Below are 115,343 nucleotides of genomic sequence, written 5' to 3' on the forward strand. Positions count from 1 at the left end.
ACTGCCCCGCAGCCTGATCCCCCTTAATAGCCATCTGAGGTCCTGCCGGACCTCTGCTTTGCTATACCTTTTTCGAGCCATCTGACTTTTTACCACCATCCTTCATTTTTGGGGTTGACTTCTAATAGTTAATCTTTCTTAAGGATAGTGTGCCGCCCCGCCGGGTATTTTAATCTTACATCGCCACGTGCTTGGCTAAAAACTGCGCCGCGGTCTGGCTCAGCTTGGAATCGACCTCGCTGGCCGCCGCCGAATCGTCCTCGCTGAGGAAAGCGACGCAGCCGGTCACATCGCCGTCGGTGATGATCGGCGCGGCGACGACCACGTGGTAGTCGTCATGCTCGGAAATGCTGATATCGCTGGGGTCGCCCAGCTTGTGCTCGTAGACCGTGCGCTGCTCCATAAGCGTTTCAAAATCGCTCGAAAGCGTTTTTTCAAAAATATCCTTTTTCGCGCCGCCCGCGACTGCGATGACCGCGTCGCGGTCACAGATCGCGCAGCTCAGGCCCGCCGTGCGCGAAAGCGCCTCGGCCAGCTCGTTTGCAACGGTGCCCATTTCGCCCATGGGCGAATATTTCTTGAAGATCACCTCTCCGTCGCGGTCGGTGAAGATCTCAAGCGGGTCTCCCTCCCGGATGCGCAGAGTGCGGCGGATCTCTTTTGGAATGACGACACGCCCCAGGTCGTCGATGCGGCGTACAATGCCGGTTGCCTTCATTGTTGCGTTCCCTCCCAATACGGAATTTTTGGCTGTAGTGGTAGTATCCCTGCCCGCGCTGTAAATATGTAGGCATTGGTTTGGGAATTTTTTCTCAACCGCCCAAAAAGCGCAAAAACGCCCGGACAGAAAAGCGTCCGGGCGTTTTTCATTTTTTATAACGTCACCGGGTGACACGGCATCCGGTCACGATGCCTGCCGGCGTGCCATACAGTTTCAAGCCGGTATACGGTGTGTTGGACGCCTTGGAACGGTAAGACGTGTACGTCTTTTCGCAGTCCCAATCGAGCAGCACGAGCCTTGCAAAGCACCCCGCCTCGACCGCGTGGCGCGGCAGCCGGTACAATTCGGCGGGCGCGCGGCTCATTTTGTCCAAAAGCTGCATTCTGGTCAGATGCCCTGCCCGCGTAAGGGAGGTGTTGCAAACGGAAAACGCGGTCTCCAGCCCGGTGATGCCCGAGGGCGCCCGCGCAAACTCGCGCGCCTTTTCCGCCGCGGTATGCGGCGCATGGTCGGTCGCAATCATGTCGATCGTGCCGTCCCGCAGGCCCTCGATGAGTGCGAGACGGTCCTTTTCGCTCCTGAGCGGCGGGTTCATGCGCGCGAGCGTGCCATAGGTGAGCACGTCCGCCTCGGTCAGCGAGATATGGTGGGGCGTCGCCTCGGCGTGGATGTCCGCGCCGAGCGCCTTGCCCGCGCGGATGAGCGCGACCGACTGCGCGCTCGACACATGCTGGAACAGTACGCGCGCACCGGTATCGAGCGCGAGCGCGATGTCGCGCGCGATCATCGCACTTTCCGCGCTTGCCATCGCGCCGGGCACGCCGAATTTTTTCGCGGCCGCCGATCCAAAGTTGACCCCGGGCGACGGCACGAGCGACGGTTCCTCTTCATGAAAAGAAAGCAGCATGTCCAGCCGTTTGGCCTCGCACATGGCAGCGCGGCACAGCGCGGCCGAGGTGAGGTTTATCCCGTCGTCGGTCAGGCAGGGCGCGCCCGCCGATTGCAAGGCGGCGAAATCGGTCAGCTCCTGTCCCTTAAGGCCTTTGGTGACTGCGCCCGCCTGCAGCACTTGTACCGGTTCGTTTTCCGCTTTTTTCGTCACATATTGGATGATTTCGGGCGTATCGCAGGTCGGCAGCGTGTTGGCCATGCAGATGACCGCCGCGTAGCCGCCCGCCGTGGCCGCCGCCGCGCCGGTATGCACATCTTCCTTTTCGGTCTGGCCGGGGTCGCGGAAGTGCACGTGGCCGTCCACAAAACCGGGCGAGACGGTCAGCCCCGCAGCGTCGAGCGTTTCGCAGCCCGCAGGCGCGTCGATGCGCGCGTCCACGCGCGAAATCACCCCGTCGTCCCCGACGAGCACGTCGCGCTTTTCGTCGAGGCCGGTGTAAGGGTCCATGATATGGCCATTTTGAATCAGCAGCATGTGTTTTCCCTTTCCTTATATCACATCAGGTGGTCGAACGTGACGACCGGGTTATACCGCTTATCGATCTCTTTGAGGCGGTCGCGCAGCGTCATCATCAGCGTGCGGCGGTCGTCGTCGTCATAGCTGAACGGCACGACCACGTCGAAAATCAGGTTGATCTGCCGCTCGCCGTCCACCACGCGGAAATCATGCATGGTGAGCGTTTCGTCGATTTCGCGCAGCGTCGCGTCCACCTGCTCACGCAGCGCGGCGACGTGCGCGTTGTCCACGTCGATCGGATCCATGTGGATGACAAGATACACGCCGGTGCGCTGCCAGACGTGCTTTTCCGCCTCGTCGATGATCTCGTGCACGGCGACGAAGTCCGCGTTGCACGGCACCTCGGCGTGAAGCGAGGCCAGCGAACGGCCAGCGCCGTAGTTGTGCACGATCAAGTCGTGCACGCCGACGATGTAATCGGCTTCGAGCACAATCTTTTCAATGGCCTGCGCGACCTCAGGATCAGCCGCCTGCCCGAGCAGCGGATCGAGCGTATCCTTGGCGATGCCGAAGCCCGCCCACAGGATGAACAGCGCGACCAGCACGCCCACATAGCCGTCCACCGGGAGCGTGGTGAACCGGCCCGCGACCATGCCCAGAATGACCACGCCGGTCGTGACCACGTCATTGATGCTGTCCTGCATGGCGGCCATCAGCACGGGCGAGTCGATGCGTGTGCCGATCTTGCGGTTAAACGCGCCCATCCAGAGTTTGACCAGCATGGAAACCGCCAGAATGGCGACCAGCACGCCCGAAAATACAATTTCCTCCGGGTGTAGGATGCGGTCAAACGAGGTTTTGAGAAATTCCACGCCGACCAGCAGAATAATCATCGACACCGCGAGCCCCGCGATATATTCGGTACGGCCATAGCCGAACGGGTGCTTGGCGTCCGGCGCCTTGCCTGAAACCTTGAAGCCGACGATGGAAATCAAGCACGAAAGCCCATCGGACAGGTTGTTGAACGCGTCGGCCGCGATCGAGATCGACCGCGTGACAAGGCCGATCGCGAGCTTCAAGGCGAATAAAAACACGTTGCACGCGATGCCGACCGCGCCCGAGAGCACGCCGTAGCGTTCGCGCACCGCCGCGTCGCGCGCGTTGTCCGCGCCGGGCACGAATAGGCGGATGAGGATGTCTGTCATAATACCCCTCTTACTTTTAAAAGATGATAAAGTCCCGCAAAAATCGCCGCTTGCAGCAGCATAAGCGCGGGGATGCCCAGCATGAACCGCTTATGCAGCGTCTTGTGCCGGATGAGCAGCATGGTCAGGTACACGCCCGGCCCGCCGCCCACGAGCGCCCAGAAAAAGAGCGTGCGCTCGGGTACGCGCGTCCACGAACGCGGCGCCGCCAGCTTGTCATAAACGCATACGGCCATGCCAATCAGGTTGACCGCAAGCAGATAATAGATCATATGCCGCAGCATGTGCGCCGCCTCCCCTCCCAATGCAAACTATTTGTTTATTCTACCATAGCATGCCGCGGTAAGCCAAGGGTAAACCGTCAAAACGCGCCGCAAAAGCGGCGCGTTTTTCTTTAGCCTTCTGGCTTCACAAGGCGTTTGGGGTTGCCGTTGTCAAACGGCACGTCAAACGGCTGCTGCAAAAACCAGCCCGCGTCGAACTGCGCGGCATACTGCCCGGCGAGCGCGGCGGCGCGGATGCGCGCGAGGCCGAGCAGCTCGGGCACCGAATCGGTGCGCGTTTCGCCCGGCGTCCACAGATTGTTCCACGGGCCGTGCTCCTCATTGAGGCAGTCCCACTCTGGACGCTCGAGCTTCATGTGCCCGGTGAGCAGCGCGCCGCGCCCGAGCGCGCGCTCGATTTTCTGCATGCCGCGGTAGACCAGCCGGCTTTCCGAATAGAGGAAATTCTCCCACGCGAGCATTTCCTGGAATGCGCGGCGCAGCTCGCGTGTCGGCACGTCTTCACCGTATACCATGCGCAGCGCAGCGTGCAGTACGCAGGCGATCACGGCGAGCTCGTCCGTTTCGAGCGCATAAAACGCATCCGGGTCAAACTTTGTGACCGGCTCGTTTTCGCGTACGAGATAGAGCGCATAATCGATATCGCTCTCAATCTGGCAGTGCACCGCCGATGCCGACAGCTTCGGGTCGGCCGAGCGGATCTGCTCCTGCCGGCAGTAAACGTAGGGGTGGATCTCGCTGTCGAGCGCATAGTGGCAAAGGAAGCCGTAAAAATACGCCTGCGCGATCTCGTGCGCGTCGCCTGTCAGGCAATGCACCGCGCGCGACAGCGCGGAAAACAGTTCGCCGGCCTTTTCAGAGTGCATACGGTTGCCCGCCCGGTGCAGCGGGCTGCCGACCGCAATTTTGCGGTAAAACAGCGGGTCGGGGCCCTGGCAGCCCCACCGAAAGCATGCCGGGCGGCGTCTCGCGGCCATTTGCGCGGGCGCGGGCATCACGGGCAGCACGTCCTCGCCAAACAGATGATGGGATACAAAGTCAGCCATATTTTCTCCATCCTTTCCGCGTGTGGTGCTCTCATTATACATGCTTTTCCGCCAAACCGAAACCCGGCGGGACAAAAGTTTTCAGAATTTTTTCGCTTGCGCGCCGCGCTCCCAAAGCTTATACTGGAAAACAAGAGCATCGCGAAAGGAACATCAAAGCCATGAACATCACAAAACGGGATATTTTGGAACTCCGCCGCCGGATGAAGAAGACCGAATGCTCGGTCACGCGGGTGTGCGGCTGCTATGTCAATTCGGGCAAGCAGGTCGTGCTGAAATTCAGCGAGCCTTTCCTTGATCTGGAGGAGGACGAGTTCTTTAAATATCTGGAGATCGCCAAAAAAACGCTTTCGGGCACGCTGGGCAACAACCTGCTGGAGCTGGAATTTGACCGCACAGAGGACGCCGCCGCCCGCCAGCAATACCTGCTCGCGCTCAAGGGCAGCAAGCTGAAAAACGACGAACTGCTCGACCGCCTATACGAGCAGATCATCGAGCACTACCGCTATCCGGGCAACTACTTAATCCTCGTCTATCACGACGTTTACGACGTGATGACCCGCACGAGCGACCGCCAGAAGCTTGATGAATCCGAGGAAATCTATGAATACCTGCTGTGCGCGGTCTGCCCGGTCGAGCTTTCCAAGCCCGGGCTGGGTTACCGCGAGGAGGAAAACCGTATCGGCGCGCGCGCACGCGACTGGGTGGTCGGCCTGCCCGATCTCGGCTTCGTCTATCCCGCGTTTGCCGAGCGCGGGAGCGACGTTTCCGCCGCGCTGTATTACCTGAAAAACGCCAAGGAATCCCATCCGGAGTTTGTGGAGAACGTGCTGGGCTGTGTGTCCCAGCGCACCGCCGCCGAAGAGCGCGAAACGTTCGAGACCATCGTGAAAAGCGCGTTCGGCGAAGAGGAAGAGCAGGCGGAGACCGCTTTTTTAAAGATCCAGAAGAATTTAAACGGTCTGGTCGTCGAGCAAGAGGAGGACGAAACGCTTCCTCCGGTCACGCTGACGCGCGAGGCCGTCGCCGGGGTTTTGGAGGACGCGGGCGTGGCGGACAGCGCGAGAGCGCACATCGAGCGGGCGTACGCTGAGGAGTTCGGCCAGATGCCGCCTGCCGCGCAAAACCTGCTGGATACCAAACTCGTCGCGCAGAGCGCGCAGCGCGAACGCACGCTCGCACTGGAAGAGCAGGTTTCGGCGCTTAAGGAACAGCTCGCGCAGCAGGCAGAAGCCGGGGACGACGCGCCGCCGTGGGCGGAAACCGGCGCAGGCATCGTGCTGCAAGTGCCCGAGGAAAAGGCCGAAAAGATCAAGACCGAGGTCATCGGCGGGCAGAAATGCCTGGTCATTCCGCTCGAAAACGGCGAATCCGCGTGCATTAACGGCGTGAGCGCGGCGCTGTAAAAATATTTTTAATGAAAGACCCAAAAAAGAGTTACCCATTTATCGGGTAACTCTTTTTTAATTCATCGTAGACTATCTTTTAATTGAATGATTTTTTTGTGAATGCAGGCAATAATTTGTCTGAACTCGTTGTCCCCTTTATCTGTTGGATCATCCAACCCCCAATCTTCGCGCCTCCTGCAGGGAATTGCCGGGCACTGAACATTACATCCCATAGTAACCACTATATCGACAGGGGGAATGTCACATAGCAATTTGCTCCGTTGCGTCTGTTCCATGTCAATGTTATAAATCTGTTTTATCAACCGCACAGCGTCAGGGTTTATGCGAGGCTTCAATTCCGTTCCTGCAGAATAGCTTTCAAACACATCGGCTGCCAAAGCCTTTCCCAAAGCTTCGGCAATCTGACTGCGGCAAGAGTTGTGAACGCATATAAATGCCACTTTCGGCCGTTGCCTCATACTTATGCTCTCTCTTTCTGTATTAATGCGATTGCCTCATCTTTTTTCAGCACTTTGCCATACGAAACCACTTTCCCATTCACGACAAGCGCCGGGGTTGTCATTACCCCATAAGACGCGATTTGAGTAAAATTAGTAACATGCTCAATCGCCGTATCCATACCAAGCTCAGTAAGCGCTTCTTTTACCGCGACTTCCAGCGCATTGCATTTAGCGCACCCTGTGCCCAATACTTTTACATCCGCGCTCGCTTTGTTTGCTTTCACAGGCTCCATCATATCAGCATTATTCGTTGCACTGTGGTTAACGCTTTTATCCTTTTTCAATCCAAACAGTGTCATTATAGTGTCTCCTATTCGTTTGTTATTGTGGTGATTGTCACGATTTATGCCTAAACCAGAAAGGGCTGAAAGGCATTGAATAGGTAGCCTACTATTACAATGCCAATCATACAAACAGCAACGAACAAAGCAAGCAGCTTTGGTTTTACCGCTTTGCGCAGCATAATCAAAGAGGGAAGACTTAACGTTGTTACCGCCATCATAAACGCGAGAATCGTGCCCAATTGCGCGCCCTTGAACAGCAGCGCTTCGGCAATTGGTATGGTACCAAAAATATCAGCGTACATCGGAATACCCACTAGAGTTGCCACCAATACCCCGAATGGACTATTACCGCCAAGCACAGCCTTTATCCAATGTTCGGGTATCCAGTTATGAATGACTGCGCCAATGCCTACGCCAACCAAGATATAAGGGAACACCTTTCTAAACGTAGAACCAACCTGCTCTTTTGCATATTGCACCCGATCGCGTTTGGTGAGTGTGGGTAATTCGATATCTACACTGCCCGTGCTGTGAATAAAATCTTCCACGTATGGTTCCATATGCAGTTTTTCAATAATTGTGCCTCCAATTACGGCAATAAGCAGACCGACGATTACATAAATTACCGCTATTTTTGCACCAAAAATGCTTATCAGCAGGACTAGGCTCCCTAAATCAACCATAGGGGACGAAATTAGAAAGGAAAAGGTCACGCCTAGAGGCAACCCCGCACTGGTAAACCCAATAAAAAGCGGGATGGAAGAACAAGAGCAAAAGGGAGTGACTGTTCCCAATAGTGCGGAAACAATATTTGCCCAGATCCCGTGAAAACGCCCCAATATACGCTTGCTTCTTTCCGGTGGGAAATAGCTTTGAATATATGAAATAAGGAAAATCAGTAGGCAAAGCAATACCGTGATTTTTATTGTGTCATAAAAGAAAAACTGAATACTGCCTCCTAAGCGAGTTGTGATATCTAGTCCAAGAGCAGAAATCCCTTTTCCAATTATTGAGTTTAACCACTGCATACCGAGAACTTGATTTTGTATGAACAGCCAGAAAGTTTTTAAGATTTCCAAAATCTAACCTCCATTTGAGTTTTAAATCAAATTATTTTGATGTGTGGTGCTAAAAAAAGGCCATCCCTGAAAGATGGCTTTCTCAATCGCTTTTGCCAAGCTGTTCCGCGTCTGGTGTCGTAAGCTGCAACAGTAGGGCAGCGGCAGCTTTGCTTCCCGCCGTGTTTAAGCTGTAATGCGTCCATTTTCCGTCTTGACGGCTTGATACTATACCAGATTCACATAAAATTTTCATATGATAGGACACAGCAGACTGTCCCATATGCAACTCGTCTATTAATACACAAGCGCACTTTTCACCGCTGCGCAGCAATTCCAGTATTGCTAAGCGCTTAGGGTCGCATAGTGCCTTGAATATTTTTGCCTGAGCATAAAAACTGTTTGCCACAACGCACCTCACATCAAAATAATTTGATATGAATAGTATATGCATCTATAATTGCTTTGTCAATACCTGTTTTACCCCCTCATACGCGCGAGCGGGTTTCCCTTGTCCAGCACCCCGCCGAGTAGACGCACCGCGCCTAAAACCCGGTTTTTCCTCATTCGGGGAACACCTCCTGATTCCGCCATCTAAGCACCCATAGGGCACGGCGCATTATGATATACGCCTAAATACCAAGGCAATGTGTCGTGTTTTGTATACTTCTATGAAACACCCACCTCGCAGGTTCAATAGGTTCAGAATGATTTTCCCGTCGGCCTGCCTCCTGTGCCGTGTTTTTTCAGGCACAGATAGCCGCGCCGGAGCAGCACGTTTAATCTGGGCTGCATCCGTTCCATATTGCCCATCCTGCCGTTGACAAGCTGGAACAGGCCGCGCTTGCTGATTTCTGTCTGCCCTGCGTCGAGCAGTCGGCGCAATTATTGGATGCCCTGCAAGATGCCCCTGAGCAGTATCGCGTTATGGTGTCGATTCTACTATATACGGGTTTGCGGCGCGGCGAACTTTGTGGTCTGGAATGGAAAGATATTGACTGGAAAAAAGGGCTTCCCGCCGCGTTATTAAATTGACTGCGGATGCCTTGTATAGGCTCAAACAGCACCGCCTTAGCCAATCTAAGCAGCGGTTGCAGGTAGGCGACCACTGGAAAGAGGCAGACCGTTTATTTACATGCTGGGGCGGCGGCAGCGAAAGCGCTGGAAACTGTCCTTTCGGGTGCTATCCAGCGCAGGGCAGAAAACGGTGCGATAAACACCAAACAAACACCAAAACGCAATTGGGATGAAAAGTAAAATCATAAAAAATTAAAAAAATACCCCGTATTCTGATGAATACGGGGTTTCTATTGGTGCCGCCAGCCGGAATCGAACCGGCACAGTATCGCTACCGGGGGATTTTAAGTCCCCTGCGTCTACCAGTTCCGCCATGGCGGCACGCTCATTTATTATAGCAGACCGGACGGGGGCTGTCAATCTGTGCAAAAAGCGTTTCGACCGCATCGCGTTCGGGCAGCCAGTCGCAAAAAGCGGCGGCTGAGCCTGCGGCGACCGCGTAGCGCAGTGTATCGGCGGTGGAAAGCCCGTGCGCGGCGGCAGTCAAATATGCGGCCACCATCGCGTCCCCCGCGCCGACGGTATTCCGCGCCTGCCCGGCAGGCGCGGCGGCGAGCAGCGCGCCGCCGTCTTCCGGCAGCAGCAATGCGCCCGCGCCGCCCATCGAGACGAGCACAGCTTTCGCCCCCGCCCGCTGCAAAGCCGCGGAGGCGGTGGCCGCCTCTTCAGGCGTGCGCAGCGGCCGCCCCACAGCGGCGCCCAATTCATCCAGATTGGGTTTCACGAGGGCGGGAGAACCGGAAAGCGCGTGCGTCAGTGCGTCGCCCGATGTGTCGACCACCGTTTTCGCGCCTTTTTTTGCCGCGCGGGCGATTAGCCGCGCATAAATATTGACAGGCAGGCCGGGCGGCACCGAGCCGGACAGCACGAGCCAGTCGCCCGGCTGCAAAGCGTCCAGACGTTCGCCAAGCGACCCGAGCGCGGCCTCGCCGACCGCCGGTCCCGCGCCGTTGAGTTCAGTCTCGCCGTCCGCGCGCACCTTGACGTTGATGCGCGTGCGCCCGGCGGGTAGCTGCACAAAATCCTGCTCGATCATGGAGGAATGCAGCAGCTTTTCAAACAGCGCGCCGGTGTCTCCCGCGAGAAAGCCGGTCGCGCGGGAGGGGAGCCCGAGCCGCGCGAGCATGAGCGACACATTAACGCCCTTGCCGCCCGGATAAAGCGCTTCGTTCTGCGTGCGGCAAAGCGCGCCGGGAGTCAGCCGGTGCGTGCGCACGATATAATCCAGCGAGGGATTCAGCGTTACGGTAAAAATCATAGACCCGCCTCCTACTCTGCTTTTATGATACGGTCATTGCGGGCAAAATACAATAAATTTTTGAAAACAGGCGTCAGTGCCGGGCTTTTCGCGCGTTGTCCTGCAGGCAAAAGCGAGCCGTAAGCCTTGCGGAAACTGGTTGATTGCTACGATCCTTCTGCCGATTATCTGCTCGGGCGCACCGATAAACCTGCGCTCCCGTCAAAATAAAGAAAGGCGGCTTTTGCCGCCTTTTTCATGCCTGCTCCCGCAGAAACGCTTTGATCTCTTCCAAAAATGCCTCGCCGTATTTCGCGGCCTTGGCCTCGCCCACGCCGCGGCACGCGAGGAACTCAAACTCGGTGATCGGCTGGCGCGCCGCCATGTCGGAAAGCGTCGCGTTGGAAAAGATGACATAAGGCGGCACATGCGCCTTTGCGGCAATTTTGCCGCGCAGCCTGCGCAGACGCTCGAACAACGCGCCGCCGCTGCCAGCGGCATCCGTTTCGGGCTGGGCGCGTTTTTTCTCGCGCGGCAGCGAAAGGACAAACGAGCCGCGGCCCCGCATGAGCGCGTTGCCCTCGCCGGTCAGAAAAAGCGCGTTATACCGCTCAGGGTCGGCGGCAAGAAAGCCGCGCTCAATGAGCACATCGATCAGCTGGCGCACACGCACCGCGGTCTGTTCAGACATAATGCCATAGGTGGATAGGGTTTCCAGTCCAAATGACTCGATTTTCTCATTTTTGTTTGCACACAAAACGGCCGTGACCACGCCCTTGCCGAAATGCAGCCGGCGTTCGGCCAGGCGATAGACACAGGACAAAATCTTCTGCGCGTCCACGGTCGCGTCGATCTGCTCAAAGGTGGTGTCGCAGTTGCCGCAATGCCCGCAGGATACGGGCGCGTCCTCGCCAAAATAGCGCAAAATGCTTCGCCGCAGGCATTCGGTGGTCGTTGCATAAAAGGTCATCTGGCGCAGGCGTTCCATATCGCGCGCAATCAGTTCCGCACGTGTTTCCGGGTCTATGGAATCTTCCTCTACCTCATGGCTGCGCTCAATCAAAAACTGGGCGGTATGGACATCCTTTCCGCTGTACAGCAGAATACAGTCGGCGGGTTCGCCGTCCCGCCCGGCGCGGCCGGCCTCCTGATAATAGCTCTCCATGTTTTTGGGCATGTTATAATGGATGACAAACGATACGTTTGATTTATCGATACCCATGCCGAATGCGTTTGTGGCGACCATGATGGAAACGCGGTCGTATAGGAAGTCGTTCTGGTTTCGCTCACGCTCCTCGGGCGGCAGCCCCGCGTGGTAGCGCGCGGCCGAAAGGCCCTTTGCGCACAGCATTTCGCACACGTCCTCGACCGTTTTGCGCGTCGCACAGTAGACGATACCGCTCTTGCCCGCCCGCGCGGCAATCAGCCGCAGCAGCGCCTGCGGCTTGCTGGGCGGGCGCTCAACCGCAAAATATAGGTTCGGACGGTCGAACCCGGTCGTTTTGACGAACGGATCGATCAGCCCGAGGGCGCGTACGATATCGTCGCGCACGGTCTGCGTCGCGGTCGCCGTGAACGCCGAGACGAGCGGGCGCTGCGGCAGCGTTTGGAGAAAATCCAGGATTTGCAGATAGCTCGGCCGGAAATCCTGTCCCCACTGGGAAATACAATGCGCCTCGTCCACTGTGAGCATGGAAACGGGCATCTCGCGCGAAAGCGACAGAAATTCCGGTGTCATCAGCCGTTCGGGCGCGACATACAGCAGCTTATACCGTCCCTGCCGCGCTTCATAAAGCGTATCGCCCAGCTCGGCGGGCGAAAGCGCGCTGTTCAGGCACGCCGCGGGCACGCCTGCCTCGCGCAGCGCCTGCACCTGGTCCTGCATCAGCGAAATGAGCGGCGAAACGACGATGGTCAGCCCGCTGAAAAGCAGCGCGGGCACCTGATAGCACAGCGATTTGCCCGCGCCGGTCGGCATAACGCCGAGCGTATCGCGGGCTGAGAGGATGGCCTCCACCAGCTCGCCCTGCCCGGGACGAAAGCTTTCGAAGCCGAAATATTGCTTTAGGATGTTCTGTGCCGATTGCATGCGCTGTGCTCCTTTGCGGTGTTTCTGGTAGTTATCATACCATTTCCCCGCACGCCGCGCAATGCGTATGTACCCCCTGACGGGGGCAAAATCAGAACTGGGAGTCGTTCTTCTTGTTCTGCTGGCTCTGGTTGTTCTTGTTCTGGCTGTTGTTCTGATTCTGGTTGTTGCTCTGGTTCTGGTTGTTGTTCTGCTGGTTATTGCTCTGGTTCTGGCTGTTGTTCTGCTGGTTGTTATTCTGCTTGTTCATAATAAAGCACCTCTTTTAATGGATTTTTCAATGCTAGTATGGCGTCCGCGCGTACAAAATATACGTACAGACCCTTGCGCAACAGAAAATTTTTTGATAAACTTATTATGCCTTATTAGGGCGTTTTACGATGTTTATTTTATAAAAATTGTGATAGAAAGAGGGACATGCAGCATGTCGGGACATTCCAAGTGGCATAATATTGCCAAGCGCAAGGGCGCGAACGATGCGAAAAAAGCCAAAATTTTTACTAAAATCGGCCGTGAAATGGCGATCGCGATCAAGGAAGGCGGCTCAGCCAACCCGGACTTCAACGCCCGCCTGCGCGACTGCATCGCCAAGGCCAAGGCCAACAACATGCCGAACGACAATATCAAGCGCACGCTCGATAAATATTCGGGCGCGAACGGACAGGTCACCTACGAAGCCAACGATTACGAGGGCTATGGCGTGGGCGGTGTGGCGGTCGTCGTCGAGACGCTGACCGACAACAAAAACCGCACGGTGGCCGATGTGCGCCACCTGTTCGATAAATACGGCGCGGGACTGGGCGCTACCGGGTGCGTATCCTGGCAGTTTGACAAGAAGGGCGTTATCATCATCGAGCGCGGCGACCACGAAGAGGACACCGTCATGATGCAGGCGCTCGAGGCCGGCGCGGAGGATTTTCAGGCCGACGAGCAAACCTTTGAGATTTACACCGCGCCTGAGGATTTTTCCGCCGTGCGCGAGGCGTTGGAAACGCTGGGCTATTCGTTTGTTGAGGCCGAGGTGGAGCGTGTGCCGCAGAACTATATCTCCCTCGAGAAGGAAGAGGACATGGCCCAGATGCGAAAGCTGCTCGACAACCTCGAGGACAACGACGATGTGCAGAACGTCTGGCACAATTGGGAGAATGAGGACGATTACGAAGGGTAACGATATACCAGCCGCATTGCCCAAAACACATAAACTTTTCTGTCGATCCAAAATATCACCGTCCCCCGCAGCGGCGACATCGCGCGAGCGCCTCCGCCTGTCAGAAAAAGCGCCCCATTTGCATTCCAAATGGGGCGCTTTTCTATTGCTTTGCTTAAAACAGGCTGATTTGCTCCATGGGCTTTTCGCGCCGCCTGCCCGCGGTTTCCCGCCGCACGCTGTCCGGCAGGTCGTCCAAAAAGACGGAGGGCTCGCCGCTCGTGGTGAGAATCAGCTCGTCCCGCGCGCGGGTCATGCCGACGTAAAACAGCCGCCGTTCCTCCTCGATGTCGGCAGGCCGCGCCGCAGATTCCAGCGGCAGGCCGCCCTTGCCAACCCCCGTCACGAACACTGCCGGAAATTCCAGCCCTTTCGCGCCGTGCAGCGTCATCAGGCGCACAGCGCCCGATTCCCAGCCCTTGCCCGCCGCGCGGCGCAGGTCTGCCTCCTGCCCCAAGGAGAGCGCGTTCCACAGGCCGGCAAAATCCGCGTGAAACACCGCCGAGCTGCGCAGGCGTTCGAGCGCGGGCGTAGCGCCGAATTGCTCCTCCCAGCGTTCGACCAGCGCACGCGGCTTGTCTTTCATATGCGGCAGCCACTCGGCCGCGCGGGCAAGCCACGCTTCCAAATGGCCATAACCGCGAGCGGCTTCGCGCAAAGGATCCAAATCGAAGCGCATTTGCGCGGCGCAGGCTTTTTGTGCTTTTTCAATCAGATCAGCCGGGCAGTCCCATAACAAACGCAGCGCGGTCTCGAGCGCCGCGCCGTCCCCCGGCGTTTCCAGCGACCGCCAGAACGCCAGCGCGCCGCGCACACTATCGTCATCCAGAAAATCCTCCCGGCCGCTGATAATGCAGGGGATATCATCGTGCCGCAGGCATTTTTCGATCAGCTCCAGTTGGCGGTGGGTACGGCACAGCACCGCGATATCAGCAAACGCGCGCGTTTGCCGCTCGTGCCCCAGCTTCTGCGCCTCCAGCATGTCCACACCGCCCACCATGCGGCCGATTTCCTTGGCAACGAACACAGCCTCGGTAAAGCCGTCCGCCGCGCGGATAAGCCGCACCGCCGCGCCCGACGGACGGTCAGCGTGCAGCTCCCGCCCCCCGCCCGGGTTCTTCTCAATGACCTTGCCCGCTGCCTCGACGATCTCGGGCGTGGAACGGTAGTTTTCCGTCAGGCGGATCACGCGCGTGTCCGGCTTGTCCTCTGAAAGCCGCGCAAAGCAGCGCGCGCTCGCGCCGCGAAAGCCATAAATGGACTGATCCGGGTCTCCAATGGCGAACAGGCTTTTGCCGCCCCGGCTCCATGCGCGCACCAGCTCATACTGCGTGTTGTTAATATCCTGAAATTCATCCACCAGCAAATGCGTGAACTGTTTCCGTCCCGTGGGATCGAGCTTCAGCGCTTCGGAAAGCAGATCGTCAAAATCAAGCATACCCAGCGCGCGCAGGCGGGCGCAATACGCTTCGTATCGTGCGTTGTCCAGTCCCGCCGCTTCCAGCGACGCGCCGTTTTTCACGCGGGACACCGCCTGCAGCAGACCTTTGGCGCTCCCTTTGCCGCCGGTTTCGCGCAGCGTTTCGGCCGCGACCGTCAGCGCTTCGCCCGGCCCAATCAGGCGCGCGCCTTTCAGCAGGTCGAGACAAATGGCGTGGAACGTGCCGATCGTCATGCGCGAAACGGCGCGCTTACCGCCCAGACGCTTTTCCAGCCGCTGGCGCATTTCCGCGGCGGCCTGGTTGGTGAACGTCACGGCGGTGATTTCACTGGGCTTCACGCCCCGCGTTTCGACCAGATAGGCGATGCGGGCGACCAACGTCTTTGTCTTTCCCGTGCCCGGACCCGCCACGACCGCGACTGTCCGCTCCTCCGCCGTCACCGCCGCCTGCTGCGCCGGGTTAAGTGCTTCGGCAAGCGGTTTTTCCTGCTGCTTTTCAGGGTCGGACGCCGCTTTTCCCCGTTCTTTTCCCGGTTTTTGTGGCTTTTTCGTGGTTTCCACGCCGAACAGTGAGATCTGTCCGCTCATCTGCTCGATCTCTGCGGGCATCAGCAGTGAGATCGTGCCGTATTCCCCGTCGAACCCGGCGCGCCGCTCGACCTGTCCCAGCCGCAGCCGGCGGATGCCCTCGGCCACGCACGGCCCCGCTACCCGCTCGATGTCCGAAATCGGCGCCTGCCGCAAAATATAAAATTCCGGCCCCAACTCGCGCAGCAGCCGCTCGACCTGTTCGGCGGTCTTTTTGCCCGCTGCCGCGCCGCCCGTCGACGCGGCGACCGCCTCGGGCAGCGGCGCGAGGCTCTCAAAGGGCTTTGCCCCGGCGGGGCGGTAATCCTCCGGACGGTCGGCCAGCTCCTCAACCCGGTGCTCGACCCCGATGGTCAGCTTTTTGCCGCACACCGGGCACAGGCCGCCCCGCGCGAGGGTCTCGGCGGGCGTCAGGCATACGCCGCAGTTCCGGTGGCCGTCCAGATGGTACTTGCCCTCCTCCGGGAAAAACTCGACCGTGCCCAAAAAGCCCTCGCCCGTGCGGATGGCGCGCATCAGCTCGGGATAGGTGCGCGCATGTTCCAGCAGGTTGGCCTCGCGCCCCAGCTTGGACGGCGAATGCGCGTCCGAATTGGACACCAGCGTCAGTCCGTCCAGCGCGGACACGCGCCAATTCATCGGCGGGTCGGACGAAAGCCCGGTCTCTACCGCGTGGATGTGCGGCGCAAGATCGTCAAAGCACGCCTCAACCGTTTCAAACCCGGAAAACGCGCCGAACATTGAGAAATGCGGCGTCCAGATATGCGCGGGGATAAATTCCGCGTCCGGGCAGGTCTCGAGCGTCAGCTCGAGCAGGTCGCGGCTGTCCAGACCCAGAATGGGCCGCCCGTCCGAACGGATGTTTCCGATGGCCTCGAGCCGCGCGGAAAGCTCGTCCGCCGCCTCGAGGCTGGGCAGCAGAATGAGATTGTGCACCTTGCGGGTCTTGCCGTCCCGCTTGTAGATCGAGCTGATCTCGCCCGTCACCACAAAGCGCGGCGCATCCCCCGGCATGGCGCCCGGCAGGCGAAGATCCTCCCGCAGCGTGTACACGCCCTCTCCGGCGGGCACGAGCTGCTCTTTGAGCTCGGCGCGCCACGCGGGATGCGTGAAATCCCCGGTGCCAAGAAGACCGATGCCCTTGCGGCGTGCCCATAGGTCCAGGTGCGGCGCATCGCCCTCCCGGCTGGTGGCGCGGGAATAGCGGGAATGTATATGAAGATCGGCGATCACCATAGCAATTTCCTCCATTTTAAACCATGCTGTCTTTAGTATAACGCCTTTCTGTGCAGGGCGCAAATACCCGTTTCCGCACAAGGTTATCACAATGATACACATTCTCTGTATATTTTTTGTGAAATTTTGTTCTTGTATCATCAAACTGTAATATATATAATTACAGATAAAGGGGCATACTATAACAAAAAGGAGGCCGCCATGGCAAAGCTGACCGGATATCTGGGCACATACCTGTCGCCAGAGAGCGACGGCGTGTACCGCTTTTTTCTCGATACGGAAACCGGCGCGCTGACCGCGCCCGAACGCTTTTTAGACGTGCCCGACTCGAAATACCTCGCGCTGCGGGGGGACGGCCTGCTGGCCTCGATCGTCCGGCGGGAAAACGGCGCGGGGCTGTCGCTCACCGGCCTGCGCGGCGGAAACCGTGCGCAGGAAACGCTGTTTGAGAAAATTTCGGGCTGTCACGTGGCGTTTGACGGCGACCGTGTTTATACCGCCAACTTCCACGATGGCACGGTGACCGTCTGCCGTGTGGAAAACGGCGCGCCCACAGTCGAGCATGTCATCCGCATCGGTTCCGGCGCGGGCTGCCATCAGGCTGTGCCGCACGGACGGTTTTTGCTTGTTCCTTGTATGAATCTGGATGAAATCCGCATATTTGATTTGGAAAACCAATTCGCACTGCACGATGTGCTCGCGTTCCCACAGGGCAGCGGCCCGCGCCACGCGGTGTTCGACCGGGCGCACGGGCGGCTTTTCACCGCCGCGCAGACGGAAAACGCGGTTTACACGTTCCGCGCAGGCGAGGACGGCGCGTTCACGCGCGCGAAGCGCACGCCGCTTCTGCCGGAAGCCCTGCTTCCGGGCAGCGAAACGGCGGCCATCCGCCTGTCGGAGGATGAACGGTTTTTGTATGTTTCCATCCGCGGCGCAAACCGCATCGCCGTTCTTTCGGCCGAGGGCGGGCAGACGCGCACGATCCAGCTTGTCTCCTGCGGCGGCGACCATCCGCGCGATATCGCGCTTGCGCCCGGCGGACGGTTTTTGCTCGCCGCCAACCGCTATTCGGGCAATCTGGTATGCTTCCCGGTCGACCCTAAAAGCGGCCTTCTCGGAGCCGCGCTTTCAGACGTACCCGCACACCAAGGCGTCAGCATCGTGTTTGACGCGCCGGAGAAAGGATGATCCCCTATGTTTGATATTGGAATGGTCGGCCTGTCCGTCATGGGCCGCAGCCTCGCGCTCAACATGGCCGACCACGGCTTCCGCGTGGCGGGCTATAACCGCAGCCGCGCCGTGACCGAGCAGGTCGCGCGCGAGCACCCGCACGAGAATTTCGCGCCGTTTTATTCGCTCGAGGAGTTGGCCGCGTCGCTTTCCCGCCCGCGCCGTGTCATGCTGATGATCCAGGCGGGCGCCGCGGTCGACGCGGTGCTCGAACAGCTCATCCCGCTTTTAGACGAGGGCGATATCGTGCTGGACGGCGGCAATTCCTTTTTTGAAGACACCCGCCGCCGACATGATCTGCTCGCCGAACACGATCTTCTGTATTTCGGCGTGGGCATTTCGGGCGGCGAGGAGGGCGCGCGCCGCGGCCCGTCCATCATGCCGGGCGGCGACCCGGACGCTTATGAATCCATCCGCCCGATCCTCGAGGCGGTCGCGGCCAAGGCCGGGGGCGAGCCGTGCTGCACCTATATCGGCCCGGACGGCGCGGGGCATTATGTTAAAATGGTGCACAACGGCATCGAATACGCCGATATGCAGCTCATTGCAGAGAGCTATCTTTTGCTGAAATATATCGGAGGATACTCAAACGAGGAGTTGTCCGCCCTGTTTGCGGAATGGAACGAGGGGGAACTGCAAAGCTACCTCATCGGAATCACGGCGGACATTTTCCGCGAGCCGGACGATCTCGCGCCCGGCTCGCTCCTCGACCGCATCGTGGACAGCGCCGCGCAGAAGGGCACGGGGCGCTGGACGAGCATCGAATCGCTCCGGCAGGGCGTGGACGTGTCGATGATCACGGCGGCGGCGGGCGCGCGCGTGCTGTCCAATCAGCTGGAACGCCGCGAAAAAGCGGGCAAGGCCATCCCCGGTCCGGCCCCTGTTCCCGCTTCCGACCGCAAGGCGTTTGCCGAGCAGGTGCGCGAGGGGCTTTACACGGCAAAGATCGTCGCCTATGCGCAGGGCTTTTCGCTGCTGCGCGACGCGTCCTCGCGCTACGGCTGGGCGCTCGATCTGGGCGCGATCGCCTCCATTTTCCGCGCGGGCTGCATCATCCAGGCAGCATTTTTAAACGACATCACGGCGGCGTTCACGCGCGACCCTGCGCTTGAGAGCCTGCTGTTCGACGGCTTCTTCCGCGACCGGATCGTGCGCGGGCAGGACAGCCTGCGCCGGATCGCCGCGGCGGGCATTGCAGGCGGCCTGCCGCTGCCCGCGATGACAAACGCGCTTTCCTATCTGGACGCGTTCCGCTCCCCGCACGTCGGCGCGAACCTGATTCAGGCGCAGCGCGACTGCTTTGGCGCGCACACCTATCTCCGCACCGACCGCAAAGGCATATTCCACCATGAATGGGGGCAGAAATCATGGTAAAGGCGCTGACCATCTTCGGCGGCACGGGCGACCTGACCTTCCGCAAGCTGCTGCCCGCGCTGTATAACGGCAGCGTATCGGGCGCGGAATCGGCCGACTATCAAATTTTGATCATCGGCCGCCGCGATTATTCGACCGAGCAGTACCGCGAGCTGGCGCGGGGCTGGGTGCAGAAATTCTCGCGCCTGCCCTATCAGGACGCGGCGTTTTCCCGCTTTGCCGCCCGCATTGAATACTACCGCATGGACTTCTCCGAGGCTTCCGCCTATGCCGCGCTCGATGCGTTCTACGCCGCGCGCGGCATCGGCGAGCACATTTTCTATCTCGCCGTCGCACCGCGCTTTTTCGGCATCATCGCGGAGGGTCTCGCCTCGGTAAACGGCGCGCCGCAGGGCAAGGTCATTCTGGAAAAGCCGTTCGGCGAGAACCTCGCCGCGGCAAAAGCGCTGAACGCCCGGCTGGAAGCGATCTTCACGCCCGGCCGCATCTACCGCATCGACCATTATCTCGGCAAGGAAATGGTGCGCAATATCGAGACTATCCGCTTCTCCAACCCGCTGTTCACCAACCTGTGGGACGCGCGCTTCATCGAGTGTGTGCAGATCACCGCGAGCGAGGACGTGGGCGTCGAATCGCGCGGCGGCTACTATGAGGAAGCCGGCGCGTTAAAGGACATGGTGCAAAACCACCTGTTCCAAATTCTATCCATCGTGGCGATGGAGCGCCCCTATGAGTTTAACGGCGCGGATATGCACGCCGAACAGCTCCGCGTGCTGCGCGCGCTGCGCCCGGTCGGACAGGAGCCCATCCGCGACACGCTGCTGCTCGGCCAATATGAGGGCTACCAGCAGGAAAACCTGGTCGACCCCCACTCGCGGACAGAGACCTACGCCGCCCTGCGCCTTTTTATCGACAATGACCGCTGGCGCGGCGCACCGTTCTACATCCGCACGGGCAAAAAGCTGCAAAAGCGGGAAATGGAGGTCGCGGTCATTTTCCGCAGGCCGCGCCCCGATGTGGCGCGCAACGTCCTCATTATCAAAATCCAGCCGACCGAGGGCGTTTATCTCCAATTCAATATCCAGAAGCCGGGCGACACCGAGGAGATCACGCAGGCAAAAATGGATTTCTGCCAAAGCTGCCTGCTGGAAAACCGCATCAACACCCCCGAGGCGTATGAACGCCTGCTCGGCGCGTGCATCCGCGGCGAGCGGTTCTGGTTTTCGCAATGGGACCAGATCGAGACCGGCTGGCAGTATATCGAGCAGCTTCGCGAGGCGTACCGCGCCGAGCGCCTGCCGCTCGTAAACTACGCCCCGGGCGTTTCCGGCCCCAAGGAGGCCGATTTCCTGCTTGCGCGGTTCGGCCACGCCTGGTTCGACGACGATTGACGCAAAAGAGCCGTGAGAAAAACATTTCTCACGGCTCTTTTTTTGCGTGTTCCAGCCGGTAATCCCGCACACGGCAGCCGGTCAGCTTTTTAAACAGCTTGGAAAAATACACCGGATCTGAAATGCCGACCGCCTCGGCGATCTCGTAGGTGTGCAGGCCGGTATTCACGATCAGTTCTTTGGCCTTTTCAATGCGCACCTGCTGGATATAGTTCGACAGGTTGACGCTCATCCGGCTTTTGAACAGCCTGCCCAAATACCCCGCGCTGATGGAAAACACACCCGCGATCGACTCGAGCGAGAGCACCGAAGCATAGTTCGCATGGATATAGCTGACCACGCGGCCGATCAGATCGGACGGCTTCGGCTTGATCTCGACCGTGCTGTTAACCAGGTGGATCGTGCTTTCCAGCAGCAGGTACATACTGTCGATCGTTTTGCATCCGCTGAGCTTTTTGCTGAAGGAATACTGCTCATTGAGCGAAAAGCCCGGAATATCATAGCTCAAAAACTGCTGAAAGCATACGTTCAGCAGATACAGGCAGATATTGTAGTTTTCCAGAAACGGCACCTGATGGGAAATGCAATAGGCTTTCAGCTCCTGCAGCAGCATGGACCGCTTCAGCGCCAAATTTTCGATCGCCTGGTGCTGAATCTCCGAGCACAGGATATCCGTTAAGCTGTTTTCCTTGATCTTGCCGATCGCGCGGTTGACCGCTGCGCTGATCTTGGCGGGCGAGGTCGGCTTGAGCAGCAGCTCGACCACGCCGTATTTAATGGCCTGGCAGGCGTTGTCAAAATCGTAGAACCCGGTCAGCAGGATGCATTTGATCTGCGGATACTGCTCGTTGATCGCCGCGCACAGGTCGAGCCCGTTCATCGGCTCCATGCTGATGTCGCTCAGCACGATATCGGGCACATCCTGCCGGATGCACGCAAGCGCCTGGCTGCCATCCGGCACGCTGCCGGCCACCTCGCAGCCGAGCAGTTCCCAGTCCACACCCACGGTCAGGCCGGTGCGGATGGACTCCCCGTCGTCTACGATCAGAATTTTATACAACGTCGGAACCTCCTTTGGGGGGAATCGGATCGAACGGGATATAAATGGTGGCGACCGTGCCCGCGCCCGGCGTCGAGCAGATGGTCAGCCCGTAAGGCTCGCCGTACAGCATGCGCAGGCGCTTGCGGATGTTGGCGAGCGCCCGGAGATCACCCACCGCCTGCCGCTCTCCGCGTTTGACGATGGTTTGGCGGCCATGCGGTGGGCAGGCGCTCGAGGTCGTTTTATACCCAAACAGCGGGCCATGATCCTTTTCCCTCTCTCTTTTCTCAAAAGGCGTTCCTTTACGGAACGCCTTTGCTTTTCGCAGGGAAAGTGGTAAAATAAAGGAAATGCCGGCGGGGCGGCGCCCTGCTGAAAATATGGGTGGAGGGGATCTCATGAAGAAAACACAAATGGTTCGCCGATTCGGCGCGCTGCTGCTCGGTCTGTGCATGGCCGCGCCGCTGCTGCCTGCGGCGCATGCCGCCGGGCTTACGTCCGACACGGCGGGCATCGGCGGCGGCAGCGCAAAGCTTCTCTATTTTGAAATGGGCGGCGGCGTAACAGGCGAGGTCACGCTGCCGGGCGGCAAACTGGGCCGCGTCCAGTCTGCGGCACAGCACGTCAGCCAGAAAGGCGCTGAGGGCGGCAAAACCGTCGTCGCCTCTATCAACGGCGGCTATTTCGATTCTTACAGCGGCTCAAACCGCGTATACGCCAATGTCATCCAGAACGGCGCGGTCGTCAACGGCGGCGGCGAAACGCCCATGCTGGGCTTTACGGACGAGGGCAAGCCGCTGATTGCCCGGGTTAAGATCGAGAGCAAAATCGTCTTTCGCGGCGACGCAAACGCCGCGCCCACCGCATGGAGCGTCAACAACTATTTCACCGATCCGAACGCGGTCACGCTGTTCACGCCCGAGCAGGCGCAGGCAGTGGCCGTGCAGCCGGACGCGCGCGTCGTCACCATCCGGAACGGCGCGGTCGAATCCATTTCCGTGGGCGGCACGGTGCTGGCCGGCGCGGGCACACGCGTACTCGTGCTGAATGCATCCTATTGGCAGGGCATGTGCCAATATTACCTTGAGCCCCATGTAGGCAACCCGGCACAGCTCCAAACGGTCTATACGCCGAAGACGGGCAGCGCGGACGAATGGAACCGCGTGGTAAACGGTGTGGGCGCGGGTCCGCTGCTGCTGGCGGGCGGCCAGAACGTCGTAGACCAGAACGCGGATTTCACCGACCCCAAGCAGCAGCCCGACTATGTGTCGTCCCGCTCATTCGCGGCGGTGATGGGCGACGGCAGGCTGCTGCTCGGCAGCGCGTCGAGCGCGTCCATGCGGCAGATCGCACAGTCGCTGCTCGAGCGCGGCGCGGTCGACGCCATGGCGCTCGACGGCGGCGCCTCCACCTATCTGTCCGCCCCGGCGCTAGGCACGCTTTATCCCGCCGGACGCGAGCTGGCGAACGTGCTTCACATCGTCGACTATACTGCAGGCACGCTGCCGCAGGCCGCCGCGGGGCCGGATCTGGAAACGCCCTCCGGCTGGGCAAAAGCTACGATTTCCGATGCGGTCTCCGCCGGGCTCGTGCCGGCAGCGCTGCAAAACGGCTATCAGAAAAACATCACCCGACAGGAGTTCTGCCAGCTCATCGGCGCGCTGGGCAAGCAGCGCCCCGCGTGGGACAAAGCGCTGTCCGCCGCTGAAATGACCTATGAGCAGGCAAACGCCGCATTGACCGACTGCTGGGACCTCGACGTCATCAACTGTTATCGGCTGGGATTGGTGAGCGGTGTCGGCGGGAACCGGTTCGACCCGAACGCCAGCCTGACGCGCGAACAGGCCGCCAAGATCCTGATGAACGCCGGGCTGCTGCTCTCGCCCTCGCTGGAGGCGGGCGCGCCGCAGGCGTTTTCGGATGAGGCGCAGATCTCGTCTTGGGCAAAAGAGGGCGTGCAATATGTCGTGGCGCGCGGCATCATGAACGGTACGGGAAAGAACTTTGAGCCGCAGGGGCTGTTCACCCGCGAGCAGGCAATCGCAACCGTCTGCCGCATGTGACCGCTGAAAAAGGCCGCCCCAAAAGGGGCGGCTTTTTATACCCGCGCCGGATGCAGCTTGCCGATCACTGCGCCCAGGCTTACAAACTCGTCCTCCGGCAGCACTGGAATATTGGGTACCGCCCGGTTGATCGTGTCCAGCCTTGTCCGTCCGCGCTGAATATAAAGCTGGCGGATATACGCCTGTCCATTTAAAAGAAACGCGCCGATCTCCCCGTGCTTGACTTTCCGGTGCGATACGCCCAGAATATCGCCCCGGGCATAGGCAGGGTTCAGCGCGTTCCCCGTCATCACAACCGCGAAATCAGCCTGTGCGGCAAGCTCGTCCGCCCGCACTGCGATGCGGCGTGTCACAAATGAATCAAACGTCTGCCGGGTGGTCTCGCGCGGCACCAGATAATGGCAAGGCAGAGCGACCACTTTCCCACTGTAAGGCTCGGATTTATCAATCGTTTCACATACAGCAACCAGCCGCTCGGTCACTTCCTTGTCCCGCTCGTTCAACCGCCGAAACCCCTCCACCAGCGCAGTCTCCCGCTCACTGAGCGTGATAAAACGGCAGTGGGCATCGAACGCGCCGATCTCATGCTCAGGTTCGGGAAGCATATGATCGTCCAGCAGATAGCGGACGGGCACGTTGAAAAAACGCGCCAGCTTTTCCATAGTCTGCAATGCGGGCCGGTGCGTCGCGCCGCACAGCAGTTTATTCAGCGTAGAGCGGGGAACACCTGTCTGACCGGATACCTGCGCTGTGGTCAGCCCGGCCTGCGCTTTCAACTCATGAAGCTTTTCGGATATTGTCTTCCTTCTATTATTATCCATACTCGGCAAATTTTTACACTCATGCTGCATATATGCCTCCACAGAATTGACAGTACACCACAAAATACGGTATGGTAACGTTAGGTTCACAAGCAAGATAAAGGAGGAGATAGATTTATGTGTCTACAAGCGTTCCCTGTTCCCAGCGATTCTGATGCTGCCATTTTAAGCGAAATCGAAGAGCTGCTCCGTTACGCACAGCAGAATGATGTTTCCCCGGTGCATCTGCCTGATATTGTAAGGGACTTTTTGTATGAAAAATACACGCTCTCTATTCAATAAAAGAAACTATTTACCAGTTTATTCTGTTTGAAAGCAAAATGCAACGCTATTTTTGTCGAAATAAAGCGCCGGGAGCAATTTCCCGGCGCTTTTTATCGTTTTTAGTCTCCCATGGAAAGACCGAGCGAACGCGCAGCCTTGACAATATCGGAATCGGGCGGCACGGTCTTAAGCTTGCCCGCTACCTTGGAGAGCGGCACGGGTACGATCACGCCGTTTTGCAGCGCGACCATGTTGCCGAACTTGCCGTCCCGGATAAGCTCGGCCGCGGCCACGCCGAAGCGGGAGGTCAGCAGGCGGTCGGCCGGGCAGGGCGCGCCGCCGCGCTGATAGTGCCCCGGGATGGTGACGCGGATCTCGTGCCCGGTAAGGGCCTGCAGCTCGTCCGCCATTCGGTAGGAGATGGAGGGGTACGGCATGTTCTCTCTCGCCGCTTTAAATTCCTTTTTGCTCATTTTGGCCTCTGCCTGGCTGATCGCGCCTTCGGCGACCGCAAGGATCGAGAACCGTTTGCCGCTCTTTTCGCGGCGGTTGATCGCCTCGGCGATCTTTTCGGGCGAATAAGGGATCTCAGGAATGACGATCACGTCCGCGCCCGACGAGATACCGGCGTAAAGCGTCAGCCATCCCGCCTTATGCCCCATTACCTCGACAATGAACACGCGCGAATGGGAAAACGCGGTCGAGTGGATGGCGTCGATAACGGTCGTCGCGATATCGACCGCCGACTGGAAGCCGAACGTCAGCTCGGTGCCCCACAGGTCGTTATCGATCGTCTTGGGCAGCGTGACCACGTTCACCCCGTTTTCCGACAGGAGGTTTGCCGTTTTATGGGTGCCGTTGCCGCCGAGGATGACCAGGCAGTCGAATTCTTCCTTTTTAATAGTGGCGAGCATTTTATCGAGCTTGGTCTGCTCGCTGTCCTCATCGGCCTTGAGCATCATTTTAAACGGCTGCCGCGACGTACCCAGAATGGTGCCGCCGACCGTCAGGATATCGGAAAACTCCGAGGGCTTCATCTGGTGGCAATCGTCTTCGATTAGGCCGCGGTAACCGTCCCGGATACCCCATAACTCGGCCTTGTCGCCCAGCTCGTTCATCAGCGTTTTGGCCACGCCGCGTAGCGCCGCGTTTAGGCCCTGGCAGTCGCCTCCGCTTGTCAGCATGCCGATTTTCATTATTGCTCCCTCCTCGTTGGCTAATCTTACCTTAACTATACGCTATTTTAGCCCGCTTGCCAAGAAGCAAACCAGTATTTTGTAAAAAGTACCCCTTTCTGCCGTCCGGTATGAGAATTGTCGGTTTTAGGGCTTTATTTTTGTGCGCTTCGGCAATTGCGCGCCGCGCCCTTTCTGTGTTATTCTGAGTACAGACAAGCCCCCTGCGACTGACGGACAAAGGTGGAGCATAAACCACCGTGAAACAGGGGCGCTCCATATGCCGACCGTCTGGGCAGTGTCGCGAATACGCGATGCTGCCCTTTTTTCATCCGGCGGCAGCGCGGGCGACACACGATTCATGAGGAAAAGGAGTTTCCATACAATGAATGCTTGGAACAATTTTGCACCCGGCGCCTGGCAGGACGAGATCAACGTCCGCGATTTTATTCAGAAAAATTACGTGCCTTACGACGGCGACGGCGCGTTCCTCTCCGGCCCGACGGACCGGACGGTCCGCGTGCGCGACCAGTTTGAGGCGCTGCTGCGCGAGGAAGCCGAGAGAAACGGCGTGCGCAACGTCGACACCGACACGGTCATCACCATCACCGCGTTCGGCCCCGGGTATCTCGATCAGGAAAACGAGGTCATCGTCGGTTTGCAGACGGACGAGCCGCTAAAACGCGCCTGCAACCCCTTTGGCGGCATGCGCATGGTGCGCGATGCCTGCAAGGCCTACGGCTACGAGGTCTCCCCGGAAATTGAGGAAAATTTCAAATACCACAAAACGCATAATGACGGCGTGTTCTCGGCCTACACGCCCGATGTGCGCGAGGCGCGCCACGTCGGCCTGCTGACCGGCCTGCCCGACGCCTACGGCCGCGGCCGCATCATCGGCGACTACCGCCGCGTGGCGCTCTACGGCGTCGACCGCCTGATCGCGGAAAAACAGGCGGACAAAAACCATCTGGGCGACGTGCCGACCACGGCGGAAGAAATTCGCTGCGCCGAAGAGCTGTCCGACCAGATCAAAGCTCTGAAAGACATGGTCAAAATGGCCGCGTCCTACGGGTTCGACATCTCCCGCCCGGCGGAAACCGCCAAGGAGGCCGTCCAGTGGACGTATTTCGCCTATCTCGCGGGCATCAAGGAGCAGAACGGCGCGGCGATGAGCCTGGGCCGCGTGTCCACTTTCCTCGATATCTATTTTGAGCGTGACCTCGCTTCCGGCGCGCTGACCGAGAGCGAAGCGCAGGAGATCATGGACGATTTCGTGCTGCACCTGCGCATGGCGCGCCACCTGCGCACGCCCGAATATAACGAGCTGTTCGGCGGCGACCCGATGTGGATTACCGAGGCCGTCGGCGGCGTGGGCGAGGACGGCCGCCACATGGTCACCAAAAACTGCTACCGCATGCTGCACACGCTGTACAACTTAAACCCCGCCGCCGAGCCCAACCTGACCGTCCTGTGGAGCGAGCGGCTTCCCGAAAACTGGAAGAAATTCGTCGCGCAGGTGTCCATCGACACCGACGCGCTGCAATACGAGAACGACGACGTGATGCGCCCCTACTACGGCGACGATTACGCCATCGCCTGCTGTGTTTCGGCCATGCGCGTGGGCAAGGACATGCAGTTCTTCGGCGCGCGCACCAACCTCGCAAAGCTCGTTATGATGGCGATCAACGGCGGGCGGGACGGCATCAAGTTCGATCAGGTCGGCCCGGAAATGCCCGTTTATGAGGGCGAGTATCTTGATTACGACGAGGTCTGCCGCCGCATCGATTTTTACCGTCCGTGGCTGGCCAAGACCTATGTGTCCGCCATGAACACCATCCACTACATGCACGACAAGTACGCCTACGAAAAGAGCCAGATGGCGCTGCACGATACCGAGGTGCGCCGCCTGATGGCGTTCGGCATCGCGGGCATGAGCTGCATGGCCGATTCGCTATCGGCCATCAAATACGCAAAGGTGCGCCCCATCCGCCACCCGGAAAACGGCATCATTGTCGATTTTGAGATTGAGGGCGACTTCCCCAAGTTCGGCAACGACGACGACCGCGTAGACTCGATCGCCTGCGAGCAGGTCGAGGCGTTCTACCACGCGCTGTGCCAATATCCGCTGTACCGCGGCGCGGTACACACGCTGTCCATCCTGACGATCACCTCGAATGTCATGTACGGCAAAAAGACCGGCAACACGCCGGACGGCCGCCGAAAGGGCGAGCCGCTCGCCCCGGGCGCGAACCCGATGTCGGGGCGCGACACGTCGGGCGCGCTGGCGAGCCTCAACTCGGTCGCAAAGCTCTCTTATGAATACTGCCGCGACGGCATCTCGAACACGTTTTCCATCACGCCGGGCGCGCTCGGCAAGACGGCGGACGAGCGCGTTTCCAATCTGGTGAGCATATTGGGCGGCTATTTTGGCCAGAACGCGCACCACCTGAACGTCAACGTCTTAAACCGCGAGACGCTTATGGCGGCCTACGAACACCCGGAGCAGTACCCCAACCTGACCATCCGCGTGTCAGGCTATGCGGTCAACTTCTACAAGCTCAGCCGCGAGCAGCAGCGCGAGGTCATCTCGCGCACATTCCACGAAGCCATTTAACCCATATGTTCGGAAAGGTCGTGACGCAATGCTTGGCCGCATCAATTCGATCCAGTCGCTCGGTGCGGTGGACGGACCGGGCGTGCGCTATGTCGTTTTCCTGCAGGGCTGCCCGCTGCGCTGCGTCTACTGCCACAACCCGGACACGTGGCTGCCGGACGGCGGCGAGCAGCTCGACGCGGACGCGCTTGTCCAAAAGGCGCTGCGGTGCCGCCCGTATTGGGGCGATACCGGCGGCGTGACCGTGACGGGCGGCGAGCCGCTCATGCAGGCTGCGTTTGTCGAAGAGCTGTTTTGCAAGCTGCATGAAAACGGCGTGCACACCGCGCTCGACACCTCGGGCGTGGGCAATCTCGCCGCCGCCGAGCGCGTGCTCCAACACACCGACCTTGTGCTGTGCGACCTGAAATTTCTCTCCAAAGCCGACTACCACCGGTACTGCGCGGGCGATTTCGGACAGGTGGAGAAGTTTCTCCAACTCACCGCGCTCAAGGGCGTGCCGCTTTGGATCCGCCATGTGGTCGTCCCCGGGCTGACCGACGGGCTAGATAGCCTTCGCAGCGTGCGCGACAAGGCGCACAGCTATCCCAACCTCGAAAAGCTGGAATTTCTGCCGTTCCACAAGCTGTGCCTGGAAAAATACGACCGGCTCGGGCTGGACTTCCCCCTGCGCGACACCCCCGAAATGAACGACGCATGGCTCAAGGAACTGCTTGAAAAGCTATAAAAAGAGGAAGCTCATAGAGCTTCCTCTTTTTTTATTCCTCGATCTTGCCCAGCAGCTTATCAAGAAACCGCCGCCAGCCGGGCTTTTCGGGCGCGGGCGCCAGCGCGTGTGCAGCCGCCTGCTCCATGGCCTGCCGCATGAGCAGCGTCTGCGCGGGCACGGAATCCGGCATGGACGGTTTTTTGACGTATGTCCCGTCCGGCTGCAAAATGCGCGCCTTGACCGTGTCGTGCTGCATGGCGTACAGGATATCGTGCAGCCGCGCGCGCACCTCGGCGCTGCCGATCGGGCACGCGATCTCAACGCGCCGCTCGGTGTTGCGCGTCATCAGGTCGGCGGATGAAATATACATCTTCTCATCCGGCCCCTTGCCGAAGCAGAAAATGCGCGAATGCTCCAGATACCGCCCGACGACGCTCGTCACGGATACCTTGTCGGTCTTGCCCCGGACGCCGGGCAGCAGGCAGCAGATGCCGCGCACGATCATCTCGACCGTCACCCCTGCGCACGAGGCGCGGCTCAGGCGCTCGATGATATCAATATCGGTGAGCGAATTGAACTTCAGCAGGATATATCCCTCCTGCCTCTTGGCGATTTCGCCGTCGATCAGCGCAAGGATCTGGTTTTTAAACGCCGCCGGGGCGACCAGCAGGCGTTCGTAGCTGCCCTCCAGGTTGCCGAGCGCCATATTGTTGAAAAACGCGACCGCGTCCGCGCCGATCGCCTCGTCCGCCGTGATAAGCGACACGTCGGTATATAAAGCGGCGGTCTTTTCGTTGTAGTTGCCTGTGCCGACCTGCGTGATATGCCGCACCGCGCCCTTGTCGCGCCGCGTGATCAGGCAGATCTTCGAGTGCACCTTGTAGTCCTCAAAGCCGTAGATGATCTTGCAGCCGGCCTCCTCAAGGCGCTCGGACCAGTCGATATTGTTCTGCTCGTCAAACCGCGCGCGAAGCTCGATGAGCACGGTCACGTCCTTGCCGTTTTCGGCGGCGGCGCACAGATATTCCACCAGCTTGGCCTTGCGCGCGAGCCGGTAGATCGTGATGCGGATGGACACGACCGCCGGATCGTTCGCGGCCTCGCGCACCATCTGCAAAAACGGCTCCATCGATTCGTAAGGGTAAGAAAGCAGCACGTCGTGCCGCAGCGCGGCGCGCAGCAGGCTCTGCCCGGCGGGCAGCATGGCGGGCTGCTGCGGCTTGAACGGCGGGTCGGACAGCGCTTCGCGCCGGCCGGCGGGCAGGTTGTCGCCCAGCCCGTAGGCGTATTCCATCTTGAGAGGCGCTTTGCGTGAAACGAAGATCTGCGGGTCGGACACGTCGAAGCGGCTGCGGAAATATTCCGCAAAATGGTTGCTGATCGGCCGCGACAGTTCGACCCGCACCACCGCCAGCCGCCGCCGCGTGCGCAGCAGCTTTTCCATCTTGGCGCGGAAATCGGTCTCAAACTCGTAGGCCTCGTCGTCCGGGTTGATATCGGCGTTTCGCGTGACGCAGAACACGACCTTTTCGAGCACGTCATACATCTCGAACACCTGGCCGGCATATTCCAGCAGCACGGCCTCGATGGGCACGTACCGCACCGTTTCGCCCGGCAGCATGACGAGCGCGGGCAGCGACGCGGGCACGGGCAGCAGCCCAAGCACCTCGTTTTTCTTGTGTGCGAGCAGCGCGCCGATGTGCAGCACCTTGCCCTCCAGATGTGGGAACGGGTGGTGCGAATCGACGATCTGCGGCGACAGCACGGGCGCGATGACCGTTTTGAAATACTGCTTGATAAATTTCTGCTCCTCGGGCGCGAGGTCGGCGATCGCCATGCGCTGCAAGCCCTCGCCCCGCAGCTTCTTTTCCACATCGGAAAACGCCTTGTCCCGCCGCTCGTAAAGCGGCGCGACAGCGGCATAGATATGGCGGAGCTGCTCCTTGGCCGTCATGCCCGATTTATTGTCCACACCCGTTTTGTCAACCGCTGCGAGATCGGTCAGGCTGCCGACGCGGATCATGAAAAACTCATCCAGGTTGCTGGTGAAGATCGCGAGGAATTTGAGCCGCTCCAAAAGCGGCACGCTGTCGTCCTCGGCCTCGGCCAGCACACGCGCGTTGAACTGCAGCCAGGACAGCTCGCGGTTCTGCGTATATCCCTGTTCCCAAATCGCCTGCGCCATCCCCATAGCCCCCTTTGCCGTGGGCGTATACCGCCCATATTTTATTTCATTATACCGCAATTTCCGGGACGAACCAATGCGTTTTTTGTAAAATCCGCGTAAAATTGCCGGAGTTTTGCACCGGTGCAAAAAAAACGGACGCGTTTGCGTCCGTTTTTCTTTTATGCACGTGTCCACTGCACGCCCTGCCGCGTGTCCTTGATCGTCACGCCCATATCGGCAAGCTCGCCGCGGATGCGGTCTGCCTCGGCAAAGTCCTTGTTTTTCTTGGCCTCAGTGCGCTTTGCTATCAGCGCTTCGATCTGCGCGGCGTCCGGGTCGGCCGCCTTGTCCTCGCGCTTCTGCACAATATTCAGCACGCCTGTCAGCTCCATGAAGAGCGCGTGCGCGGCGGCGAGGAACGCTTTTGTCGCGTCATCGTGCGCGCCCATATAGGCGTTTAGCTCGCGCGTCAGCTCAAAAATGGCCGAAAGCGCGTCCGCCGTGTTGAGGTCGTCGTCCATCGCGTCGATAAATTTCTGCTTGTAAGCCGAAAGCGAGGTGAGCTTTGCTGTTTCCTCGTCCGTCATCACGCCGTCCGGCGCTTTTTCCATGCGGAACTCCATGTTATTCCGCGCCTCATATAGGCGGGCGAGGCTCGCCTTGTTCATCTCAAGCGACTCAGCCGAATAGTTGAGCGGCGTGCGGTAGTGCGCGGACAGCATGAACATGCGGATGGTCTCATAGCCGAACTCCTTGGCCGCATCACGAACCATAAAGAAATTGCCTTTGGATTTCGACATCTTCTCGTTGTCGATGGTCAAAAAGCCGTTATGCAGCCAGTAGTTGGCGAATGTGCAGCCGTTTGCGCACTCGGACTGCGCGATCTCGTTTTCATGGTGCGGGAAGGTCAGGTCGAGGCCGCCCGAATGGATGTCGATGGTCGGGCCGAGGTACTTGGTCGCCATAGCCGAGCACTCGATGTGCCAGCCCGGACGACCCTTTGAGCCCCACGGCGTATCCCATGCGGGCTCGCCCGGCTTTGCGGCCTTCCAAACCGCGAAGTCCATCGGATCCTCTTTCATTTCGCCGACCGAGATGCGCGCGCCCGCCTGCAAATCCTCCATCGGCTGGTGGGAGAGCTTGCCATACTCCGGGAACGACTTGGTGCGGAAGTACACGTCGCCGTTTTCGGCGACATAGGCGTGGCCGTTATCGAGCAGCTTCTGCACGATGCCGATGATCGCGTCCATGGTCTCGGTCGCGCGGGGATGGTACGTCGCGCGGCCGACGCCCAGCCCCTCTGCGTCCACATAGTATTCCTTGATATAGCGGTCGGCGATGGCGTTGAAATCCACACCCTCTTCGTTGGCCTTGCCTATCACCTTATCGTCGATATCAGTAAAATTTTGGACAAAATTGACCTGATAGCCGCGGTACTCAAAATAACGGCGCAGCACGTCAAACACGATGAACGGGCGCGCGTTGCCCACATGGAAATAGTTATACACGGTCGGCCCGCACGAATACATTTTGACCTCGCCCGGTGTGATCGGCACGAACTCCTCTTTTTGGCGGGTCAGGGTGTTGAATAGTTTCATCCTATCGTCTCCTTTTCGGCAGGATTTGCGAAAAAGAATCGCCTCCTGAGGCATAGCATGCCCCAAGAGGCGATTTTACTCGCGGTCCCACTCTTGTTTTTTGTCTCATTTTCCGCTGTAACGGGCAGATATCCCGCGGGGTGCTGCCCCGATGCTCCCGGGCGCACTTCGCCGGCTTCCCCGCAAGGCCTTTGCAGCTCCCGGCCCCTCTCTTGGCGGTTTCACACGGATACTCTTCCCGTTCCTCGCACATATTCTCATTTTATGCTGTCAGTATAGCAGGCGGCGGGCGCAAAGTCAAGTATCTCGGTAATCTGAACGCGGGCAGACCATCCTACGCCCGCAGGTCTCGCACACGCCTTCGTTCGCGCAGCCTGTGCCGTGGCTGTTGATTTCGCGCATGAGCTGCGCGATCTCATCCGGCACCGGCGGCGGAATCTGCCCGGGCCGCGCAATCAGGTAGCCCTGCACGTAGCACACGCCCATACGCACAATCGTTTCGAGTTCGGCGCGCGTTTCAATACCCTCGGCCACCAGCTCGATCCTGCGTTCGTTTGCATAGGAGATCAGGTTTTGCACGAGCTTCTGCTTATCGCGGTCGGTATCAATATCGCGCACGATGGACATATCGATCTTCACATAATGCGGGCTGAGCGCCAGCAGCACGATCTCGCTGTTGTAGCCCGAGCCGTAATCGTCGAGTGCGACTTTAGCGCCCCAGCCGTCGATCCGCTCTCGTTTGCGCTCGATGGTCGCCGCGCGCACGCGCTCGCCCTCGGTGATCTCAATGACCACCTGATCGAGATATTTTCCGTACAGCGCTTCAAACCGCTTGGTCTCCTCGGCAGTCATCATCTGGTTGGGGATCGAGTTGAGGAAAATGCGGCAGTCCCCTGGCATCAGTCCGCGCTCCCGGTTGTCCACATAGCTCTCCATGGCCTTGAACAGCGTCATGCGTTCAATCCAGTTGAGCTGCGATTCGCTTTCCGCGACCTCCAGAATATCCTTGGGCGACTGGAGCGTCTCCAGATCCGAACGCATCAGCCCCTCATAGGCGAAAACCTTGCCGGTCTTGGTGTCTACAATGGGCTGCCACTTGTAGAAAATCCGCTCCTGGCTGATCAGCAGCGCAAATTCCTCGCGGCAGCGCTGCAGCCGGGTTGCACTGCGGTAGGAATCCATATCAAAGTCGCCCAAATCGCCCTTGCCGTTGCGCTTGACCTCGTACATCGCAAAATCAGCATACCGGAACAGGCGCTCAAGCTGCGTGCTGTCCTTGGGATACCATGCGATGCCGCCCGACGCGCTGACCGGGAACAAACTGCCGTCCGGCAGGCGGATGCGCTGCTTATCGAGCTCGCGCTTGAGGTCACGGATAAGGTTGCGCACCTTTTGTTCGGAGTCATAGCCATAGAAGAAGACAAACATCTCATCGCCCGACTGGCGCGAAAGAAGCGTGCCCGCCGGCGTGCCCTTGGAAAGCGCCGCGGCGAGCGAGCAGATATAGCGGTCGCCGCTGTCGTGGCCATAGGTGTCGTTGACATATTTGAGGTTGTCAAGGTCGAGCATCAGCAGCGCCGCCACGCGAAGCTCCTTGGAACGGCCGTTAAACAGCTCGTGCATACGCCGCTCGAACGCACGGCGGCCGAGCAGGCCGGTGAGCGCGTCGTGGTCGCGTTCATGCTCGATCTTCTGGCGTTCGAGCGTCTGCGCGGTCACATCCTCCGCCAAGCCGATCACACGGTCGTCCGATTCCACGCAACGCAGCCGCACATAGGCCTTGTGCCCATCCAGCACGACGCGGTACGTGCATTCCTCAGTGCTTGGCGGGATGCTTTCATGACTGATCATACAGTCCTGCCGCGTTTCGAGCAGCCGGCGGAACACCGGCGAGGTCAGGCTTACCATCATGGGCGGCAGATTGAACAGTTCAAAAAAGCCGTCTGTCACAAACACGGAGCCGGTTTTTTTATTGATCTCAAAGCCCGCCATCCGCACGCTCGCCATGCGCAGGATGCCCGCGAATTTTTGTGAGGCGCTGAACACGTCCTGGCTGAGCGATTCCAGCTCGCCGGTCAGCCGGTCTATCTCCTCAATGCCTGTGCGGCGGAACTCAAGCGGCTTGTCGCGGTCGGCCTGCTCCAGATCGGCTGAAAGCGCCGCGATCGGCTTTGCCAGCTTAAAGCTGACGCCGCACACCACGGTCAGCCCAAACAGCAGAAGCACACCCGAAAGCAGGACAAACGTCCAGCGCAGGCTGCGCGAGAAGGAAAACACGTCCTTTTCGTCCGCAATGCCGATCAGCGCCCAGTGCTGCCCGGAAAACGGGGTATTGGAATTATAAAGCGATAAGTATTCCACGCAGCCGTAGGTATCGGTATCCACCTGAAAGACATTGTCTGCTCCATCCGGCACGCGCGTAAGCTCGATCTCATCCTTATTCCCGGCTTGCTGCGCCTGAAACGTTCCGCTGACCAGCACGCGCTTAAAATGCGTGCCGTCCTCGGTGACGCCCAGCACATAGGAGCCGTTCGCGCCGTCAATCAGTTCGCCGCTCGGCAGCTGCTTTACCAGATGCTCGATCGTCTGCTCGATGCCGAGCACACCGTATAGCGTGCCGTCGCCCAGCCGGAGAGGCACGGTATAGGAGATCGCCTCGCGGCTGTCGCCCGGCATTTGATAGGGTTCGCTCCAATAGCCCAGATCGGACCAGCCGATCTCGGGATGCACCCAAGCGGCATGATATGTCTTATAAAACGATAGCCCGTACCCGTTGTTTGCAAACGGATACTGCGGCTGCCAGTCGCTGTCGGTCGTAATGCCCAGCTCACTGACCAGCTCCACCGGCCCGCGCTTTAGCAGCAGGTCGCTGTTCGTGACCGAGGCGTTGCTCGCCGGGTCAAGGTCGCGCAGGTATAGGCCCTTTTTATCCTCCGGGGCGTCGAGGTCGATCTCCCCGACGCTCAGCACGATGTACGCGCCGGTGACCGAATTGCGCCGCATCAGCGAAACGAGGTCGTCCGCCGTTTCGCGCAGCACGGCTTGATAGGACTGCTTATCGCTCTCTAAACGGCTCAGGTCGATCTGGTTGGTTTTGCGCAGTGCTTCCACCGTCCGGTTAATCTCGTCTACCGTGATGCTCACGTTGGACCAGGTGCTGACCATGCTGTTTTCCAAATAGCTCTTGCGGTTTTTGACCTGCTCGGACAGCAGGTCGAGCGCGTTTTCGTCAATTTGGCGCATGATACCGCCATAGTAGATCGCGCCTACCATGACGACCAGCAGCGCGACGATCATCAGGCTGAGCGGACGAAGCAGCCGCTGCATGATCGTGCCCCGCCGGACGGTTTCACCGCTGTTGCTCCGCACACGCTCACCTGCCTTTCTGTTGTCCGTTATCCTCAGGCGGCCAGCAGCTCAAGCTTAGCTTTTGTCGCCTGATACCATGCGTCAAAATACTCGTCCGTCAGATACGGCGCCGCCGCCTCTTCGGGCGATACGCCCTTCGCAATTTCGGCCAAAACCTGCGCCCGGTCGGCCTTTGCAAGGTCAAACATTGCATATTCCAGCACATTGCGGGCTTCGGTGCCGTTTGCAAACGCCTTGGTCGTATAGAGCTGGTTATTGTTCACTGTGTCGATAGCGACCGATACGATCTGCTCGATCTCCTCTTTGTCCGCCTGCGTATTTTCGCGGATGAAATCGATATCGTTCGCGGCTTTCTGCACGGGCATATAGCCCGATTCAATCGAAAACGCGCTGTTTCGGGACGCGTCGGTGAACCATTTCAGGAAGAGCACCGAGGCGTACACCTCTTTTTCATCGCCCTCGGTGACCACCATGCCCGCGCCCTGCTGCACGGCCACGTCCTCGCCGCCCTCAAACTTGGGGGCGGGCAGCACCTGCATTTCAATGGGATAGGAGTGCTCGTCGTCCACGATGACCGCATCTGGGAAGAACGTCGCGCCAGAGGACGAGCCGACGAACGAGATCACCCCGCCCATCTTGACGTCGTCCGAGCGGAAGCGCCCGCTCGCCTCAAACCAGCCGTTGACATAGGGCACATAGTAGTTATCCCAGATCTTTTTCATGATCTCGCGGTCAAAATTCAGCACCGTCTTGCCGTCTTTCTGCGAGAAGATCTCCACACCAAACTGCTTTGCGCCGATCAGGAAGTAGTTCGCCATCGCGTCACGGCCAAAAAGGCCTTGCCGTCGCCCGGTACGTCCGGGGTCTGGCTGTCGGTCCAATCGTAATACTGCTTGGCGAGTTTTGTCACGCCCTCGATGGTCGCGCAGTCGGCAATATCCGCGCCGGTCGCCGCGGCAAATTTATCCCAGTCGGTCTTATTGAGCATGAATATCTCGGTTGATTTGGCGATCGGGAAGATCTTCAGGCTGCTGTCATCCGAAAAACGGCCCTCTTCGATATAGCCGTCCACGTAAGCGTCCAGCTCTTGCTGCGAGAAATACGGCGCAATATCGGCGACCAGCCCGAGCTGGTCGACCGCATAGGCCGTATCAGCGTAAGCCGCGAAAATGTTGGGCATTTCAGCCGCGCCGACCTTTTTGTTCGCCGCGTCCATCACGCTCGTTTGCAGATCGTTTACCGAGCCCATGCTCGATGCGGTCACGATCACGCCTTGGTCAAGCCCCTCGCTCTGGTTGAACTCATCAACCATTTTGTTGAACGCATCCTGCTGCGCGCCATTATAATAATGCCATACCGTCACGGTCACGGGGTTCTTTTTATCGAGTTTGACCGTCTTCGCGCCCGTGCCGCCGCAGCCGGCGGCGAGCAGCAGGCAGCCGGCCAGAGCCGCGGCCGCGCATCGTTTGACCAGAGCTTTCATAGTGGTACCTCCAAAAATATGCCTATTGATTAATTATACACCCCCCTCCCCCAACTTGCAATCGGTGCGGAAAGTTTTGGCAAATTAGCCGGGGGGAAAACAGGCCTTTTGTGCGATTTAAACGGTCGCGGCATACCGGCCGACCAATTCGCCCGCCATCTCAAGCGGCGCTTCGCCCTTGTTAAGCCGGAGCGACACATAGGGCGCCGAGCCTGCATTCAGCAGCAGGCGCCCCTTGTAGGCGGGGTCGCTGCACAGCGCGGACAGGCGTTTGAAATCGGTTTCCGCGAAAGTGATGAGCAGCCGCCCGTCCGCCTGCTTGATCTCGGAAATGCCCTGGTCGGACGCGCGCGCGCGAAGAAGCGCGATATCCAGCAGCGCGACCGCCTCCGCGGGCGGCTCTCCGAAACGGTCGATCAGCTCGTCAAGCATATCGCTCTTCTGCTCCTCGGAGCGGATGAGCGCGATGCGGCGGTAGAGGTCGACGCGCTGCCCCGCATCCGGCACATAAGGCTCGGGCAGGTTGGCGGAGAGCAGCAGCTCGGCCGCACAGTCGACCCGCGGCTTGGGGCTGCCGCCCTTTTCCTCTAAAACCGCCTCTTCGAGCAGCTTTAAATAGAGGTCGTAGCCCACGCTCATCATATGGCCCGACTGCTCGGGACCCAGCACATTGCCCGCGCCGCGTATCTCCAGATCGCGCATGGCGATCTTGAAGCCCGAGCCGAACGCCGCGTATTCCCGGATGGCCGACAGCCGCTTTTGTGCGATTTCAGAAAGCGCCTTTCCGCGCCGGTAGGTCAGGTAGGCGTAGGCGTGCCGCGCCGAGCGGCCGACGCGCCCGCGGATCTGATGGAGCTGGGCGAGCCCCATATTATCCGCGTTTTCGATGATGAGCGTGTTGGCGTTCGGGATATCGATGCCGGTCTCGATGATGGTGGTACACACGAGGATATCGGTCTCACCGTCGGCCATGGCGTTCATCGCCGCAGTGACCTCTTTCTGCGTCATCTTGCCGTGCACGATGCCCACCTGCGCGTCCGGCAGCTGCTGCTGCAGGCGCGCCGCGCACCGCGCGATGGATTCCACATGGTTGTGCAGATAGTACACCTGCCCGCCGCGCGCAAGCTCGCGGCGCATCGCGTCCAGCAGCACGCCGTCGTTGTGCTCCAGAACGAACGTCTGCACCGGATGGCGGTTTAAAGGCGGCTCCTCGATGGTCGACATATCGCGGATGTTGGACAGCGCCATGCCGAGCGTGCGCGGGATGGGCGTGGCCGACAGGGTCAGCACGTCCACCTGCTTAGAAAGCTCCTTGAGCGTTTCCTTGTGGGAAACGCCGAAACGCTGCTCCTCGTCGATGACGAGCAGCCCCAGATCCTTAAATTTGAGATCCTTGCGGAACAGCTTGTGCGTGCCGATGACCAGGTCGACCGACCCGGCCGCGAGCTTTTGCAAAATCACCTTCTGTTCGGACGCGGTCTTATAGCGCGACAGCAGCTCGATCGTCACCGGATGCCCCTGAAACCGCTGCATCGCGGTCAGGTAGTGCTGGCGGGCGAGCACGGTGGTCGGCACCAGGATGGCGGCCTGTTTGCCCGCGAGGATGCACTTCATCACCGCACGGAGTGCCACCTCGGTCTTGCCGAAGCCTACGTCGCCGCATAAAAGCCGGTCCATCGGCCGGTCGGACTGCATATCGTCCTTGATCTCCTGCACGCAGCGGAGCTGGTCGTCGGTCTCCTCATAGGGGAACGCCTCTTCAAACTCGCGCTGCCAATCGTCGTCCGCCGGGAAAGCAAAGCCTTTCAGCTTGGCACGCTCGGCGTAGAGCTGGATGAGCCCCTCGGCCAGTTCCTTGGCCGCCGCCTTGGCGCGTGTTTTCGCGCGCGACCAATCCGCGCCGCCTAAGCGATTGAGCCGGGTGCGCTCGGTATCGCCGCCGCCGATGTATTTCGAGATGAGGTCGAGGCTGGTCGCCGGGACATAGAGGAAATCCGTGCCCGCAAACGCGATCTTGACAAAATCGCGCTCGCCGCCGTCGACCGTCATACGCTCGATGCCGACAAACCGGCCGATGCCGTGGTGCTCGTGCACGACCAGGTCGCCCGGCGTCAGGTCGGCGTAGGATTTGACGCGGTCGCGGTTCGATTTTTTGGGCGCGGCCTTTTTGCGCCGCGCGAGCACCTGGCCCTCGGTGAGCACGATCAGGCCGAGGTCGGGGTATTCAAAGCCCGCCGACAGCACGCCCTCGATGATATGCACCTGCCCCGGGGCGGGCAGGCGGTCGTCCAGCGCGGCGGAAACGCCCATGCCGGACAGCGCGTCGAGCATGTTGCGGCAGCGCAGGCCGCTCGCGCACACCACCGCGACCGCCTTGTTTTCCCGCTGGAAGCCCGCGATATCGGCGGCCGCCATGTCGAGGTTGCCGCCGTAGGCGTTCATCTGGTTGGCGGAAAAGTTTTCGAGCGCGGCCGGGGCCAGCTCGGGGATATTATTGAGAAAGCTGTCCAGCCGCAGAAGCGGCCGGCGCTCCATGCAGAAGCCGGCGAAATCCAGCGTATAGTTTGCAAGGTCGGGCGGCATTTCGCCGCGCTCCAAAAGCGCGGTCACATCGTCGCCCACGCGGTTTGCAAAATCGCGGCAAGCGTCCCGAAAGCGCGGCGTATCCTCGATGAGCAGCAGCGCGTTTTCGGGCAGATAATCGAGCGCGGTCGCAAATTTTTCGTAGATCAGCGGCAGGTATTTGTCCGCCGCGGGCAGGCTCCCGGTCTCGCGCAGGCGTTCGATATCGCTTTCGATGTGAAGCGTCAGATCGGGGTGCTTTTTCCGGCGCGTTTTGAGCGTGTCCGCGATGCGGCCGCATAACCCGGCGATCCCCCCTTCCGCCAGATGCGGCAGCGCCTCCATGCAGGGCAGGCAGAAAAGCGTCTCGGCGGTTTCCAGCCGCCGCTGGCTTCCCACGTCGAACGTGGCGATCGAATCGATCTCGTCGTCCCAGAACTCGATGCGGTACGGGTGCTCGGCGTTCGGCGGGAACACGTCCAAAATGCCGCCGCGCAGCGAAAACTGCCCCGCGCCCTCGACCTGCGCCGCGCGCGCGTAGCCCGCGCGCGTCAAGCGCTGGAGAAGCGGCTCGAGCGGCTCGCTTTCACCGGTTTTAAGCGTCACGACCGACTGCGCGAGCGCGTCCGGCGGCAGCGTGCGCTGCAGCGCGGCGGGCGCGCTCATCGCGACGAGCTTCGCCCCCGCGATCTGCGCCAGCGCGGCCACGCGCTTCTGCTCGTACCCGCGCGACACGCCCGCGACGTTTACCATCACCAAATCGCGGTGCGGCACCTGCAAAACCGGCTTTTCGGCAAAGCCCGCCATGTCGGCGGCCAGGCGCGCGGCCGCGGCCTCGTCGTCCGTCAGCATGCACACCGGGCGCTTGAGGTCGGCCTGCAGCGCGGCCGCGAGGTGCGCCTTATGGATGGCCGACAGGCCGACCGCGTACAGCCGCGTTTCTCCCGCTTCGACCGCTTTTTTCAGCTTTTGGTATTCCTCCAGCCGCCCGATGCTTTTTGTTATTTCAATCATTTCGCTTTACCTACCGTTTTTCACAGGGTTTTGGAACACGCCAAAAGGGCAGATTTTGCAATCTGCCCTAATTGTATGTGGTAAATTTGTGCTTAATGCTCGTGGTGATCGTGTGCATGGCACGCGGCACAGTCCATATCGCAGCCGAGGATCGCGGTCGGATCCTTGCCCATGCGCTTATAGTAGTCCGCGATCGCGCTGCGAAGCGCCTCCTCGGCCAGCACCGAGCAGTGCATTTTGACCGGCGGCAGGCCGTCCAGCGCCTCGGCGACCGCCTTGTTTGTCAGCTTGAGCGCCTCCTCGAGCGTCTTGCCCTTGACCATCTCGGTCGCCATGGACGAGGTGGCAATGGCCGCGCCGCAGCCGAAAGTCTTGAACTTCACGTCCTCGATCACGCCGTCGTCCGATACTTTGAGATAGATTTTCATAATGTCGCCGCATTTGGCGTTGCCGACCTCGCCGACGCCGTTCGCGTCCTCGATCTCGCCGACATTGCGCGGGTTCGTGAAATGGTCGAGCACTTTTTCGCTGTATTGCATCGTTAATTCTCCTTATCTCAATGGCTATGCAGCTCGCTCGCCGCCGCCAGATTGGGTTTGCCGTTTTCCCACACCGGGCTCATCGAGCGCAGCGTCGAAACCACGTTCGTGACCGCTTCGATGAGGTAATCCACGTCCTCCTCGGTGTTCTGCTCACCGAGCGTCAAGCGCAGCGAGCCGTGCGCGATCTCGTGCGGCAGGCCAATGGCCATGAGCACATGGCTGGGATCGAGCGACCCGGTCGAGCAAGCCGACCCGGTCGAGCCGCACACGCCCGCAAGGTCGAGCCGCAGGATGAGCCCCTCGCCCTCGATCGCCTCAAACACGAACGACGCCGTGCCCGGCAGGCGGTTTTCGGGGTCGCCGGTGTAGTGCGTGTACGGAATTTTCATCACGCCCTCGACCAGCCGGTCGGTCAGACGTCCCACATAGGCCATTTTTTCTTCCATGCCCTCAACGGCCTCTTGCATCGCCGCCGCGAGGCCGATGCACCCGGCGGTGTTCTCGGTGCCGGAAACCAGGCCGCGCTCCTGTCCGCCACCATAGACGAGCGGCTCGAGCGCCACGCCCTTTTTGACATATAAAACGCCCACGCCGCGCGGCCCGCGGAACTTATGCGCCGAGAGCGACAGCAGATCAATGCCCATTTTCTGCACGTCGATCGGCATGTGGCCGACCGCCTGCACCGCGTCGGTATGGAACACCGCTCCCGCCGCATGGGCGAGACGCGCGATCTCCTCAATGGGCTGGATGGTGCCGATCTCGTTGTTCGCCGCCATGATGGAAACGAGCGCGGTGTCCGCGCAGAGCTCGCGCGCGAGCTGCTCGAGATCGACGCGACCCTGCTTGTCCACATCGAGGTAGGTGACGCGGAAGCCTTCCTTCTCGAGCGCTTCGCACGTGTACAGCACGGCGTGGTGCTCGATCTTGGACGTGATGATGTGCTTTCTTCCCTTCGCCCCCGGCCCGCGCATAAAGCCGCGGATGGCGAGGTTGTCAGCCTGCGAGCCGCCGCCCGTAAACACGATTTCGCCCGGTGCGTAGTCGTTTTTTTCATTGACCGGCTCGGCGGCGTTTAAGCACTTGCCGACGACCGTTCGCGCCTCATTGAGCGCTTCCTTGGCCGCGCGACCGATGCGGTACAGCGAGGAGGGGTTTCCGTAGTATTCGGTCAGCCACGGCTTCATGGCCGCGAATGCCGTTTCGGACAGCGGCGTGGTCGCCGCGTTATCCGCGTAAACAAAGCGTTTTTCCATTCTATCAGTCATCCTTTCCCTATCAAAGGAATTGGTTTTATGGGGTACTTTAAATATACACCGCGCGCGCGTATTTTAGCAAGCGAAAAACTGAACAAACGCGCGGCCTGCAATGCGGGCTTTTCTATCATATTGTGCATTTTATGTCTATTTAACCGTGTTTTTTCGGGCCGACATGCTTTTTCAGCTTTTGCAGCGTCGCATCGTAGCGCACCGAGCGCGCAGTCGGGTTTCCGCGCAGCAGGCTCTTGCGCGTGCGCTTCAGGCCGCCGGCCCGCTCGTCGAAGCTGCGCTGAAGCTGCTCCAGCTTTTGCAGGATCTGCTCCTTGGCGTCGCCCACCGCATCGGTGATCTGCTCTTTGGCGTCATCCATTTTTTCCGACCATTCGCCGCGCGCCTCATCCACCCGATAGGACAGGTTTGTCAGCCCGACCATCGCGGTCTCGGAGAGCTGCGCGCGCAATTCGTCCGCCTGTTCGCGAAGCTTATCCAGCTCCTCGAGCACCTTGGCCAGATCGAGCGCGGTGCGCACGGATACGGCCACGTCGGAGGCGAACAGCGCGGTCAGCCCCACAGCCGCGACCACCAACAGCACAAACGGCAGATGGATGACCAGACTTTCCACCGGCGGGTGGATGAACCGCGCAAGGATAAGGCCCATCAACCCCCAGCACAGCGACGACTGCAAACAGATGCGCCCTTGAAACTGGAATTTATGCTCGGAATAGTCCCAGTATTTCACCTTGAACAGCGTCTCCATAATGAGGCCGACCAAGTATTCAAACACGGTCGCGGCAACCATGCTCCAGAAAAACAGCTGAACCGGATGCGCGTAAAGCGGCAGCGAAATATGCAGCAGCATGGTCGCGCCGAAGCCATAGATCGGCAGCATCGGCCCGCGCAGAAAGCCGCGGTTGACAAACCGCCGCTGCTGCACCGATACCACGGTCGATTCAAAGCACCAGCCCAGAAAACAGTAGATATAAAAAATCAGCAGCCATTGCAGCCAGGAATACTCATACATGCACCGGCGCCCTCCAACCTTTTGCAAAAAACTTAACAATTTATTCTATCTGATTTTTTGACTTTTGACAAGGCCGCATATATAATAAACGTATCAAACGGACTCACAAACCGAGGGCGGGAGGAACAAAAATGAAAAACTTTACGCTGCGCACACCGACTGAGATCGTATTCGGCCGCGATATCGAAAGCCAGATCGGCCCCAAACTGAAAGCGCTGGGCGCGAAACGGGTGCTCGTGCACTTCGGCGGCTCTAGCGCGCGGTCGAGCGGTCTGCTTGGAAAGGTCGAGGAAAGCCTTGGGAACGCGGGGCTGGGCTTTGTCGAGCTGGGCGGCGTTTCGCCCAACCCCAAGGTCGCGCTCGCGCGAAAGGGCATGGAGCTTGCTAAGCGCGAGGGAATCGATTTTGTCCTTGCGGTCGGCGGCGGCTCGGTCATCGATTCCGCCAAAGCCATCGCCATGGGCGCGGCGACCGGGCGCGACCCATGGGAGTTTGCCTCGACCGGCACCGCGCCCGACCGGACGCTGCCCGTCGGCACGGTGCTGACGCTTGCGGCGGCGGGCAGCGAAATGAGCAATTCCTGCGTGCTTACCAATGAGGAAACCAAAGAAAAGCGCGGCATTACGAGCGAGACCAACCGCCCTGTGATCTCGTTCCTCAACCCGGAAAACACGTTCAGCGTGTCCAAATTCCAGACCGGCTGCGGCGTGGTCGACATTATGATGCACACGCTCGAACGCTATCTGACGCCGAACGACGGCGAGACCGACCTGACCGACCGGCTGGCCGAGGGCCTGCTCATTGCGGTGCGCGACGCGGGCCGCCGCGCCATTTTAGACCCGCGCGACTATGAGGCGCGCGCGACGCTCATGTGGGCGGGCAGCGTGTCGCATAACAACCTGACCGAGTGCGGCCGCTCGCGGCTCTTCCCGGTGCATAAGATCGAGCACGAGTTTTCCGCCCTGCACGATGAGATCGCGCACGGCGCGGGGCTTTCGGTTCTGTTCCCGGCATGGGCGGCGTTTATCCTGCCGCACGACGTGATGCGTTTTGCGCAGCTTGCAAACCGCGTGCTGGGCGTGGAAATGGATTTTTCGTGCCCCGAACGCACGGCAAGAGAGGGTGTGCAAACACTGAAGCGCTTTTTTGAAGAAATCGAAATGCCCACCCACATCGCGCAGCTTGGTGTAAAGCCCTCTGAATACGAGCTGCTCGCGGAAAACGCCATGAAAACAGCGGGCGGCCCGGTCAAAAGCCATATGCCGCTCGGCAAAGAGGAGCTTTTGGAGATTTTCCGTCTGGCGGAGTGACTGGATTTGTCGAAACCGCGGGGATAAAACCCGCGGTTTCTTTGCATTTCCCTCTTGACAAATGCAAATCGTCCACGCTATAATAGTTAGGCTATCACAGCACCGATATTCCTCAATAGCTCAGTTGGTAGAGCATGCGGCTGTTAACCGCAGGGTCGTTGGTTCGAGTCCAACTTGAGGAGCCAACGCGGCTTTCCGAAATCCCCGGAAAGCCGCCTACATACAGGGGTATAGCTCAGCTGGTAGAGCAGCGGTCTCCAAAACCGCGTGCCGTGGGTTCGATCCCTACTGCCCCTGCCAATGCTGTTGTAGCTCAGTCGGTAGAGTACATCCTTGGTAAGGATGAGGTCGTCGGTTCAATCCCGATCAACAGCTCCAACGGAAAAGCCACGATATACGGTTCAAACGACCGTATATCGTGGCTTTTTTGTGGTTTAAGGGTGATGCCGCGACGCTGTATAAAGGTATTAAGCAAATGATAGATAATAACAACAAATCACAGAAAACATATTTAAAATCGTGCGCGGATGCGCTATAATTAAGAATAATTTACTGTGAGATTTCGTTCGGAGGTATGGAGATGTTAGAAGTCAGCAACGATAAATGGATAAACATTGATGAAGCTGCAGAGTATCTTGGCGTAAAGCCTGGAACGATTCGTGACTGGATCAGAAAAGGGAAAGAGGTACCCGCTCACAAGGTTGGGAAGCAATGGAAATTTAAATGCTCTGAATTAGACAATTGGGTTGCGAGTGGGAAGAGTGCGATGGAATGATGGTTTGCCTTATACATAGAATTACGGCAGCCTTTAGAGAAAGCGTGGTAGGCATTTGATATGAGCGGATTAAATAAAAAGAATTCAGCTGAACTGGATAGAAAATATAATTTTATAGATTTGTTTGCAGGCTGTGGCGGATTGAGCGAGGGGTTCTATGCACAGGGTTTTCATGCGCTGGCTCATGTAGAAATCAATCACTTTGCTTGTGAAACTTTAAAAACGCGAATGAAGTATTATGGCTATGACGATGCAGAGAAAGCCGTCCTGGAGGAGGATATTACTTCCAAAAACATTCTTACTAAAATAAAGAAAGTTGTTGGAGAACAGACGGTTGATATTATTATTGGTGGCCCGCCGTGCCAGAGTTTTTCTCCTTTAGGAAAAGCTAAAGACGAAAATAATATGCAGGATGACCCAAGAAACTATTTGTTTGAAAACTATGTTAAGGTTTTAAACTATTTCAAACCAAAGTTCTTTGTGTTTGAGAACGTAACTGGACTGCTTGATACAGAAGTCAAGGGAAAAAGCATATTCAAGATGATTCTTCGCCGTCTTAGAAGAAATTATCGCGTATTAAACAATGAGGCGACAATAGTACTCAATGCCACGAATTATGGTGTTCCGCAGGAACGAAAACGTGTAATTCTAATTGGAGTAAGGAAAGATATTAATATCGCGGCAGAAGACGTATATCAGGCGATTGAAAAGACACATTACTTGCCTGGTGCGCCTAACGAGGCAAAAAAAGGCTTAAAGAAATATGTAACCGTAAAGGATGCTATCGGCGATCTTCCAAAGCTTCAACAGGGGCAGGGTGAAAAGAGCATGGATTACCCTAACGGATATGACTCATGCAATTCCTATGTGAAGAAAATTAGGAAGAAAAGCGACAAGAGGCTGCGAGATCATGTTGCGCGCATGAACAATGAAAAAGATGTCGAGCGGTATCGCGTAATGGCAGAAAACCACTGGAGTTTTTTGGAGCTGTTAGAATGCAGACCAGATTTAGGGCATGAAAAAAAGCGCGTTTTTTTCAACAGTTACAAGGTGCATTGGTGGGATATGCCGGCCAGAACGATAATTGCTCATCTATATAAAGATGGAAACCAGTTTATACATCCTGATCCAGACCAAGGACGCAGCATAACCGTGAGGGAAGCTGCAAGATTGCAGTCGTTTCCAGATGACTTTGTCTTTGAGGGTTCAAGATCAGAACAGTTTAAACAAATCGGTAACGCTGTGCCGCCGATGTTAGCTGAAGCAATTGCAAAAGCCGTGCGGTTGCAATTTGAAAAAATAGAACAGGAGCAATAAATGTATGTATCAGCCAATTGCGGACTTAAATAAATGGGATAATGCGACAAAGCGCTATTATAAAGAAAAGGTTGAAGTATTTATCAAGACCGTAATGGCTGTATCTAAAAAAGAAGGCATCTCTTTGGATGTGCCTTGTGATGAGAGCGCTATTGACCTTTTTATAGAAATGGGTTTTATACAGCAAGCCAATGATCTTAACTTGGTGAAAGTGCTTATCAAGGGGAGAGTATTTAAAGAATTAATGGCATGTGGAGCGGTTGTGGCAAGGAACCGCAATGTATATGATCCTTATCTTCATCAGTTAAATAAAACATCCCGAAAAGCGTTGCAGTGCAAGGAGTCAAAGTCGGCAAAGTTGCGTTTAGTGGATTTATTTTGTGGTGCAGGCGGATTCAGTTTAGGATTTATTAAAGAAGGTTGTCGTGTGGTCTTTGCAAATGATATAGATGATCTTTGCATTGAAACATATAAGTACAATCATCCTGAAATTTCGGAAGATAATGTTATATGCGGTGATATCAGAAAGATAGTGGATAGAATTGATGACTATATTGCCGAGGATATAGACATTGTCATAGGCGGGCCGCCATGTCAGGGGTTTAGCTCTGCAAATAAGCATCACAGGGTAATCAACGATCCCCGAAATGAACTGTATAAATATTACATTAAGGCGATTGAGAAACTCGCTCCTAAAATTGTGGTTATGGAAAATGTAAGAGGGATGCTAAAAGTCGCAGACCAAGTGGTTGAAGATTATGAATCTATATGTGCAAAAAAAGGGGGGCAAAAATACCACTATAAAATAGCTTATCGGCTGCTTAATTCTACTGATTTTTCGGTAGCACAAAGTCGGGAAAGGCTCATATATATTGCGATTCGAAATGATATTGTGGAAAGAACCGGCACAACACCAGATGGTATATTTAAGGCTATTGATGCAAGCAGAGTACAAGCCCCTGTGTTTAACTTATCAGCTGCGTTAGAAGGTGTAAGGCCTTTGGAACCGCCGGAAGTCATGGGCGTAGGAGAATTAGATACTGAAGAGGCAGGACGCAAGATTGACGTTAATCCGTTTGATGGCCGCGAAAACGAATACCTTCGGCTTATAAATGATGGCAGAACTATTCCGCTTGTGTATAACCATAAAGCAAGATATTGCAGTCCTATTAATCATGAGATATACCGTAGATTGAATCCTGGGGACGATGCTACCGATCCTAAAATTGCCGACATTATGCCCTACGCACATAGGAATGACAAGTTTAAGGACAAGTATTTTAAGCTTTATGCGGATAGACCGTGCCGAACAATTACGGCACATTTGCGTTCGGATTGTCATTCACATATTCACCCGGCAGAGGCAAGGACTCTGACGCCCAGAGAAGCCGCCAGGGTACAGTCCTTCCCAGATGACTATTTCTTCCTTGGGCCTTATTTAAAAACGTACATTCAGATAGGAAACGCTGTGCCTCCACTAATGGCAAAAGGAATAGCACATGAATTGATAAGACTGTTAGGCGGTGATAAGGATGAAAATTGAGAGCTTTATTAAACGATTGAATGCAACGGAACTTGGAGAAGGCGTCACAAATGATACCTACATAGCTATTCCAAGAGATGTAGATTTGTCTCAAATGTTGGAGAATCAGCAAGCAATGACCATATTTGATCGTGTTGAAGGCGTTCTTTATACTCCTGAAAACTCGAATATTAAATATGTTCAAACCGGACAAAACAACCAAGAGAGAATATCGGGGTTAGGGCAGTATTTTCGCCGTGTGAATGCTAATGTTGGGGATGAAATACTGATTGAAAAAGTTGAAAACGGCGATAGCAGTGTCTTGTACCTGGACTTCAACCATAGAGATGTAATTGTATTTCAAAAAAATAAGGACTGGGTTGAGATTCTGACTCCACAGCGTTTGGAACCTTACAAGACGAATAATAACTATTTGGTGGATGTCATTTACCAGAATGAGCGAGTGAAATTAAATATTAAGTATCTTGGACCAAAAATGAAGAAAAAGACGTCTCCTGCAGATACAGCAGCGTATGATTTGCTAATCGATGATAAAAGCATTTTGCCCAATTACGAGTATTTAGATTATATAGAAATCAGTAATGGGGATGCGGATAAAAGGCTTGCAAGAATGAAAACATACATGCTTTCGCAGATTGATACTATAAATGCAGAAGGAGACAAAATATGAACTGCTATATACTGATTCTTGAAGAAAAAGTAAAGGCCTTTTCCTTGGTGGGACATGGACAAAAGTGCTCTGTTTCTCTTATGTTAAAAGGGTATCCCGATCCTTTGGATACACTTGTTGAAGGAGATAAGGTCGTTGGATACGTTGCAGGAACGGTGAAGACATTTTGTTACCTTTTTGATGTGGGCTTTGATCAGGGCAAACAGCAGTTATACCTTGAAAAAATCTTCGAAACAAAGATGGGCGCAAGACTTACGGCTGTTTCTTCTGAGCTTCAGGAGCTAATCAATGCAAGAGAGCAAACGGAGTCGGTCATCAATATAACGGGCGAACAGTATCGGCAGATTATGTCCCTGATGATGAATATGGTTTCTTCTTGGGGAAATGAAACCATTGAAACGCACGAAGAATGTGAAATTGATGAAGGAAAACGCATAAACAGGGGGGCGAATATACTATTGTACGGCGTGCCTGGTTCTGGTAAGAGCTGGACAATAGAGCATGAGTATTGCCATAAAGACAGCGTTGTTGAACGTTTGGTATTTCATCCAGACTATACAAATGCAGACTTTATCGGGCAGATTCTTCCGGTTGTAGATGCTGATAAGCAAGTAACATATGAGTTCACGCCCGGTCCCTTCACTACAATTTTAAGCGATGCATATAGGCATCCTATGCGCGAATATATCCTAATTATTGAAGAATTGAACCGCGGCAATGCTCCTGCAATCTTTGGCGAAGTGTTCCAGTTGTTGGACAGGATGGTGGAACCGAAGACAGTAGAAGGAATCACCTATCCGATTGGTACAAGCGAATACGGTATCACACACAAATATATGGCGGAAAAAATATACGGCGATCCTGCTCACAAGGTACGTATTCCTTCAAATCTTTCTTTTGTAGGTACGATGAATACTTCCGATCAAAATGTGTTCACCCTAGACACGGCTTTCCAGCGCAGATGGGGAATGCGCCTGATTGAGAATAATTTTGATCATGTCCGCTTATCCCTTGCCAATGCTCAGATTCTTGATACAGAAGTTACATGGCAGTCATTCTGCGAAAAAATTAACGCCATCATCGTTAGCAACAAAGTGAAGATGGCATCTGCCGAGGATAAAAGGCTGGGCGTTTATTTCATTCATGAAAGCGATGTGACCTTTGATCACCGTGCAGCACCTTCGGAGGAATATCCTTCGCTCCTTGCGGAGTACAATGACCTTGTGCGTAATGAAGCGACTGGTGGTATGTCGGAAGATAAACAGCAAAGGCTTGCTATTATCAGAGAGGCGCTAATACACAATCGTGTGTTCCCGGAGAAAGTCATCAAATATTTGTGGGACGATGCGTTTAAATTTAATCCAGAGGCACTGTTTGATACCGATCACATGGAGAGTTTGGAACAGGTCATCCGTACCTTTGTATATTCAAAAGGGCGTGAACGATTTAAGATTTTCAAGCCAACCGTTCAGGCGTCTCTCTATCCTGATACCCGGGCATGAAGATGTCCCCAAATGGAAAGCGAGGTGGTCAGTGGATATGAATTTACAAAAGAATATTAGAGACCGTTGCCACGTCAATCAAAATGACGAAGGAGATCGTTTTGTCGGCGTAAAAGCGGATACCGATGATGCCGTAGTCTATTTCCCTATAGGTTATCAGCTTCCACCAAATGACGATGATCTCCGTGCGGATATAAACAATCTGTTCTACGTGCTTGCCGCCTTCATGAAGGAGGACAAGCTGATAGAGGAATCAAGGTTTGTGGCACCGAGAACCGTTGACTTTCCAATGCATGCTTACCTTAAGGTAATTCGAGATTTTCTGCGCACAGGTCGCTATTATATCGAAACGGATCCGCGTTTCAAGACGGATACCAGAGGCAACGCATCATGGCCGCGTACTGTGCGGGAGCAGAGAGCATTGGTACAGAAGAATGGCTCCCTAATTTTTACAAACATGACGGTTCGTTCTGTTACGCCTAATGCTAATAAAAAAATTACGCAGATTCACCGGTATTGCGTATACGAGGCATTCAATAAAATAGGATGGCTCTATGTTCCCTATATGCCGGAGAAGTTGGGACCGTATCCTGATAACAAGGAAGCCATTTACATATTGGAAAAGAAACTGGCATCTACGCACAATGACGTGGAGCAAGAACTGTTTTCTGCTATGGTTTCCATGCTTAAATACATTGACGAGAAGTCTTCCGAAAAGCAATACTTCTTCGGCACAGATTTCTTTGAGCGTATTTGGGAAAAAATGATCGATAAGGCATTCGGTATTGGGGACAAGGAGCGATATTTCCCGCGCACAAGGTGGCTGCTTGATTATGGCCCCAACAGGTCAAAAACTCCGCTACAGCCGGATACCATAATGATTTACAACGGCAAGATTTATGTGTTGGACGCAAAGCTGTACCGATATGGATATAGCGGCAATCCTGGGCATCTGCCGAACGGTCCCGACATCAACAAGCAGATTACCTATGGGGAGTACATTGAGCGTGCCAAAAGCGTGCCGAGTGCCAAGCTGTATAACGCATTTATTATGCCGTTCAATCGTGAGGATAACCCCTTCTTTGAAATGGGAGCTGACGGCAATCCCATGCCGCGCGTGACAGACAATATTGGAAACATCGGTGAGGCTGTCGGCGACTGGAAACCTGATCCAAAGAACTACGAGCGTGTACAAGGCATCGTTATTGATACCCGGTTCCTAATGTACAACTACATTGGTATGCCGGATCAGCAAAAACGGCAGCTTGCTGAAGCCATAGAGAAAGTGGAATCCAGGGCTCCCGTTCCGAAACCGGCAACATAACAAACAAAGGCTCTACCTCCACATCTCAGCATCCTACATATATTTTATTTCAAATTGACCGTTGCAATCGGTTGGGAAGTCATAGCAACAATGATAACGTTCGCCTTGAAGAGGTATTTACCGCGCGATACGATTTGTATTCTTGAATGTTCAACTTCTCGTGGTATAATGAGTATAGTTGGAGACCCGGGTATTGCGCACCCGACGGTCAAGCCGAGCGTCGTTAGACATAAAACAAACGACCGCGCCCGGCGCGGATATGGGGGAAAGAGATGAAACTGCGCAATTCCTTGATTTTACTGCTGACCGCCACGATCTGGGGGACGGCATTTGTCGCACAGAGCATCGCGATGGACGATGTGGGGCCGCTGACGTTCCTCTGCGCCCGCTCGCTAATCGGCGGCGTGACGCTTTTGCCCGTGGTCGCAGTATTGTCGAAAGCCGGGCCGGGACACGCGGGCGAATCCCCGGCCGAGCGGCGAAGCGCGCGAAAAACCCTGCTTCTCGGCGGCGCCTGCTGCGGCATCGTGCTGTGCTTCGCGAGCGCGGCACAGCAGATCGGCATTCAATACACGACCGTCGGCAAGGGCGGCTTTCTCACCGCGTGCTATATCCTAATCGTGCCGCTCATCGGCCTGCTGTTCGGCAGGAAATGCGGCAAATTCGTCTGGTGCGGCGTAGCGGTGTCTCTCTTGGGGCTTTATCTGCTCTGCATTAAGGACGGGCTTTCGATCGGCCGCGGCGACGCGCTTATGCTGCTGTGCGCCGTGCTCTTTTCCCTGCATATTTTGGTGATCGACCATTTTTCGCCCAAGGCGGACGGGGTCAAAATGTCGTGCATCCAATTCTTTGTGGCCGCGGCGATCGCGGGCGCGGGCATGTTCCTGTTCGAGCAGCCCTCGCTTTCGCAGCTTGCCGCCGCGTGGGTGCCCGTGCTGTATGCCGGCATGCTGTCCTCCGGCGTGGGCTACACGCTGCAGATCATCGGGCAGAAAGGCATGAACCCGACCGTCGCTTCGCTCATCATGAGTTTGGAATCGGTCATCTCGGCGGTCGCGGGCTGGCTGATCCTTGGGCAAAAGCTCACCGCACGCGAGCTTTTGGGCTGTGTGCTGATGTTTTCCGCCATCGTGCTCGCGCAGCTCCCGGACAAACAAAAGGAGAAAGGCAGGTAGCCTTTCTCCTTTTTATTTATTTCCGGTAAAGCAGGCGCACCGAATTCAAAACGCACAGCAGGGCAACGCCCGAATCCGCGAACACTGCGAGCCACATTGAGGCGATGTGCGCAAAGCCCAGCAGCATGACGACCGCCTTGACCGCCAGCGCGAACACGATATTCTGCATAGCGATGCGTCCGGTCGCTTTCGCGAGGCCATATGCCTCGGGCACCGCGGACAGCTCGCTCGACATGAACACCACGTCGGCGGCCTCAATAGCCGCATCCGCGCCCGAGCCCATGGCCGCGCCCACATCCGCGCCCGCGAGCACGGGGGCGTCGTTGATACCGTCGCCGACAAACAGCGCAGCCCCGCCCTGCTGCCGGATATCGCGCAGCGCGTCGAGCTTGTCGCCGGGCAGCAGGCGCGCGCGCACCTCGTCGATGCCGACCGCCTGCGCCACCGCGTCCGCCGCATCCTGCCCGTCGCCGGTCAGCATGGCGGTTTTAAGGCCGTACTTCCGCATCCGCGACACCGCGTCTGCCGCGTCGGCCTTGACCGTGTCCGCGATTGCGATATGCCCCAGGAAATGCCCGTCCGCCGCGAGCAGCACCTCGGTGCTGCCCTTTACGCCGCGGTAAGCGCTGAGGTCAACGCCGTGCCGCTCCATCAGCTTGCGGTTGCCGCACAGCACGGTTTTGCCGCCGATGGCCGCTTCCACGCCCTCACCGGCCTGTTCGCGCACGGTTTCCGCCGCCTGTGCCGGGATACCGCGCGCCTCCGCCGCCGCCAAAATAGATTTCGCGATGGGGTGGGTAGACGCGGCCTCGCACGCCGCCGCCAGCGCGAGCAGTTCGGTTTCTCCGGCGCCGCCCGCGGGCAGCACCTGCTGCACCTCGAACGTGCCCTTTGTGACCGTGCCGGTCTTATCCATGACGACCGTCTTCACGTCGGCCAGCGCCTCGAGCGACACGCCGCCCTTAAACAGGATGCCGCGCTTGGAGCCCGCGCCGATACCCGCGAAATAGGTCAGCGGCACCGAAAGCACGAGCGCGCACGGGCATGAGATGACGAGGAACGTCAGCGCGGTCTTGCCATAGCTCCAGTCGCCGAACAGCAGGCCGGGCACGAGCCACGTCAGCGCCGCGACCGCGACGACCGCCGGGGTGTAAATGCGAGAGAAGCGCGTGATGAACCGGTCAAGCCTGGGCTTGTTGGCGGCCGCGTTTTCCACACTGTCCAGAATACGTGTGACCATGCTTTCGGAAAGCGCGTGCGTCACGCGGAGTTTGAGTAACCCGTCCGTGTTGACGCAGCCCGACATGGCCCGGTCGCCCACGCCGACATGCACCGGTACCGGCTCGCCCGTGACCGCCGAGGTATCGAGCCGGCTGTCGCCCTCGATGACCTCGCCGTCGAGCGGCACGCGGTCGCCCGGACGGACGAGCACGATATCGCCCGGCTTGGCCTCGCCCGCGGGAAGTTCGCGCACGCCGCCGTCCTCGACAAGCTGCACGATCTCGGGGCGCAGGTCGACCGCGCCCATGATCTGGCGGCGCGAGCGCTCGACCGCGCGGTCCTCAAAATATTCGCCCACGCGGTAGAACAGCATCACGCCGACCGCCTCGGCATAATCCCCGATCGCGACCGCGCCGATGGTCGCGATCGACATCAGAAAATTCTCATCAAACACGCGGCCTTTCAGGATGTTGCGCAGCGCGGTCCACAGCACGCGCCAGCCCAGCACCAGATACGCCGCGATGAGCAGCACGAATTTGGGCAGTCCCGCAGGCGCGAACAGGCCGCCTGCGAACAGCAGCGCGCCCACGCCGAGGCTTGCCAGCGGATGGCCGCCTTCCGCGTGTTCGTGCTCCTCCGCCTCAGGCGCGAGCACCTTTGCGCCGCTCTCGATGGACGCGCAGATCTCGCGGATGCGCGGCAGTAGCGCGTCCGGGTCGTCCCCGGTCACGCGAAGCTGCTTTGTCTCATAAACCAGCACACAGTCGCTGACGCCCGGCAGAGCCGCGATCTTCTGCTCCATCTGTGACGCGCAGTGCGCGCAGCCCAGGTTTTCCATGGTATATACCCGTTTTTTCCCTGTCGCGTTCCCATGACGGGCCTCGTCATGGTGCGTCTCGTGTACCGCGCCATGGTCGTGCCCGCAGGCGCAGGCTTCGCTGTGGTGGTGATGATGCTCATTCCCACAGCCGCAGTCATCCTCGTGGTGGGGATGGTGTTCATACCTATAGGCGCATTCCTCCCCGCGGTGGTGATGATGCTCATGGCCGGTATGATCCTGCCCGTGGTCGTGGCCGCAGGAGCAGCCGTCTTCGGTCTTTCGGATCGCGTCCTCCATTCCGGTCGCCTCCTCAAAATAATATATGAATAATTGCTCATATGTTCATGTATTCATATTACAACGAACGCTCCCGTTTGTCAACACGCTTTCATAAAAAAACGGAGGGCAAACCCTCCGTTTTTCGGCTCAATTCTGGTCGGCCGCCAGACGGTACAGCCTGGCGTATGCGCCGCCCTTTTCCAGAAGCGCGGCGTGCGTGCCCTGCTCGGCCACGCCGTCCTCGGTCAGCACAACGATCTTATCCGCGTTCCGGATGGTACTCAGCCTGTGCGCGATGGTCAGCACCGTCCGCCCCTCGGCCAGCCGCTCGAGCGATTGCTGCACAAGCCGCTCGGACTCGTTGTCCAGCGCGCTCGTCGCCTCGTCCAGAATCAGGATGGGCGGGTTTTTGAGGAACACGCGCGCGATCGAAATGCGCTGCTTCTGCCCGCCGGAAAGCCGCACGCCGCGCTCGCCCACATAGGTGTCATAACCGTCCGGTGTGCTTTCAATGAACTCATGCGCGCCCGCCTGCCGCGCCGCAGACTCGACCTCCTCCCGCGTCGCCCCGGGCTTTCCGTAAGCGATGTTTTCAAAGATCGTGCCCGAAAACAGGTACACGTCCTGCTGCACCACGCCGATCTGCCCGCGCAGCGAATCCAAATCGGCCTGCCGCACATCGTGCCCGTCGACCGTGACGCGGCCGCCGGTGACATCATAAAAGCGCGGGATCAGGTTGCAGATGGTCGTCTTGCCGCCGCCCGACGGCCCGACCAGCGCGACCGACTGCCCCGCCCGGATATCGAGGTTCAGATGGTCGAGGATGACCGTGCCGGGATCGTCCGCATAGGCGAACGACACATCCTCAAAGCGGATATCGCCTTTCAGCCGCGGCAGCTTGACCGCGTTTTCCGGGCTCTCAATGTCGGGCGCCGCATCCATGACCTCGAAAAAGCGCTCGATTCCGGTCATGCCGCGCTGGAACTGCTCGGCAAACTCGACGATGCGGCGGATGGTCGCGAGCAGCGTCGCGACATAGAGCAGATATGCCATAAGGTCGGCCGGGTCGATGGTGCCGCGCACCATAAACAGCCCGCCCGCCAAAATGACCGCGAGATACATCACGCCGTCAAACGCACGGGTGGTCGCGGTGAACGCGCCCATCCAGCGGTAGTTTTCCTTTTTGATATCGAGCCAGGCGTGGTTGCCCTGCTCAAATTTTTCGATCTCCCGCGTTTCACCCGTGAATGATTTGACCACACGCACGCCGAGTAAGCTGTCCTCCACCTGCGCGTTGACCTCGCCCACCTGCCGGCGGTTTTTGCCGAACGTCTGCCGCATGCGGTGGTTGAATTTTCCCGCTGCGAACGCCATGACGGGCACGATTGCAAAGATGATAAGCGTCAGCGGCACGTTGACCGTGCACAAAATGACGAACGACACCACGATCTTTAGCCCCGCGATGAAAAACTCCTCGGGGCAGTGGTGGGCGAACTCGGTCACGTCGAATAGGTCGCTTGTGATGCGCGCCATTAGCTGGCCGACCTTGGTGTTTGCAAAATAGCTGAAAGACAGCTTCTGCAAATGCGAAAACAGCGCGCTGCGCATATCCGTTTCGATCTTCGCGCCCATTACATGGCCGATGTTGGCCATAAAATAAGAGGCTGCCACGTCGATCAGGCGAAGCGCAAGATAGACCGCCGCCACGCGCAGCACCAAGCCGACCGACAGCAGCGCCGCGTCGTCCATGCCGGTCTGCGCCAAATGGCGCACCAACAGCGGCAGCACGATCTCGCACAGCGTCGTCAGCGCGGCGCAAAACAGGTCGAGTGCGAGCACCCTTTTATAAGGCCGGAAATACGGGGCGAATCGCCCAATGAGCTGACCTGTGGTTTGTTTCAATGCGAATTTCCTTTCTTTTTTTCTGATTGGGACGGGAAGATGCCGCCTGCGGGCGGCGGGGACGCCGCGCTACCCGCGCGGGGCCAAAAGGAGTAAGACACCTGCGGTTTCTTACCCCTCTTGGAACTCCCGATCTTCCCTTATGTCGTTTTGCACGCGTTAGCCGCGCCATAACTTTACGCAGTACCTTCTTTCCCCGGAGAGAAGCGGGGGACGGGGTGCAGAAGGTTACTTGACTCTATCCGAGGGGCCGCCGTGCTGGCGCGAGACCGAGGTTACCTCCCAGACCGCGAACCCCATCCCGCCCGCGGGCGGCTATTCATCAAATGTATCCAAAAAGCTATGCCGCCCCGCTCCGTCGCGCCAGCCGAGCACCTTTGCGGTGTCCACATTTTTTACCGCGTTTAAGATGTTGGCCTCCACCTGCGAATTGTCTGCGGCGAGCGACGCGAGAAGCGTTTTGACCATTTCGCGCTTGGTGCCGTCCTCAAGCGCCTTGGCCGGGCAGTCGCAGGACGAAAACACAAGCCCGTTCGCCGCCGCCCATTCGGATACCGCCTGTTCGCGCACAAAATACAGCGGGCGGATCAACTCCATGCCCGCATAGTGCTTGGATCGCACGCGCGGCAGCATGGCCTGCACCTGCCCGCCGTATAAAAGCCCCATGAGCACGGTCTCGACCGCGTCGTCATAGTGGTGCCCGAGCGCGATCTTCCGGCAGCCGCGCTTTTCCGCCTCGGCGTACAGATGCCCGCGCCGCATCTTGGCACACAGAAAGCACGGATGCGCGGGCGCGTGGTTCCGCGCCACGCGCAGCACATCCGTTTCAAAAATTTCCATGGGAATGCCGAGCATGCGGGCGTTTTCCGCAAGCGCTTCGCGTCCTGCAGGCGCATACCCCGGATCCATGGCCAGAAAAACCAGCTCGAAATCGACCGTATGCTGTAAATCCTGCATCAGCAGCGCGAGCAGCATCGAATCCTTTCCCCCGGAAACGCACACCGCGATCCGGTCGCCCGGCGAGACGAGCGAAAATTCGCGCACCGCTTTCACAAACGGCTTTCGCAGGCTGCGTGCAAACGCGTTTTGCAGCGATTTCCGGATCTCGCTCATTTCCCGCCGGCCTTTTTGCCCTGGAAGTGATAGGTGATGCGCGCGAGCAGCTCGTCCGGCGCGAAATGGCGCGCGAACGTCATGGCTTTCATCGCGGCGCCGGGTACGATCACGCCCTTGCCCGCGAACAGTCCGTCGATCGCCTCACGGGCAACACGCTCGCTCGAGAGACCGCCGAGCGCGAACTGCACGCCCGCCACGCGGTTAAACTCGGTGTTCACCGGGCCGGGGCACAGCGCGCACACCCGCACCGCGCTCTTTTGCTGCCGCAGCTCCTCGCGCAATGCCTGTGTCAGCCGCAGCACGTAGTTTTTGCTGGCGTAATAGGTGGCCATGAGCGGGCCGGGCAAAAAGCCCGCGCTGGATGATACGTTCAGGATATAGCCCCGGTTCCGCGCCGCAAAATCGCGCGCGGCCAGCTTGGTCAGGATGTGCACCGCGCGGATGTTCACATCGATCATACGAAGCTCCTCGTCGAGGTCGGTAGCCGTGAACGGCCCGAACAGGCCGAAGCCCGCGTTGTTGACGACCACCTCGAGGTCGTCGCCCGCGGCGGCCTCGTATAACAGTCGGCACTCGGTCTCGTCCGACACGTCCGCCGCGATGACGCGGCACATGGTCGGCAGCTCGGCGGCCAGCTCGCGCAACCGATCCTCGCGCCGGGCGGCCAAAACGAGCTCATAGCCCCGCGCCGCGAGCAGCCGCGCCATATCGCGCCCCAATCCGCTCGACGCGCCCGTGATCAATGCCCGCATGCTTGTCCCCTCCTTTGGTTTTCACAGTGTTTCTTATCCTTTAGTGTAGCAGAAGCCACCCCTTTCCGCAAGAGCGATAAAACGCGGTTTTGCTGGAATTTGCTTTTAATCCGGTGCAAAAAATGGTATACTGGTCACAGTGCAACAGGAGGGCTCTTTATGGAACAAAACGAACTGGAACGCGAGCTGCTGGAGCTTCTCGCCAAGCCCCTCAGGATCGACGAGATCCGCCGCGCCCTGCCGGAAGCAGGCAAACAAGAGCTGAAAATCGCGCTCGACAGCCTACTGGCCGACGGGCGGGTGATGAAAAACAAGAAAAACCGCTATGCGCAGGCCGGGCATTACGGCTGCCTGACCGGCACGTTCCTCGCGACCGACCGCGGCTTCGCGTTCGTGCGCCCCGCGGGCGCGGGCCGGGAGGACGACCTGTTCATCCCGCCGAACGCGGCGGGCGGCGCGTGGCACGGCGACACAGTGCTCGTCAAGTGCGCGGAGCGCAAAAATGGGCGCGGGCGGCGCGAGGCCGCCGTGCTGCGCGTGCTCTCCCGCGCGGGCGGCGAGCTGACCGGCGCGCTCGTTCGCCGCGGCAAGGCCTATTTCGTGCAGCCGACCTCGAAAAAATACCCCGAAATCGCCGTTCCCGACCCGGGGGACGCGCAGGTGGGCGACCGCGTGGCGGTCGCGGTGTCGGATTACGGCGGCGGGCAAGCCATGCCGCGCGGCACGGTTTCCGCCGCGCTCGGCGAGGACGGCACGATGGAATCCTCCATCGCGGCCATCCTGCATGAAAACGGTATCTTCGACACCTTTCCGGACGACGTGCTGCGGCAGGCCGACCATATCCCGCAGGAGGTCGAACCCGCGGCGGCGGACGGCCGCCTCGACCTGCGCGACAAGCTGATCTTCACCATTGACGGCGACGACGCCAAGGATTTTGACGATGCGGTCTCGCTCGAGCCGCTGCCGAACGGGCATCTGCTGCTCGGCGTGCACATCGCGGACGTGAGCCACTATGTCACGCCCGGCTCGCCGCTCGACGGGGAGGCCTACCGGCGCGGCACCTCGGTGTATTACCCGGGGCATGTCGTGCCCATGCTGCCGTTCGCTTTGAGCCACGGGGTTTGCTCCTTAAATCCCGACGTTGACCGGCTGGCCTTTTCCGCGCTTTTGGAGATCGACCGGGACGGCCGCCGCCACCGCGCGACGTTTTCCAAGTCGGTCATCCGCTCCAAAGCGCGCATGACCTACAAAAACGTCAACCGCATCCTGGCGGGCGATAAGGCGCTTCGCGAACAATACGCGTTTCTGGCCGAAACCGCCGCGCAGATGAACGCGCTCGCCAAGACGCTCGAAAAACGCCGCGTCGAGCGCGGCGCTTTGGAGCTCGATATCCCGGAGGCCGAGATCGTCGTCGACGAAAACGGCAAGCCGGTCGACGTGCAGTACCGCGCGCGCGGCGACGCGGAAAAGCTCATTGAGGAATTTATGCTGCAGGCCAACGAGGCGGTGGCCGAGCACATGTCGCGCCGCGGGCGGCCGACCGTGTACCGCGTCCACGAAAACCCGGATCCGGAAAAGCTGCGTGTGTTCGCCGCGTTCGCACGCCCGTTCGGCTACCGTGTCGACCCCTCAAAGCCTGAGGACACCTTTCAATTACAAGCCGTGCTCGAGGGCGCGAAGGGCGACCCCCGGCAGCGTATCCTGCCGACGCTGCTGCTGCGCAGCCTCGCCCGCGCGCGCTATTCTGACGAATGTGTCGGCCATTACGGCCTCAAGGCCAAATTTTATCTGCATTTCACCTCGCCCATCCGGCGGTATCCCGATCTGGTCGCGCACCGGATGCTGCAAAAGGCGCTTTTGGGCGAGCCTGCTGAAGCGGCGGACGAGACCCTGTGCGAACAGGCCGCCGAACAGTCCACCACCCGCGAATTTGCGGCGGATACCGCCGAGCGCGATATCGACAAGCTGTTCCTCGCCTATTATATGAAGCAGTTTGTCGGCGAGGAGTTTGACGCCGAGGTTTCGGGCGTGCAGGCGTTCGGTGTGTTCGTCGCGCTTCCAAACGGCTGCGAGGGGCTCATCCGCACCGAACTTTTAACCGGCGACCGCTATGAGTACGACGAACAGCACATGGCTATGATTGGCCGCCGCGCGGGCAAACGCCTGACCATCGGCACGCCCATGCGCGTAAAGCTGCTCGCCGCGAGCGAGGTGACCGGACAGATCGATTTCGCCCCCGCCGAGGGCGAGCTGCCCGAGGCCGCGAAAAGCAGGGGCGGCGCGCCGGACGAAGCCATGAAGCCGGACGGCAAGCCCGGCAACCGCGCCCAGCGCCGCCGTCGCCGTCCCGCGACCCGCAAACGGCGCTGACAGACAGAAAGGAGCCCATGCCATGCCCGGCTTAGTCCTGGAGGGCGGCACGTTCCGCCCGGTTTTTTCCTGCGGCGTGATGGACGCGCTGCTCGACAACGATGTGATGTTTGATTACGTGATCGGCGTGTCCGCCGGCATCACGTATGCGTTTTCCTATCTGTCCCGCCAGCGGGGGCGCAACCTCGAGGTGCTGCGCCGCTTCCGGCGTGACAAACGCTACATGGGCGCGCGCAACCTCGTGCACGACCGCTCGATCTTCGGCGTCGATTTTGTGTTCGACACCATCCCGAACGAACTCGTCCCATTTGATTGGGATACGTTCCGCGCGTTTGGGGGCCGCATCCGCGTCGGCGTGACCAACGCGCGCACGGGCAAGGCCGAATACCTCGACGGCCGCGGCCTCGACCGCCCGAGCACCATGCTGCGCGCGACCTGCGCCATCCCGCTGTATTTCCCGCCCGTCAAAATCGGCGGGGAAATCTATTACGACGGCGGCTTGGCCGACCCGATCCCGATCGTGCAGAGCCTTCGGGACGGGAATGAGAAAAACCTGATCGTACTCACCCAGCCGGACGACTACCGCAAGACCCTGTCGCGCGGGAGCCGCGCCGCTGTCCGCGCGCTGCGCCGCAAATACCCGGAAATGGCCGAAACCATGCTGTCGCGCCCCAAGCGGTATAACGAGACCGTGTGCTTCTGCCGGCAGCTTGCGCGCAAAAAGCCGGGGGACACGGTGCTTTTGCAGCCGGAGGCGCGGCTAAACAGTTTTGAAAAGGATGTTCAAAAGCTGGAATGGGGCTATGAGATGGGCTACAATATGGCCTGCGCCCGCCTTGCCGATATCCGGCGGCTGTTTGCAGAGTAAAGGGAAAATTGAGGCGGGAACGCCTCAAAATATAGAAATAAAAGAGGGGATTTACAAGAATGAGGTCCAATCAAATCATCCAGGTCGAGGACAAGGTGCCCGCCAAGCTGCTCGTACCGCTGTCCATCCAGCACATGTTCGCCATGTTCGGCGCGTCCGTGCTCGTGCCGTTTATTTTCGGCATCAATCCGGCGATCGTGCTGTTCATGAACGGCGTGGGCACGCTTCTATTTATCCTGATCACTAAGGGCAAGGCGCCCGCATATCTCGGCTCGTCGTTCGCGTTTCTCGCGCCCGCGGGCATCGTCATTGCCAAATGGGGCTACGCCTACGCGCTCGGCGGCTTTGTCGCGGTCGGCGCGCTGGGCTGCGTGCTCGCGCTCATCATCTGGAAATTCGGCACCGAGTGGATCGACGTTGTGCTGCCGCCCGCGGCCATGGGCCCGGTGGTCGCGCTGATCGGCCTCGAACTCGCCGGCTCGGCGGCGAACACCGCGGGGCTGCTCGTCACCACAGACAATCCGGTCATCGAGCCGGGCAACGTAATCGTGTTCCTCGTCACGTTGGGCGTGGCGGTGTTCGGCAACGTGCTGTTCCGCAAATTCCTGTCGGTCATCCCGATTTTGATCGCCATCCTGTCCGGCTACGCCAGCGGCCTGATCTACGAAGCCGCGACCGGCAAGCATGAGATCCTCGACCAGATCACAGCGGCGTTCCAGCAGCCGCTGTTCGCGCTGCCCAACTTCCAGACGCCCAAATTCAGCCTGGACGCGGTTTTGATCATCCTGCCCGTCATTCTGGTCATCGCAAGTGAACACATCGGGCACCAGATCGTAACGGGCAAGATCATCGGGCGCGACCTTTTAAAAGACCCCGGCCTGCACCGCTCTCTGTTCGCGGACAATTTCTCGACCATGATCTCGGGCTTTATCGGCTCGGTGCCGACCACGACCTACGGCGAAAACATCGGCGTAATGGCGATGACGCGCGTCTATTCGGTGCGCGTGATCGGCGGCGCGGCGGTGCTGTCCATCATCTGCTCGTTTGTCGGGCCGCTGTCCGCGCTCATCCAGACCATCCCGGGTCCGGTCATCGGCGGCATTTCGTTCCTGCTGTACGGCATGATCGGCACCTCGGGCATCCGCATCTTGGTCGACAACAAGGTAGACTACGGCAAGAACCGCAATTTGACGCTGACCTCGGTCATCTTTGTCGCCGGCCTGTCGGGCGTGGCGCTCACCCTTGGCAATGTCGAGCTCAAGGGTATGGTGCTGGCGGCGGTCGTCGGCATGATCCTGAGCCTGCTGTTCTATGTATTTGATAAGCTGAAATGGTCGAACGACCTTTCGGAAGAAGCGTAAGAAAAGCCCTCCGCCAACAGGCGGAGGGCTTTTTTCAGTGTTTGAGCAGGTAATACGCGCCCGCCATCCCCGCGTCGTTGCCCAGCTCGGCAAAGGCGAGCGTGGTATGCGCGAGGATATAGGGGTTGGCGTGGCGCTGCAGACGTTCCATCAACAGCGGGCGAAGATAGCTGCGCTGTGCCATGATGCCGCCGCCCAGCACGACCATGCCGGGATCGAGCACACACAGGCAGTTCGCGACGCCCTGCGCGAGCACGTCGCACATCGCGCCGATCGCGTCCGCACAGACTGTGTCGCCCGCCTTCGCGCGGTCGAATATCTGCCTGCCGTCAAGCTCCTCGCCAATCCGCTTCCGCACGCGCGAAACCAGCGCCGAGGTCGCCGCCTGATCCTGGAACGGCTTGCCGTTCACCAGCATATAGCCGATCTCGCCCGCACTGTTCGCGCTTCCGTGCCAGATCTTCCCGTCCAGCACGACCGCGCCGCCGATGCCGGTGCCGACCGTCAGGCATAGCATGCTGCCGCACCCCCGGCCCGCGCCGTAAGCGTATTCGCCCAGCGCGGCGGCGTTCACATCGTTCTCGACCGCGCACGGCAGGCCAAACGCCCGCTCGACCGCGGTTTTCAGGTTCCTGCCGGTGTATTCCGGAATATTCTCGTTTGCGTAAACGATCGCGCCCGTTTGCGCGTCTACCATGCCCGCGGTCGAAATGGCCACGCCCTCCACCGCGTACTGCCCGCGCAGTTCGCCGATGAGCGAAAGCAGCTTTTGCTCGATTCCCGGCCCGCGCAGGCGCTTGGCCTCGGTCGGCGTTTCAAAGCGCGCGGCAAACACCAGTTCATTCCCCGGGTCATGCGCGAGGCCGTATTTGATCGAGGTGCCGCCGATATCAAAGCAAAGGATCATATTATTCGCCCGCAAGCAGCTTCAAAAACGCGGCCGGGGACGCGGCCTCAAAGAGCTTTTCCATGCGGCCGTCGTCCATCAGCACGTCGGCCAGCTCGCTCAAAAGGTCGAGATGGCTGTCGTTATCGGTCGCGGCGAGGGTGATCACCAAACGCACCGGGTCGTTGTTTCCCGCGCCGAACGCCACGCCAGGGGAAAGCGTTGTAAAGTTCAGCGCAAGGCGGTCGACCCCGCATTCCGGCCGTGCGTGCGCCAGTGCCAGACCTTTCGACAGCACATAATACGGGCCGTTTTTGTGTACCGACTCGATCATCGCGTCGATATAGCTTTGGCGCACCGCGCCGTTTGCCAGCAGGGGAGCGGCCGATTTGCGGATCGCGTCCTCCCAGTTATCGGCCTTGACGCCGATTTGGATATCCTGTTCGGTGATCTTCTCCAGCATTTGCGGTTCCTCCAAGTCTCAGAAATCTGCCATGAGCGCGTCGAAATCGACCTGCGCGAGCGATTCGCACAGGCGAAGGTCGCCCTCAAAGGTGCAATACTTTGTCACATCATTGGGCACGACCAGCACGCGCATGCCCGCGTTCTGGCCGGCTTTCAGGCCGTTGAGCGAATCCTCTACGACCAAACATTCCTCAGGCGCCAGACCGAGCTTTTCGGCGGCGGCCAAAAACAAATCGGGAAAGGGCTTGATGCGCGTCACGTCCTCCGCGGTGACGAGCAGATCGAACTGGTCGAGCAGGCCCAGCCGACGCAGGTGCGTTTCCGGCTTTCTCCGCCCGGACGACGTGGCAAGCGCGACCTTGACGCCGCGCTCCCGCGCCGCATGGATGAAGTCGGCTACTCCATCCTTGGCGGGCAGCGTGCCGCTTTGTTCGATAAAGCGCTGCTGGGTATCGCGCACAAAGGCTTCGCGGTCCACATGGATGCCCTGCGCGTCGAGCTTGCGGAACAGGTCCTCCGCGTTCGAGCCTACGCAGGTGAGGAACTCCTCGACCGTCATATCATAATCCTTGTGCTTTTTAAACCATTCGACATAGATCTGATACCATACAACCTCAGTATCGACGATCAAACCGTCGAAATCCAAAATGATCGCTTTCAGCATACTTACATCCTATTCTCTCATTCAAAGGGAAAGAAAGGCCGCCGCGCGGCGGCGGCCTTTTCTCTGCTTATTTGCCCTTGGCAGCCTTGACCTTTTCAATCAGGTCGTCATACTCGGGGGCGTTTAAGAAGTCGGTCACTGCGATGGCGTAGGCCTCGGGCTGCGCTTCTCTTACACGGTCGAGCAGCATTTCCTGCGTGACGACGACCTGGCAATCGGTCGGCAGGTTTTCCACAGCAATATGGAAAACGGTCACGTCGTCCAGACCGGCGGCCTTGAACTTTTTCTGCAGGATGGTCGCGCCCATGGCGGAAGAGCCGATGCCGGCGTCGCACGCGTAAGCGACGCGGGTGACGGACGCAAAATCAAAGGTTTCAATGCTTTCAAACACGGACGAGATGCGGCTCTTCTTGCCCTTGAGCTCGTTCATGGTCTTGGCGGCTTCCTTGAGCGAGGAATCGTCGCCGCCGCCCGCGCGCTTGACCAGCGGAATGGCGATCAGGAACGTGACCGCACAGGCCGCCAGCACGCCCAGAATGATCTTGAGCTGGTCGCCGGGGGACGACATCAGCATGATCGAAATGATGCTGCCGGGGGATGCCACGCCGACCAGGCCGACGTTCAAAAGTGTAAACACCAGCGTGCCTACCGCGCCGCCGAGGATCAGCGGAAGGATGAGCACGGGGTTCATCAGCACGAACGGGAAATAGATCTCATGGATGCCGCCGAACAGGTGGATGACCGAAGCGCCCCATGCGGAAGACTTCGAGGTGCCTTTGCCAAAGAACATGTAAGCCAGCAGCACGCCCATACCGGGGCCGGGGTTGGATTCGAGCAGGAACAGCACGGATTTGCCCAGCTCGCCGAGCTGTGTGGTGCCCATCGGCGTCAGGATGCCCTGGCCGATGGCGTTATTCAGGAACAGGGGCTTGGCGGGCTCAATGAGGATAGCGGTCAGCGGCAGCAGGTTATGCTGCACGAGGAAATCAACGCCGCCCGCGAACACATTGGTAAGCGAGGAGATCGCAGGCCCGAGCCAGACGCAGCCGATCACGCCAAGGATCGCGCCCAAAATGCCGACCGAATAGTTGTTGACGATCAGTTCAAAGCCCATCGGGACCTTGCCGTCGATCAGCTCGTCGAACTTTTTGAGCAGCCATGCGGCCAATGGGCCGAGGATCATCGCGCCGATGAACATGGTCACCGAGGAGCCGATGATGACGCCGATGGTCGCAACCGTGCCGATGACGCCGCCGCGGTAGTCATACACCATTTTGCCGCCCGCAAACGCGATCAAAAGTGGGAGCAGGTAATTGAGCATCGGGGTGATAAAGCCGCGCAGCATATCGTTGTCGATAGCGATACCGACCGCGGTGAGCAGGCCCCAGGCGATGAACGCGCCCAGGTTCGGGATGACCATACTGCTCAGCTTACTGCCGAACTTCTGGATTTTAACTCGTACTGACATCTTTTACCCTCCTTTAGTAAACAGCCTCTTCTCTATGTACGTGCGGAGCCGCGCCCCGCGGGATCACAGCGAGACTTCGGCGCCCTCCTTGATCGAACGTTCGATCGCGTCGACAACCTTAAGCGACCACAGCGCGTCGTCCGGCGTGATGATGGACTTGGTGCCGTTCTGGATATTGCCGACAAACGCCATGATTTCCTCGGACAAATCGCCCGACGGCGCGCCGTTGCAGTTGTACCAGTGGCGGGAATCGGGGTACTGCACGCGGTCTCCCGTGACAAAGCGCACGCCGTTGTCGCACGCGTCGACATACACCACGCCCTTGGTGCCGACCAGCTCAACCTTGTCGTCGATGATGGTAGGCGAGTTCTCGGGCAGCACCCAGCACGCTTCGAGGCACGCGACCGCGCCGTTTTCATAGGTGACAAGGGCGTAGATCACGTCGTCCATGCCGTATTCCTTGAGCAAAACGCTGCGCGCCTTGGCGTATACCTTCACAGGCTTGCAGCCCATGAACCAGTTGACATAGTCGATATCGTGGATCATAACGTGCATCGAAAGGTCGGACGCGCCGATGTAGCGGCGGGGGCCGACGATGGGGGAGTTTCTGCGGCAGTACATGTGGATGATGTCGCCCAGCTCGCCCGCGTCGAGCGACTGCTTGATGAGGTTAAAGCGCGGGTCGAAGCGAAGCAGGAAGCCGACGGTGAACACCTTGTCGTAATCCTTGACCAGCTCATACATCGCCTGCCCGTCCGAAAGCTCCTTGGCAAGGGGCTTTTCGAGCAGAACGTGCTTGTTGTTTTTGACAGCGATCTCGACCGCCTCGCGGTGCATATTGTCCGGCAGGACGATGGAAACCGCCTCGATCTCCGGATCCGCGAGCATTTCCTTATAATCCTTGTACGTCTTGCAGCCGTACTGCTTTTCCGCCTTGGCGCGGCTGTCGTCGTTATATTCGCATACCGCGGCGAGCTCGACGCCCGGCAGCTTGTTATAAATGCCCGCGTGCACCTGACCCATCTGGCCAAACCCAATGACGCCTACCTTGAGTACATTGTTCATAATTGCATGCTCCTTTTCTATGTTGACCTTTTTTGTAAGGGTTTCCGACTTTTGTTGTTGCAATTTGAGGTGCGTTATACTATGATTGTTACAAGAATAACACTTTCACAGGAGGCAATCATGGCGGATCTCAGTTTCCAGAACCGGCTGCAATTAAGCGGCTACCAGCTCTCCAAAAGCGAACAGAAGATCGGCGCCTACATCGCCGCGCATCCGGGCGAGGCCGCCGCGGTATCGAGCCAAGAGCTTGCGCGGGCGACCGGCACGTCCGGCTCGACGCTCACGCGCTTCTGCCAGAAGCTCGGCTACCGCAACTTTATCGAGTTCCAGACGCTGCTCGCCGGCGAGGGTGCGCCCGAACGCGCGCCCGAGGACATCCTGCATAAGATCAACCACTATTACGGCCGCACGCTGGGCGAAGCCTGTGCGCTCGTCTGCCCGGCGGATTTTGAAGCGTTCGTCCAAAAGATACACGATGCGGAAAAAATCCTGGTGTTCGGCCTCGGCTCTTCCGGCCTGACCGCGAACGAATTCAATATGCGCCTCGTGCAAATGGGCTTCACCTCAACCGCAATGACCGACAGCTTTCTGATGCGCGTGCAGTCCAGCCTGTTCTCCCCAAAGGATCTTATCATCGCCGTGTCCAACTCCGGCGAAACGCCCGAGGTGGTCAGCGCGTGCGAAATCGCCAAATCGGTCGGCGCGCAAATCTGCGCGCTTACGCAGAACACGCGCGGCAGGCTTGCGCACCTTGCCGATTCCGTCCTGCTCGCCGGGGATATCCGGCAGGTCGGAGACGATCTGTTCATCGATTCCCAGCTTCCGCTGCTGTTCCTGATCGACGCGATCACCTACCGGCTGCTGGAAGATCCGGTCTGCCGGGATAAACGAAAGAAAGCGCTGCAAGCATTATTCAGCCGGTGAGGCGGATAATGCTTGTTTTTTTATGCTTCGATCGCTTCCACGAACGATTTTGTGATAAGCTGCGGCCGCGTGATCGCGCCGCCGACCACGATCGCGTGCGCGCCGAGGTCGAGGCAGCGGCGGGCTTTTGCCGGGGTGTCCACGTGCCCTTCCGCGATGACCGGAATATGTACCGCCGCCAGAATGGCTTTCAGGCGGGCAAAGTCGTCGTCCGCGATGTTATGACCCTCGGACTGCTCCGTGTAGCCCATCAGCGTGGTAGAAACGCAGTCGAAGCCCAGCTTTTCCGCGTTTATTGCTTCGTCGAGCGTCGCAATGTCGGCCATGAGCAGCTTGCCCGGCGCGGCCTTTCGCGCCGCCGCTACAAAATCCGCCAGCGCTTCGCCCTGATAGCGGGGCCGGTCGGTCGCGTCAAACGCGATCATCGCGCACGGTGTTTCGGCCAATTCCTCAATCTCACGGATCGTCGGCGTGATGTAAATCGGCGAGCCCTCATAGTCCCGCTTGATGATGCCGATAATGGGCAGAGCGGTGTTTTTTGCGATCTCGCAGATGTCCTCCGGTGAGTTCGACCGGATGCCGACCGCGCCGCCCTCGGTGGCCGCGCGTGCCATGCGCCCCATGATGAACGACGAATGCAGCGGCTCGTGCTCGAGCGCCTGACAGGAAACGATCAGTCCGCCCCGGACTTTATCCAGCATACTTCTCCCCCGCTTTCTGGTTTTATTTTCATCTCTATTATATTTTCTGAAAATACTTTCGTCAATAGGCCAGCAGCATAAATTATGTCATATTTTTTGTGCATATTGCAAGTATATGCAGTGGAATACCTGTTATATTTCAGACAATAACGACGAAATACAAAATAAGCAAAAGCCCGGACGTTTAAAAACGTCCGGGCTTTTGCAAAAAGAGAAGAGAGAAAAAAGAAGCTGTTTACAAATTTCAGGCCAGAAAAGCCGCTATATCCTGCGCGGCGCTTTGGCGGATACTTCCATGCGGCTCACCCGATGCCTTTCGTGTCGAAAATGCGCTTGAGCGCGATGGTTTTGGTGTTGCACATCTCCGCGAGCGTGTAGGCCACGCCCTCATGCCCGCCGATGCCGGTCATCTTGCGGCCGCCGAACGCCTGATGGTTGTGCCGGTAGTTCGAACTGCCGTTGATAATGCACGCGCCCGCCTCCATGCGGCGCGCAACGTAGAGCGCTTTTTTGATATCGTTTGTCATGACCGCGCTTTGCAGGCCGTAGGGGATGTCGTTTGCAAGGGCGACCGCCTCGTCTACCGTGTCAAACCCCATCACCGGGAACACCGGCCCGAAGATCTCCATATCGTGCGCCACGTCCATGTCGGCCGTCACATTGTCGAGCAGCGTCGGCTCGATAAACGTGCGGTCGAAGCGGTGTCCGCCGCAAACGCACACCGCGCCCTGCGCGATGGTCTTTTCGATCTGTTGTTCGACCTCTTTCGCCGCTTTTTCGCTGATGACCGGGCCCATCTCGGTGTCGTAATCGCGCAGATCGCCGATCTTCACCTGCTCAAGCGCTGTTTTCAGCTTTGCGACAAACCGCGGGCGGATGCTGTTCTGCACGATATAGCGCTTGCTCGCGCAGCAGGTCTGCCCCGCGTTCCCGATGCGCCCGGAAACCGTTTCGCGGATCGCAAGGTCTAGGTCGCAGTCGTCGAAGATGATGAACGGGTCGTTGCCGCCAAGCTCCATGTGGCAGTGGTGCAGGTGCTTGGCGCAGTTCGCCATGATCTGCTTGCCCGCCTCGCAGCTTCCGGTCACGCTGACCGCGTCGATATCCGGATGGCCGGTCAGCCAGTTGCCGACCGTGCCGCCGCCGCCCGTCACGATCTGAATGGCGTTCGGCAGCACCCCGGCTTCGAGCAGCAGCCCGGTGATATAGATATTGGCGAGCGGCGTGTCCGACGCGGGCTTGGCTATCACCGCGTTTCCCATCAGCAGCGCCGGGATGGCCTTGAAGCAGTAAAGGTTCGTCGGGTAGTTGAACGGCACGATGCACACCACCACGCCGAGCGGCTCGTAAAAGGTCAAAATCAGGTCGTCCCGCGTGCCTTTTTCGCATTCGCTCGGAATCACGTCGCCCGCGAAATTGCGCGCTTTCTCGGCAAACGCGCGGCAGATATACGCGCTGACGCGGATATCCTCCTCGGCCATGCGGATGGGCTTGCCGTTTTCCGTGCACTCGAACTCCACAAGCTTTTGGAAATGTTCGGGCCGCTCGAGCAGATCGGCAAAGCGGTACACCGCGTCAATGCGGTCGCACAGCGGCACGGCCGCCCATTCCTTTGCGCCTTTGCGGGCGTTCGCGACCGCGCGGTCCACGTCCTCGCGGCACGCGGCGGGCACGCTGTCGATCACCTCCATGGTGGCGGGGGAGACGACGTCAAAGGTTCTGCCGTCCAGCGCACCCGTCTCTTGGCCGCCGATAATCATTTTCATCCTGTTATCCTCCTCACAGCGAATGCTTAACCTTATGGATCAGCACGTCCTGATGCTCCCGGCTCAGCGCGACAAAATACGCCGACAGCCCGCCCATGCGCACGCGCAGGCTGCGGTGCCGCTCGGGATGGCGCTGCGCGTCCTCCATTTCCTCGGCGTGGACGGTCGTCAGCGTCAGAATGACGCCGCCCAGGTCGATGAACGAGCGGATCAGCCCCGCCATGCGCGCAAGCCCGGCCTGTCCCTCGATCTCGTTCGCGTTGATCTGCAGATCGAGCGGACAGCCGTGGTAGTACGGCAGCAGGTCGGGCGCGCAGATGGACTGGATCGCGGCGGTCGGCCCGGCCAGATCCATGCCGAGCGTGGGCGAAAAATTGCTCGCCACCGATTCGCGCGCCAGCCGCCCGTTTGCGGAAGCGCCGATGTTGTAGCCGATGCTCATATAGGTCTCAAAGGTCGCGACGCCCAGCCCGATCACCAGATTGCCGTGTCCCACGCGCGCCTGCACGCGCCTCGAGGCCTGCTCGATATCGCGCAGGACGCGGCACGCCAGCCCGTCGGCATAGGGCTCGTCGTTCCCGAACTTGGGCACGCGGTTCACAACCTTTTCCCGCAGCGTTTCATAACCCTGGAAATTGCAGCGCAGCGCCTCGATCAGCTCGCCCATCGAAAGCGACCGCTCCTCATACACCAGCTTTTTGATGACCGCCAGCGAATCGACAAAGTTGGAGAACTCGCTGACCATCAGCGCGTACATATTGTAGCGCGCGCCGTCCACGGTCAGGTCGAGCCCGCGTTCGACGCAGTCGTCCATCACGCTCGACAGCAGGGGGGACGGCGCGATCTTGTAGCGGTCCTTATAATATTTGAGCTTATTCCGGATGATCTCCTCGATGCGCAGCTCGACATGCCGCAGGAACATGCTGTAAAACGCCTCAAAGGAGGGGATTTCGCACGGGTCGCCCAGGTCGGGCGCCTCCTTTGCGCCGCGCAGCAGGCTGTGCCCACGAAACAGCATATATTCCAAAATTTGCAGCACCTTGATGTAGGCAAACTGGAAATTGGTCTTGCCCGGAATGAGCACCTCCCAGCAGCCGTCGTTAGAATAATCGCGCGCGTCCTCAATGGGCACGCCGTTTCGCACCAGACCGGGCACGATCACCTCGTCGTTATAAATGGCGGGCTCTCCCGAGCCGCGGCGCAGGATTTCGGCGCAGAGGTCGTACAGCTCCCGCGGGCTGTCCTTATGGAAGCGCACCGACGCGACCGGCATGATCGCTTCCAAAAAGCTCCACTGGCGCAGAATTATATAAGTAAGCGCGTTGGTCGCGTCCGCCCCGTCCCGCGTCAGGCCGCCCAAAATCATATTGAGCAGGAAGTTGTTCGCGGACGTGCCGTAGTTATACGCCGCGTCGTTTTCCAGAAAGAAGGTCGCGGCCTGTTCGGCGGGGTCGCCGCCGTCGATCTGGTCGATGGCCTGCACATGGTCAGTCTCAAAGTTTTCGGGCAGGATCTGCACGCGCTCACTGAATTTGGCCAACCAGCTGCCGATCAGCTCCTCGGCGCGCGCTTCGGTTAAGCGTCCCTCGCGGATATCCCGCGCATAGTAGGGGTAGAAATACTGGTCCGGCCGGCCGATGGGCGTCCATTCGAGCGTCGAGTGCAGCGCGCAGAAGAAGAGGAACATGCCCTGCAGCGCCTCGTGCAGCGTTTCGGCCGGGTTTTCCGGCACGCGCGCGCAGATCCGCGCGATCTCGAGCAGCTCGGCGCGCCGGGTCTCGTCCCGCGTGCCCCGCGCCGCCTCGGCGCACAGCCGGACATACCGGTCGGCCAGCGTCTTGACCGCGTTCAGGCTGATCTCCATGGCGCGGTATAGGTCGAGCCTGCCCTGGTCGGGCGTTTCTTTCCGGCATTCCTCGCGCACCTTTTCCTCGATATCCCGCCGGATGCCCGCGCAGCCCTTTCGCAGCACGGTCTCATAGTTCGCCGGATGATGCCCCCAGACCGATTTGACGGTAAACGAGGACTTCAGCGCTTCCTCCTTTTCCTCGGGCAGCGCATAGTCCGGGAACTCATGGCCTAGACCGGTCGCCGCCATGGTCGCGATGCCGACGATCAGCTCGTCCGGCTTGATCTCGATCGGCATATACCGCATGGTATGCTCGACGCCGAGCGCCTTGCGCACGACCAGCGGCTCTTTTGTCACCGACTCACATGTGAGGATGGTCTCGTTTTGGCCCCACCACTCCTTTTTGGTCACGTATTCCACTTCAAACAGGCGTTTTTTGATTTTTTCCATTCGCGTCATGCGATTTTCCGCCTCCTGTCTCATTCGCCCGCGCCGCCTATGCTGGCCCGCAGGCCGTATTCCCGTAGCAGCGCCGCAGCGGCTTCCAGCGCTTCGTCGGTCGGGCTTTGATATCCCGCGCACGCATAGGGCATGTCCAGCCCATGCCATTTGTTCTCGCCAAGCTGGTGAAAGCCCAGCAAATGCACTTCTTTTACGCCATTTCCCACCGCAATGCGCGCGGTCTCCCGGATATTCGCCTCCGAATCGTTGACCCCGGGGATAAACGGGAACCGGATGACCACACGCTTGCCCATCTGGCACGTCCGCGCGAGATTGTCCAATATGGTTTCATTGCCCACGCCCGTATACCGCTTATGCGCCGCCGGGTCGGCGTGCTTGATGTCGTACAGCACCAAATCGGTGTGCGCGAGCACGCGCTCCAAGTCCTCCCATGCGCAGTGGCCGCAGGTCTCGAGCGCGGTGTGGACGCCGGCTTTTTGCAGCCGCCGCAGCAGTTCGGACGCAAAACCGGGATACATCGTCGCCTCGCCGCCCGAAAGCGTCACGCCGCCGCCCGTGTTGCGGTAAAACACCGCGTCGGCCAGCGCCGCCCGCTCGACCTCCCCGACCGTCCGCTCCGCACCCACGATCGTGCGCGCGCCCGCGTAACACGCTGCGGCGCACGCGCCGCAGGCCGTGCAGCGGCTGCGGTCGGTGCGGAAAAAGCCGTCCGCCGCCGTGACCGCCTTTTGCGGGCAGGCCGCAATGCACGCGCCGCAGCCGATGCACAGGTTGGGAAGCACCATGAGCTGCGCCCGCGAGCTTTGCGTTTCGGGGTTCTGGCACCACTGGCAGCGTAGCGGACAGCCCTTCAAAAAGACTACCGTGCGGATGCCCGGCCCGTCATGCACGCAGTAGCGCTGGATATCGCTGACCGGCGCGCGCAAAGTTTGCTGCATTGCCATAAAACTTTCCTCAGCTTTCGCCTTTTTTGCTGGCGATGTCGAGCGCCACCGCGAACAGCAGCACCAGACCCTTTGTGATGTACTGGTAGGTGTTGCCCAGGTTGAGCATGCTCATGCCGTTGTCCAGGCTCGCCATCATGATCGTGCCGATGATCGCGCCGACGATCGTGCCCGAACCGCCCAGCGTGCTCGTGCCGCCGACGATGCAGCCCGTGATCGCGCTGAATTCGAAGTTCTGCCCGGTCTGCGCGGTCGCCTGCCCGATGCGCCCCAAATAGACGATGCTCGCAACCGCTGTGACCAGCCCCATGAGCATGAAGATCTTAAACGACGATCTCTCCAGGCTGATGCCGGACAGCCGCGTCGCCTCCCGGTTGCCGCCGATGGCGTAGACGCTGCGTCCGAACTGCGTGTTCTTGCACGCGAATGTGACCGCCGCCGCAAGCACGACCAGCAGCACGATGGCATACGGGATGCCGCGGTATAAAATCAAAATGCTGCCAACCGCGGCGAGCGCAATCGTGATGACTGCCAGCCGCCCCAGATCCTTTTTGAGCGGCGGCACGGGCAGCTCGTAGCGCTCCCGCGCTTTGCGGGAGCGGAACGTCTTAACGAACAGCAGCGCGATCACGAGCGCAAGAAACAGGATGCTCACATCGTTTTTGAAGAACACGCTCGGCAGGAACGACCGGCCGGGCGCGCTGAATCCGTCGCTCATCGGGCCGATGCCGACGCCCTCGCCGACCAGCAGCGTCAGCCCCTTAAACACGAGCTGCCCGGCCAGCGTGGCGATGAACGCGGGGATGTGCCGGTAAGCGATCCAGTAGCCGTTCCAGCAGCCGATGAATAAGCCGAGCACAAGCGTCAGCACGATGGTCACGGGCGCGCTGAGGCCCAGCCGCACCTCCATGGTCGCGGCGGCCGTGGCCAGAAAGCCGAGCGCCGCGCCCGCCGACAGGTCGATATACCCCGCGACCATGACCGGCACCATGCCGATGCCAATGATCGCAAACGTGCAGCCCTGCATGAGCAGGTTGGTCATGTTGGTGCTCGTAATATAAAGCCCGCCGGTCAGCGCCTCAAACAGCACGAAAATCACCAGCAGTTCGACCACGAGCGCGTACTTTGTGAAATTATTCTTCAGGTTTTGCCGCAGCGCTTTCGCTTTCATGGCTTTGCTCCCCTCCCGCCGCATAATACAGGATCTTTTCCTGCGTGGCCTCCCGCCAGTCCAGTTCGGCGTTGATTTTTCCCTCGTGCAGCACATAGATGCGGTCGCTCATGCCCAAAATTTCGGGCAGCTCGGACGAGATCATCACAATGCACACGCCCTGCTCGACCAGCTCGTTCATAATCTGATAAATCTCATATTTCGCGCCCACGTCGATGCCGCGCGTCGGCTCGTCGACGATCAATATTTTAGGCTGTGTGAGCATCCATTTGGAAAGGATGACCTTTTGCTGGTTGCCGCCCGACAGGTTTTTCGCCTGCACGTCGATCGACGAAACCTTGGTGTGCAGCGCGTCGATCTGCCGCTGGGTCTGCTTGATCTCCCGGTTCCGGTCGATCACATGGAAGCGGGTCAGCTTATCGAGACTCGCGAGCGACATATTGAACATCACGCCGTTTTCCAGCACCAGCCCATACCGCTTGCGGTCCTCGGACACATAGCCGATGCCGTGCTCGATCGCCTCGCGCGGGCTGCGCACGCGCACTTTTTTCCCCTCGAGGAACAGTTCGCTCTCCGGCGCCGCCGGCAGCGCGCCAAACAGGCTCATCGCCAGCTCGGTGCGCCCCGCGCCCATCAATCCCGCGATGCCGAGGATCTCGCCCCGCCGCACCCGGAACTCCACATGCCGCACCAGCTCGCGCGTGCTGTCCTTGGGGTCGAGCGCGGTCCAGTTTTTCGCTTCGAGCACGGTTTCGCCCGCCGTGTGCGGGCGGCGCGGGAACCGCTCGATCAGCTCCCGGCCGACCATGGCGGCGATCAGGCTGTCCTCGGTCATTTCGGCCACATCGCGCGTCAGGATCGTCCTACCGTCGCGCAGCACGGTCACCCGGTCCGCGATCTCGAACACCTCGCCCAGCTTGTGTGAGATGTAAATGCAGGTCGCCTGCTCGCTCTTGAGTTCGCGCAGGATCTCCATCAAAACGCCGACCTCGGACTCGGTCAGCGACGCGGTCGGCTCGTCCAGAATGATCAGCTTCGCGTCTTTATTCAAGGCCTTGGCGATCTCGACGAGCTGCTGCTTGCCAACGCCGATGTCTCCGATCTTGGTATCCGCGCTTTCCTCCAGATGCACGCGCCGGAACAGCGCTTCGCATTTTTTATACTGCTCCTGCCACTGGATCACGCCGTTTTTGCGGATCTCGTTTCCCAGAAAGATGTTTTCGCACAGCGTCATCGTTTTAATCAGGTTCAGCTCCTGATAAATGATGACGATGCCCTGTTTTTCGCTGTCCCTAGTCTTTTGGAACGCCTGCTGAACGCCGTTGTAGATGAGTTTCCCCTCGTAGGTGCCTGCGGGATAGATGCCGCTCAGCACTTTCATCAGCGTCGATTTGCCCGCGCCGTTTTCCCCGACCAGCGCATGGATCTCGCCGCGGCGCACGCTGAAATTCACATCATCCAGTGCCCGGACGCCCGGGAACAGCTTGGTGATGTGCTCCATCTGCAAAATATAATCCTCCATCGCGATTCCCTCCGCACAGTCCGCGGCCCTCCAAAGAGAAAGGAGGCGGGCGGATTGCCCGCCTCCTCTCAATCGTCAATCGTAAATTTCCTCGCGGGTACGGATGCCGCCGTCGATGATCACTTCGTCCAGATTGTCCTTATCGACCAGCTGGCTCTTCAGCTCGAGCGCGGGCACGTCCATTTTTCCGTTGTTGTAGGTACCGGTCGTCTCGACGCTTTCGCCCTTTGCCAGCGCGACCGCCGCTTTGAGCGTCTCGGTCACCTGCGTGTGGGTGTTGTAAAAGATCGTGCTCGACTGTGTGCCCGCGAGGATGCGCTTGAGCGCGGTCACATCGGCGTCATGCCCGGTGACGACGACCTTGCCTGCCAGCCCCTGCGCTTCCAGCGCCTGGATCGCGCCGCCCGCAATGCCGTCGTTCGCGCAAAGCACGGCGGCGACGTCGTTGCCCGTCTTGGCAAGGGCGTTCTCCATGTTCGCCATCGCGACATTGGCCGCCCAGTTCTGCGTATATTGATCCATCACGACCGTGATCTCGCCCTTGTCGATGTACGGCTGCAGATAGTCATACCAGGCTTCCTTGTATTTTTCGGCCTCGGGAAGCGTCGTCTCGTCCGCGTTGAGCAGCACATAGTTGCCCTTGGGCGCGCGCTCCAGCGCGTATTTCACCGACTGCTCCTGCACCTGGTATTGGTCAAACAGCGTCAGCAGGTCGAGGTGCGCGTTCTGGATCAGGCGGCAGTAGGCGACGACCTTGATCCCCTCGTCATAGCAGCGGTCGATGACCGGGCCGATGGCCGAGGTGTCCACCGCGCCGACGATCAGCGCGTCGATTCCCTGGGAAATCAGATTTTCGATCTGCGAAAACTGCTTGTCGGAATCGTTGTCCGCGATCTGCATGAGCAGCTCGACGTTGCCCATGCTCGCGGCTTCTTCTTCAAAAAACGCCTTATCGTTCTGCCAGCGCTCCTCCTGCAGGGTCGGCAATGCAACGCCGATCTTCATTTTTTCCCCGCTTTTGTTATCATCCTGTGCAGCCGGTGCGGCCGCGCCCGGGTCGGCGGCGCCGTCCTGGCCGGCCGGCTGCCCACAGGCCGCCAGTCCGCCAAACAGGGCGAGCGTCAGTCCCAGGGACACCATTCTCTTCCAAAGCGACTTTTTCATGATTCTCCTCCGTTTCTCAATGTGTGGTATTTCTTCAAACGCCTCAAACGCGCCTGAATCCTGCCATAATTTCCCGATATCGGGGTAAAAAAGGGTGCAAAAAACCAAGGGTCTGCGCTGTCTGTTTTTCAGACCCCTCGAAATCCTGTCCGTTATGAAGTTATAAAACGGTAACGCCGCACGCGCTTTTCAGTTTAAGTGGATTCACGGATAATGAGCTGCGCTTCCAGCACGCTTGATGCGGGCGGCTGTTCGCTCTCTATGTAGTCGGTCAGCTTTTCTGCCGCCTGCCGGCCGATCTCAAAGGCCGGTTGGTGCACGGTGGTCAGCGCCGGCGTGATGCAGTCGAGCATGGTCAGATCGTCAAAGCCGACCACGGCGACATCCTCGGGGATGCACAGCTTTTTCTCGCGGCACGCCCGCATCACGCCGATCGCCAGAATATCGCACGCGGCGAAGATCGCGGTCGGCCGTTTGGGCGCGTTCAGCAGCTTGAGAGCCATCCGGTAGCCGTCCTCGGCGGTCGCCATCTCGCCCATGCGGATGTAAAACGGGTCGGCGGGCACGCCGCGCGCACCCAGCGCGTCCCGGTAGCCCTGCACACGGTCCTTGCTGCTCATGTAGTGCTCCTTGCAGATGAACGCAATATCCCTGTGCCCTTTGTCCAGCAAATACTCGGTGGCCAGAAACGCGCCCCGGTAGTTGTCCATGCTGACCGAAACCGCCTGTTCAAAGCCGTCGAGCTTGGTTGTGGTGATAAACGGGATGCCTTCCTTGAGCAGCGAGGACACCAGCTTGTGGTGGTCCTGGCATGGGTCGAGCAGGATGAACCCGTCGACGCGCTTTTGCCGGTAAAGGTCGTAATAGTTGTTTTCGCGCGGATAGCACATCACCAGATAATACCGCCGCGTCTCCAGATAGCTGCAGACGCCGCGCAGGATCTCCACATCCAGCGGGTTCATAAACGCCTGCTCGACATCGTACGGAATAATCAGGCCGACATTGTTGACGCGCCGCTGCACGATCGCCCGCGCGCCCGCATTCGGCTGATAGCCGTGCTGTTCAATAATCTTTTGAATTTTCTCGCGGGTCTTGAGGCTGACGTCGGGCTTGTCATTGAGCACCCGGGAGACCGTTGTTTTGGAGACCTTTGCCGTTTGCGCAATTTCATCAATGGTCATAGGCCACCCCTTTCTGTGTCCAAAACGGGCGGAAATGGCAATCGTTACCGTTTCCGTTACCGCTACCGTTACCGTTTTCGTACTTTCAATATAACATTGGGCCACTAGGCTGTCAATCTCTCAAACCCCGGCGAAATTCACAACCTTTGCGAAAATTTCTTGCGTTTATTGACGAATTTTGTCGTTTCCCAATAAAAATTTCACAAAAATTCTGTTCCGATACTGACAGGCCCAGTACCGGTACTTTGACAAAAATATAACATGCAAAAAAGATCAAAAAAGCGCTCCCTCTCAGAAAGCTCTGAAAGGGAGCGCTTATTTCTCATTTGAGGGAAAATCAGGCGTTGTCGACCTTGGCCATGTGCTCAACGAGCATCAGCAGCTTGTTCGAGTAGCCCCACTCGTTGTCGTACCAGGAAACGACCTTGACGAACGTATCGGTCAGCGCGATGCCGGCCTTGGCGTCGAAGATCGAGGTGCGCGCGTCGCCCAGGAAGTCGGACGAAACAACGTCCTCGTCGGTGTAGCCCAGAATACCCTTGAGCTCGCCCTCAGAGGCCTTCTTCATCGCAGCGCAGATCTCGTCGTACGTGGCGGGCTTCGCCAGGTTGACGGTCAGGTCGACGACGGAAACATCCAGCGTCGGAACGCGCATGGACATGCCGGTCAGCTTGCCGTTCAGCTTGGGGTAAACCTTGCCGACAGCCTTAGCGGCGCCGGTCGAGGAGGGGATGATGTTGCCCGAAGCCGCGCGGCCGCCGCGCCAGTCCTTCTTGGACGGGCCGTCAACGGTCTTCTGCGTGCCGGTGGTCGAGTGAACGGTGGTCATCAGGCCGTCGGTGATGCCGAACGCCTCGTCCAGCACCTTGGCGATCGGAGCCAGGCAGTTGGTGGTGCAGGAAGCGTTGGAAACGAAGTTCATGTCCTTGGTGTAGGTGTCGTGGTTGACGCCCATGACAAACATCGGCGTATCATCCTTGGACGGAGCGGACATGATAACCTTCTTCGCGCCGCCGTCGATATGCGCCTGCGCCTTTTCCTTGGTCAGGAACACGCCGGTGGACTCAACAACGTAGTCCGCGCCGACCTTGCCCCACGGGATATTCTTGGGATCCATCTCGGCAAAGAACAGAACCTTCTTGCCGTCTACGGTGATGGAAGAATCGTCATACTCGATGGTGCCGTCATAACGGCCGTGCATGGTGTCATACTTCAGCATGTACGCCATGTAGTCGGGCGACATAAACGGGTCGTTCACCGCCACAAACTCAATATTGGGGTTCTTCAGGCCCGCGCGGAATACCATGCGGCCGATACGGCCGAAGCCATTGATGCCTACTTTGATAGCCATTTACAGAAATCCTCCTCAAATTTGATACATGATCTCAACGATAGGTTCATTATACACTATCCCCAGTGTTTGCCGCAAGGTGTAATATTTGTGAAAATTTTATCAGATAAGGGCGCCTTTTTGTATAATTTTCTTTGCAATACGAGGGGGCATAGTGGTATAATAAGCACGTAACACAAAATATAGTATTTCAGTCTGAGAGACGCCTTATACAAAGAAATTTTACAGTTTTTCGGAGGATAGAGATGGCGGAAACATTCTTTTCGCAGCTTGACGATGAAACGCTTCGCGCGCTTTTAGGGCGGACCGCGCTGCGCGACGCCGCGCTCGTGCTGGCCGGACCGACCCTGCACATCGAGCGGTGCAGCGAATCTGCCGCACGGCTGACCGGCCTGCACCCGCTTGAGCGCATCGACCAGCTGTTAAGCGAAGCCACGGTGCACGCCTTGCAGGACTGTATTGAAAACAAACGTCCGCGCACCGTTTATGAGGAGCTGGACGGTGTGGAATACCGGCTCGAGCTGCTGCCGCACCGCGAGGGCGCGCTTTTGGCGTTCCTGCGCGACGACCGCGCGCAGTACGACGGCAGCCTGCGCGTGCTGCACATTAAGAACGCCCAGTTTATCGGCGCGATGCTGGCCGATATCGGGCAGGTAGAGGATCAGGCGCTTGCCCAACACATGCAGAACCAGTGTATGCGCATGCTCCGCGCCTTTGACCATTCGGATTTTCTGCACACGCCGTCCCAGCTTGAGCATCTTCGGCTGACCTGGGGCGACCTTGCCGGGCTTTGCCGCGAAGCGGCGGAGGCCGTGCGCAAAAAGACCGGCCGCAATATCGTTTTGCACGCGCCGGAGCGTTACCCGTTCCTGATGGAGCGGGATCTTATCAAGACCGCGCTGTATAACCTGCTGGCCAATGCTCTTCAGGTCACGCCTGAGGGCGAAGCGGTTGAGATTTTTTTGTCTCCCGATCCTGAGCACCCTACCGTCACCGTGGCCGACCGCGGCCCCGGGCTGGACGCCTCCCTGTTTGAGCGCCTGCTGGACGGCTGGCACCACACGGTCGGCTTCTATCAATATCTGGAACTTGCGCGCGGCGGCGTTTCGCTCGGCCTCGGCCTGCCCCTCATCGAACGAATCGCCTCGCTCCACTGCGGCCGGCTGCTGCTCTCGCCGCGCGACGGCGGCGGCAGCGAACTGCATTTTGTGCTTAGCCACCTGCCTGACGCGATGGCCGATAATAACCTGCACGCCCCGACCGTGATCGACAGCTATTCGGTCGAAGAGCTGGAGCTCTCTATTTTATGACGAATTTTGCGCCCCCCGCCAATCTATGGTATACTGTTTTGGAATACGGGGCCGGGCGCAGTTCGACCCAAAAGTTAGGAGACAGAATATGAAAAAGACAGTTTCCCTGCTGCTTGCCGCAGCCATGACAGTCAGCCTGGGCGCAACTGCGTTCGCCGCTGAGGACACCGCCCCCAAGCCGGACACCGATCAGACCGCGCCGACCTACACCCGTCCGGCGGACGTTTCCGGCTGGTATGCCGAGGCCGCTGACTACGTGCTGGAAAACAAGCTGATGGATACCGTTGAGATCGACGGCGCCGCCAGCTTCCAGCCGGACGCGTTCCTGAGCCGCCAGGCCATTGCCGAATGCATCTTCCGCGACGCGACCGCGCGCGACGTTGCCTCGGTCGATGGGGACGCCGGCATGTCCTTTAAGGAGCTGGCCGATTATGCCGATATCGACGAAACCTACCTGCCCGCCGCCTCGTTCTGCTACTACACCGGCATCATGGCGGGCGACAACGAGAAGAAGCTGCATCCCGATTCGATGATCTCCCGCGAGGAGCTGGCCGCCGTGCTGACCCGTTACTACAAGTACCTGGTCAAGACCGAAACCGACCTCGAGTCCGGCATGGCCATCAAGGAGTTCACCGACTACGCCGAGATCCAGACCTGGGCGCACGAAGAGCTCCAGTTCTGCGTGAACACCGGTATGCTCAAGGGCAATAAGGACGGTTCCTTTAACCCCAAGGGCAATGTGACCCGTGCCGAAATGGCGCAGATCCTCTTCAATCTGGAAAAGTCCTTTGTCGAAAAAGCTTATGACGGCCTCAAGCTGATCAGCAAGTAGGAAAGCAGCAAAAAACCGCGTTCCAATCGGAACGCGGTTTTCTTTTGTCCAAAATCAGTCCTTGTAAAACGCGGAGAAGCCCTTGTAAGCCATATAGAGGTCGAGCTTGGCGATCACCTCGAACGGCGCGTGCATGGACAGCACGGGCACGCCCGCGTCCACCGTGTCGATATTGCGGTTGGCAAGGTACATCGCCACCGTGCCGCCGCCGCCCTGGTCGACCTTTCCGAGCTGGCCGGTCTGCCAAATGACGTTCGCCTTGTCAAAAATGCAGCGGATGCGCGCCATCAGCTCGGCGGTCGCGTCCGACGTGCCCGACTTTCCACGCGCGCCCGTGTATTTCACCAGTGCAAAGCCGCAGTTTATCTTGGCGTCGTTTCGCTTTTCGGATACCTCGGGGAAATTGGGGTCAAAAGCGTTGCATACGTCGGCCGACAGGCAGACCGAGTTTTCCAAGCATTCCCCGGGAAGTACGTCCTGCGCGCGGCACAGGTCGTCCATCAGCGTATCGAACGCGCGGGACTGCATACCGGTCACGCCGTCCGACCCCGTCTCCTCCTTGTCCACCAGCAGGCAGACACAGGTGTGCGCGGGCGTGCCCTTGAGGTCGAGCATGGCGGTCGCCGCGGTGTAGGAGCATACGCGGTCGTCGTGCCCGTAAGCGCCGACGAATGAACGGTCGAACCCGATGTCGCACGCGTTCCACGCGGGCACACAGCACAGCTCGGCGGACAGGAAATCAGCTTCCACCATGCCGTATTCGCGGTTTAAGTGCTCCATGATCGCAAGCTTGACCTTTTCGGTGCACTTGTCGTCGCCGGTATCCGACGGCACGGAACCGATCAGCACGTTGAGCCCCTCGCCTTTCACGACCTCGGTCGCCTTTTTGCTCATCTGCTCGGTGGCGAGGTGGGGCAGCAGGTCAGTGATGACGAATTTCGGGTCGTCCGGCTTTGCGCCGACGCTGACCTCGACCTTTTTCACCTGCCCGTTATGGCACACGCAAACCACGCCGCGCAGTTCGAGCGGAATGGCCGTCCACTGGTATTTCTTGATGCCGCCGTAGTAGTGGGTCTTGAAATAGGCCATGCCGCCGTCCTCATAAAGCGGCACGGTGCGGATGTCGATGCGGGGCGCGTCCAGATGCGCGGCGGTCAGCCGCACACCCTCCCGAAGGCTCTTTTTGCCGATCACCGCGAGCGTGATCCCCTTGTTTCGGTTGACCTGATAAATCTTGTCGCCCGCTTTGAGCGTATCGTCCCGCGTCCACGCGCGAAAGCCCTTGCTCTCCGCGCGCTTCACCATTTCCTTTACCGCGTCGCGCTCGGTCTTGCCCGCGTCCAGAAATGCCTTATAGCCCTCGGCATAGGCCTGCATGGCGGTTTTGTCCGATTTGGTCAGGCGGTCAAAGCCGGTCTTCTTGTCGTAGAATAGCTGTTCGGATGTCATCAAATCAGTCTCCTTTTATGAGTTTTTCAAACAGCGCGCCACACGCCGCGCGTAAAGCCGCGGGTTCGCCGTTGTTTTCCAGAATATAATCGCACCGGGCGCGGTAGAACGCGTCGTCCGGCTGGGCGAGCACGCGCGCGCGCGCGTTTTCGGGCGAAAGCCCGTCCCGCGCCATGACGCGCGCGATGCGCGTTTCGCGCCCTGCCAGCACGCCGACCGTTTTGGCACAGAACGCGTCCGCGCCGGTTTCAAACAGCGTCGGCGCGTCGTACAGCACAAAGGGCGCGGATTTCTGCGCCTCGATCTCCGTGAGCGAGGCCGCACGGATATAGGGAAAGGTGATTTCGTTCAGCGTTTTCAGCTTTTCCAGGTCGGAAAAGACGATTTTGGCGAGCGCAGGGCGGTCGAGCGCGCCCGCTTCGTCCAAAACGCCGGGGAACGCTGCCTCGAGCGCATGCAGCATAACCCGGTTTTGCGCGCACAGGCCGCGGTAGACCGCGTCCGCGTCCACCCATCCCGCGCCGCGCTCTCGCAGAAACGCCGCCGCCGTTCCCTTTCCCGTGCCGCTGCCGCCGGTCAGGCCGATGATTTTCATAGTATGCACTTCCTCACCCGAAGCTATCCGCGGAAACCTCGACCACGCGGAAGCCCGCAGCCTTTTTGATGCGGTTTGCGACCGCAAGGCCAAGCCCGGCGTCGTCCGGGCACTGCGCCCAGATCGCCGTGACCTCGGTGTCGTCAAACGCGCGCAGGCTGTCGAACACCTCGCGCGCCTGCGTGGCAAGGTCGTCCGACCGGCCAAAGGAGATTTCGGTCAGCCCGGTGAACAACGGCGCGAACTCGTCGAAGCACAGCACCCCGTCGCCGGGGGCGGCGTGTTCCCGGATATACCGCGCCGTCCGCGCGGGGTCGCCGCGCACCGCGGTCACGGGCGCTTTTGGCGCGTAATGCCGGTATTTCATACCGGGGGCGGACACCCTCGTGTCGTCCCCGATTTTTTCATACAGCGCGCGGTCGACCTCGATCTCGCCCAGCACGGTCTCAATCTGCTCGAGCGTCACCCCGCCCGGGCGCAGCAGGCGCGGCTTTTCTCCCGCGAGCGAGACCACCGTCGATTCCACGCCCACGCCGCACGGCCCGCCGTCCAAAATGGCGGCGATTTTGCCGTCCATATCGCGCAAAACGTGCGCGGCGGTCGTGGTGGACGGCCTGCCCGACGTATTCGCCGACGGCGCCGCGAGCGGCACGCCCGCCGCGCGGATGAGCGCGCGCGCCAGCGGGTGCGACGGCAGGCGCACGCCGACCGTCGAAAGCCCCGCCGAAACCTCGTTTGGGATGCAGTCCGCCTTGGGCACGATGATCGTGAGCGGCCCCGGCCAGAACGCCCCCGCGAGATCTTTCGCCGCAGGGGGCACCGCCGGGCACAAGCTGTGGATCTGCTCGAAATCCGCGATGTGCACGATCAGCGGATTGTCCTGCGGCCGTCCCTTGGCGCGGAAGATTTTTGCCACCGCGTCCCCATCCAGCGCATTTGCCGCAAGGCCGTAGACCGTTTCCGTGGGCATACCCACCACTTTACCCGCTTTCAGCAGGGATGCGGCGGTATTAAGCGCATTTTTATCTTTTTGTGGGGAAAGCATTTCTGTTTTCATGGCATTCACGCTTTCTATATGGTGAATCTATTCTAATTATTCTGCATTTGCAGCTTTTCCGCGGTGTCGGCGGCAATCAGCGCGTCAAGCACCTCGTCCAACTCGCCGTCCATGAACTGGTCGAGTTTGTAAAGCGTCAGCTTGATACGATGGTCGGAAACGCGGTTTTCCGGGAAATTATAGGTGCGGATGCGCTCCGAACGGTCGCCCGTGCCGACCTGGCTTTTGCGGTCGGCCGCGATGGCGGCGTTCTGCTTTTCCACCTCGGCCTCATATAGGCGTGAGCGAAGCACGCGCATGGCCTTATCCTTATTCTTGTGCTGGCTGCGCTCGTCTTGGCACTCGACGACTGTGTTCGTCGGGATATGCGTGATGCGGATGGCGGAAGACGTTTTGTTGATGTGCTGGCCGCCCGCGCCGGACGAGCGGAACGTGTCGATACGCAGATCGTTCGGGTCGAGGTAGAAATCGACCTCCTCGGCTTCGGGCAGCACGGCGACGGTCACGGTCGAGGTGTGCACGCGGCCCTGGCTTTCGGTCTCGGGCACGCGCTGGACGCGGTGCACGCCGCTCTCGAATTTCAGGCGGGAATACACCCGGTCGCCCGCCACGCGGAACACGATTTCCTTATAGCCGCCAAGCTCGGTGGCGTTTTCGCTCATGATCTCGGTTTCCCAGCCGCGCGACGCGGCGTACATACTGTACATGCGGAACAGCGAGCCCGCGAACAGCGCCGATTCCTCGCCGCCCGCCCCGCCGCGGATTTCCACGAAGATGTTTTTCTCGTCGTTCGGGTCCTTTGGAAGCAGCAGGATCTTCAGCTCGCCCTCCAGCCGCGCGGCGTCGGCCTTGGCCGTGCGCAGCTCGTCCTGCGCCAGTTCTTTCATGTCCGGGTCGGAGAGCAGCTCGGTGGCCTCCTCCATCGCCGCGTTCGCGCGCTCCCACGCGCGGTAGGCCGTGACGATGGGTTCGAGATCGCCCCGCTCGCGAAGCAGCTTGGCCGCGCGGGCGGGGTCGTCGTACAGCCCCGGCTCGGAGAGGCGGGCTTCCAGCTCGTCCAGCCGCGCGCACAGCGCTTTCACTTTTTCAAACATGCCGTTCCCTCCTTTGCCTCACCACCAGCGGCCGCTGAGCATCAGCCCCAAAATCGAGCAGTATTCCCGGCAGCGCACCGCCACCCACTGCCCCGGATAGGGCGTGGGCGCGGGGATGCCGAGCGCGTCCAGCCCCGCGTTTTTCATCAGCACGCGCGCGCGGGCGACGTGATAATCGTTCGTGATAACCGCAGCCCGGTCGCCCGGCGAGAGAAACTCCCGCGCATTGCGGATATTCTCTATGGTATTGTTGGATTTGTCCTCTTTGAGCAGGCGGCCGGGCGCGACGCCCCTCGCGACCATATAATCATACATCGCATCGGCCTCGGCGCGCGGCTCGTTTGCGCCCTGCCCGCCGCACAGGATGGCTTTTGCATCCGGATGCGCCACCAAAAATTCGATGGCGGTATCACACCGCGCGGCCAGCGCGGCGGACGGCCGCCCGTCCGGATTGACCAGCGCCCCCAGCACAAGCGCATAGTCCGCGTTTTCAGCCTGTGGATCGGCGTGCATTCCGCCGCCGATGACAAAAAGCTGGATATATGCAAACGACGCGACAAACAGCCCGAACAGCACGCGCCCGACGTTCGCCAGCACGCGGCAGGTCTTGTGTTTCTCCCGGTTTCCCAGCATCAGCCATTCGCCCGCGCAGCCGATGGCGAGCGCGAGGAAGAACACCCCGCCGAACCGCGCCGGCGCAAAGGGGAGCTGCGCCAGCCCGCCCGCCGCAAACAGCCCGGCAAGAGCCAGCCAAATTTTCCGTTCCATCACGATTGCAGTTCCTCCAATTCGGCGGCCACGGCCTCCCATTCGTCCATTTTGGCGGCGAGCAGCTCGTCGCACGCTTCCTTTTCCGCCATCAGCTCCAAAAGCCGCGCCGAATCGGACGACGCTTCAATCATATCGTGTTCCAGCTCGCCCGCGCGCGCCTCCTGCTGGGCGATCTCGCGTTCGAGCACCGAAAGTTGCTTTTGCAGGTTTTTGGTGCCGCCCGTCCTGCGCGGCTTTTCAGGCGGGGCGGGCACGTCGTCCAGCGTCGGGGCTTCGCGCTTTTTGCGCGTGGGCTGCACCAGCTCGGACCGTTCGGGCAAAATCCCTTTTTCACGGAATTTTAAAAACTCTGAATAGCTGCCCAAAAAGTCGGTCAGCACGCCGTTTTCGAGATAGAGCACGCGCGTGGCAAACCGCTCGACGAAATAACGGTCGTGCGAGACGAACAGCAGCGTGCCGTCGAACGCCTCGACCGCGGCCTCGATCCATTCGCGCGAGGCGAGGTCGAGGTGGTTGGTCGGTTCGTCTAGGATGAGCAGGTTCAGCGGGTCATACATGAGTTCGCACAGCCGCAGGCGGCTCTTTTCGCCGCCCGACAGCATTTTGACCGTCTTCATCTGCGTTTCGCCCGGGAACTGGAACGCGCCCAGCCGGTTGCGCGCGACCTGCATGGTCACATTCTTGTCGTAAATGAGTGTGTCGATCAGGTTGCGGTGCTCGTTGGGGAAGTACACCTGCTGCGGCAGATAGGCCGGTTTGAGGCCGGCACCCTTGCGGATCACGCCCTCCTCGGGCTCCTCCTCGCCGAGCAGAATCTTCAAAAGCGTGGTCTTGCCCGCGCCGTTTGGCCCCAGTATGGCCACCTTTTCCCGGTTTCGGATGTTAAACGACACATGGTCGAGCACGGTGCGCCCGCCGTAGATCTTGGTGATATCGCGCACCTTGAGCACCTCTTCGGTCTCATAGTTCGGGTCGCCAAAGGTTACGGTCATCGTCTTGTCGGTCTTGGGCCGGTCGGTGACCGTCATGCGCCCGATGCGCTTTTCGATCGAGGCCGCGCGCTTGGCAAGGTGCTCGGTGCCGTGCTCGTGCATCTTGCGGGCGACCGCCTCGAGCCGTTTTTTCTCGGCCAACTCGTGCTCATGGTGCTTCAGCTGCTCCTCGCGGCGGCGTTCGCGCTCGACCGCGTAAAACGAATAGTTGCCCGCGTAAAACTCGGCCGTGCAGTCGTGCAGCTCGATGATGCGGTCGCAGCACTGGTCGAGGAACCAACGGTCGTGCGAAATGGTCAGCACGGTGCCGCGGTAGTTTTCCAGATATTCGCCCAGCCAATTCACCGCGTCCATATCAAGGTGGTTGGTCGGCTCGTCAAGCAGCAGGATGTCGGTCTTTTCCAAGATGATGCGCGCGAGGTTGATGCGCGTCTTTTCTCCGCCCGACAGCAGCGCGAACTTCTGCCCGCGCATCTCCCGGGGAATGTCCAGGCCGTTGCAGACCCGGTCGAGCTCAAAATCGCGGTTGTAGCCGCCAAGCGCGTCGAGACGGGCTTCTAGCGCGGCGTAGCGCTTTAAAAGCGCGGTATCGTCCGGCCGGTGCGCCATTTCAGCGGCCAGCCCCTGCAAAGCGGCGATGACCTCGTCCGATTCGGCAAACGCCAACCGCAGTACGTCGTCCACCGTGGCGTTCGCCGGGAAATCGGGCATCTGGTCGATCACGCCCGCCGTGCGCCCCGTTCCCAGCGACACGCTGCCGCCGTCGTAGGGCAGGCGGCCGGTCAGGATGTTGAGGAGCGTCGTCTTGCCCGTGCCGTTCGCGCCCAGAATGGCGACCTTTTCGCCCGGCTGGATATCAAACGAAATGTCCTGTAAAATCAGGCGGTCGCCGTAGTATTTGGTTAAATTCTGTACCGAAATGTCGGCCACAAAAGCGGCCCCCTTTCTATTGCAATATGCGAAAAAGAGGGGAAGACGTGTCGTCCTCCCCCGTTGTATGTTAGAATCTCATCAGCGGAATCTGGTGCGGCTCGGCCTCGCCCTCGGGCAGCAGCATGGCCGCCATATCGGGGCGCGCGGTCTCAATGAAGTTGACGCCGCTCTGGATCATCCGCGCAAGCTGATCCATATTTTCCGTGGGCAGGCTCATGGTAAACAGCCCCGCGCGCTTGCAGGCTGCGAGCAGCGGCGCGGTCAGATCGTTTGCCGAGGCGCGCAGGCCGAACAGCCCGGTGGTCTGCGCGGCGTTCACCAGCGCGCCGATATTATCGGGCAGCGCGGGCAGCTCGCCCATGATGTGCAAATCGGGGTTGGCGACCGCGAGGCGCGCCGCCTCAACCAGCCCCAGACCGACGAAGATAGCCTCGTCCAGATATTCGGCGTGGCGCAGCGTCATGCGGAGCTGGGGGAGCAGGGTCTGGTTATGTACTGTAATGGCGATCTTGGCGTGGCAGGTCTTGGCAAGCTCGATGGCTTGCCCTGCCGGCACGAGCTGCGGGCAGGCCTGATGCAGCTCGGTGTAGCTGTAATCGCTGATGCTCATCTGTGTGCCGTCCTGCGCGGCGCAGTACCCATCTGAGGACAGCACCGCGATGCCGTCCGCCGTCATATCGACTGAGAGGCAGCAGCCCTTTGCACCCTCCTCGCTGCCCGCGAGAATGGATTCGAGGCCGTCCCGGTCGGTCCCCATGCAGCCTACGGACGACAGGACGAAAATATCCTTATTGGTATAATACATATACCATTCCTCTTTCCTTATACGGTTTCGGGCGCCTCGTAGGTTTCGCCGTGGGTGTCCACAGAGACCTTTTTCATGCGTTGCTCGCTGCGCGGGCGGTCGTTCCAGTCGCGCGGGGTGTTGACGATCTGGTCGACCACGTCCATGCCCTCGGTCACCATGCCAAAGGAGGCATACTGGCCGTCCAGATGGGGCGAATCCTCGGTCATGATGAAAAACTGGCTGCCGGCCGAGTTCGGATCCATCGTGCGCGCCATGGAAAGCACGCCGCGCGAATGCACCAGATCGTTCTGGAACCCGTTTCCGGTGAACTCTCCCTTGATGCAGTAATCTGGGCCGCCCATGCCGGTGCCGTCCGGGTCGCCGCCCTGAACCATAAAGCCCGGGATGACGCGGTGGAAGATCGTGCCGTCATAAAAGCCCTTCTGTGCAAGCGAAATAAAATTGCGCACCGTGTTCGGCGCGACTTCCGGATATAACTCGGCGCGGATGACGCCGCCCTGTTCCATTTCAATCGTAACGATCGGATTCATGATTGTATCCACTCCATATTCCCGCAATAGCTGCGTATATTCACTACTATTGTAGCAAACTCCACGCAAAACAGCAAGACATGTTTCCATAATGAAACCCCCTCATGCCGCATCCTGCAAAAAAATTATGGCATTTTCCATAGCGGGTTGGGGATAAATCTGTGTATAAAGTGGATAACTTTTTGTATTGACCGCTTGCAGATGGCTAAGTACGGTCATTATTTGTTTACAATTTGTAATATTGTGCGAAAGGGAAAGAAAAATACGCATAACAAAAACCATCCCGCGGCACACTTTGTTTGCAGGCAATCCTGCAGGAGAGGAGAATTTTCGTGGCAGACGATATGCAAACGATCGACGCGCCGGAGGAAAACAGCATTGCGCAGACCGGGTCGGTGACGGCCAAGACCTCGCGCGGCACGGTGCACTGCATCACGATCATCGGGCAGATCGAGGGGCACATGGAGCTGCCCCAGCAGAATAAAACCACCAAATACGAGCACTTGATCCCGCAGATCACGGCGGTAGAGCAGGCGGAGGACATCGACGGTATGCTCATCCTGCTCAACACGGTCGGCGGCGACGTTGAGGCCGGCCTTGCCATCGCTGAGCTGATCGCGGGCATGGAGAAGCCGACCGTGTCGCTCGTGCTGGGCGGCGGGCATTCGATCGGCGTGCCGCTCGCGGTGGCGGCGAAAAAGAGCTTTATCGCGGAATCCGCCGCCATGACCATCCATCCTGTGCGCATGAATGGGACGATCATTGCAGTGCCGCAGGCGTTTGAGTATTTGGCGAAAATCCAGGAGCGGATCGTCGATTTCATCACTTCGCATTCCAAGATCAGCGCGGATACGCTCAAAAACCTGATGCGCGAAACCGGCCAGCTCACCGCTGATATCGGCACGGTGATTTCGGGGCAGCAGGCGGTCGAAAGCGGCCTCATTGACGAGGTCGGCACGCTCAAGGACGCGCTCGCCGCACTCTATGATATGATACAAAAACCGCAGGCTTGACCTGCGGTTTTTTCCGTTTGGACGCGATAAAGGCCCCACCTACTGGCAGGGCCCTTACTGCTTTTTTTGAATCATTCTGTTGTTCCTTTTTAGTTTTTGGGAAATGATTTTTACTTTTCTGCAATCTATCCTAACGTTCGCGGAGCTGCCCGGCTGCGGTTCTCATGATAATCAACGTCTGTTTCTTACCTTTCTCACATTCGGGAACTCTATATCAAGTTTGCTTTGATGTTGGATGCGTCTTTTCTGGCGGGTCGATTTTGTTTCCTGCCGGCCACCCGAATCACTGGAGCTTTGATATCATCGCCGCAATGCATGGTTCGCTGTGCTGCGCCATACTCATCAGTATGCCCATCGGCCTACGGACGCGCACGGGTTTTTGATGGTTTTGCAGGCTTGGTTATTTTTTGATTCGCCAACGCACCACTTTCAGGTTCTTTCATGCTTCGGACTTTTTTCACTGCCGTTTGCTTTGCATTGTTCTCGCCTATACGATGACGGGCATTTTTTCATGAGGACTAACTTCCTCAAAGCTGCCGTTGTGGAAGAATCGTTAGAAAGCCGGCATGTCCGATTTTTCTGGAACTCGCTTCAATGTTCTGTTATCACCTTTATCGTTTCGGTTTTTACAGCGCCGCGGCGAGCCCCGCGAACAGGTAGGATGCTTCTTCAGATACCATTGGACCCACCCCTTTCGGTTCTTGTTCCAGTTTGTTTCCCAGAAAATAAGCGCCGGGTTTTCGCCTTTCCCAAAGCCCCTGCTTTGGTGTGGGTGTTTGCCCTTCTTCTTTTCTGTGACATCATAATATCATCTATTGTGCACAAGGTCAAGCGTTCATTTGCGTTTTTTTATGAGTATAATCACCAAAAAATAAGGCCTATTTTCATCCATTTGCATCTTTGCAAGCGGTGTCCCATTTGGTATAATAGTCATGTTGGGGCTTTGCGCCCCTTTTTTAAGGAGGACCCATAAAAATGGATATTTTTAACTTCTATATGCCAACCCGCCTGTTTTTTGGCCAAGGTGCGGTGAAAAAGCTCGCGCGCGCCAAGCTGCCCGCAGGAAAAGGGCTTATCATTACCGGCGGCACTTCTACCACGCGCCTCGGCTATGTGGATAAAGTGGCCGGCGCGCTGCGCGAAGGCGGACACGAGACCATCGTCTATAATAAGGTACAGCCCAATCCGACCATTGAGGGCGTGCGCGAGTGCGCCGCGCTCTGCCGGGCGGAGGGATGCACGTTCGTCGCCGGGCTGGGCGGCGGCTCTTCCATCGACACGGCCAAGGCGGTCGCCATCATGGCCACGAACGAGGGCGACTGGTGGGATTACATCCATGGCGGCACGGGTAAGGGCCAGCGGATAAAGAACGACGGCCTGCCGCTCATCGCTATCCCGACGACCGCGGGCACGGGCACCGAGGCCGACCCGTGGACGGTCGTGACCAATGGCGAGGAGAAGATCGGCGGCGGCGGGGATAAATGCTTCCCCACCATTTCGGTGGTCGACCCCGGTTTTATGATGACCGTCCCCCCGCACCTGACCGCCTACCAGGGCTTTGACGCGCTGTTCCACGCCTGCGAGGGCTATATCGCCACGTGCGCGAGCCCGGTCAGCGAAATGTTTTCGCTCAAGGCGGTCGAGCTCATTGCGGGCGCGCTGCCCGAAGCCGTGCACAACGGCGGCAACGCGGACGCCCGCGCCGACGTCGCGCTCGGGTCGACGCTCGCCGGATTTGTCGAAACGCTGTCGAGCTGCACGGGCGAGCACGCCATCGAGCACGCGCTCTCGGCCTACCATCCCGCCCTGCCGCACGGCGCGGGGCTGATTATGATTTCCGAAGCATATTGGAAACGCTTTTTTGCGTCCAGCGGGGAACGCCTGACCGCGCTCTCGCGCGCCATGGGCAAAAAGGACGCGGCGGCCCCCGAAGACTTCATTGCCTGCCTGCAATCGCTGCGCAAGGCGTGCGACGTGCAGACGCTGCGCATGTCGGGCTACGGCATCGAGCCTTCGGACTTCGGCAAGATCGCGGACAACGCGCAAAGCACCATGGGAAACCTGTTCCGGCTTGACCCGCGCCCGCTATCGCGCGAGGATATCATGGAAATTTTAGCGGAAAGCTACCAGTAAACGCGCGGGGGGGACAAACTTTTGAAACATATTCTGATGCTGGCTACCGGGGGAACAATCGCCAGCCGCCAGACCGGGCACGGCCTTGCCCCGTCACTCACCGGGGAGGAGCTGCTTGAGTTTCTGCCCGCACTGGCTAAAATTTGCAAGGTCGTGGTCGATAATCCGATGAGCGTCGATTCAACCGACATGTGCGCGGCAGACCGTATGAAGCTCGCCCATACCATCTGGCAGAACTACGACCGGTATGACGGCTTTGTCATCGCGCACGGCACGGACACGCTTTCCTATACCGCCGCGCTTTTGTACCATGTGCTGCGCAATCTCAATAAGCCCGTTATCCTCACCGGCTCGCAAAAGCCGATGGGCGAGCCTGATTCGGACGCCGAACGCAATCTTTTAGACGCGTTCCGCGTGGCGTGCGCGGGCTATGTCGGCGTGGCCGCCGTGCTGCACGGCAAGGTCATCCGCGGCAACCATGTGGTCAAGGTGCACACAACAGCGGTGGACGCGTTCCAGTCGGTGGGCGCGCCGCTCGCCGGCACGGTGGACGAACAGGGCAACGTGCGGCTGAAGATCGTTCCGCTTCTCGGCGGCGAGCCGTATTTTGTCGAAACGGTCGATCCCAAGATCGTACTGATGAAGCTTGTGCCCGACCTCGACCCGACCATCATCGATTTTCTCAGCCGCTATCCCAAGGTCATTATCGAGGGCTTTGGTTCGGGCGGCATCCCGACACGGCTGGAAAAGGTGGTGCAGAAGCTCATCATGAGCGGCACCAAGGTCTATCTCACCAGCCAGTGCATGGAGGGCGAGACCAACCTGCACAAATATGAGGTCGGCCGTCGCGCCGAGGCCATCGGCGCGATCTCCCTCGGCCACAGGACGACCGAGGACGCCATCGCGGCCATCATGTGTGGAGAAATTTGAATCTTCTGCTATAAAACGGCTCCTTTCTGTGCATACTGCTTTCACAGAAAGGAGTTGTTTTTGCATGGAAGTCAAAATCGACCGGGACGGCTGCATCGCCTGCGGCCTGTGTGAGAGCACCTGCCCCGAGGTGTTCCGCATCGCGGAGGACGGTCTGGCTGAAGTATACCACCAGCCGGACGCGTCGCAGGAGACCGGCGCACAGGAGGCGGCCAACGGCTGCCCGGTTTCGGTCATCCATACTGAGGCGTAATTTAAAAAGAGAGCGGACGATCGTCCGCTCTCTTTTCTTATCCTTATAAAAAGGGCTTATAAAATAGCAGATACCCCAGCGCCGCAACAGCCGCGGCCGTTGCCGCATACAGCGGCTTGCTTTTGGCTTTTCGGAAAAACAGCAGACCGAACGCCACACCTCCCGCCAGATCAAATAGTAGCTGGAACAAATAGGTTCGGTTTGCAAAGAAGAAAACCGCCATTCCGATCGTTTCCGCGGCCAGCCCGCCGACCGGCAGGGCGTACAATACGCTGTTTAGCGCGCTGTCCCGGTTCCAGAAATACAGCACAAAGCTGATGGCGGCGCACGCCAACGCCAGCAGGGTGTAGAGCAGAAACAGGTTTGTCTGAAAGCCCTCGTCCGCGCGGTTTGGCGCGAAAAATCGGTATAGGTATTTCAGGCCGTAAAACCCGATGTTCATGCAGAATAAGTACACAAAAACGCGCGCCGCCGCGTTTCCGTTCGACGAGCTGCTGCAGATCACCAGCGTGACCGTGACCATCCAAAAGCCGAACAGTGTGGCAATCGACTGGAAACCCCAAATGGAATCCGCCGGTAAAAAATCGGTCAAACGGGTCAAAATACCCGCCAGCAGACCGAAAATCACCATCCAAAGGTACGGCTGCGCGTTGTTTTTCAGTTTATGTTTTTCCATTTTCCTTTTACTCTTTCCGCTCGATATTTTCCTTGTAAAAGCTGTCGAACAGATGCATCATCAGCCCGCGGCCCTCTTTTTTGCCGCGCACATATTTGAAACAGGAAACCGCTGTGATCAGTCCGCCGAGCGCGCACACAATCATATCCTGCATGGTGTCTCCCACGCCGGTCGCCGCGACCTGCTGCGGGTCTGCGCCCGAAAAGGAGACAAAATACTCCCAAAACTCCCAGATGGCTGCCGTCCACACGGCGAACATCCATGAAAACGCCGAAGCGTTGAACGCATCCGCCGGGTCTAGGCGGCGGCCGGGCTTTTTATAAAAGTAGATAATCATGCCGAGCGTGGCAAATAGGAAGCCCGAAAGAAAATGCAGGATCTTATCCCACGGCGGGATCAGCTCGTAACCGCCAAACAGGCTGGCAAACGGCACCGCAGACAAAACGAAAAGGTTCAGGACAATCTCGAGCAGCGGCACCCGGCGGAGGTGCAGCACCCGGTACACCAAAAATGGTACGATCGGCAGCAAAAAAGCCGCCGCCGCCAGCAGGATAGTATACAGTTCCGCGCCTTGCCGAAGCGCATAGATGGCCGCGCACAGCGTGAATCCATAATATATAATCAATACGATGTGGCTCAGCCGCTTTTGTTTTTCCATATTTCCCGCCTCTTATTTGTATTTTTGATATTCCCCGACCGCCAGCTCGTCACATCGGTTGTTATGCGGGTTATCGGCATGGCCTTTCACCCAATGGAATGTGACCGTGTGTTTGTCCAATAAATCAAGCAGCCGTCCCCACAACTCTGGGTTTTTAGCGGGTTTTTTGTCTCCTTTGACCCACCCTTTGGCGCGCCAGCTCTTCGCCCAGCCTTTTGTGATGCCGTCCACCACATATTTGCTATCCGAATATAAATCGACCGCACACGGTTCGGAGAGCGCCTCGAGCGCCGAAATGACGCCCAGCAGCTCCATGCGGTTATTGGTCGTTTCGCGTTCGGAGCCGGAAAGCTCCTTTTCATATTTTCCGTACTGCAAAATCGCACCCCAGCCGCCCGGACCCGGATTGCCTGAACAGGCACCGTCGGTATAAATCGTAACTTTTTTCATAGTGTCTCCCAAATGGTTTTTTCTTATTATAGCATATTAGTCTTGTAAGCCCAATAAGTAATCGGTGGATACCTTATAATATTCCGATAATAAAACAATAAAATGTGCGGGGATTTCTCTTTTTCCGCTTTCATATAGCTGATATTGTGGCTGTGTAATGCCTAAATACTGTGAAATTTGCTTTTGAGTTAAATCTTTATCTTCTCGTAAATCGCGAAGCCTTTTGTAATACATACCATCACCTCACCTTTATTCTAAATTATATTCGTTTGAATGTATTGACTTTATATTCAAACGAATATAAAATAGAGGAAAGGAGGTTATTTGATATGAATGAACAAACCTGCGAAAACTGTAAGTATTTTTATCAGCACTACGTCAAACTGCCGAAACGCTTTACTACTGCAAACTGTGGGCATTGTGTATATCCACGCATGAAAAAACGAACTCCCGATAATCCCGCGTGCGAGTATTTTTGTGCTAAAATCGATAAACTGTAAAGTATGCCGCCTGCGGGCGGCGGGGACGGCGCGCCTGCCCGGCGCGGGACACAAAGGGACAAGACACCTACGGTTTCTTGCCCCTCTGTGGACTCCCGATCTTCCCTCCGGTAGTATTTCACGCGTTAGCCGCGCCATTGCTTCACGCAGTACCTTCTTTTCCTGGAGGAAAGCGGGGAACGGGGTGCAGATGGTTACTTGACTCTGTCCGAGGCGCCGCCGTGCTGGCGTGAGCCGACGGGAGAACCCCGAGGCGCGTCGCGCCGCCTTGGATAGAGCCAAATCGTTCATACGCCCGCATCCCCGCAATTCTCCGCTGCTGCAAAGTATTGCTTGAGGTTTTGGCGCGGGTAGCGCCGCGAACCGTTCTCTAAAAGAAAAAGGCCAGCCTCACGGCTGGCCTTTTTATATTTATTCTTCCTCAGAAACGGTTTCTTCTTCCTCTTCCTTGCTGGTGCGCGCGATCGAGATGACCTTCACGTCCTCCCCGGTGCGCATGACGATAACGCCTTGTCTGCCTCGCCCACACTCGCGGATATCCTCGACCGGCGTGCGGATAATAACGCCATCGTCGGTAATGATCATCACGTCGTTGTCCGCGTCTACAATGGACAAGCCGGCAATCAACCCGGTCTTCTGTGTCAGCCCGTGCAGCGTGATGCCGTTGCCGCCGCGGTGGTGCACCGTGTATTCTTCAACCGGCGTTCGCTTGCCAAAGCCGTTTTCCGTGATGGTGAGCACCTGCGCGCCCGCGCGCGCCCGTCCCGCGCCGACGACAAAATCGCCCTCGGCCAGACGGATACCGCGCACGCCTGTCGCCGCGCGTCCCATCGCGCGCACTTCCTTTTCATCGAAGCACATTGCGCGTCCCTGATGCGTGGCGATGAGGATATTCTGCTCCCCGTCGGTCAGCCGTACATCGACAAGCGCGTCATCCTCACCCAGATTGAGCGCACGAAGCCCCGCCCGGCGGATGTTTTTCAAATCGCTCAGCACAATGCGCTTGGCAACGCCCCGCTTTGTGACAAAGAACAGGAATTTATCGTCCGCAAACTCCTGGATCGGGAACATCGCCGTCACCTTTTCCTCCGGGTCGAGCTCGAGCAGGTTTACAATGTTCATGCCCTTGGCGCTGCGGCCGGTCTCCGGAATTTGATAGCCCTTCAGCTTGTACACCTTGCCCTGGTCGGTAAAGAACAGGATGGTATCATGCGTCGAAGCGGTAAAGATGTTCTTGGCAAAATCCTCCTCGCGGGTCGACATGGCCGAAACGCCGCGCCCGCCGCGCTTTTGCGAGCGGTACACCGAGGTGGGCTGACGCTTGATGTAGCCAAAATGGGTGAGCGTATAGGCGCAGTCCTGCTCTTCGATCAGGTCTTCAATATCAATCTCGTCGGCCACGTTTGCAATCTCGGTCTTGCGCTCGTCGCCGTATTTAGCCTTGATTTCGGCAAGCTCTTGCTTTACAACATCCAAAATCGTCTCATCCGACGACAAAATGCGCTCAAATTCGTGAATGCGGCCCTCAATCTCATTATATTCCTCGTTGAGCTTTGCCTGCTCCAGGCCGGACAGCCGTCCCAGACGCATGTCCACAATGGCCTGCGCCTGCTCCTCGTCCAGATGAAATTCAAAATGGTCAGAGCCGTCCACAATGCCCAAAAGCGCGACCTGGTCTACCCAGAACGGCTCGAGCGTCAGGTTTACCTTGGCCTCGGCCTCGGTCTTGGAAGCGCGGATGATGGCGATGATGCGGTCAATATTGTCCCCATCGGTCGCGACCTTGAGACCCTCCAGAATATGCGCGCGCTCCTGCGCCTTGCGCAGGTCAAAACGCGTGCGGCGCTCTATGACGCTCTTCTGGAACACGATATACTGATCGATGATCTGCCGCAGCGACAGGAAGCGCGGCTGCACCTTATCCGGTCCGCCGCCCGGAATGGGCACAAGCGCCAGATGGATCATCGAGCAGGTATCCTGCAATTGCGTATAGTTATAAAGCTGGTTCAAAATGACCTGCGCGTTCACATCGCGCCGCACCTCGACCACGATGCGCATACCCTCGCGGGAGGATTCATCGCGCAGAGCGGTGATGCCGTCCACACGCTTGTCCTTGACAAGGTTTGCGATCGATTCGACCAGCCGCGCCTTGTTGACCATATACGGGATCTCGGTGACGACAATACGGCTCTTGCCGTTTTCCATCTCCTCGATCTCGCAGCGCGCGCGCACCTTGATCTTGCCGCGCCCGGTCAGGTAGGCCTGACGGATGCCCGAACGCCCCATAATGATGCCGCCGGTCGGGAAATCGGGGCCTTTGATGAACTGGCAGATCTCGTCAAGCTCGGCCTCAGGGTGGTCGATCACATAGCAGACGCCGTCGATCACCTCGGTCAGGTTATGCGGCGGGATATTGGTCGCCATGCCGACCGCGATGCCCGAAGAACCGTTTACCAGCAGCGTCGGGATGCGGGAGGGCAGCACAAGCGGCTCCTTGCGGTCGTCGTCAAAGTTGGGACCGAAATCGACCGTGTCCTTCTTAATGTCCGCGAGCAGCACGTTGGAAATCTTGGCCATGCGCGCCTCGGTGTAACGGTAAGCCGCCGGGGGGTCGCCGTCGACCGAGCCGAAGTTGCCATGGCCGTCGATCAGCGGATAGCGCAGCGAAAAGGGCTGCGCCATGCGCACGAGCGCGTCATAAACGGACGCGTCGCCGTGCGGATGGTACCGGCCGAGCACGTTGCCGACTGTAGTAGCCGATTTACGGTAGGGCTTGTCCGAGGTCAGGCCGTCCTCATACATGGCGTACAAAATGCGGCGGTGGACAGGCTTTAAGCCGTCGCGCACATCGGGCAGCGCGCGGCCGACAATGACGCTCATCGCGTAATCGATATAGCTTTTACGCATTTCCCGGTCAAGGTCGACCTGGATGATTTTTTGATCTTGGTATTCCTGACTCATTCTTTGCCTCCAAATAGGTTGGCTTTTTTATATATCGAGGTTATTGACGTTCTTCGCATTGCGCTCGATGAAAGCGCGGCGCGGCTCTACTTTCTCTCCCATGAGCAGAGAAAACGTCTCGTCCGCCGCGGCCGCGTCCTCTAAGGTCACCTGCAACAGCGTCCGGCGCGTCGGGTCCATGGTGGTCTCCCAAAGCTGGTTGGGGTCCATCTCGCCGAGGCCCTTATAACGCTGGATGCGGACATTGTCGCCCATTTCCATCATGCAGTCGCGCTGCTGTTCCTCGGTATAGGTGTAGCGCACGTCCTTGCCCTTTTCGTTCTTATAGAGCGGCGGCTGCGCGATATATACATGCCCCTCTTCTATCAGCGGGCGCATAAAGCGGAAGAAGAAGGTCAAAAGGAGCGTCCGGATATGCGAGCCGTCCACGTCGGCATCCGCCATCAGGATGATCTTGCCGTAGCGCAGCTTGGAGGTGTCAAAATCGTCGCCAAAGCCCGCGCCGAACGCGGTGATCATCGGCACCAGCTTCTCGTTGCCGTAAACGCGGTCAAGCCGCGCTTTTTCGACGTTCAGCATCTTGCCCCAAAGCGGCAGGATGGCCTGATATTTGCGGTCGCGGCCCTCCTTGGCCGAGCCGCCCGCCGAATCGCCCTCGACGATGTAGATTTCAGTATAGGTGGGGTCCTTTTCCTGGCAGTCCGCCAGCTTTCCGGGGAGGGAAGCCCCGTCGAGCGCGGACTTGCGGCGCGTCATGTCGCGCGCCTTTTTCGCGGCTTCGCGCGCGCGCGCCGCGGCCTGCGCCTTATCGATGATGGTGCGCGCGACCGCCGGGTTTTCCTCAAAGAAAGTCATCAGCTTGTCGCCCATCATGGTTTCGACAAGCGTGCGCATATCGCTGTTGCCCAGCTTGGTCTTGGTCTGCCCCTCGAACTGCGCCTCTTGCAGCTTTACCGAAATGATCGCGGTCAGCCCCTCGCGCGCGTCCTCGCCCTTAAAGGACTCGTTTTCTTTGAGAAGATTAAATTTATGCCCGTAATCGTTGAGTACGCGGGTCAGCGCGGCTTTAAAGCCGGTCTCGTGCGTGCCGCCCTCAGTGGTGTTGATATTATTTGCGAACGACAGCATGGTCTCCGAATAAGAATCGGTATACTGCATGGCGACCTCGGCCATCGAGCCCTCGCGGCTGCCCTCCATGTAGATGACCTCGTCGTGCAGCGGGGTCTTGGTTCGGTTTAAGTGCTGCACAAACTGACGGATACCGCCCTCATAAAACATGGCCTCTTCGTTGACCTCGTCGTCCCGCTCATCGCGCAGCGTGATCTTGATGCCCGCGTTCAGAAACGCCTGGTCGCGAAGCCGCTTTTCGAGGATTTCATAATCAAACTCGGTCGTCTCGAAAATCTCGGGGTCGGCGTGGAAGCGGATGGTCGTGCCCGTTTCGCTCTGATAGGGCACGGACTGCATCTTCTGCACGGTCAGCCCGCGCTCAAAGCGCATGGTGTGCTTCTGTTCGCCGTCGCGCACCTCGGCCTCCATCCAGTCGGACAGGGCGTTTACGACAGACGAGCCCACGCCGTGCAGGCCGCCCGAAACCTTATAGCCCGCGCCGTCGAACTTGCCACCGGCGTGCAGCACGGTCAAAACGACCTCAAGCGTCGGAATGCCCATCTGCGGATGGATACCGCACGGGATACCGCGGCCGTTGTCCTCGACGCGGACGATATCGCCCTTTTCGATCGTCACCTCGATATGCGTGCAGTAGCCCGCGAGCGCCTCATCGATCGAGTTGTCGACAATCTCATAAACCAGATGGTGCAGGCCGGTCGCCGAGGTCGAGCCGATGTACATGCCCGGACGCTTGCGCACCGCCTCCAGCCCCTCCAGCACCTGGATCTGGCTTTCGTCATACGTTTCGGTGACGCGCAGGTCGAGCATTTCGTCCTTGATTTCTTCACTCATAGGTTCAAAGTTCCTTTCCAGGTTATACGGCAAAGCCTTTTTCCGCGCGGCGCTGTAACGCCTGCGGGGAAAGCCCCGTCAGATACAAGTATTCTCCGAGCGGAGAGACGCATAAAACGCCCGCGCGCGGCAAATCCTCATAAAGCTCGATAATGCGCCCATCGGCCTGCAGCCGCTCGATCAGCCCGCGTGTGCGGCGGGACGCGGTCGCGGTATCCATGTCGAAAACCGTGACCACCTCATAGAGCGGGACGATGTAATCCTGGCCTAAATGGAGATACATAAACGGCTCCCTTTCAGCAAGACGGGGCGGAGTTTCGTCCGCCCGTCCCTTTCTTTCTATTATACCACTTTTTCCCCAGCTTGTGTACAAAAAATGGGGAAAAGGTCAAATAATTTTACCATTTTCTATCGGAAACACCCGTCCCGCGTGCAGCTTGTCCAAAATGCCGTCCTCACAGCAGGTGATGAGCACCTGTCCGCCCGAAATGCGGTTCAAAACAAAGTCCTGCCGCTTTTTATCAAGCTCGGAAAGCACGTCGTCCAGCAGCAGTACGGGGTATTCGCCGTCCTCCCCGAAAAACAGCTCGCGCTCGGCAAGCTTTAGGGAAAGCGTGCAGGTGCGCACCTGCCCCTGCGATCCGTAGGAAGCCGCCGAACGGCCGCCCAAAGATAACAGCAGATCGTCCTTATGCGGGCCGGACAGGCAGCTTTTGGCCGCAATCTCGGCCTGCTTATGGCGAAATACATGCCTTATCAGCTCCTGCTCGATCTGCGGGACGGGCGCAAAGGGGTCGGATACGTCGGAAACGGTCTTATATTCGCCCGAAAGCGTCTCCTGCGGCGCGATACCGGCATGAACGGCCGCCGCGCTGTCGAGCAGTTTTCGGATATAATACGCCCGGTACCGGATAATGTGCGCGCCGAATTTTGCCATGCGCAGAGAAAAATCCTCCCATAGGGAAAGAAGCGAGGGATGCTCCTCGCTGTCACGCAGGATGCGGGTTTTGTGCTCGTGCAGCCGCCCGTATTCCTCCAGACAGCGCGCATAGTTCGGCCGAAGCTGGCACAGCGCAGTATCGAGAAAGCGGCGGCGCGCCGCCGCGCCCTGGCGGACGAGCAGCAGATCATCCGGACAAAACAGCACTGTCTTGAAAATGCCGGCCGCGTCGCTCTGCCGCTTCTGGCGGACGCCGTTTTTATAAACCTCCATCGGCTTTGCACGGAAAAGGCGCATTTCGAGTGTAAAATCCCGTTGCTGGGCGCAAAAGCTGCCCTCGATGGAAGCATCGTCTGTTTCAAACCGGAGTCCCTCTTTTTTCTGCGCCGTGCGGAACAGCCGCATGGTAGAGAGAGCCGCGGCGGCTTCGAGCAGATTGGTCTTTCCCTGCCCGTTTTCGCCGCAGATGAGGTTCACCCCGGGGTCAAATTCAAACGATTGCTGTTCATAATTGCGGAAGTTATGCAATTTTAAAGCATTTAAATGCATTTATGCGTCCTTTGCAATGATGCGCACCGTCTGTCCGCCGAGCGTAACCGTATCGCCGTTCCGCAGCTTTTTCCCGCGCATCTGGCAAGTCTCGCCGTTGATCAGCACTTGTCCATCCCCGATCAGGAGCTTGGCTTCGCCGCCGGAGGAAACGAGGTTTGCATATTTTAAAAGCGCGTCGAGCTTGATGAAGCCGCCGGAAATTTCAATATCAGTCATTGGCTTTCAGCCTCACGGGAAGCACCAGATAAGTGTATTTATCGCCTTGCTCCGGCGAAATGACCACCGGGTTTAACGCGCCCTTGAGCGACAGACGCACCGTATCGTCCCCCGCGGCGCGCAGCGCGTCGAGCAGGTAGCGGTTGTTAAAGCCGATCTCCAGATCCTCGATCGCACCGTTGATCGAACATTCGTCATAACTCTTGCCGACCGCCGTGATACAAGAAAGCTGGACATACGGCCCGTCGAAATGGAAGCGCACCGGATTTTTAAGCTTTTCCGAAACGATGAGCGAAACGCGCTCGATGCAGGTCACCAGCTCATGGCGGTCAGCCGAAACGACATGGTCGAACTCGGTCGGGATGGCCGCGCGGTAGTTGAGAAACTCGCCGTCGATCAGGCGGGTGATGAGCGTGGTGCCGCCGATGCGGAACAGGATGTTTTTCTTATCCGGGAAGATCTCGACGCTGCCGTCCTCCTCAGTCAGGATGCGCTCGATCTCACGAAGAGACGAGCCGGGCACGACGAATTTCATGTCCCCGGGAATGCCGTCCACCTTTTCACGGCGTACCGACAGGCGGTAGCCGTCCACCGCGACGACGTTGAGCTGGTCTCCCTCAAGCTCGAACAGGCAGCCTGTGTGGATGGGCTTGGATTCATTGTCCGAAACGGAAAAGATGGTTTGCGCGATCATGCTTTTCAGCATGGACTGGGGCAGCGAAAACCCGGTTTCATTGGAGACCTCGGCAAGCGCCGGGAACTCGTCCGCCTCGGTGGCGATCAGGTTGAAGACCGCGCGGCCGCATTTGATGGTGGTGAGCAGCTTGTCGTCAGTTTCGAGATAGACCGCGTCGTTCGGCAGCTTGCGGACGATATCGAAAAACAGGCGTGCGTTTAAAACCACGCTTCCCGGCTCTACCACGTCGGCCTCCGCGGTGGTGCGGATGCCCATGGAAAGGTCGTAGCCAGTTAGTGTAAGCTCGTTTCCCTCTGCCGTTACAAGCAGGCCCTCGAGCAGCGGCATGGCGCTTTTTCCGGTAACGGCGCGCGAAGCGGTGCCGATAAGCGAGAGCAGCGTTTCTTTTTCACAGGAGAATTTCATGGGGCGTTCCTCTTTCTCTAAAAATAACAGGTAGGATTTTCATCGTAGTCGTCATACTGTGCAAACTGGGGAAAACCGGTGGAAAGCCCGGAAATCGGCGGGAAATACCATACCCAGCTTTTTGTGGATGGATTTGTCCGCATCCACAGGGAAATGTCGATTCCTTGTTTTCCACAAGCGCGTCCTTGTGCAATCCACAGCTTTCTGTGGATGGGATTCAGGTTTCTCCGCGGATGTTTCCTTGCAGCTTTTTGATGACCTCTTCGGTCTCCCCGGAGCTTTTGCGCTCCTCTTCGATCTTGTTGCAGGCGTGCATAACGGTCGTATGGTCGCGCTTAAAGATCTTAGCAATATCGGGATAGGAATATTCCAGCTCCTGCCTGATAAGGTACATGGCCATTTGGCGGGGATATGCCACGTCTTTCGAGCGGTTTGCCGAGATGAGCTGCTCGACAGGTACATAAAAATAGTTGGCGACCGCCTCCATGATGCGTTCTGGGGTGGGGCTCAGGCCGGGGTTTTCGGTTTTGACCGCGTCGATGGCGCGTTGGGCGAGGTCGACGTCGACCTGTTCGTCCACCAGCTCGTGCATGGCCTTGATTTTCTTGACCGCGCCCTCGAGCTGGCGGATGTTTGCTTGGATAAACTGCGCGATATAGGTGGAAACGTCGGCCGGAAGCTCGACGCCCATTTTTTCGGCCTTGGCGCGGATGATGGCGACGCGCGTTTCAAAATCGGGCGGCTGAATATCGGCCAATAAACCCCATTCAAAGCGGGTCTTCATGCGGTCTTCTAAGGTGTTGATTTCCTTGGGCGGCCGGTCGGACGTTAAAACGATCTGCCGGTGTGCTTCATAGAGCGCGTTGAAGGTGTGGAAAAATTCCTCCTGCGTGCGTTCCTTGCCGGCGATAAACTGCACATCGTCGATCAGCAGCAGGTCGGCCATGCGGTATTTCGCGCGGAAATTGTGCATGTTGCCTTCCTGAATGGCGGTGATGACCTCGTTGGTAAAGTCCTCGCCTTTTACATAGATGATTTTATACTCCGGATGGCTTTTCCGGATCTCATTGGCAATGGCGTACATTAAATGCGTCTTGCCGAGGCCGGATTGTCCGTAGATAAAAAGCGGGTTGTAGATCTCCGCCGGGGTCTTGGAAACGGCGAGCGCGGCGGCGTGCGCAAATTTGTTGGACGAACCGACGATAAAGCGTTCAAAGGTATAATCATCATAAGGGGAAGAGGAGCTCTGCGGTGCAGTATATTCACCGGTGACAATGACGACCGCGACGGCGTCGCCGGTCAGCTCATGCAGGGCGTTTTGCAGCGGCTCAATGAATTTCTGTTCGATAAATTCCTTTTTGAACTGGACAGGGGAATGCAAAATCAAACGGTTGTCCGAAAAGGAAACAACCGTAACGTCGTCGAACCACGCGGACAGGCTCGAGGGGGGAAAATCGCGCTCGAGAAGCCCGAGCGCCATCTCCAATATGTTGTTGGCCATGAAGTGCCTCCTAAACATCGATATACATTATATATAATACCATGTCCGCGCGCGGATTTCAATAAAATGCGAAAATTCGGCAGCGACCGCAAATTATTGTATATTACTCCCGAACATGCCCATAGATGTTGAAAATACAAAAAAACCTTGACATTGGGCGCATTTTATACGATAATATTTATTGTCTCATCGTATGCGGACAGGCAGCGGCATGCGCCCGCGCCAAGCCGGACTTATGCCGGTGCCCATCCGTAAATTTGGAAAACAGGAGGTGCACGAGATGAAGAGAACGTATCAGCCCAAGAAGCGCCAGCGTTCCAAGGAACACGGTTTCCGCAAGCGTATGCGCACGACCAATGGCCGCAAGGTTTTGGCTCGCCGCCGCGCTAAGGGCCGCGCACGCCTGACCCACTAATATCCGTCCAGAGAACGGGCCCGTTTTACAAGGCGGGCCCGTTTTTTCCCATTTATGGGAACGCGGAAAAAACAACCGGGTCGGGCGGCCGCGTCAACAAGAGCGCCCGGCTAGCTTTGCAGAAAATCGGATGCAAAGGAAGCGTTTTTTCACAGGGCATCGAAAAAACGAGGAAGATTTCAAATGGAACACACGGTTTCTTTAAAACAAAATCACGAGTTCCGCCGGCTTTACCACCGCGGGGCCTCTTCGGCAAACAGGCACTTGGTGCTGTATTGCCGGAAAAACCGCTTGGGCTATAACCGGCTGGGACTAACGGTCAGCGCAAAGCTGGGCAATGCCGTTGTGCGAAACCGCATTAAGCGGCTTTTCCGCGAGGCTTACCGCCTGCATGAGGACGAATTTGCGTCCGGCGTTGATCTGGTGCTCGTTGCGCGCGCGCGCGCGGTGGGCGCTGCTTACCATGAAATTGAAAAATCGCTGCTGCGGGCGCTTTCCGAGAACAAGGCCGCCGCGGCAGACAAATGAAGCGGGTTCTTCTGGCGGCGATCCGATTTTACCGCCGCTACATATCGCCCGCAAAGCCCCCCTGCTGCCGCTATATCCCGACCTGCTCGCAGTATGCGGTAGAAGCGATCGAGAAATACGGCGCGGTCAAGGGCGGCTGGCTCGCGGTCAAACGGATATGCCGTTGCCATCCATGGAGCAAGCACGATCCGTATGACCCGGTACCCTGATGTATGAAGGGTTTCAAAAAGACCGGAACTCTCAACGAAAACTATAGTTTTCGTTGAAGTATTTTTTGGAGGATAATATGGGAGAAATTTTCGGACTTGTCATCGTCCGGCCGTTCGGCCTGATCTTGATGGCAATTTTCACGGCAGTCAAGTCTTACGGTCTGTCCGTTCTGCTGTTTGCGCTCATCGTCAAGCTGATCCTGATTCCGCTCGGTCTCAAGAGCAAGAAAAACATGATGGCTATGACCGCCATGCAGTCGGAAATGCAGTCGATCCAGAAGAAATACGCGAACAACCGCGTTAAGATGAACGAGGAGATCCAAAAGCTGTATGATAAGCACGGCGTAAACCCCATGACAGGGTGCCTGCCGCAGTTTATCCAGCTGCCGATCATGATGGGTCTTTATTACGCCGTGCAGCAGCCGCTCAAGTTCATGCTCGGTTTTGGCGACGATGTGATTGCCAAGCTCGCGCAGGTGGTTGGCGTGGACGTGGCGCAGGCGGGCTATTACGGCCAGATCACCATTGCGGAAAAGCTCAATCAGCTCGCGGATGCTTCGGGCAATTTCCCGGACAATGTCATGCAGATCGTGCAGGGCACGTCGGGCACGCTGGTGCCGATCGATTTTCACTTCCTCGGCCTGAACCTTGCGCAAATTCCCTCGATTAAAGAGCCGGGCGTGATGTGGCTGATCCCGATTCTTTCGGGCGCGACCGCGTTCCTTTCGAGCTATGTCATGCAGAAGATGCAGGGCACGAACAACTCGCAGGCTGCGACGCAGATGAAGATGATGAATATTATGATGCCGCTGATGAGCCTTTACTTCGGCTTTATCCTGCCGGGCGCCATCGGCATCTACTGGATTTTCAACAACGTGTTGACCTGCATCCAGGAAGTAGTGATGACCAAGTATTACCGTGGCAAGCAGCAGAAAGCGTCGAGCGAAGCCGAACGGCTTTTGGAAGAGGAAAAAGCCGCCAAACGCGAAGCAAACCGCGCAGTGCAGCAGTCCCAAAACGAAAAGAAGAAAAAGGGGGACAAATAAAATGCTGAAGTATCTGGAAGCAACGGGCGAAAACCGCGATGAAGCGATCGAAAACGCCCTTTCCCAGCTCGGGCTGGACCGGGACGAAGTCTCGGTAGAGGTGCTGGATAATGGAAAAAAAGGCTTTTTAGGAATCGGATCGACGCCTGCGCGCGTGCGTGTGAGCTATGAAGCGCCCGATGAACCGGAAACCATCCACAAGCCTGTGGAAGAAAAGAAGGAAGCCAAAAAGGAAGCGAAGCCCAAGGCAGAAAAACTGTCTATCACGACCGAAGACGATACACCGCGTCTTGTAAAGCCGGCCCCGGCGGATTTCCAGCCGGAAAAGCTGGAAAAGCCCGAGCGCCCGGCTCGTGCCTCACATGAGGATAAGCCCCGCCGTGAGCGCAGTGAGCGCGCTGACCGTCCCCGCCGCCCGCGCCGCGACCGCGCGGAGCGCCCGGTCACCCCGTCAGTGCCCAAGGAGCGCGAGCTGATCCCGGTTTCCGAGGAATGCATGAAAAAAGCCGAAACGATGGCTTCCGGGTTTGTTTCCGGCCTGCTGGATAAAATGGGCATTGAAAATGAAGTCACCGTACTGCCGCAGACCGAATGCGACCAGCTCCGCCTGAATATCGCAGGTCCGGACATGGGCGCTGTCATCGGCCGTCACGGGGATACGCTGGACGCCATCCAGTATCTCGCCTCGCTCGTTTTGAATAACGAACTGGACGAGCACGTCCGTCTGTCGCTCGATACGGAGAACTATCGTGAAAAGCGTGCGGAAAGCCTGGAGCGCCTTGCGCGCAAGATGGCGATGAAGGTCGTGAAGACCCACCGCAGCATGACGCTCGAGCCCATGAACCCCTATGAGCGCCGCATTATCCATGCCGCTTTGCAGGATTTTAACGGCGTCACCACCTATTCGACCGGTACCGAGCCGAGCCGCCGGGTCGTCGTCGCGCCCGACAGCCGCCGCGCCGACCATTAAAGGCGCGGAGGAAGAAGGATGAACGATACCATTGCCGCCATCTCCTCCGCAGGCGGACCGATCGGGCTGATCCGGGTATCGGGCGAACGGGCTGCAAAGGCTGTTGAGGCGGTATTTAAGCCAAAAAACGGCAAAGAACTAAGCGATTCCCCCAGTCAAAAACTGGTTTACGGCGCGCTCCACGGCGCGGACGGCGCGGTGATCGACTGCTGCTTTGCAGTCGTCATGCGCGCGCCGCACACTTATACGGGAGAGCCCATGGCCGAAATACAGTGCCACGGTTCGCAGGCCGTGCTTTTGGGCGCGCTCGACGCACTGTTCCAGCAGGGCGTGCGGCAGGCCGAAGCGGGTGAGTTTACGCGCCGCGCGTTTTTAAACGGCAAGATGGATCTTTCCGGTGCGGAAGCGGTGCACGATCTGATCACCGCGCGCACGGCCGAAGCCGCGCAGAATGCGGCCGCGCAGATGATGGGCGCGGTCGGCTCGCCGGTGCGCGAGATGCGCGAGGAGCTGCTCGGCATGGTCGCGCATTTTCACGCGGTCGTCGATTTTCCGGATGAGGACATCGATCCTCTCCTGTTCGACGAGGCGCGGGATATCCTGCACCGAACAACCAGCCGACTCTACCATATGGCGGAAAGCTATGAGCGCGGGCGTATCCTGCGCGAGGGTATTCCGTGCGTGATCCTGGGCCGCCCGAACGCGGGCAAATCGACGCTTTTAAATTCGCTTCTTGGCCGGGAGCGTGCGATCGTCACCGATATCCCGGGAACAACGCGCGACCTGATCGAGGAAAACGTCAAAGTGGGCGAGATGCTGCTGCGTGTGACCGACACGGCCGGCCTGCGCGATACCACCGACCCAATCGAACAAGCCGGTATCGACCGCGCGATGGCCGAGGCGAGCGCTTCCGCGCTCATCCTCGCCGTTTTCGACGGCTCGCAGCCCCTTGGGGACGAGGACATGCTTGTGCTCGCGCGAAGCGCGGGACAGCGGGCGGTCGCGGTCGTCAATAAGAGCGACCTGCCGCAGCAGATCGATCTAAAGGCGCTCAAAAAGCACTTTAAGACTATCGTACCGCTTTCTGCCAAGCTGGGAGACGGGCTGGACAAGCTGCTTTCGGCCATCCCCAAGGCGGTCGGTCTGGGCATGGGCGCGCACGACGGCGCGCTCATCACCAACGCCCGGCAGGCCGCGGCGCTGGCGCGCGCCGCCGAACGGTGCGAGGCCGCACTGTATGCCGCGCAGTCGGGCATGACGCCGGACGCCGTTGTGATGGACGCCGAGGGCGCGCTGGCCGCGCTGGGCGAGATCACGGGTGAGACGGTCACTGAGGCCGTCGTCACGAGGATTTTCAGCGATTTTTGCGTCGGCAAATGAACAAAGGGGGCCGCTGCATCCGCAGACGGCCCCTTGTATTTGGTTTCTATGCCATTTTTGTGTTGAATCGTGTGAAATAGAATACGTATAGAAATATAAATGATTATATATAACAAATAGTATATGAAATTTATTGGATTATTAAAAAGTTATCCAATCTTTACACAGAGTTATCAACAAGCAATCCCCGGCAAAAGGGGAAAAAATCTTAAGGTTTTGAATGAATTTGCCGGGTTAGTCCACCCGAAAGTGAGGGGGTTTTTCCATGACGGTTTTTCCGGGCGAAAGCTATGATATCGCCGTAATCGGTGCAGGGCACGCGGGCATAGAAGCGGCGCTCGCCGCGGCGCGCCTTGGCTTCAAAACAGTCTGCTTCACCATCAATCTCGACGCGGTCGGCAACATGCCGTGCAACCCCGCGATCGGCGGCACAGCCAAGGGACATCTGGTGCGCGAGATTGACGCGCTGGGCGGCGAAATGGCCAAAGCGGCGGACGCGGCCTGCATCCAGTACCGGATGCTCAACCGCGGCAAAGGCCCGGCGGTGCATTCCCTGCGCGCGCAGGCCGACCGGGTGCGCTACCGTTCCTATATGAAGCACGCGCTCGAATTGCAGCAAGGGCTTTCGCTCAAGCAGGATGAGATCGTCGAGGTCGAGACTAAGGACGGGAGCGTATGCGCGGTCGTCACAGCAATCGGGGAGCGGCATGAGGTCAAGGCGGCCATCGTCGCCTCCGGCACGTTTCTCGGCGGACGCATTATCATCGGCGATTACATGCGTGAGAGTGGGCCGGACGGCATGGCGGCGGCAAAGCCGCTCACCGAAAGCCTGCGCGCGCTCGGCCTGCGCTTGCAGCGGTTCAAAACAGGCACGCCGCCGCGCGTGCACCGCCGCTCGATCGATTATACCGGGCTGGAGGTGCAGCCGGGAGAGGAGGAGATCATCCCCTTTTCCTTTGAGACTGAACGCCCACCGGAAAACCACGTAGTCTGCCACCTGACCTATACGACCGCGGAGACCCACGAGGTCATCCGCCAAAATTTGGACCGTTCGCCGCTGTATGGCGGCAAGATCGAGGGCATTGGGCCGCGTTACTGCCCCAGCATCGAGGATAAGGTGGTGCGTTTTGCCGATAAGCCCCGCCATCAGCTCTTTTTGGAGCCGATGGGTCTGGATACGGAGGAGATCTATGTGCAGGGCTTCTCTTCATCCATGCCGTTCGACGTGCAGAAAAAAATGCTGCGCACGGTAAAAGGCATGGAGCACGCGGAGATCATGCGCCCGGCTTACGCCATTGAGTATGACTGCATCGATCCGCTGGAACTCCGCCCAACGCTCGAGACCAAGAAAATAAAAGGGCTTTACGGCGCGGGACAGTTTTGCGGCTCCTCGGGTTATGAGGAAGCGGCGGCACAGGGGCTTGTTGCAGGCGTAAATGCGGCGCTTCAGATCAAAGGCGAAGAACCGCTCGTTTTGGACCGTGCGGACGGCTATATCGGCACGCTGATCGACGATCTGGTGACCTGCGGCGCGAACGAACCCTACCGCATGATGACCTCGCGCTCGGAATACCGGCTCTTGCTGCGGCAGGACAACGCCGACGAGCGGCTGGTGGAAATCGGCGTGCGCATCGGCCTGAACCCGCCAGAACGCGGAAAGCGTGTGCGCGAAAAATACGAAGCCGTGCAAAAGGAGATCGACCGGATCGCCGCAGTCGGCGTCGCGCCGAGCGACGCGCTGAACGGTTTTCTCGCCGGAAAAAACAGCACCCCGGTCAAGGCGGGCTGTAAGCTGATCGACCTGCTGCGCCGCCCTGAACTTTCTTATGCCGATTTAAGCCCGTTTGACCCGGAACGCCCGGCGCTGCCCGCGGTCATCCGCGAGCAGGTGGAGATCCGCATCAAGTACGCGGGCTACATTGAGCGGCAGTACCGCGATGTGGAGCAATACCGCAAGCTGCAAAGCCGGCCTCTGCCAACAGATCTCGATTACAGCCGGATCGATTCGCTTCGTCTGGAAGCGCGGCAAAAGCTTTCGGCAGTGCAGCCGTCCAGCTTTGGGCAGGCGGCGCGCATATCCGGGGTTTCGCCCGCCGATATCACCGCGCTGATGATCTATCTGGAAACCAGAAAGAACGGGGGAAAGCCATGAACGCACGCGATTTGCTGAAGGCCGGGCTGGAGCAAATGCGCCTGCCTGTTTG

General features: G+C 58.5%; 100 protein-coding genes, 4 tRNA genes and 1 riboswitch (1 of these 105 running past the window's edge). Of the genes, 39 read left to right on the forward strand and 65 right to left on the reverse strand.

All coding sequences use genetic code 11. The features are described 5' to 3' along the window. Positions 1 to 175 precede the first annotated feature (175 nt). From SO058_RS04970 to SO058_RS04990, 5 genes are all read right to left on the reverse strand, one after another. The gene (locus tag SO058_RS04970) at positions 176 to 718 is read right to left on the reverse strand and encodes a stage V sporulation T C-terminal domain-containing protein (RefSeq protein WP_290573137.1); all 543 of its coding nucleotides are present in this window, start codon (positions 716 to 718) and stop codon (positions 176 to 178) included. Between the two features lie 163 nt (positions 719 to 881). After that, positions 882 to 2,147 (reverse strand): dihydroorotase, encoded by a 1,266-nt coding sequence (locus tag SO058_RS04975; protein WP_320841898.1) that lies wholly within the window; start codon positions 2,145 to 2,147, stop codon positions 882 to 884. A 20-nt stretch (positions 2,148 to 2,167) separates the two neighbouring features. Next, a complete protein-coding gene (locus SO058_RS04980) occupies positions 2,168 to 3,334 on the reverse strand; it encodes a cation diffusion facilitator family transporter (RefSeq protein ID WP_290573135.1) in 1,167 nt (388 codons plus the stop codon). Next, a complete protein-coding gene (locus tag SO058_RS04985; RefSeq protein ID WP_290573134.1) occupies positions 3,331 to 3,618 on the reverse strand; it encodes a DUF1294 domain-containing protein in 288 nt (95 codons plus the stop codon). Before SO058_RS04985 ends, SO058_RS04980 begins: the two co-directional genes overlap by 4 nt. 110 nt (positions 3,619 to 3,728) lie before the next feature. Beyond that, a complete protein-coding gene (locus SO058_RS04990) occupies positions 3,729 to 4,664 on the reverse strand; it encodes a zinc dependent phospholipase C family protein (RefSeq protein WP_290573133.1) in 936 nt (311 codons plus the stop codon). A gap of 167 nt (positions 4,665 to 4,831) precedes the next feature. On the opposite strand from SO058_RS04990, the gene SO058_RS04995 reads away from it, so the two are divergent. After that, positions 4,832 to 6,070 (forward strand): DUF4317 domain-containing protein, encoded by a 1,239-nt coding sequence (locus SO058_RS04995; RefSeq protein ID WP_290573140.1) that lies wholly within the window; start codon positions 4,832 to 4,834, stop codon positions 6,068 to 6,070. Between the two features lie 62 nt (positions 6,071 to 6,132). On the opposite strand, the gene SO058_RS05000 is transcribed toward SO058_RS04995, so the two are convergent. The 5 genes from SO058_RS05000 to SO058_RS05020 all read right to left on the reverse strand — a co-directional run bounded on the left by SO058_RS05000 (position 6,133) and on the right by SO058_RS05020 (position 8,800). Beyond that, a complete protein-coding gene (locus SO058_RS05000; protein WP_290573131.1) occupies positions 6,133 to 6,531 on the reverse strand; it encodes an arsenate reductase ArsC in 399 nt (132 codons plus the stop codon). 2 nt (positions 6,532 to 6,533) lie between these two features. Further along, entirely contained in the window at positions 6,534 to 6,809 is a 276-nt protein-coding gene (locus SO058_RS05005) for a thioredoxin family protein (RefSeq protein ID WP_442863038.1), read from the reverse strand. A gap of 113 nt (positions 6,810 to 6,922) precedes the next feature. Next, positions 6,923 to 7,936 carry a permease gene (locus SO058_RS05010; RefSeq protein WP_290573127.1) on the reverse strand — a complete coding sequence of 338 codons (1,014 nt, stop codon included), beginning with the start codon at positions 7,934 to 7,936 and terminating at the stop codon, positions 6,923 to 6,925. An 82-nt stretch (positions 7,937 to 8,018) separates the two neighbouring features. Further along, a complete protein-coding gene (locus SO058_RS05015; protein ID WP_290573126.1) occupies positions 8,019 to 8,324 on the reverse strand; it encodes an ArsR/SmtB family transcription factor in 306 nt (101 codons plus the stop codon). Between the two features lie 293 nt (positions 8,325 to 8,617). Further along, positions 8,618 to 8,800: a hypothetical protein gene (locus SO058_RS05020; protein WP_290573125.1), complete on the reverse strand. Its 183-nt coding sequence runs from the start codon at positions 8,798 to 8,800 to the stop codon at positions 8,618 to 8,620. 42 nt (positions 8,801 to 8,842) lie between these two features. On the opposite strand from SO058_RS05020, the gene SO058_RS11115 reads away from it, so the two are divergent. After that, positions 8,843 to 8,950, forward strand: coding sequence for a tyrosine-type recombinase/integrase (locus SO058_RS11115; RefSeq protein WP_442863037.1), 108 nt, complete (start codon positions 8,843 to 8,845; stop codon positions 8,948 to 8,950). Positions 8,951 to 9,226: 276 nt separating this feature from the next. Here the strand turns inward: SO058_RS11115 and SO058_RS05025 are convergent. From SO058_RS05025 to SO058_RS05040, 4 genes are all read right to left on the reverse strand, one after another. Then, positions 9,227 to 9,313: transfer RNA gene (locus SO058_RS05025), tRNA-Leu, on the reverse strand. A 4-nt stretch (positions 9,314 to 9,317) separates the two neighbouring features. Then, entirely contained in the window at positions 9,318 to 10,250 is a 933-nt protein-coding gene (pfkB, locus tag SO058_RS05030) for a 1-phosphofructokinase (RefSeq protein WP_320841899.1), read from the reverse strand. Between the two features lie 235 nt (positions 10,251 to 10,485). Next, positions 10,486 to 12,318: a DNA helicase RecQ gene (recQ, locus tag SO058_RS05035; RefSeq protein WP_320841900.1), complete on the reverse strand. Its 1,833-nt coding sequence runs from the start codon at positions 12,316 to 12,318 to the stop codon at positions 10,486 to 10,488. 91 nt (positions 12,319 to 12,409) lie between these two features. Further along, a complete protein-coding gene (locus tag SO058_RS05040) occupies positions 12,410 to 12,568 on the reverse strand; it encodes a hypothetical protein (RefSeq protein ID WP_320841901.1) in 159 nt (52 codons plus the stop codon). 174 nt (positions 12,569 to 12,742) lie between these two features. On the opposite strand from SO058_RS05040, the gene SO058_RS05045 reads away from it, so the two are divergent. After that, positions 12,743 to 13,486, forward strand: coding sequence for a YebC/PmpR family DNA-binding transcriptional regulator (locus tag SO058_RS05045; RefSeq protein ID WP_320841902.1), 744 nt, complete (start codon positions 12,743 to 12,745; stop codon positions 13,484 to 13,486). 154 nt (positions 13,487 to 13,640) lie between these two features. Here the strand turns inward: SO058_RS05045 and SO058_RS05050 are convergent, their stop codons facing one another. Beyond that, positions 13,641 to 16,790 (reverse strand): UvrD-helicase domain-containing protein, encoded by a 3,150-nt coding sequence (locus tag SO058_RS05050; protein WP_320841903.1) that lies wholly within the window; start codon positions 16,788 to 16,790, stop codon positions 13,641 to 13,643. 201 nt (positions 16,791 to 16,991) lie between these two features. Between SO058_RS05050 and SO058_RS05055 the strand changes: the two genes are divergently transcribed. The 3 genes from SO058_RS05055 to zwf are packed head-to-tail and all read left to right on the forward strand — an operon-like array spanning position 16,992 to position 20,785. Beyond that, positions 16,992 to 17,978 (forward strand): lactonase family protein, encoded by a 987-nt coding sequence (locus SO058_RS05055; protein ID WP_320841904.1) that lies wholly within the window; start codon positions 16,992 to 16,994, stop codon positions 17,976 to 17,978. 6 nt (positions 17,979 to 17,984) lie between these two features. After that, positions 17,985 to 19,394, forward strand: coding sequence for an NADP-dependent phosphogluconate dehydrogenase (gene gndA, locus SO058_RS05060; protein WP_320841905.1), 1,410 nt, complete (start codon positions 17,985 to 17,987; stop codon positions 19,392 to 19,394). Then, positions 19,388 to 20,785, forward strand: coding sequence for a glucose-6-phosphate dehydrogenase (zwf, locus tag SO058_RS05065; protein WP_320841906.1), 1,398 nt, complete (start codon positions 19,388 to 19,390; stop codon positions 20,783 to 20,785). Before gndA ends, zwf begins: the two co-directional genes overlap by 7 nt. A 28-nt stretch (positions 20,786 to 20,813) precedes the next feature. On the opposite strand, the gene SO058_RS05070 is transcribed toward zwf, so the two are convergent. Then, on the reverse strand, positions 20,814 to 21,845 hold the full coding sequence (locus SO058_RS05070) for a response regulator transcription factor (RefSeq protein ID WP_320841907.1): 1,032 nt from the start codon (positions 21,843 to 21,845) through the stop codon (positions 20,814 to 20,816). After that, positions 21,838 to 22,002, reverse strand: coding sequence for a sensor histidine kinase (locus tag SO058_RS05075; protein ID WP_320841908.1), 165 nt, complete (start codon positions 22,000 to 22,002; stop codon positions 21,838 to 21,840). Before SO058_RS05075 ends, SO058_RS05070 begins: the two co-directional genes overlap by 8 nt. 223 nt (positions 22,003 to 22,225) lie before the next feature. Here SO058_RS05075 and SO058_RS05080 point away from each other — a divergent pair, with 223 nt between their 5' ends. Continuing rightward, positions 22,226 to 23,890, forward strand: a complete 1,665-nt coding sequence (locus SO058_RS05080; RefSeq protein ID WP_320841909.1) for an S-layer homology domain-containing protein — start codon at positions 22,226 to 22,228, stop codon at positions 23,888 to 23,890. A 35-nt stretch (positions 23,891 to 23,925) separates the two neighbouring features. Here the strand turns inward: SO058_RS05080 and SO058_RS05085 are convergent, their stop codons facing one another. Together SO058_RS05085 and SO058_RS05090 are read right to left on the reverse strand one after the other, a co-directional pair. Continuing rightward, positions 23,926 to 24,741, reverse strand: a complete 816-nt coding sequence (locus tag SO058_RS05085) for a helix-turn-helix domain-containing protein (RefSeq protein ID WP_320841910.1) — start codon at positions 24,739 to 24,741, stop codon at positions 23,926 to 23,928. Between the two features lie 353 nt (positions 24,742 to 25,094). Continuing rightward, positions 25,095 to 26,171 carry a 6-phosphofructokinase gene (locus tag SO058_RS05090; protein WP_320841911.1) on the reverse strand — a complete coding sequence of 359 codons (1,077 nt, stop codon included), beginning with the start codon at positions 26,169 to 26,171 and terminating at the stop codon, positions 25,095 to 25,097. Positions 26,172 to 26,366: 195 nt separating this feature from the next. Further along, a riboswitch (ZMP/ZTP riboswitch) is annotated at positions 26,367 to 26,454 on the forward strand. An 81-nt stretch (positions 26,455 to 26,535) separates the two neighbouring features. Here SO058_RS05090 and pflB point away from each other — a divergent pair. Further along, positions 26,536 to 28,764 carry a formate C-acetyltransferase gene (pflB, locus tag SO058_RS05095; RefSeq protein ID WP_320841912.1) on the forward strand — a complete coding sequence of 743 codons (2,229 nt, stop codon included), beginning with the start codon at positions 26,536 to 26,538 and terminating at the stop codon, positions 28,762 to 28,764. A 28-nt stretch (positions 28,765 to 28,792) separates the two neighbouring features. Then, positions 28,793 to 29,491, forward strand: coding sequence for a pyruvate formate-lyase-activating protein (pflA, locus tag SO058_RS05100; protein ID WP_320841913.1), 699 nt, complete (start codon positions 28,793 to 28,795; stop codon positions 29,489 to 29,491). 31 nt (positions 29,492 to 29,522) lie between these two features. On the opposite strand, the gene ppk1 is transcribed toward pflA, so the two are convergent. The 9 genes from ppk1 to SO058_RS05145 all read right to left on the reverse strand — a co-directional run bounded on the left by ppk1 (position 29,523) and on the right by SO058_RS05145 (position 44,485). Further along, positions 29,523 to 31,658, reverse strand: coding sequence for a polyphosphate kinase 1 (gene ppk1, locus SO058_RS05105; RefSeq protein ID WP_320841914.1), 2,136 nt, complete (start codon positions 31,656 to 31,658; stop codon positions 29,523 to 29,525). A 161-nt stretch (positions 31,659 to 31,819) separates the two neighbouring features. Then, positions 31,820 to 33,238, reverse strand: coding sequence for a cysteine--tRNA ligase (gene cysS / locus SO058_RS05110; RefSeq protein WP_320841915.1), 1,419 nt, complete (start codon positions 33,236 to 33,238; stop codon positions 31,820 to 31,822). A 297-nt stretch (positions 33,239 to 33,535) separates the two neighbouring features. Then, entirely contained in the window at positions 33,536 to 36,607 is a 3,072-nt protein-coding gene (locus SO058_RS05115; RefSeq protein ID WP_320841916.1) for an EAL domain-containing protein, read from the reverse strand. Between the two features lie 32 nt (positions 36,608 to 36,639). Next, positions 36,640 to 37,425: an extracellular solute-binding protein gene (locus SO058_RS05120; protein ID WP_320841917.1), complete on the reverse strand. Its 786-nt coding sequence runs from the start codon at positions 37,423 to 37,425 to the stop codon at positions 36,640 to 36,642. Next, on the reverse strand, positions 37,407 to 38,090 hold the full coding sequence (locus tag SO058_RS05125; RefSeq protein WP_320841918.1) for a hypothetical protein: 684 nt from the start codon (positions 38,088 to 38,090) through the stop codon (positions 37,407 to 37,409). Before SO058_RS05125 ends, SO058_RS05120 begins: the two co-directional genes overlap by 19 nt. Before the next feature lie 117 nt (positions 38,091 to 38,207). Further along, positions 38,208 to 41,666, reverse strand: coding sequence for a transcription-repair coupling factor (gene mfd, locus SO058_RS05130; RefSeq protein ID WP_320841919.1), 3,459 nt, complete (start codon positions 41,664 to 41,666; stop codon positions 38,208 to 38,210). Between the two features lie 92 nt (positions 41,667 to 41,758). Continuing rightward, positions 41,759 to 42,205 carry a Fe-S cluster assembly scaffold protein NifU gene (gene nifU, locus SO058_RS05135; protein WP_320841920.1) on the reverse strand — a complete coding sequence of 149 codons (447 nt, stop codon included), beginning with the start codon at positions 42,203 to 42,205 and terminating at the stop codon, positions 41,759 to 41,761. Between the two features lie 17 nt (positions 42,206 to 42,222). Then, entirely contained in the window at positions 42,223 to 43,461 is a 1,239-nt protein-coding gene (locus SO058_RS05140; RefSeq protein ID WP_320841921.1) for a cysteine desulfurase family protein, read from the reverse strand. Positions 43,462 to 43,612: 151 nt separating this feature from the next. Continuing rightward, positions 43,613 to 44,485, reverse strand: a complete 873-nt coding sequence (locus tag SO058_RS05145; protein ID WP_320841922.1) for a putative ABC transporter permease — start codon at positions 44,483 to 44,485, stop codon at positions 43,613 to 43,615. A gap of 131 nt (positions 44,486 to 44,616) precedes the next feature. Between SO058_RS05145 and SO058_RS05150 the strand changes: the two genes are divergently transcribed. From SO058_RS05150 to SO058_RS05200, 11 genes are all read left to right on the forward strand, one after another. Beyond that, positions 44,617 to 45,795, forward strand: coding sequence for an iron-containing alcohol dehydrogenase (locus tag SO058_RS05150; protein WP_320841923.1), 1,179 nt, complete (start codon positions 44,617 to 44,619; stop codon positions 45,793 to 45,795). A gap of 109 nt (positions 45,796 to 45,904) precedes the next feature. Further along, positions 45,905 to 45,980 (forward strand) — tRNA-Asn (locus SO058_RS05155). 39 nt (positions 45,981 to 46,019) lie between these two features. Next, positions 46,020 to 46,095, forward strand: a tRNA-Trp gene (locus SO058_RS05160). A 2-nt stretch (positions 46,096 to 46,097) separates the two neighbouring features. Next, positions 46,098 to 46,173, forward strand: a tRNA-Thr gene (locus SO058_RS05165). Positions 46,174 to 46,375: 202 nt separating this feature from the next. Further along, a complete protein-coding gene (locus SO058_RS05170; RefSeq protein WP_320841924.1) occupies positions 46,376 to 46,570 on the forward strand; it encodes a helix-turn-helix domain-containing protein in 195 nt (64 codons plus the stop codon). A 60-nt stretch (positions 46,571 to 46,630) separates the two neighbouring features. Then, the gene (locus SO058_RS05175) at positions 46,631 to 47,887 is read left to right on the forward strand and encodes a DNA cytosine methyltransferase (RefSeq protein WP_320841925.1); all 1,257 of its coding nucleotides are present in this window, start codon (positions 46,631 to 46,633) and stop codon (positions 47,885 to 47,887) included. 4 nt (positions 47,888 to 47,891) lie between these two features. Further along, on the forward strand, positions 47,892 to 49,430 hold the full coding sequence (locus SO058_RS05180) for a DNA cytosine methyltransferase (RefSeq protein WP_320841926.1): 1,539 nt from the start codon (positions 47,892 to 47,894) through the stop codon (positions 49,428 to 49,430). After that, positions 49,420 to 50,100: a hypothetical protein gene (locus SO058_RS05185; protein WP_320841927.1), complete on the forward strand. Its 681-nt coding sequence runs from the start codon at positions 49,420 to 49,422 to the stop codon at positions 50,098 to 50,100. The genes SO058_RS05180 and SO058_RS05185 overlap by 11 nt, the downstream gene beginning before the upstream one ends. Further along, entirely contained in the window at positions 50,097 to 51,602 is a 1,506-nt protein-coding gene (locus SO058_RS05190) for an AAA family ATPase (RefSeq protein WP_320841928.1), read from the forward strand. The genes SO058_RS05185 and SO058_RS05190 overlap by 4 nt, the downstream gene beginning before the upstream one ends. 37 nt (positions 51,603 to 51,639) lie before the next feature. After that, positions 51,640 to 52,926: an LlaJI family restriction endonuclease gene (locus tag SO058_RS05195; protein WP_320841929.1), complete on the forward strand. Its 1,287-nt coding sequence runs from the start codon at positions 51,640 to 51,642 to the stop codon at positions 52,924 to 52,926. 272 nt (positions 52,927 to 53,198) lie between these two features. Beyond that, positions 53,199 to 54,101 carry a DMT family transporter gene (locus tag SO058_RS05200; protein WP_320841930.1) on the forward strand — a complete coding sequence of 301 codons (903 nt, stop codon included), beginning with the start codon at positions 53,199 to 53,201 and terminating at the stop codon, positions 54,099 to 54,101. Positions 54,102 to 54,117: 16 nt separating this feature from the next. Here SO058_RS05200 and SO058_RS05205 read toward each other — a convergent pair whose 3' ends face one another. From SO058_RS05205 to SO058_RS05220, 4 genes are all read right to left on the reverse strand, one after another. Further along, positions 54,118 to 56,439: a heavy metal translocating P-type ATPase gene (locus SO058_RS05205; RefSeq protein WP_320841931.1), complete on the reverse strand. Its 2,322-nt coding sequence runs from the start codon at positions 56,437 to 56,439 to the stop codon at positions 54,118 to 54,120. A gap of 129 nt (positions 56,440 to 56,568) precedes the next feature. Then, positions 56,569 to 58,323 carry an ABC transporter ATP-binding protein gene (locus SO058_RS05210; RefSeq protein WP_320841932.1) on the reverse strand — a complete coding sequence of 585 codons (1,755 nt, stop codon included), beginning with the start codon at positions 58,321 to 58,323 and terminating at the stop codon, positions 56,569 to 56,571. Positions 58,324 to 58,638: 315 nt separating this feature from the next. Then, the gene (locus tag SO058_RS05215) at positions 58,639 to 59,436 is read right to left on the reverse strand and encodes a tRNA 2-thiocytidine biosynthesis TtcA family protein (protein ID WP_320841933.1); all 798 of its coding nucleotides are present in this window, start codon (positions 59,434 to 59,436) and stop codon (positions 58,639 to 58,641) included. After that, the gene (locus SO058_RS05220) at positions 59,433 to 60,191 is read right to left on the reverse strand and encodes an SDR family NAD(P)-dependent oxidoreductase (protein WP_320841934.1); all 759 of its coding nucleotides are present in this window, start codon (positions 60,189 to 60,191) and stop codon (positions 59,433 to 59,435) included. The genes SO058_RS05215 and SO058_RS05220 overlap by 4 nt, the downstream gene beginning before the upstream one ends. 159 nt (positions 60,192 to 60,350) lie before the next feature. On the opposite strand from SO058_RS05220, the gene rnr reads away from it, so the two are divergent. Genes rnr through uraA form a run of 3 tightly spaced genes read left to right on the forward strand, consistent with a single transcriptional unit; the run spans position 60,351 to position 64,790 of the window. After that, positions 60,351 to 62,561, forward strand: coding sequence for a ribonuclease R (rnr, locus tag SO058_RS05225; protein ID WP_320841935.1), 2,211 nt, complete (start codon positions 60,351 to 60,353; stop codon positions 62,559 to 62,561). A 22-nt stretch (positions 62,562 to 62,583) separates the two neighbouring features. Next, the gene (locus tag SO058_RS05230) at positions 62,584 to 63,429 is read left to right on the forward strand and encodes a patatin-like phospholipase family protein (RefSeq protein WP_320841936.1); all 846 of its coding nucleotides are present in this window, start codon (positions 62,584 to 62,586) and stop codon (positions 63,427 to 63,429) included. A 59-nt stretch (positions 63,430 to 63,488) separates the two neighbouring features. After that, a complete protein-coding gene (uraA, locus tag SO058_RS05235; protein WP_320841937.1) occupies positions 63,489 to 64,790 on the forward strand; it encodes a uracil permease in 1,302 nt (433 codons plus the stop codon). 34 nt (positions 64,791 to 64,824) lie between these two features. Here the strand turns inward: uraA and SO058_RS05240 are convergent, their stop codons facing one another. The 5 genes from SO058_RS05240 to SO058_RS05260 all read right to left on the reverse strand — a co-directional run bounded on the left by SO058_RS05240 (position 64,825) and on the right by SO058_RS05260 (position 69,338). Next, positions 64,825 to 65,697: an ROK family protein gene (locus SO058_RS05240; protein WP_320841938.1), complete on the reverse strand. Its 873-nt coding sequence runs from the start codon at positions 65,695 to 65,697 to the stop codon at positions 64,825 to 64,827. Position 65,698: 1 nt separating this feature from the next. After that, positions 65,699 to 66,139, reverse strand: coding sequence for a PTS sugar transporter subunit IIA (locus SO058_RS05245; RefSeq protein ID WP_320841939.1), 441 nt, complete (start codon positions 66,137 to 66,139; stop codon positions 65,699 to 65,701). Between the two features lie 18 nt (positions 66,140 to 66,157). Further along, positions 66,158 to 66,805, reverse strand: a complete 648-nt coding sequence (locus SO058_RS05250) for an HAD family hydrolase (protein WP_320841940.1) — start codon at positions 66,803 to 66,805, stop codon at positions 66,158 to 66,160. Between the two features lie 67 nt (positions 66,806 to 66,872). Continuing rightward, complete coding sequence (locus tag SO058_RS05255; protein WP_320841941.1) at positions 66,873 to 68,273, reverse strand: PTS mannitol transporter subunit IICB; 1,401 nt, start codon at positions 68,271 to 68,273, stop codon at positions 66,873 to 66,875. A gap of 63 nt (positions 68,274 to 68,336) precedes the next feature. Further along, the gene (locus SO058_RS05260; RefSeq protein ID WP_320841942.1) at positions 68,337 to 69,338 is read right to left on the reverse strand and encodes a Gfo/Idh/MocA family protein; all 1,002 of its coding nucleotides are present in this window, start codon (positions 69,336 to 69,338) and stop codon (positions 68,337 to 68,339) included. A gap of 120 nt (positions 69,339 to 69,458) precedes the next feature. Here SO058_RS05260 and SO058_RS05265 point away from each other — a divergent pair, with 120 nt between their 5' ends. Beyond that, positions 69,459 to 70,262, forward strand: coding sequence for a MurR/RpiR family transcriptional regulator (locus SO058_RS05265; protein WP_320841943.1), 804 nt, complete (start codon positions 69,459 to 69,461; stop codon positions 70,260 to 70,262). A 20-nt stretch (positions 70,263 to 70,282) separates the two neighbouring features. On the opposite strand, the gene SO058_RS05270 is transcribed toward SO058_RS05265, so the two are convergent. From SO058_RS05270 to gap, 9 genes are all read right to left on the reverse strand, one after another. Next, complete coding sequence (locus SO058_RS05270; RefSeq protein WP_320841944.1) at positions 70,283 to 70,963, reverse strand: N-acetylmannosamine-6-phosphate 2-epimerase; 681 nt, start codon at positions 70,961 to 70,963, stop codon at positions 70,283 to 70,285. 302 nt (positions 70,964 to 71,265) lie between these two features. Further along, on the reverse strand, positions 71,266 to 72,729 hold the full coding sequence (locus SO058_RS05275) for an aldehyde dehydrogenase family protein (RefSeq protein WP_320841945.1): 1,464 nt from the start codon (positions 72,727 to 72,729) through the stop codon (positions 71,266 to 71,268). A gap of 13 nt (positions 72,730 to 72,742) precedes the next feature. Further along, positions 72,743 to 75,037 (reverse strand): pyruvate formate lyase family protein, encoded by a 2,295-nt coding sequence (locus tag SO058_RS05280; RefSeq protein WP_320841946.1) that lies wholly within the window; start codon positions 75,035 to 75,037, stop codon positions 72,743 to 72,745. Positions 75,038 to 75,057: 20 nt separating this feature from the next. After that, on the reverse strand, positions 75,058 to 75,984 hold the full coding sequence (locus SO058_RS05285; protein ID WP_320841947.1) for a glycyl-radical enzyme activating protein: 927 nt from the start codon (positions 75,982 to 75,984) through the stop codon (positions 75,058 to 75,060). 10 nt (positions 75,985 to 75,994) lie between these two features. Beyond that, positions 75,995 to 77,155, reverse strand: a complete 1,161-nt coding sequence (locus SO058_RS05290) for a sugar ABC transporter permease (RefSeq protein ID WP_320841948.1) — start codon at positions 77,153 to 77,155, stop codon at positions 75,995 to 75,997. Further along, on the reverse strand, positions 77,118 to 78,677 hold the full coding sequence (locus tag SO058_RS05295; protein ID WP_320841949.1) for a xylose ABC transporter ATP-binding protein: 1,560 nt from the start codon (positions 78,675 to 78,677) through the stop codon (positions 77,118 to 77,120). The genes SO058_RS05290 and SO058_RS05295 overlap by 38 nt, the downstream gene beginning before the upstream one ends. Positions 78,678 to 78,752: 75 nt before the next feature. Further along, complete coding sequence (locus SO058_RS05300; protein WP_320841950.1) at positions 78,753 to 79,841, reverse strand: sugar ABC transporter substrate-binding protein; 1,089 nt, start codon at positions 79,839 to 79,841, stop codon at positions 78,753 to 78,755. A gap of 194 nt (positions 79,842 to 80,035) precedes the next feature. Next, positions 80,036 to 81,022, reverse strand: a complete 987-nt coding sequence (locus tag SO058_RS05305; protein WP_320841951.1) for a LacI family DNA-binding transcriptional regulator — start codon at positions 81,020 to 81,022, stop codon at positions 80,036 to 80,038. 337 nt (positions 81,023 to 81,359) lie between these two features. Next, positions 81,360 to 82,373, reverse strand: coding sequence for a type I glyceraldehyde-3-phosphate dehydrogenase (gap, locus tag SO058_RS05310; RefSeq protein ID WP_320841952.1), 1,014 nt, complete (start codon positions 82,371 to 82,373; stop codon positions 81,360 to 81,362). 245 nt (positions 82,374 to 82,618) lie between these two features. On the opposite strand from gap, the gene SO058_RS05315 reads away from it, so the two are divergent. Both SO058_RS05315 and SO058_RS05320 read left to right on the forward strand, forming a co-directional pair. Then, positions 82,619 to 83,683: a sensor histidine kinase gene (locus SO058_RS05315; RefSeq protein WP_320841953.1), complete on the forward strand. Its 1,065-nt coding sequence runs from the start codon at positions 82,619 to 82,621 to the stop codon at positions 83,681 to 83,683. Between the two features lie 88 nt (positions 83,684 to 83,771). Beyond that, positions 83,772 to 84,515, forward strand: a complete 744-nt coding sequence (locus SO058_RS05320; RefSeq protein WP_320841954.1) for an S-layer homology domain-containing protein — start codon at positions 83,772 to 83,774, stop codon at positions 84,513 to 84,515. A 54-nt stretch (positions 84,516 to 84,569) separates the two neighbouring features. Here the strand turns inward: SO058_RS05320 and SO058_RS05325 are convergent, their stop codons facing one another. The 8 genes from SO058_RS05325 to SO058_RS05360 form a co-directional block, all read right to left on the reverse strand. After that, positions 84,570 to 85,964, reverse strand: a complete 1,395-nt coding sequence (locus tag SO058_RS05325; protein WP_320841955.1) for an aminopeptidase — start codon at positions 85,962 to 85,964, stop codon at positions 84,570 to 84,572. Between the two features lie 4 nt (positions 85,965 to 85,968). Further along, positions 85,969 to 86,559, reverse strand: a complete 591-nt coding sequence (coaE, locus tag SO058_RS05330; protein WP_320841956.1) for a dephospho-CoA kinase — start codon at positions 86,557 to 86,559, stop codon at positions 85,969 to 85,971. 13 nt (positions 86,560 to 86,572) lie between these two features. Further along, on the reverse strand, positions 86,573 to 87,616 hold the full coding sequence (locus tag SO058_RS05335) for an L-threonylcarbamoyladenylate synthase (RefSeq protein ID WP_320841957.1): 1,044 nt from the start codon (positions 87,614 to 87,616) through the stop codon (positions 86,573 to 86,575). Positions 87,617 to 87,648: 32 nt separating this feature from the next. Further along, entirely contained in the window at positions 87,649 to 88,710 is a 1,062-nt protein-coding gene (prfA, locus tag SO058_RS05340; protein ID WP_320841958.1) for a peptide chain release factor 1, read from the reverse strand. Positions 88,711 to 88,728: 18 nt separating this feature from the next. Beyond that, positions 88,729 to 89,478: a YdcF family protein gene (locus tag SO058_RS05345; RefSeq protein ID WP_320841998.1), complete on the reverse strand. Its 750-nt coding sequence runs from the start codon at positions 89,476 to 89,478 to the stop codon at positions 88,729 to 88,731. After that, positions 89,478 to 91,403, reverse strand: coding sequence for an ABC-F family ATP-binding cassette domain-containing protein (locus tag SO058_RS05350; RefSeq protein WP_320841959.1), 1,926 nt, complete (start codon positions 91,401 to 91,403; stop codon positions 89,478 to 89,480). The genes SO058_RS05345 and SO058_RS05350 overlap by 1 nt, the downstream gene beginning before the upstream one ends. A gap of 70 nt (positions 91,404 to 91,473) precedes the next feature. Further along, complete coding sequence (locus SO058_RS05355) at positions 91,474 to 92,211, reverse strand: hypothetical protein (protein ID WP_320841960.1); 738 nt, start codon at positions 92,209 to 92,211, stop codon at positions 91,474 to 91,476. A gap of 17 nt (positions 92,212 to 92,228) precedes the next feature. Then, positions 92,229 to 92,744: a peptidylprolyl isomerase gene (locus tag SO058_RS05360; protein WP_320841961.1), complete on the reverse strand. Its 516-nt coding sequence runs from the start codon at positions 92,742 to 92,744 to the stop codon at positions 92,229 to 92,231. Positions 92,745 to 93,088: 344 nt separating this feature from the next. Between SO058_RS05360 and SO058_RS05365 the strand changes: the two genes are divergently transcribed. The 4 genes from SO058_RS05365 (at position 93,089) to SO058_RS05380 (ending at position 97,073) form a co-directional block, all read left to right on the forward strand. After that, a complete protein-coding gene (locus tag SO058_RS05365; RefSeq protein ID WP_320841999.1) occupies positions 93,089 to 93,757 on the forward strand; it encodes a ClpP family protease in 669 nt (222 codons plus the stop codon). Positions 93,758 to 94,732: 975 nt separating this feature from the next. Then, positions 94,733 to 95,890, forward strand: a complete 1,158-nt coding sequence (locus SO058_RS05370) for an iron-containing alcohol dehydrogenase (protein WP_320841962.1) — start codon at positions 94,733 to 94,735, stop codon at positions 95,888 to 95,890. 21 nt (positions 95,891 to 95,911) lie between these two features. After that, complete coding sequence (locus SO058_RS05375; protein WP_320841963.1) at positions 95,912 to 96,820, forward strand: asparaginase; 909 nt, start codon at positions 95,912 to 95,914, stop codon at positions 96,818 to 96,820. A gap of 64 nt (positions 96,821 to 96,884) precedes the next feature. Beyond that, positions 96,885 to 97,073, forward strand: a complete 189-nt coding sequence (locus SO058_RS05380; RefSeq protein WP_320841964.1) for a ferredoxin — start codon at positions 96,885 to 96,887, stop codon at positions 97,071 to 97,073. Positions 97,074 to 97,116: 43 nt separating this feature from the next. Here the strand turns inward: SO058_RS05380 and SO058_RS05385 are convergent, their stop codons facing one another. From SO058_RS05385 to SO058_RS05400, 4 genes are read right to left on the reverse strand one after another with little or no spacing between them, the layout of a single operon-like run. Further along, entirely contained in the window at positions 97,117 to 97,749 is a 633-nt protein-coding gene (locus SO058_RS05385) for a hypothetical protein (RefSeq protein ID WP_320841965.1), read from the reverse strand. A 7-nt stretch (positions 97,750 to 97,756) separates the two neighbouring features. Beyond that, positions 97,757 to 98,407 (reverse strand): hypothetical protein, encoded by a 651-nt coding sequence (locus SO058_RS05390; RefSeq protein WP_320841966.1) that lies wholly within the window; start codon positions 98,405 to 98,407, stop codon positions 97,757 to 97,759. Positions 98,408 to 98,419: 12 nt separating this feature from the next. After that, positions 98,420 to 98,857 carry a ribonuclease HI gene (gene rnhA / locus SO058_RS05395; protein ID WP_320841967.1) on the reverse strand — a complete coding sequence of 146 codons (438 nt, stop codon included), beginning with the start codon at positions 98,855 to 98,857 and terminating at the stop codon, positions 98,420 to 98,422. A gap of 36 nt (positions 98,858 to 98,893) precedes the next feature. Continuing rightward, positions 98,894 to 99,091: a helix-turn-helix domain-containing protein gene (locus SO058_RS05400; RefSeq protein ID WP_320841968.1), complete on the reverse strand. Its 198-nt coding sequence runs from the start codon at positions 99,089 to 99,091 to the stop codon at positions 98,894 to 98,896. Positions 99,092 to 99,186: 95 nt separating this feature from the next. On the opposite strand from SO058_RS05400, the gene SO058_RS05405 reads away from it, so the two are divergent. Continuing rightward, positions 99,187 to 99,357 (forward strand): hypothetical protein, encoded by a 171-nt coding sequence (locus SO058_RS05405; RefSeq protein WP_320841969.1) that lies wholly within the window; start codon positions 99,187 to 99,189, stop codon positions 99,355 to 99,357. 411 nt (positions 99,358 to 99,768) lie between these two features. Here SO058_RS05405 and gyrA read toward each other — a convergent pair whose 3' ends face one another. From gyrA to dnaA, 7 genes are all read right to left on the reverse strand, one after another. After that, the gene (gene gyrA / locus SO058_RS05410) at positions 99,769 to 102,318 is read right to left on the reverse strand and encodes a DNA gyrase subunit A (protein ID WP_320841970.1); all 2,550 of its coding nucleotides are present in this window, start codon (positions 102,316 to 102,318) and stop codon (positions 99,769 to 99,771) included. Between the two features lie 27 nt (positions 102,319 to 102,345). Further along, entirely contained in the window at positions 102,346 to 104,280 is a 1,935-nt protein-coding gene (gyrB, locus tag SO058_RS05415; protein ID WP_320841971.1) for a DNA topoisomerase (ATP-hydrolyzing) subunit B, read from the reverse strand. 22 nt (positions 104,281 to 104,302) lie between these two features. Then, positions 104,303 to 104,563, reverse strand: a complete 261-nt coding sequence (remB, locus tag SO058_RS05420) for an extracellular matrix regulator RemB (protein ID WP_320841972.1) — start codon at positions 104,561 to 104,563, stop codon at positions 104,303 to 104,305. Between the two features lie 105 nt (positions 104,564 to 104,668). Continuing rightward, positions 104,669 to 105,769, reverse strand: coding sequence for a DNA replication/repair protein RecF (gene recF / locus SO058_RS05425; protein WP_320841973.1), 1,101 nt, complete (start codon positions 105,767 to 105,769; stop codon positions 104,669 to 104,671). Continuing rightward, the gene (locus SO058_RS05430) at positions 105,770 to 105,988 is read right to left on the reverse strand and encodes an RNA-binding S4 domain-containing protein (protein WP_320841974.1); all 219 of its coding nucleotides are present in this window, start codon (positions 105,986 to 105,988) and stop codon (positions 105,770 to 105,772) included. Beyond that, positions 105,981 to 107,090, reverse strand: coding sequence for a DNA polymerase III subunit beta (dnaN, locus tag SO058_RS05435; protein WP_320841975.1), 1,110 nt, complete (start codon positions 107,088 to 107,090; stop codon positions 105,981 to 105,983). Before dnaN ends, SO058_RS05430 begins: the two co-directional genes overlap by 8 nt. 217 nt (positions 107,091 to 107,307) lie before the next feature. Then, the gene (dnaA, locus tag SO058_RS05440) at positions 107,308 to 108,591 is read right to left on the reverse strand and encodes a chromosomal replication initiator protein DnaA (protein ID WP_320841976.1); all 1,284 of its coding nucleotides are present in this window, start codon (positions 108,589 to 108,591) and stop codon (positions 107,308 to 107,310) included. Positions 108,592 to 108,871: 280 nt separating this feature from the next. Between dnaA and rpmH the strand changes: the two genes are divergently transcribed. The 8 genes from rpmH to rsmG all read left to right on the forward strand — a co-directional run. Next, positions 108,872 to 109,006, forward strand: a complete 135-nt coding sequence (gene rpmH / locus SO058_RS05445) for a 50S ribosomal protein L34 (RefSeq protein ID WP_297176721.1) — start codon at positions 108,872 to 108,874, stop codon at positions 109,004 to 109,006. Between the two features lie 183 nt (positions 109,007 to 109,189). Then, positions 109,190 to 109,534 (forward strand): ribonuclease P protein component, encoded by a 345-nt coding sequence (gene rnpA, locus SO058_RS05450; RefSeq protein ID WP_320841977.1) that lies wholly within the window; start codon positions 109,190 to 109,192, stop codon positions 109,532 to 109,534. Continuing rightward, positions 109,531 to 109,743 carry a membrane protein insertion efficiency factor YidD gene (gene yidD, locus SO058_RS05455; protein WP_320841978.1) on the forward strand — a complete coding sequence of 71 codons (213 nt, stop codon included), beginning with the start codon at positions 109,531 to 109,533 and terminating at the stop codon, positions 109,741 to 109,743. The genes rnpA and yidD overlap by 4 nt, the downstream gene beginning before the upstream one ends. A gap of 77 nt (positions 109,744 to 109,820) precedes the next feature. Next, positions 109,821 to 110,789 (forward strand): YidC/Oxa1 family membrane protein insertase, encoded by a 969-nt coding sequence (locus SO058_RS05460; protein ID WP_320841979.1) that lies wholly within the window; start codon positions 109,821 to 109,823, stop codon positions 110,787 to 110,789. A gap of 1 nt (position 110,790) precedes the next feature. Continuing rightward, on the forward strand, positions 110,791 to 111,759 hold the full coding sequence (gene jag / locus SO058_RS05465; protein WP_320841980.1) for an RNA-binding cell elongation regulator Jag/EloR: 969 nt from the start codon (positions 110,791 to 110,793) through the stop codon (positions 111,757 to 111,759). Positions 111,760 to 111,777: 18 nt separating this feature from the next. Further along, positions 111,778 to 113,139, forward strand: coding sequence for a tRNA uridine-5-carboxymethylaminomethyl(34) synthesis GTPase MnmE (gene mnmE / locus SO058_RS05470; protein WP_320841981.1), 1,362 nt, complete (start codon positions 111,778 to 111,780; stop codon positions 113,137 to 113,139). A 265-nt stretch (positions 113,140 to 113,404) separates the two neighbouring features. Next, positions 113,405 to 115,291, forward strand: a complete 1,887-nt coding sequence (mnmG, locus tag SO058_RS05475) for a tRNA uridine-5-carboxymethylaminomethyl(34) synthesis enzyme MnmG (RefSeq protein WP_320841982.1) — start codon at positions 113,405 to 113,407, stop codon at positions 115,289 to 115,291. Beyond that, a protein-coding gene (rsmG, locus tag SO058_RS05480; RefSeq protein WP_320841983.1) for a 16S rRNA (guanine(527)-N(7))-methyltransferase RsmG crosses the window boundary here: on the forward strand, positions 115,288 to 115,343 show its 5' portion. The gene runs 646 nt beyond the window's last position; the window shows 56 of its 702 coding nt (coding positions 1–56); the start codon lies at positions 115,288 to 115,290; the stop codon falls past the right edge of the window. The genes mnmG and rsmG overlap by 4 nt, the downstream gene beginning before the upstream one ends.

Origin of the sequence: Agathobaculum sp. (assembly GCF_034098985.1) — a bacterium.
Classification (GTDB): domain Bacteria; phylum Bacillota; class Clostridia; order Oscillospirales; family Butyricicoccaceae; genus Agathobaculum.

Coding starts and splice junctions, on each gene's coding strand:
- SO058_RS04970 (WP_290573137.1), bottom strand. CDS start 718: ATGAAGGCAACCGGCATTGTACGCCGCATCGACGACCTGGGGCGTGTC.
- SO058_RS04975 (WP_320841898.1), bottom strand. CDS start 2,147: ATGCTGCTGATTCAAAATGGCCATATCATGGACCCTTACACCGGCCTC.
- SO058_RS04980 (WP_290573135.1), bottom strand. CDS start 3,334: ATGACAGACATCCTCATCCGCCTATTCGTGCCCGGCGCGGACAACGCG.
- SO058_RS04985 (WP_290573134.1), bottom strand. CDS start 3,618: ATGCTGCGGCATATGATCTATTATCTGCTTGCGGTCAACCTGATTGGC.
- SO058_RS04990 (WP_290573133.1), bottom strand. CDS start 4,664: ATGGCTGACTTTGTATCCCATCATCTGTTTGGCGAGGACGTGCTGCCC.
- SO058_RS05000 (WP_290573131.1), bottom strand. CDS start 6,531: ATGAGGCAACGGCCGAAAGTGGCATTTATATGCGTTCACAACTCTTGC.
- SO058_RS05005 (WP_442863038.1), bottom strand. CDS start 6,809: ATGATGGAGCCTGTGAAAGCAAACAAAGCGAGCGCGGATGTAAAAGTA.
- SO058_RS11115 (WP_442863037.1), top strand. CDS start 8,843: ATGGTGTCGATTCTACTATATACGGGTTTGCGGCGCGGCGAACTTTGT.
- pfkB (WP_320841899.1), bottom strand. CDS start 10,250: ATGATTTTTACCGTAACGCTGAATCCCTCGCTGGATTATATCGTGCGC.
- recQ (WP_320841900.1), bottom strand. CDS start 12,318: ATGCAATCGGCACAGAACATCCTAAAGCAATATTTCGGCTTCGAAAGC.
- SO058_RS05040 (WP_320841901.1), bottom strand. CDS start 12,568: ATGAACAAGCAGAATAACAACCAGCAGAACAACAGCCAGAACCAGAGC.
- SO058_RS05045 (WP_320841902.1), top strand. CDS start 12,743: ATGTCGGGACATTCCAAGTGGCATAATATTGCCAAGCGCAAGGGCGCG.
- SO058_RS05050 (WP_320841903.1), bottom strand. CDS start 16,790: ATGGTGATCGCCGATCTTCATATACATTCCCGCTATTCCCGCGCCACC.
- SO058_RS05055 (WP_320841904.1), top strand. CDS start 16,992: ATGGCAAAGCTGACCGGATATCTGGGCACATACCTGTCGCCAGAGAGC.
- gndA (WP_320841905.1), top strand. CDS start 17,985: ATGTTTGATATTGGAATGGTCGGCCTGTCCGTCATGGGCCGCAGCCTC.
- zwf (WP_320841906.1), top strand. CDS start 19,388: ATGGTAAAGGCGCTGACCATCTTCGGCGGCACGGGCGACCTGACCTTC.
- SO058_RS05080 (WP_320841909.1), top strand. CDS start 22,226: ATGAAGAAAACACAAATGGTTCGCCGATTCGGCGCGCTGCTGCTCGGT.
- SO058_RS05085 (WP_320841910.1), bottom strand. CDS start 24,741: ATGCAGCATGAGTGTAAAAATTTGCCGAGTATGGATAATAATAGAAGG.
- SO058_RS05090 (WP_320841911.1), bottom strand. CDS start 26,171: ATGAAAATCGGCATGCTGACAAGCGGAGGCGACTGCCAGGGCCTAAAC.
- pflB (WP_320841912.1), top strand. CDS start 26,536: ATGAATGCTTGGAACAATTTTGCACCCGGCGCCTGGCAGGACGAGATC.
- pflA (WP_320841913.1), top strand. CDS start 28,793: ATGCTTGGCCGCATCAATTCGATCCAGTCGCTCGGTGCGGTGGACGGA.
- ppk1 (WP_320841914.1), bottom strand. CDS start 31,658: ATGGCGCAGGCGATTTGGGAACAGGGATATACGCAGAACCGCGAGCTG.
- cysS (WP_320841915.1), bottom strand. CDS start 33,238: ATGAAACTATTCAACACCCTGACCCGCCAAAAAGAGGAGTTCGTGCCG.
- SO058_RS05120 (WP_320841917.1), bottom strand. CDS start 37,425: ATGGCGAACTACTTCCTGATCGGCGCAAAGCAGTTTGGTGTGGAGATC.
- SO058_RS05125 (WP_320841918.1), bottom strand. CDS start 38,090: ATGAAAGCTCTGGTCAAACGATGCGCGGCCGCGGCTCTGGCCGGCTGC.
- mfd (WP_320841919.1), bottom strand. CDS start 41,666: ATGATTGAAATAACAAAAAGCATCGGGCGGCTGGAGGAATACCAAAAG.
- nifU (WP_320841920.1), bottom strand. CDS start 42,205: ATGCAATACAGCGAAAAAGTGCTCGACCATTTCACGAACCCGCGCAAT.
- SO058_RS05140 (WP_320841921.1), bottom strand. CDS start 43,461: ATGGAAAAACGCTTTGTTTACGCGGATAACGCGGCGACCACGCCGCTG.
- SO058_RS05145 (WP_320841922.1), bottom strand. CDS start 44,485: ATGTATGAGTATTCCTGGCTGCAATGGCTGCTGATTTTTTATATCTAC.
- SO058_RS05150 (WP_320841923.1), top strand. CDS start 44,617: ATGAAAAACTTTACGCTGCGCACACCGACTGAGATCGTATTCGGCCGC.
- SO058_RS05170 (WP_320841924.1), top strand. CDS start 46,376: ATGTTAGAAGTCAGCAACGATAAATGGATAAACATTGATGAAGCTGCA.
- SO058_RS05175 (WP_320841925.1), top strand. CDS start 46,631: ATGAGCGGATTAAATAAAAAGAATTCAGCTGAACTGGATAGAAAATAT.
- SO058_RS05180 (WP_320841926.1), top strand. CDS start 47,892: ATGTATCAGCCAATTGCGGACTTAAATAAATGGGATAATGCGACAAAG.
- SO058_RS05185 (WP_320841927.1), top strand. CDS start 49,420: ATGAAAATTGAGAGCTTTATTAAACGATTGAATGCAACGGAACTTGGA.
- SO058_RS05190 (WP_320841928.1), top strand. CDS start 50,097: ATGAACTGCTATATACTGATTCTTGAAGAAAAAGTAAAGGCCTTTTCC.
- SO058_RS05195 (WP_320841929.1), top strand. CDS start 51,640: ATGAATTTACAAAAGAATATTAGAGACCGTTGCCACGTCAATCAAAAT.
- SO058_RS05200 (WP_320841930.1), top strand. CDS start 53,199: ATGAAACTGCGCAATTCCTTGATTTTACTGCTGACCGCCACGATCTGG.
- SO058_RS05205 (WP_320841931.1), bottom strand. CDS start 56,439: ATGGAGGACGCGATCCGAAAGACCGAAGACGGCTGCTCCTGCGGCCAC.
- SO058_RS05215 (WP_320841933.1), bottom strand. CDS start 59,436: ATGAGCGAGATCCGGAAATCGCTGCAAAACGCGTTTGCACGCAGCCTG.
- SO058_RS05220 (WP_320841934.1), bottom strand. CDS start 60,191: ATGCGGGCATTGATCACGGGCGCGTCGAGCGGATTGGGGCGCGATATG.
- rnr (WP_320841935.1), top strand. CDS start 60,351: ATGGAACAAAACGAACTGGAACGCGAGCTGCTGGAGCTTCTCGCCAAG.
- SO058_RS05230 (WP_320841936.1), top strand. CDS start 62,584: ATGCCCGGCTTAGTCCTGGAGGGCGGCACGTTCCGCCCGGTTTTTTCC.
- uraA (WP_320841937.1), top strand. CDS start 63,489: ATGAGGTCCAATCAAATCATCCAGGTCGAGGACAAGGTGCCCGCCAAG.
- SO058_RS05240 (WP_320841938.1), bottom strand. CDS start 65,697: ATGATCCTTTGCTTTGATATCGGCGGCACCTCGATCAAATACGGCCTC.
- SO058_RS05245 (WP_320841939.1), bottom strand. CDS start 66,139: ATGCTGGAGAAGATCACCGAACAGGATATCCAAATCGGCGTCAAGGCC.
- SO058_RS05250 (WP_320841940.1), bottom strand. CDS start 66,805: ATGCTGAAAGCGATCATTTTGGATTTCGACGGTTTGATCGTCGATACT.
- SO058_RS05255 (WP_320841941.1), bottom strand. CDS start 68,273: ATGTCAGTACGAGTTAAAATCCAGAAGTTCGGCAGTAAGCTGAGCAGT.
- SO058_RS05260 (WP_320841942.1), bottom strand. CDS start 69,338: ATGAACAATGTACTCAAGGTAGGCGTCATTGGGTTTGGCCAGATGGGT.
- SO058_RS05265 (WP_320841943.1), top strand. CDS start 69,459: ATGGCGGATCTCAGTTTCCAGAACCGGCTGCAATTAAGCGGCTACCAG.
- SO058_RS05270 (WP_320841944.1), bottom strand. CDS start 70,963: ATGCTGGATAAAGTCCGGGGCGGACTGATCGTTTCCTGTCAGGCGCTC.
- SO058_RS05275 (WP_320841945.1), bottom strand. CDS start 72,729: ATGAAAATGATTATCGGCGGCCAAGAGACGGGTGCGCTGGACGGCAGA.
- SO058_RS05280 (WP_320841946.1), bottom strand. CDS start 75,037: ATGACGCGAATGGAAAAAATCAAAAAACGCCTGTTTGAAGTGGAATAC.
- SO058_RS05285 (WP_320841947.1), bottom strand. CDS start 75,984: ATGGCAATGCAGCAAACTTTGCGCGCGCCGGTCAGCGATATCCAGCGC.
- SO058_RS05290 (WP_320841948.1), bottom strand. CDS start 77,155: ATGAAAGCGAAAGCGCTGCGGCAAAACCTGAAGAATAATTTCACAAAG.
- SO058_RS05295 (WP_320841949.1), bottom strand. CDS start 78,677: ATGGAGGATTATATTTTGCAGATGGAGCACATCACCAAGCTGTTCCCG.
- SO058_RS05300 (WP_320841950.1), bottom strand. CDS start 79,841: ATGAAAAAGTCGCTTTGGAAGAGAATGGTGTCCCTGGGACTGACGCTC.
- SO058_RS05305 (WP_320841951.1), bottom strand. CDS start 81,022: ATGACCATTGATGAAATTGCGCAAACGGCAAAGGTCTCCAAAACAACG.
- gap (WP_320841952.1), bottom strand. CDS start 82,373: ATGGCTATCAAAGTAGGCATCAATGGCTTCGGCCGTATCGGCCGCATG.
- SO058_RS05315 (WP_320841953.1), top strand. CDS start 82,619: ATGGCGGAAACATTCTTTTCGCAGCTTGACGATGAAACGCTTCGCGCG.
- SO058_RS05320 (WP_320841954.1), top strand. CDS start 83,772: ATGAAAAAGACAGTTTCCCTGCTGCTTGCCGCAGCCATGACAGTCAGC.
- SO058_RS05325 (WP_320841955.1), bottom strand. CDS start 85,964: ATGACATCCGAACAGCTATTCTACGACAAGAAGACCGGCTTTGACCGC.
- coaE (WP_320841956.1), bottom strand. CDS start 86,559: ATGAAAATCATCGGCCTGACCGGCGGCAGCGGCACGGGAAAGGGAACG.
- SO058_RS05335 (WP_320841957.1), bottom strand. CDS start 87,616: ATGAAAACAGAAATGCTTTCCCCACAAAAAGATAAAAATGCGCTTAAT.
- prfA (WP_320841958.1), bottom strand. CDS start 88,710: ATGTTTGAAAAAGTGAAAGCGCTGTGCGCGCGGCTGGACGAGCTGGAA.
- SO058_RS05345 (WP_320841998.1), bottom strand. CDS start 89,478: ATGGAACGGAAAATTTGGCTGGCTCTTGCCGGGCTGTTTGCGGCGGGC.
- SO058_RS05355 (WP_320841960.1), bottom strand. CDS start 92,211: ATGTATTATACCAATAAGGATATTTTCGTCCTGTCGTCCGTAGGCTGC.
- SO058_RS05360 (WP_320841961.1), bottom strand. CDS start 92,744: ATGAATCCGATCGTTACGATTGAAATGGAACAGGGCGGCGTCATCCGC.
- SO058_RS05365 (WP_320841999.1), top strand. CDS start 93,089: ATGCAAACGATCGACGCGCCGGAGGAAAACAGCATTGCGCAGACCGGG.
- SO058_RS05370 (WP_320841962.1), top strand. CDS start 94,733: ATGGATATTTTTAACTTCTATATGCCAACCCGCCTGTTTTTTGGCCAA.
- SO058_RS05380 (WP_320841964.1), top strand. CDS start 96,885: ATGGAAGTCAAAATCGACCGGGACGGCTGCATCGCCTGCGGCCTGTGT.
- SO058_RS05385 (WP_320841965.1), bottom strand. CDS start 97,749: ATGGAAAAACATAAACTGAAAAACAACGCGCAGCCGTACCTTTGGATG.
- SO058_RS05390 (WP_320841966.1), bottom strand. CDS start 98,407: ATGGAAAAACAAAAGCGGCTGAGCCACATCGTATTGATTATATATTAT.
- rnhA (WP_320841967.1), bottom strand. CDS start 98,857: ATGAAAAAAGTTACGATTTATACCGACGGTGCCTGTTCAGGCAATCCG.
- SO058_RS05400 (WP_320841968.1), bottom strand. CDS start 99,091: ATGTATTACAAAAGGCTTCGCGATTTACGAGAAGATAAAGATTTAACT.
- SO058_RS05405 (WP_320841969.1), top strand. CDS start 99,187: ATGAATGAACAAACCTGCGAAAACTGTAAGTATTTTTATCAGCACTAC.
- gyrA (WP_320841970.1), bottom strand. CDS start 102,318: ATGAGTCAGGAATACCAAGATCAAAAAATCATCCAGGTCGACCTTGAC.
- gyrB (WP_320841971.1), bottom strand. CDS start 104,280: ATGAGTGAAGAAATCAAGGACGAAATGCTCGACCTGCGCGTCACCGAA.
- remB (WP_320841972.1), bottom strand. CDS start 104,563: ATGTATCTCCATTTAGGCCAGGATTACATCGTCCCGCTCTATGAGGTG.
- recF (WP_320841973.1), bottom strand. CDS start 105,769: ATGCATTTAAATGCTTTAAAATTGCATAACTTCCGCAATTATGAACAG.
- SO058_RS05430 (WP_320841974.1), bottom strand. CDS start 105,988: ATGACTGATATTGAAATTTCCGGCGGCTTCATCAAGCTCGACGCGCTT.
- dnaN (WP_320841975.1), bottom strand. CDS start 107,090: ATGAAATTCTCCTGTGAAAAAGAAACGCTGCTCTCGCTTATCGGCACC.
- dnaA (WP_320841976.1), bottom strand. CDS start 108,591: ATGGCCAACAACATATTGGAGATGGCGCTCGGGCTTCTCGAGCGCGAT.
- rpmH (WP_297176721.1), top strand. CDS start 108,872: ATGAAGAGAACGTATCAGCCCAAGAAGCGCCAGCGTTCCAAGGAACAC.
- rnpA (WP_320841977.1), top strand. CDS start 109,190: ATGGAACACACGGTTTCTTTAAAACAAAATCACGAGTTCCGCCGGCTT.
- yidD (WP_320841978.1), top strand. CDS start 109,531: ATGAAGCGGGTTCTTCTGGCGGCGATCCGATTTTACCGCCGCTACATA.
- SO058_RS05460 (WP_320841979.1), top strand. CDS start 109,821: ATGGGAGAAATTTTCGGACTTGTCATCGTCCGGCCGTTCGGCCTGATC.
- jag (WP_320841980.1), top strand. CDS start 110,791: ATGCTGAAGTATCTGGAAGCAACGGGCGAAAACCGCGATGAAGCGATC.
- mnmE (WP_320841981.1), top strand. CDS start 111,778: ATGAACGATACCATTGCCGCCATCTCCTCCGCAGGCGGACCGATCGGG.
- mnmG (WP_320841982.1), top strand. CDS start 113,405: ATGACGGTTTTTCCGGGCGAAAGCTATGATATCGCCGTAATCGGTGCA.